Consider the following 111206-nt stretch of genomic DNA (forward strand, 5'->3'; position numbering starts at 1 on the left):
CCGCATGGAGATCGCCTTCCGCAGGCTGAACCAGCAGGCGCCCGAGCTGAAGCAGCTCGCGCCCTGCAAGCTGAAGGACCAGAACAGCAAGGGCCTCGAGAACGGCGGCGAGAACAGCGACACCGCCCAGGCCGAAGGCACCGAGAACAAGAAGAACCAGAACAACGTCGAGGAGAACGCGAACAACGAGCTGCCGGGCAACGAGGGTGAGATCCAGCGCCCGGAGGTCGCCGAGCTCCAGTTCCGCGGTTCGCCGGTCGGCAAGGTCGTCGCGATGCCGAAGTTCCTCCGCGTTCTCTACGGTGACGCCAAGGCCGGCCAGAACGGCCCGAAGAACGCCAAGGCGTCTTGGACCTGCAGCGGCTTCGAGGACAAGGTGCTGATCGACAAGTACCCGATCTGCCCGCAGGGCTCGAAGGTAAAGCGCATCCATGACTTCCCGAGCTGCTGGGACGGCAAGAACATCGACTCCGCGAACCACCGCGACCACATCGTCTTCCCGGACCAGAACGGCAAGTGCAAGAAGGGCTTCAAGGCCGTTCCGCAGCTGCGGATCTCCCTGACCTACAACATCCCCAGGGACGTCCAGCAGGCGCGCCTGTACTCGGTCGACTCGTTCCCGGAAGAGGAACACAACCCGCTCACCGACCACGACGACTTCGCGAACGTGATGTCGCAGCAGATCATGACCCGCCTGGTCAACTGCGTGAACACCGGCAAGAAGTGCCGCGAGTGACGTTGTTCGGGTAAGTGGAATCCCCGGTGCCGCCTCCTGCGGCACCGGGGATTTCCGTTGCGGTAGGTGAGGATGTCACCGGGCTCGGTTGGAACTGACTTCGATCCCGGCGGGAAGTTACGGTCTTGCCATGATCACCGCAGGTACCACGGCAGACCCCGATCCGCTGCGGCAGCCGGTCCGTGAGGTGGCGCGATGAGCCGACCCTCAGCCGGGGCGACCACCACGCCGGGAAACCCGTGCTGGGTGGAGCTCGCCACCAACGACACCGAGCGGAGCATGCGGTTCTATCAGGCCGTGTTCGGCTGGCAGTACCACTGGCTGCGTGACGCCGCGGGCCGGGCCTACGCAGTAGGCCGTACTGGACGACGGGCCAGTGGCCAGCAGCATCATGTCCACCAACGCCGCAGGCACGATGATGACGGAAGCGCCTGCGGGACTGTCGGCAGGATCCATCAACGGCCACTGCTAAGACTCGAACGCCGCGCGCTGGTTACCGCGTTGTTTCTGCTGCTTGCGCCACCCGTGCCGGGTCAGGCCACGCGGCTTGTACACGGACAGGATCAAGGCCAGGAGCAGTACGACCAGGCCGCCGATGGAGTGCCCGAGGGTCCCCGGCAACTCGCGGGGATCGGCGGCCGAGGCAGCTGCCTCGGCCAGGCGGCTCACGACGCTCGTCTCGATCAGCAGCACGGTCGTGGCCGCCAGGGTCAACACGAGCTTGACCAGGACCCAGTAGTGCCGGAACAGGCCCCAGGTGGTGCCCAGGGCGTTGATGATTCCGATGAGCACTGACACGAGAGCCAGCGGGACGATGGCGTAGTTGACGGTCACTTCCATGGCGAGATACATGGACCGTGTCAGCTGAACGTCCTGACTGATCGCGGCGGTGACATCGAGAGCCAAGTAGGCGACTACCGCGCCGAGCCAGCCGGCGGACGTGGTGACGTGCGTGGTGAGCACGAGCTTGCGCACTCGTGGCGGCATGGTCATACATGCCCGCCGACGATGACGCTGGCCGACGACAGGTGGCGCGCGGGTCCGTGCTGCCCCCCGACGTCCGTCAGTTGCAAGACGAGGAACAGCAGGATGAGGGCGCCGACGACGATCAGAGACACCTTCACCCAGCGCGGCATGCGTGGAGGTGACTCGTCGCTGGCAGCGGGATCAGGGGACTGGCTGGTCATGAGGACCTCCTCTGCGTCAGAGCCAAGTTTATCGAGACAATGTGTCGATGTCGAACTGCAGTGTCACGTCATCATCACTGCGTATACTGGGCGGGTGCCAAAGCTGTGGAACGAGACGATCGAGGCGCACCGCCGCGAGGTGCGTGAGGCGATCCTGGACACCACCGCTGAACTGGTGGCCGAACACGGCCTGTTGTCGGTGACGATGTCGCGGATCGCCGAGAAGACTGGCATCGGACGGGCCACGCTGTACAAGTACTTCCCGGACGTCGAATCGATCCTGAGCGCATGGCATGAACGGCAGATCTCCGCCCACCTCGCCGAGCTCACCGAACTTCGGAACGGGCCAGGCGACCCCGGTGAACGGCTCGAAGCGGTACTCGCGGCCTATGCGCGGCTGTCGCGCGGCCGCTTCTCCCACACGCACCCCGGCCCCGAGGTCGAGGCGGTCCTGCACCGGAGTGCGCACGTCACCCAGGCGCACAAGCATCTCCGCGACCTGATCAAGGGTTTACTGAACGACGTGGCGGCAACCGGCAACCTACGGGACGACGTCGCAGTCGACGAACTCGCCAGCTACTGCCTGCACGCGCTCGGTGCGGCGAGTGAACTTCCTTCGACTGCGGCGTTGGACCGTCTCGTCGCGGTGACCATGGCGGGCTTGCGCGCGGCTGAGTGAGCATCCACCTGGCTTTGTTCGGCATGTAGATGTGATCTTCGGGCGTGTCGGCGGTTCCTTGTAACGCATCGGTCTTGGCGGCCGAAGTCGTAGGTGACGGTGTCCTACTAGGACGAATAGTATCCCCTGGAAGAAGAACTTCCCGATGGTCGCGTTGTCGACTGCGTCCGGCGAACATCAGCCGCACCAGCCACGGCTGGATCGTCAGCAGTGCGACGACGATGCCGCCGATGGACGCTACTGAGCCGATGGCGCCGAGCGGGCCGTCGACCATCTCGGTGCTCGGCAGCCGACGCGCGCAGCAGCCCATCGTGGGAAGTTCGGGCGTCTCGTAGGCCGAAAGCTCCACCTTCGTTGCCGCGTCGATGATCGCCTGCTTCGCGTGCCGCGCGGTGATTTCCGAGAGGAGTTCCCCGGACCTTACGGCCGCCGGCGGTGATCAGCCCGATGGCGGCGACGATCCTGACCCGCGGTGGTCAACTGTGGGGCAACGGCGCCGGTTCCCGGTTTCACAGCGTCGGCGGCAAGGAACTGAGCTGATCAGATCGCGGCTGAACCACCAGCGTTGCCGCGAGCCCGGCACCGTTGAGCAGCTTCAGCACGATGCTGAGGACGAGCAGGCGGGCCGCAGCGGCCAAGGCCAGGCTCGTGCACAAGCTCGTGGGCTGCCCGCCGACCGTTCTTACTCAATGCCTGGCGTGGGTGTCGCTGGCGCGTAGAACCTCTGTGCTCATGACACACAGAGGTGGTTGTTCACCGAGGGCTACGGGACGGTCAGCCAGGCGGGGTGAGGCCGCGGTCCTGTTGCGGAAGGGCGGGCCGCAACCAGTCGGTGCGGTGATGGAGGTTCGCTCGGGCGACGTTGCCCAGCGCAGCCGCATCACCTGCGCTGGGATCAACGACGTTGCTCGTCTCTCTGACAGGGAGCTTGAACCAGCCCGAGCATCCGTTGACACAAGGGTGATTCATCTGCTTCATCGTCAGCGTGCCATCCGCATTGGGCACAGGTTGCAGCCAGGTCATCACGCCTGTGTCATCACATAGTTCGCAGGGATGTTCGCGCTCCACGAGGCCAGCGTGACGCCTTGGGCCGCCGTCGAGAAACGTCGTCACCGGAACGGGTGAAGAACTGAACTGTCCCTCGACCTGTTGAACATGATCGACTGGATCAGTCGCCTGGTTTGTGCGACAGACAGCGTGACGGATGCGCTCGAGAGACCGGGACAGTGGGGGCGGCGAGTCGGCGCGAAGTAGGGCTGCCGAAGATGTCGCCGACGTCTGGCCAACGTCTCCGCGTCGTGAAGATCGAGCTGACTGGCATGCTCGGCTCTAGCGACCGCTAATCTGGAGCGCGTGCCTGGCGCCGGCAGCATGCGGACCATCGCGCGAGCGAGCCTCGCGCGGGTCTTCGCCGTGCTCGCGCTCGTCGTCGGCATCGCGTTGTTACAAGGCACGCCCTGTGATCGGGACACCGCCCTGACGGCGCAGTGCGCGACCTCCAGCACGCTGGTCTTGGTCGACTCGCCTTCACCGCCGACTGCCATTGGCACCGCTTCGGAACTGATCGAGGACCTCGGTGGAGTGTCGGGAGCCTGTCTTGCGGTGCTGCTCACTGTCCTGCTCGGCCTCGTCGTCCTTCGCCGTCCTGGTTCGATCGCCGTGAGCGTCGTGCGCGTGCCGTTGCCGTGGCAGGGTCCGGATCCGCGTCCCGGAGTCCGGCTCACGCAGCTCTGCGTGTTGCGGGCGTAGTCACGCCTCTGTGCCCATGACCGCCACGAGGCGGTCGGGCCTCGCCGTGTCTTGATCACTCACTCGAACTTGTCGCAGAGGTATGTCGTCATGACCAAGAACGCCAGGATTTCGTTGATCATCGTTACGGTTGTCGTGGTGGTGGTCGGAGGCTTCATCCTGCTCAGCAGGCTCACGGGGCCCTCGGGGTCGCAGCAGCCGGCCGGATCGACCAGCGTCGCGGGACCCACGCCGATCGCGCCCAATGAGGTGCTCGTCCGGCCCGACAGCCACAAGCTCAACGATGCGCCCAACGCGAAGGTGACCGTCGTCGAGTTCCTCGACTTCGAATGCGAGTCCTGCCGCGCGGCCTATCCCGGCGTCGAGAAGCTGCGTGGCGAGTACGGCGACCGCGTGACGTTCGTGATGCGTTACTTCCCGATTCCCAGCCATCGCAACGCCGAGCTGGCAGCCACCGTTGTGGAGGCCGCGAGTAAGCAGGGCAAGCTCGACGCGATGTACCAGCGCATGTACGAGACCCAGCAGCAGTGGGGAGAGAAGCAGGTCCTCCAGCACGAGCTGTTCGTCAGCTTCGCTCGTGACCTCGGACTGGACATGACGAAGTTCGAAGCCGACCTGAACGACCCGGCCACCCTGGAGCGCGTGCTCAAGGACCGCAAGGACGGCACCACCGTGGGAGTCCAGGGCACTCCGACGTTCTTCATCAACGGCACCAAGTTCCAGGGCGCGCCGAGCTACGACGGGCTCAAGGCCGCGATCGAGCGGGAACTGGCCAAGTGACCTCAGCCGTTCGGTTCGTGATCAGGCTGCTGCCGTGGGTGCTCATCGTGGGCGGCGGGATCGGCCTGGTCGCGGCCTTCGTGCTGACTGTCGAGAAGATCGCGCTCCTGAAGAACGCCGACTACGTCCCGACGTGCAGCATCAACCCGGTCCTGAGCTGCGGCTCGATCATGAAGACCGAGCAGGCGGAGGTGTTCGGGTTCCCGAACCCTCTGCTGGGTGTCGCCGGGTTCGCGGTGGTCGTCACGCTCGGCGTGGTGCTGGCGGCCGGCGCGGCGTTGCCGCGCTGGTGCTGGCTCGGCCTGCAGGCGGGCGTGACGTTCGGCGTCGTGTTCGTGCACTGGTTGATCTACCAGAGCCTGTACGTGATCGGCGCGCTGTGCCCGTACTGCATGGCCGTGTGGGCGGTCATGATCCCGATCTTCTGGTACACGACGCTGTACAACATGGAGCAAGGTCACCTGCCATCACCACGGCGGACAACCGCAGTGCTGACCGGCTACCACGGCGTGGTGCTGACGCTGTGGTACCTGCTCATCGGTGGTGCGGTGCTGCAGGCGTTCTGGTTCTACTGGACGACGTTGATCGGCTAGCTCAGGCGCGGAGCGGCGCCAGGTTCGTCTCATCGCTGGATGGCAGCTTGGAGCCGCACGCGGATGCCAGCAGCGCGGCGATGATCATGAAGAGTCGCAACGGTTCCGCACCTCTCCGATCGGTGGCAGAAAACGCTCCCGCTAACGAATGCGGCTATGGCGTCGCGCACATTCACCCGGTCGTTCAGGGTGTTCCGGAACAGGTTCCGGGACGCCGTGGGGTGATGGTCGTGCGTGAAGTGGTGGTCGGCGGTGTGCGGCTGGCCTACGAGGTTCACGGCGAGCGCGGCGATGCTGTGTTGTTGTTGGGAGACAGCGGAATGCCGGGTATCGCGTGGGAGATCGCCCACGTGCCGGCGTTGCTGCGAGCGGGCTTGATGCCGGTCACGGTTGACTGCTGCGGCACTGGTGCCTCGGAGTCGCCGCCGGGGCCCTACACGATCCCCTTGCTCGCACAGGACATCGCGGCGCTGATCGAGCACCTCGACCTCGGGCCGGTGCATGCCGTGGGATTGACCCAAGGTGGCTTCATCGCCGAACAGCTCGCAGTCGCGCGGCCGGATCTGTTGCGCAGCATGACGTTGATCGCGAGCGCGGGTCCGACCACCGCGTACCACCGCATCCGGCTGCGGGCGTGGCAGGACCTGCTCGAGGCAGGACACCGATTGCCGGACGAGCTGTTCATCGCTGACCGCTTGGTGCACGGCCTGCCGATGTCGTTGTTGCAGGACAGCGACGAGGACATCGAGAAGTGGATCACAACTTTCTCGCTGCGGACGTACCAGGAAAGCGTAGGGCTGCAGGAACAGCACGCGGCCTGCCGCGCCTGGCTGCTCGACTCCGAACGCGGCGCGCACTGGCCGTCCATCAGGACACGGTGTCTGCTCATCGCGTTCCAGCACGATCTGCTCTTTCCGCCGAGCGCGGCGCGATGCTGCGCGGCCCGGATCAGGGGAGCGGAGCTGGTGGGCATGCCCGGAGCAGGAAGTGCCGACGGCTTCCTGGACACCGCAGACAAGATCAGCGCGATCATCGCGCGCTTCATTCAGCGTCCACACGGGACACCCGGCGGATGGTGAGCCGGTGTCCCGTGCGGACGGAGCTCAAGCCGACTGCGTCGCTCGCCTCCTCAGCCACACCACGGCACCTGCCACCGCGGCCACGCCGATGGCGATGAGCAGCCAGGCCCACCATGTAAGCCCGGTGCTCTGGTCGGACTGCACGTCGGCCACTGGCGCGACCGAGGGTGCGGTTGAGCTGGGAGCAGTGGTGGTCGTGGTCGGTGGCGCCGTCGTCGTGGTGACCAGCGGCGCCGTCATGGTGAACTTCACAGCTCCGGTCACGGCGTGATCGTCGGCAGAGCCGATCTTGAAGTTGATCGTGTACAGGCCCGCCGGGCCGGCCGGGGTGACCGGCACAAGCAACGAGGCGTCTTTTGCGGTGATCTGACCGACGGTCCACGCGGTGCCATCAGCGCCGGTCACCGTGACCGTGGTCTGCTCCGGGCGCACGGGTTCGTTGAACGTCAGCGTGAGCTGCTGCGGCGGTGCGGCGACCTGCGCGCCTTCCTTGGGGTCGCTGGAGATCAGCTGGGTGTGCGCGGACGCCGCAGGTGTCGTCGTGAGTACTGACAGGAGAACGAGCGGCAGGACGAGCAGAAGGCGCTTCATTTCGATTCCCCAGTCTGATGTGCGCGGCGTGAGCGCAGTGCTGTGCCGATCGCGATCCCCAGGGCCAACGCGGCCACGGCGAGCGCAGAGCCGCCGAGCCAGGTCGCTTCGGAACCAGGCGCCGTGTTCGTCACCGCCGCAGGTGTGCCACCATGCTCATCAGGCTGTGCCGCTGTGTCGTTGGCGACGAGCTTGAGCGCAGGGGCGGGATGTTCCGGCTCAGCCTGGCCTTCAGCCGATGGCAGCTGGTTCCAGTTCACGACCTCGCCGCTGTCGTAGGTCTGCACGGCGTTGATGACGAGCTTGTCGGTGTTGTCCGGCATAGGGCCGAGCGTCACAGCGAACTCGGCGAATTCATTGGGGCCGATCCGGATGCCCGGGGCGGCGGTCCAGGTGATGCTGCGGAACGCTTCGGTGATCTCGACGTTGCCGGTCTTGATCGGCTGGTCGAGCTTCGCCTTGACGACCTCGGCCGTCCAGCCTGTGATGCTGCGGACCCGGACGGTGCGCAGCGGGAACTCGGCAGGCAGATCGAGCCGTATCGAGACGGTGCCAGCGTCGGGGCGCTCGTTGGGGACCTTGAAGGTGACGGTGGCGGGTTTGCCTTTGACTGCCTGGCCTGGCACGGGTTCGAGGTGCGCGGCGGCCACGCCGTTGGTGGACAACGTGGCCGCGCACGCGACGACCGCGGCCGCCATGAACACACGTGGGTACTTCGGGGACATGGTGCTCCTCGCATGACAGAACACCGGTCTAGCGGACCGGTCGGAGTGGTGGTGTCAGCGGGAGAGCGGAGGGCCGCGCCGACTTGCGTCCGTGAGCACGACGACGCCGTGCAGCATGTCGACGAAGTCGGTCACGGCAGGCCTCGACGGGATGGACCGAGGTATTGCCGGCGGCGGGAAGATGCGGGGGAGTGACCGGCGGACGGCGGTGATGAACGCGAGCAGGCACGCGTCGGCCTTGGCCAGCAGCGCACCGAGCAGCACACCTGCCACCACGTGTGCCAACGCCATTCGCGCGCTGTCCGAAGCGGTCGAAGACCCGTGGTGTGATCCGCCGGTGTTCAGCAGCAGGTGCATAAACAGCTGGGCGACGCCGAGAGCCAGCACAACGGTCGCCGGTGAGTGCTTGCGATCGGCGAGCGCTGTGGCGGCGAGCGCGATGATCGCGGTAGCAAAGACCGTCATCGCACCGTCTGGGAAATCGCCACCCCCGACACCGTGAGCGGTGACCGTGAGGGCAGCCGCGCACGTCGCGAGCAGTCCACCACGCAGCATGCGCAGCGTGCTGGGCAGCCGCTCCGGACGTCCGGTCATCGCGCCATGCTAGCCATGCCGGCCGCCACGCACGTCTGGTGAAGTGCTCAGATCTTGTCCTTTTCGGACTCCGGTGCCGCAGGCGGCTCCGGCGCGAACGAGCGGCGTGGCCCGTTGCCCAGCAGCATCCGGCGTACTTCCTGGTCGGCAGCGCGGTTGGTATCGCGGTAGAGCGCGACACCGACGGCGACCAGGCACGTGACGATGACGACGGCACCACGCCGAGGGATCCAGGTGCCGCCTTCACCGCTGTGAGTGGCGACGGGAACCGTCTGGATGAGCAGATGTTCGGACATCATTGTTGTCCATCAGTACCGGGACGTGCGGGAGGTGCGGGCGGCGAGCAAGGATTCGAGCGTCTCCACCTCGGTCATCTGCTGAGCGCGGACGGTCTTCGCGTGCACCCGCACCGCTGAGGTTCGGGCCTTGGTCACGGCGAGCTTCGCCAGCGCGATTCCCGTCTCGTCGTGTCGCAGCATCAGCTGCAGGAACGCGATGTCGAACTCAGTCCCGGTGAGGCGGCGCAACGCGGTGACCTCGGCGGGATCAACGCGGTCCAGCGCGGGCCGCTCCACGTCCTTCGCGGTTTGCAGGGGTTGCTTCCACGCGTCTGACCAGCCCTTCACCCGGCCGGCCTGTTCGATCCTGTCCGTCTCGATCTCGAACGCGACGTGCCGGATCTCCGGGTCGTCGCTGTACTGCCCGGCCAGGCCTGCCATCCGCATCGCCAGCGCGTGGTGTGTCGACAGTTCGGCGGCGAAGATGATGTCGGCGTCCGCGGGACCAGCGGGTTTGACCGACGCGGTGCCCACCAGGTAGCCGATGAGCACCAGAGCGAGCCCGATGAACACCAGCATCAGCCACAGCGGCCAGTTCATTTGCCCTCCACCGGAGTCGACGGCTGAGCGGATGCGGGGCATGGGTGTTTCCCCGACGTACCTGGCCGGGTCTGACAAGAACTGCGAGCTCTCACGAGAAGCACCGACCTCGGGACAGGTGTTCGGGTTGCGGCGCAAGAGGAGGTGAACTGGTCGACGCGTTCGTCATCGGCGCGGTCATGACCGAACGGGTCCTTGTGCTCCCCTGACGGCTTGCACTGGGCAAGAGCGGCCTCGCGGCCGTTGTTCGCCGATACCTGGCTGTCTGCGTAACCGGACACACCCCCGCCAGCCCCAGCACGCAACGATCGAGCCCCAGGCATCAGCCTGGTGCTGATGATCGACTTCGCCGCGGCACGGCTGCTTGGTTTGCGGCCGCTCGCCATCCCCCAGCTCCTCATCGCCCGTTAACTACTAGTGAGCCTAGTACTAGGTTCGCTGTGACAACTATCCCGCCCGGCTGAGTCCTGGTGTGCCTGCGACGGCGGGGTCGTATAGAACGTGCTCGTGAGCGTGGATCGGTCGAGCAACGCACCTCCCTTTCGATGGCGCGATCCCCCGACGCATCCGTGCGGGGCCGTTCGCCGTGCTGGATCGGTGCTTCCCGGGATTCATGACGCTGGCAGACGTCTACCGCTTTCCTGCAGAGCTTCTGACTTCCGCCCGCGCCAAGTGCTCTTGAGGTGGGCTACGACGACGCGCCAACAGCGGTAGCTCGTGCTGCAGGGAGCTGACCCCTGTGGATCAGATCGGGCAGTGGCTTGCTCCGTCCCGCCCGTACGCCGTTCGCGATGACGACAACCTCGGCGAGTTCGTGCACCAGCACCACGGCGGCGAGGCCGAGCACGCCGAACAGTGCCAGCGGCATGAGCACGACCACGATCGCCAGGGACAGGCTCACGTTCTGCAGCATGATGCTCCGTGCGCGGCGGGCGTGGGTGAACGCCTTGGGGTAGGTGCCTGAGGTCCTCGCCCATGAGTGCCACGTCGGCGGTCTCGATCGCGACGTCGGTGCCCATGGCGCCCATCGCGATGCCGAGGTCAGCGGTGGCCAGGGCGGGGGCGTCGTTGACGCCGTCGCCGACCATCGCGGTGGACCGCTGGTGCGTAGCTGCTCGATGAGCCTGGCCTTGTCCTCCGGCCGGAGCTCAGCGTGCACGTCGTCGATGCCGACCTCCTTCGCCAGCGCGGTGGCGGTCGTGAGGTTGTCGCCGGTCAGCATTGCCACGTGATAGCCGTCGCGCCGGAGGCGGTCCACGACTTCGGCGGCCTCGGGGCGCAACTCGTCACGCACGGCGACCGCGCCGATCACCTGGCCGTCCTCCTCGACGAGGACTGCGGTCGCGCCGGCCGATTGCATGCGCCGGACGTCGCCCGCGAGCGGTCCGGCTTCCAGCCAACCAGGGCGGCCGAGCCGGATCTGACGGCCGTCGAGGCGACCGGTCAGTCCGGCACCGGTCACGGTCTCGACGTCCTCGGCCGCGGTGACGTCGTCGACGGCTGCGAGGACGGCTCGGGCGAGCGGGTGTTCGCTGCGTGCTTCGAGTGCTGCTGCTACGGCCAGCACGTGCTCGCGGCTGGTGCCGTCGGTCGTCACGACGTCGATCACGGTGGGCCGGTTGGCGGTCAGCGTGCCGGTCTTGTCCAACGCGACGCCGCGCACAGCCCCGAGTGCCTCCAGAGCTGCTCCGCCCTTCACGAGCACGCCGAGCTTGCTGGCCGCACCAACGGCCGCGACGACGGTCACGGGCACCGAGATCGCGAGCGCGCACGGTGATGCGGCGACCAGCACGACCAGGCGAACTGCTCGGTGTTCCGGCGTTGTCGATCCTCGATCGGCCGGTTGTGCGTGTCGCAGGCGTCGTGGTCAGTGTGGTCGGGCTGCTCGCCACCTTCGGTGCCCAACTCGCAATGGGTGACTCTTGGCGCAGCACCGTCGATCTGACGGAGCGGCCCGCGTTGGTCACCGACGGACCGTTCCGCATCGTCCGCAACCCGGTCTACACGGCGGTGATCATGATGGTTGCCGGGTTGGCGCTGGTCGTGCCCAGTCTGATCGCGATCGTCGGACTGGGGGTTGTCATCGTCGGCAGCGAACTGCAGGTCCGGCTGGTCGAGGAGCCGTACCTGCGGCAGGTGCACGACGGGGAGTACCTGTCCTACGCCAGTCATACCGGGCGCTTTCTCCCGGGACTCGGCCGACTCACGTGACTCAGCCGCAGCGTGCTGGGGCAGCCGCCGCTGCGTCGGTGAGGGTCGTGGGGGTGCCCGTCCTGTCATGCCGAGTCGTGGCCGCGCCGGGTGCGCCGACGTGAGGACGAAGCTGGTCGCCACGGTCACGAGCCATCGAGGCTGTGTTGCCGAACTGTTATGACATGCCGGGGATGAAGGGGCACACGGCGAGCGCTGCCGTCACGAACAGCGCTGTCCCGAGCGCGAACGGGAGTGTGACAGCGCAGAGACCGCTCAGCGCGACATGGAATTGCTTGACGTCACGGCCACTTGCGGTGCCGGCCTCGTCGAGGTGTGCCAACCGCAGATCGACGCACGTGTGCGCCATCGCAAGGGCGGCCGGCGGCGTGTCGTGCGGGGTGGTCATGCTCAGCAACGCGGTGCGGACGGCACGGGTGCCGTGCATCCGGGCGGCGCTCGAGTCCGCCGCCAGTTCGGCGACCGCGCCGACGAACTCGGGGGAGCAGCGCGCGAGCGGAAGCCATGGCAGCGTGGCCGCGAGGGCGCGAGCGACAGCCACCAGGAGGTGGTGGTGGCCACGGACGTGTGCGCGCTCGTGTTCGAGGACTGCTTGAACGCTGTCGTAGGGCAGTCGCTCGACGAGACCATCGGTTGCGATGATCAGCGCCTCGGGGCCGCCGATGCTGTACGCCATGGGCTGTTCGTGAGGAAGCCAAAGCGTCGGGATCGGCCCGTCGTCGTGCTTGGCGAGCCAGTCCAGGGCGCCTCGGTGCCGAACGTACAGCTGCCCTTGATGCCGCCGGTAACGCAAAAGCCTCACCGCCAACCTTGCCGCTCCGAACACGACCAGGGCGAGCCAGAGCACTCCGGCCAGATGTTCCGCGCCGGGAACACCGCCGTGCCGGATGGCGGTGAGGCAGCTGTGCAGCACCATGATGACCTGCGGAGCGGGGCCGTGTCCTGGCAGCAGGGCGATGATCAGTGCGATGCTGCTCGCCAGGACAATGCCTGTGACCAGCGTCAACCAGGTCGTAAGACTCACCTGGGGGTGTACCCGTGCGCGCAGCAGCACACTCAGCAGCGCGGGTGCTACCCAGCCCGCCAGCAATGCGCCGACCAGCAACGCCAAGGCGATCGTCATCGGCTGCGTCGCCTCCGGAGCGCCCGCCTGAGCAGGGAAATCTCCCCCTCGGAGGCGGACTCGGTGAAGCGCAGCAACACGCCTTCGGGGTTCTCCGTGGAGTTCAGCAGGTCGCGCAACGCGGCGGCCGCCGACTCCTCGCGCGTGGTCGATGGCAGGTACTGATACGCGCGGTTCACCATGTCGCGCTGGACCCAGCCTTTGCGGTGCAGGTTGTCCAGCACCGTCATCACTGTGGTGTAGGCGAGCTCGCGATTGAGCCTGCTCAGCACCTCACGCACCGTCAGCGCCTGATCAGCGCGCCACAGCACGTCCATCACGGCCGACTCCAGCTCTCCCAGCCCCTGCATGACCGAGAGGATACGGCGTCGCACAGAGTCCTCTCAGGTCCGCTCTCGCGATCTTTACTATTCTCGCTAGTAGCCGATTGCCGAGGAGCGGAAATGACCAGTGGCCGGAAGTCCAAGAAGGCCCGCGGAACGAAGTCCATCGTCGTGGATTACAAGCCCAGGCCGTGGGGCACGATCATCGCCGTCGTCGCGGTGCTGGGCCTCGCGGGAGGGGTGTTCGGCTACGCCTACTCCCAGATTTCGGCCAACAACCAACGTGAAGCCGCTCTCGCGCAGTGGAAGCCGTCTGACACCAACAAGGATCCGTCAGACAAGATCGCAGGCGTCACCAAGAAGGAATATCCGGCCGGTAAGCACGTCGAGCCTGTGAAGCGGGTGGCCTACGAAGCCAGCCCGCCCTACGGCGGCGCGCACGACGGTACGTGGGCCGACTGCACCGGTGTGGTCTATGACAAGGCTGTGCGCACCGAAAACATGGTGCACTCGATGGAGCACGGCGCGCTGTGGATCGCCTACAACCCCGACCAGGTCAACGGTCCCGCGCTGGACAAGCTGAAGCCGAAGGCGGAAGGTCAGCAGTTCACGATGCTGTCGCCGTACCCCGGCCTGGACAAGCCGATCGCGCTGCAGTCGTGGGGTCACCAGCTGAAGCTGGACAGCGCTGACGACGAGCGCATCGACCAGTTCATCTCCTCGCTGCGCCGCAACCCGAACACCTACCCCGAGCCCGGCGCCACCTGCGAGGCCAGCCCGGCCCAGTTCGACGTGACCAACCCGCCGCCGTTCGTGGCCGAGAAGCCAGGCCCGGACGCGGTGCCGGTCGACGGCGGTCAGGAGGACCCGAAGGAGCAGAACACGGCGCCGTCCTCCACCCCTGCGGGAGGGAACTGATGACGGAGGAGAAGGCGTCGGAGGGCGTCAACTGGTCCCGGCGGGTGATCGCGCTGGCAGTCGGCATCGCGTTGCTGCTCGTCGGCGCGGCCGCTGGCCTCACCCTCGCTCGCCCCGACGAGTCCGCCGGGCCCACCGCGGTCGACATCGGGTTCTCGCAGGACATGTCGGTGCATCACCTGCAGGCCGTGCAGATGGCGAATCTCGCGGCTGGCCGTAGTGACGACGCTGATGTGCGGCAGCTCGCGTTCGACATCGCGTCGAGTCAGCTGGAACAGGTCGGGCGGATGAAGGGCTGGCTCGGCATGTGGGGCGAGCCCGAGCAGGCACCCGCGGGCAAGCTCATGACCTGGATGAGCGGTGAGCATCACTCGATGTCCGGCATGGACAACGGCCGCATGCCCGGCATGGCGAGCTCCGAGGAGCTCGCACGTCTGCGCAAACTGAACGGCAAGGAGTTCGACGTGCTGTTCCTGCAGCTGATGACGCGGCATCACGAAGGCGGCAGCTCCATGTCGAAGTACGCGGCCGACAAGGCCACGGTCCCGATCGTGCGCAGTCTCGCCGGTGCCATCGCGTCCAGTCAGGAAGCCGAAGTGCAGACGCTCAAGGCGATGCTGACGGCTCGCAACGCACAGCCGCTCGGCTCAGGGTGATACCTGTGCAGGTGTTGGCAACCCATGAGCAGGGGGGCGTTTCCGCCCTGCTGATTCTCGGTCTCATCCTGCTTCTGATCATCGCGGCGCTGGTGGCGATCGGCATCGCCCAACGCAACGACCCGGACCGTGCCGCCCGGATGCAGTTCCGCGACGCCCTCTACAGCTCTCCGCGCCGGCGGAGTACCACGGCGGTGACACCTGCTCAGAACGGAGAACCCGAAACCGTGGTCACCGAAGGTGAAAACGGAACATCCCTCGCTGCGGACGAGCAGGAAGCGACGGCACGTGACCAGGACGAGGGCGAGGCCAAGCCGTGAACGTCATTGGCGCCAAGCTGGCCTTGTACCTCCCTGTGCTCGCGGCGTGGATCGCATTTGTCGGTGCGGCCCTGAACCGTGCAGCCATGGTGGTCGTCGTGCCGCTGGGCGCCGCGTCCGCGCTCGGGGTCACCGCCCTCATCACGGGTACCTCGTGGCTGATGGTGGCCGTGGTGGCACTGTGGCTTTGGGGAGTGGTCTGGATGGTCCGCGGAGCACGTGCGTGAGACCTTCGCCGAACCCGCTCAACACTCTCGGAGGCTGTGGCCTACGGTCTGCGTGATGCTGGCTGTGAAGAGTGCGGTGTCGTCGACCCTGCGCGGAACAAGGACCACGTCGTGAAGCGTCTTGTTGTGACTCTCGTGCTCGCCGTAGCGGCCGTTTTCGCCGGCTCTTCATCCGCGCTCGCGCACAACGTGCTCGTCCGCAGCGACCCCGCGGACGGCGCCGCCATGGCCTCCGGCCCATCGAAGGTCACACTCACCTTCGATCAGCCGATGCAGCAGGGGTTCAACACCGTCACGGTCACAGGGCCAGATGGAACCCGCTGGGATTCAGGTGAGCCGTCGGTGAGCGGGAACGAGGTGACCGCCGGCGTCCTGCCGCTCGGGCCGGCAGGTGACTACGTCGTCGGTTACCGCGTGCTCTCCGCGGACGGCCATCCCGTCACCGGAAAGATCACGATGAGGCTGACTCAGACAGGCACCGGCACGCCGGCCAGCCCGTCCGCACCTCAGCTGACGGACACGGCGTCCACCGGCGGTGTCGGTGACGCGCCGGTCTGGCCGTGGATCGCCGGCGCCGTGGTGCTCCTCGCTTCTGGTGTTGTGCTGGCGTTGCGCACCGGCAAGAAACCGAGATGAGCTCCAACCGCACCGCCCAGCTGCCCCGCGCTGCCATCGCAGCGGGTCTGGTGGGAGCGGTGGCTCTCGGTGTGGCGGGTGCTCTGGTGCTGACCGCCGTCGCCCCTGTGCCCGGCCTGCCCGAGCCAGGCGCGGTAGTGCGTTTCGGCTTGCCCGTCGTGCGGGCCGTGTTGTTCGTCGCCGCCGTCGTGACGGTCGGTCTGAGCGTGTTGCCCAAGTTGCTGGGTTTCGACCGACCGGCGCTGACCGAGCCGGTACTGGGCACCGTCCGCCGTGCCGCGGTCGTCTCCTCCGCGGTCTGGGTGCTGGCCGCGCTCGCGATGGTGCTGCTGCTGGTCGCGGAACTGCGTCCAGGCCAGCAGATCGGGATCGGCCACGTGCTGGAGTTCATGCGCAAGGTCGGCGCGGGCCAGGCTCTTGCGATGAGTGCCGTGTCCGCGTTGGTGTACTTCAACATCGCGCTGCTCGCGGTGCGCTCGGGTGAGAGCGTGCCCGCCGAGTTGCGGATGCTCGTGGCGCTCTTCGCCCTCCTTCCGCTGCCAGTGGGCGGCCACGCCGCGAACTTCGGCCTGCTCTGGGGCGGGCACGGGCTGCTGATGGCCTCGATGGAGCTGCACGTGATCGCGGCGTCGCTGTGGACCGGAGGGCTGGCGGTGCTGGTGTACTTCGTGAGTGCGCGGCGAGACCTTCTCGCCGCGGCATTGCCGAGGTTCTCCAAGCTCGCCACCGTGTGTCTGCTCCTCGTCCTCGTGACAGGCACCATCAACGCACTCGTGCAGCTCGCGACGACGCCGCTCGTCGAGCTTCCCGGCGGGCTCTTCACCACCGGGTACGGACAGCTCGTGCTGCTGAAGTCGGTGTGTCTGGTCCTGCTCGCCGCGCTGGGCGGAAGGATCCGCTTCCGGCTGCTGCCGCTGATCGCGGCACGACGGTCGGCTCCGCTGGTGGCGTGGGCCGCGGCCGAGGTTGTCGTGATGGGCGTCGCGTTCGGTCTAGCAGTGGTGCTGTCCCGTACCCCGGCCATCTGATCTTCGAACAATGAACCGTGAAGCCTGTCCGCAACGGACAGTGCCGAGTGGACAGTCGGCGTGTGGTGCTTCAGGCGGTTCCGGTTCTACCAGACTGCGTTGTTCTGACTCCGCTCACGGATGCGCGGCGTGTTCGTGTGCGGAGTGACTTGCAGGTTCGAGCTGGAACGTGGAGTGCTCGACGTCGAAATGGCCGGCGAGGCAGGTCTGGAGCTCGTCGAGGACCTGGGGTGCGTGTCCGTCGTGGAAACACTCGTCCTCGACCACGATGTGCGCTGAGAGCACCGGCATGCCGGAGGTGACCGTCCAGGCGTGCAGATCGTGCACATCACGGACGTGCGGTACTCCCAGGATGTGCTGCCGGACCTCTTCGAGGTCGACGTTCTTGGGTGCGGCTTCGAGCAGAACGTCCACCGATGCGCGGAGCAGGCTGAACGCTCGCGGCAGGATCAGCAGTCCGATCAGGATGGCGACGATCGCGTCGGCACGGGTGAAGCCGGTGAAGCGCGCGATGAGCGCGGCGGCGATGACGCCGACGGACGCGAGGGTATCGGTCGCGACCTCGAGGAACGCGCCGCGCATGTTCAGGCTGTCGTTCTGCGCTTTGAACAACAGCAGCATCGAGACGACGTTGCCGACAAGTCCGATGATGCCGAAAATCAGCATCGAGCCTGTTTGCAGGTTGGGCGGTTCGCTGAGCCGCATCACCGACTCGTAGAGGATGTAGGCGCCGAGCCCGAGCAGCACGGCGGCGTTGGCGGCGGCGGCCAGGATCTCGGCCCTGGCCAGGCCGAACGTGCGCTTCGCCGTGGGCGGGCGCGCGGCGAGAGTGATGGCGACCAGTGCCAGCGCGACTCCGGCCGAGTCGGTGAGCATGTGGCCGGCGTCCGCGAGGAGCGCGATGCTGCCCGACAGCAACGCGCCGATGACCTGCACGACCATGATGCTCGCGGTGATCGCGAGCACACCGATCAAACGGCCGCGGTGCTTACCCGCCGCGGTGAGGGTGCCGTGCCCGTGTCCAGTTCCCACTGGGATGCCCTTTCGCTGTCAGAGAACGTCGGTGGTCAGGCGGCCGATGGCCGGAAGGAACCGACCGACCCGCGCGGTGTAAGCGCGGTAGGTCTCGCCATGCGCCCGCAACAGGTAGGGCTCCTCCACGACCCGCACCTGCAGCTCAACGGCGGTGATCAGCGCCACCAGGCCGATGATGGCGACGAGGTTGGGTGCCAGCAGCGTCAGCCCTGTCGCACCACTGATCATCGCTGTGAACACCGGGTTTCGCACCAGGGCGAACGTTCCCGTGGTGACGAGTGCTGTCCGTTCCCCCTCATCGACACCGATGCGCCACGAAGCGCCCATGCCGAGCTGTGCAACCACCGTCGCGGCGAATCCGGTGGCGACCAACGCGGTGCCGATGAGCTGAAGGGCCGTGTGGTCGAGTACCGGAACCGGCGTGACCAACGCGGACCACTGCGCGGCGGGGGCGAGCAGACCCAGGACGAGAGCGATGCCGAACAGCACTCCGGCCCACCACTCCACGGTCCCAGGGCGTCCGCTTACGCCGTGGAAGCCGGTAGAACCCGTCCGTCGATACTGCAGAACCGTCCGGACGCCGAAGGCCCACACTATGTACGTGACGTACAGGCCAAGGGCAATGGCGCCCGCGGTCGTTGACGACATCCGCAGTCCCTTTCATGCATACATAGCGATCTATGCATGAATGCTAGGCGGCCTGGGCAACTCGTGCAACAGTGCGGCCACATGGACCTGTCGAGATGGGGGTCGCCTTGTTCGAATGGCGGATCGGCTGACCGGATGGAAGGAGATCATGGGCGCGCGTGAGACCGATGTGCCGTACGAGGCAGCACGGCGGCGCACCTTCGCGGTGATCAGCCATCCGGACGCCGGCAAGTCGACTTTGACCGAGGCGATCGCCCTGCACGCCAAGGCGATCAGCCAGGCGGGCGCCGTGCACGGCAAGGCTGGGCGGCGTACTGTCGTGTCCGACTGGATGCGGATGGAACAGGCACGCGGAATCTCGATCACCTCCGCGGTGCTCCGGTTCTCCCATCGCGACACCTTGATCAACCTCGTGGACACGCCCGGACACGCGGACTTCTCGGAGGACACGTATCGAGTCGTGTCCGCAGTGGACAGCGTGGTGATGTTGCTCGACGCGGCGAAAGGGCTGGAGGCCCAGACGCTGAAGCTCTTCGACGTGTGCCGGTCTCAGGGCGTTCCGGTCATCACGTTCGTCAACAAATGGGATCGGCCTGGTCGTGATGCGCTGGACCTGTGCGACGAGCTCGCCACCCACACCGGGTTGCAGCCGATGCCGCTCACCTGGCCGATAGGGCCGGCGGGGGAGTTCCACGGGCTGCTGGACTGTCGTGACGGAACTATGGTGCGCTATCAACGCACCGTGGGCGGCGCCACCGCGGCGCAGGAGGAGCGTCTTGATCCGGCCGTGGCAGCGGCTCAGGAGGGCCCAGCGTGGTCTCGCGCGTGTGAAGAAGCGGACCTGCTCGACGCCTCCGGCGGCGGGTTCGACCACGAGCTGTTTCTCGCAGCTGAGGCCTCGCCAGTGTTGTTCGGTGCCGCGCTGCTCAACCACGGCGTCCGCCATCTGTTGGACTTCCTGGTCGACTTCGCCCCGGCTCCGCGCCCCAGAGTGGATGTGGCGGGGCGGCCAAGGCGGCTCGATGCGCCGTTCTCGGCCTTCGTGTTCAAGGTGCAGACGGGCATGAACCCGGCCCATCGGGATCAGATCGCGTTCGCCAGGGTGTGCTCCGGTGTGTTCGAGCGGGGCATGGTCGTGACGAACGTCGCGACCGGCAAGCCGTTCGCGACGAAGTACGTGCAGCAGGCTTTCGGTCAGCAACGGACCACACTGGACGTTGCTTATCCGGGCGACGTCATCGGGCTGGTGAACGCCGCCGCGCTGCGAGTGGGGGACACGCTGTTCGCAGGCGTTCCGGCGGTGCGGTTCCCGCGCCTGCCGAGGTTCGCTCCGGCGCACTTCGCGGTCGCCCGGCCTACGGACGTCGGCCGCGCCAAGCAGTTCCACCGCGCCATCGCGCAGTTGCACGCTGAAGGAGTCGTGCAGGTGATGAGGTCTCAGCGCCGAGGTCAGGGAAGTGCCCCGGTTCTCGCCGCTGTCGGACCGATGCAGTTCGAAGTGGTCCTGCACCGGATGGAGTGGGAGTTCGCCGTGCCCGTGACGCTGGAACACCTGCCGTACACGGTCGTGCGACGGCTGGCTGATCCGAGTCAGCGTCCGCTCGTGGACACCGGCTGGCGCAGCGAGGTGCTGATGCGGGACGACGGAACGGAGCTCGCGGTGTTCGCGGGCCAGGTCGAACTGGCTGTGTTGCAACGCCTGCATCCACATCTGAAGCTCGACCACCTCGTCGGCGGCGTCGACTGACCTGCCCCGTCGAACGGGCCGCCGAGCGGGTCACGCCGGCCGGCAGGTCATGGGCCGGTGCCGGTCGCGGTTACGGCTTGGTTCTTCTCGTGGACAGTGCTTTGCGGAGCAGGTCGAACTCGCGGTCCGTGGCAGACTGCGCGAACTGAAGCAGTACCGCCTCCGGATCTCCAGAGGATGCGATCACCTGGCGCAGGGCTCTCGCCGCAGCTTCGGCACGGGTCACCGCGGGCTCGTACCAGAACGCCTTGCCGCGGAGTTCCCGGTTCACCCATGCCTTGCGGTGCAGGTTGTCCAGCACGGTCAACACCGTCGTGTACGCCCGTGGGCGCTCTCCGCCGAGTCGATCGAGGACGTCGCGAACCTTGAGTGACTGCTGCTCGCGCCACAGCACGCCCATGACCGCCGCTTCCAGGTCACCGAGTCCGTGCATGGTTCCTCCCGGCCGGAAATGGCCGCACGCCGCTGCCTACTAGACGTCATAGTAGCCGCTGATCGGCATCTGCCGCATCGGGCGAGCTGCGGCGTGTCGATGCCCGCCCAGCTCGCCGATGCCACGTCCTAGCTGAGCAGCTTCTCTGCGTGCGTGGCCGGGGAAGGCCGGTTGAGCACGTGCAGGCGCCAGGCGCAGAACATGCCCACAGCGACCAGTCCGAGCCATGGCAGCACGGGAACACCAGCCGCACGGCTCAGGTCGAGGATGGTGCCGGTGAACAGGTTTCCGGCCATGATGCCGATCCCGACGATGGTGTTGTACAGGCCGTAGTGCGTCGCGACGAGCCGGTCGCCGGACAACGTCACGATGGTGTCCATCTCGAAGGGGAACACCACGATCGTCCCCAGCGCGAGCAACGATGCCGCCAGAACCAGGGAGATGTAGCCCGGCATTCCCGCCCCGCTCGGTGAGTCCGCGGTGAGCACGGGCGGGAGGAACGCAGCACCCAGCAGTAGCAAGCCGGCTACAAGTGATCGGTCGCGTCCCCACTTCTCCCGGAACCACGCGGTGATGCGCAGCTGACCCGCGATGGCGAGCACACCTGACACCGCGAACAGTCCTGCGACCAGTGCGGTGCCCTCGATGCCGGAACCCGCGAGACGGCGGGCCTCCAGTGGCAGGGCGAGATAGACCTGGAACGAGAGCACGTACGAGCCAGTCATGACCAGTGAGAACAGGACGAACCGGCGGTTCGCCAGCACTCCCCGCCAGTCCTGCAGCACGGTCGCCGGGACGGCGTCGCGGTTCGGTGTTCGCGCGGGCAGCGACTTGATCTGCAGCACGGTCAGCGCGGCGAACACGACAGCCGCGACCAGACACGTCAACTTGAACGTGACCCCGGTCAGCACGAGCCCGATGATCGGCCCCACCAGGATGCCGGTCTGGTAGAAGACGTTGAAGAGGGCGAACGCCTCCACCCGCCGTGGCCCTGCGTCGTTCGCGACATACGCCCGCACCGCGGGGTTGAACAACGCGCCGGCGAAGCCGGTGGCCGCCGAGGCGATCACCAGAGCAGGCAGGCTGTCCACGAACCCGAGCACCGCGAACCCCACCGTGCGCAGGGCGCACCCCGCCACGATCAGTGGTTTGTAGCCGAGCCGGTCCGCGAGCGTTCCTCCGACCAGGAACATGCCCTGCTGGGAGAAGTTCCGCACACCCAGCACCAGACCCACGGCCCAGCCTGCGAGAGCGAGCTCGCCCGACAGGTGCATCGCGAGATACGGCATGAGCATGTAGAAGCCCACGTTGATGGTGAACTGGTTGAGCAACAGCAGCTGCACTGGCCGATCGAACGACCTGAACTGCCGGATCGTACCGGTCACGGTCGGCGCTCCGCCGGGTCGGCGACACTGCGGCAGCGGGTCCACTCGGTGACCTCCCGGTCACTCGTGGAGCTGATCTCCGCGGGGTCGGGCCGAGGAGAACTCACGGCCAGTTCGTTCGCCGCGCAGTACGTGTCGTTGTAGATGGTGTCGAAGTAACGCTGCGGCCCGTCGGGGAAGACCGCCGCGATACGGACGTCCGCGTCATGTGTGCGTGCGAGCCAGCTGGAGACCAGCGCCACCGCGCCGACACTCCAACCGCCGCTGGCGTGGTGGCGAGCGGCGAGCCTGCGGCACGCCCACACGGACTCGGCGGCGTTGACCCAATGCACCTCGTCGAACGCGGCGTAGTCCACGTTGCTCGGGTAGATGCTCGATCCCAGTCCTCGCATCAGGCGCGGTCGCGCGGGCTGGCCGAAGATCGTCGAGCCGACGGTGTCCACGCCGACCAGCCGCAGATGGGGGAAGTATTCGCGCAGTACCCGAGATACCCCAGCGGAATGCCCGCCCGTGCCGACCGAGCACACGAGCACGTCGACGCGTCCGAGTTGTGCCACGAGTTCGAGTGCCAGTGACTCATAACCGGCCACGTTGTCAGGGTTGTTGTACTGGTCCGGGCAGTACGAGCCGGGAGTGTCCGCGAGCAGCTGCTCGACCCGATCGCGCCGGGCCTGCTGCCAGCCACCTGATGGGTGTGCAGAGGGCACGAGGTCGACCTGCGCGCCGTGCGCCTGCAGCATCTGCTGCACGATGGGCTCCATGCCGGGGTCGGTCACCAGCGTCACCGGGTGGCTGTAGACGATGCCGGCGAGCGCAAGACCGAGGCCGAGCGTGCCACTCGTCGACTCCACGACGACGCCGCCCGGAGCGAGCTCGCCGCGCTCACGCGCCTTGGCGATCATGTGCAGTGCCGGGCGATCTTTCATCCCGCCGGGGTTGAAGCCTTCGAGCTTGGCCCAGAAGCCGCGGGAGGACAGGCCGGACAGGTCGTCGATCCACTGGACCGGCGTGTTTCCCACCACCGCCGCCGGAGTGCGGCAGAGCGGTGCGGCAGACGAGGTGAGCATGTGCGCGGGAGGAATGACCGGCGTTTCGGGCCGGCCACGGGTGGTGAGCATCGTGTCCTCAGCGTCGTGTGTACGGCAGTGCCGTGATGGTCCGGAGATCGTCTTCGCGGCAGCGCGAACAGACGAGGTGCGCAGGGATGCGCGGTCTCGTCTCCGCTGCTGCAATGCGTTGATCAGTTCCGGGCGACGCTGAGGGTGATCAACAGGTGGCGGCCGGATCTGGGCACGCGACCTGCGTCCGGCGAGGCGGTGGGCTGACCGTTGACGGCTGCAGCGACGCAGCAGCCGACCGGGACATCGTCAACTGAAGGCCCTGGATCGCACGGCGTGCCGGTCGGGCGCCGCAGTGCCCGGTCGAGGGCAGCCTCGTGAACGGGCTCGTGGTGGTGATCGCAGTGATCGCCCGAAGGAGAGCCGGCCACATGGACATGGCTGACGACGGGAGACCCGTGCGCGTTCGCTGTGCACAGCACACCGAGAAGCGACGCGAACAGCGCCAGCGCGACGGCGAGCACTGTCACGCGGGCGACACGCACTGTCGTCAACTCGATCCGCACGGTCACGACCATAGCGTGATCTTGTTACGAGAAGTAATCGCTCGATCGTGTCCATTGTGGACAAATGATCATCAGCTTTGTGATGTATGCGCTGCAAGGCGCATGTTCGTCGCGAGGACTCTTTGGATGAAGTTTGTCAAAGGTGAAGACATGGCCGTTGCGGAGTGTGATGGCGGCCTGGAGTGTTCCGGGCCACATGCTCCTTGCTCTACTAATGGAACTAGTAGACATCGCCGTGATGTTGCCGTAATTTGCGCCAGGGCATCGGGGGAGGCCCTGTTCCCGACTACGGAGGTAAGCGCGACGTGACGTCGCATCGACTGAAGCGCAGTACTCGAGGTGCACTGGCGTCTGCGGCTGTTCTGGTGGCGATCGGGAGCAGTCCCGGTCCTGCGGGTGCTCAGCCGGCAGCCGACCCGGTCAAGCAGTACGAGGAGCTGAGCGGGCAGGCGGAGAAGCTCAACGACGACGTGCTGAAGGCTCAGGAGAACGTCGAAGCCAAGAAGGCTGAGCTGGACAAGGCCGGTGCGGAGCTGAACCAGGCCAGGCAGGCCGAGGAGCAGCTGCGCGGTCGGGTCGATGTGCTCACCGAGTCCACTTTCCAGGGCGCACGGTTCAACGGGCTCTCGGCGATGCTCGTCAGTGACTCCCAGCAGGACTTCCTCAACCGCATGTCCGCGCTGGAGATGCTGGCGGCCGACAACGCGGAGGCGATGGACAAGCTGTCGGCCGCGGTGGCACAGGCTAACGACGTCCAGCAGCGCGCAGAGAAAGCGGCAAGTGAGGCGACGGCGGTCGCTGACGACCTCAAGAAGCGCAAGTCCGACCTGGACGGCCGGATCGTCGAGCTCCGCAAGGCGGTGAACAACCTCAGTTCGGCTCAGAAAGCCGGGCTCGGGTTCGGCCAGGTGAAGGACACCGGCACCTACCTGGGACCTCCCGGTGCGGCCAACACGGCTCTGCAGGCAGCCCTGTCGAAGCGGGGCTCGCAGTACCAGTGGGGCGGCAACGGTCCGAACGCCTTCGACTGCTCCGGTCTGACGAAGTGGGCCTATGCGGCAGCCGGAGTCACGCTGCCTCGCGTGGCGGTGGACCAGTACCGAGTCGGCAGGCCGGTGGCCCAGAACGAACTCCAGCCGGGTGACCTGGTGTTCTACGACGACGGGTCGGGAAACCCGGCCACGATCCACCACGTGGCGATGTACGTGGGCGAAGGCAAGATGGTGGACGCGCCGACCGAGGGGCAACTTGTGGACGTGCGTCCGATCCGAGGCGATGGCCACTACATCGGCGCTCGGCGGATCGTGGGCTGACTCGAGATGGCACGACACATCCGGCCTCGGCCGGATCGTTCAGCGCGGGTCTCTGCTCACATGGTCATCTTCGGGGTGGCGGCCGGTGCGGCCGTCGCGTTCCAGGCGAACATCGGCGGGCCTACGTCGGCGTCATCACCGGCGCCCAACGGCGTCTGGCTGGCCGCCAGCCTGTCTGATGACAACACCGGTATAGGTGGTGACACCGCGGGGCCGAACCTGCTGTCGCTTTCTCAGCCCGGACACGACGACCTGGAGGCGCTCAAGAAGAGCCAGCGCATGGTCGAGCAGCGAGAGACAGCCGAGGCCGCCCGTCGTAAGGCCGAGTACGAGGCGGAGCAGGCGCGAAAGATCAAGGTGTTCGCGCCGACCCAGGGCACCATCACGTCGAACTACGGGCCGCGTTCGGGAGCGACACACTACGGTCTGGACATCGCCAACCGGATCGGTACACCCATTCGGTCCGTTATGGACGGTGTGGTGGTGGACGCGGGCCCGGCCAGTGGCTTCGGGCTGTGGGTCCGAATCCGGCACACGGACGGAACTATCGCTGTCTACGGCCACATCAACAGCTTTTCCGTGCGTGAGGGTCAGCGGGTGAGTGCCGGCGAGGTCATAGCGGAAGTCGGCAACCGCGGTAACTCCTCGGGACCGCACCTGCACTTCGAACTCTGGGACCAGGCCGGAAGGAAGGCGGACCCCTTGGCGTGGCTGCAGTCGTACGGTGTGTGGACTGGCTGATCCGCGACCGAGGCGGGCGTTGCTGCTCCAGCTCAAGGCGATGGCGAGAGTGCCCTCACCGCCGGAACTTACGCGCGACGTCGATCAGTGCTTCCGCCAGCTCGTCGACCTGGTCAGTGGTCGTGAAGAGCGCGGGGGTGACTCGGATGCAGTCACCAGCGGTCATCCCACCTTTGGGGACGGTGAAGATGCGATGGTTGTCCATCAGGTATCGGGCGATGGCCTCGTTGTCCTGCTTGGTCTTCCGGCCACGCACGCGGAACGCCGTGATCGCCCCGTACGTCAACGGGTCCTCGGGGGTGAGGATGTCGATGCCGTCGAGGTGGCGCGCCTGATGGACCCAGCGGTCACGCAGGTGACGAAGGCGGGCTTGCTTGTTGGCCACGCCGATGGCTTCGTGCAGCTCCAGTGCTGCTGGGAGAGTGAGAAACGGAGCGATGTCCATGGTTCCGGAATGGACCCTGGAGCGGATGCTGTCCAACGGGTGGCTCTCGTCCCGGTAGCAGGGGTCGATGTCGGGCAGGCGACCGGAGCGGATGTAGAGGAAGCCGGACCCCAGCGGCGCATGGATCCACTTGTGCAGGCAGCAGGCCACGAAGTCAGCGCCGAGGTCAGGTAGACGGAAGTCGAGCTGGCCGAAGGAATGGCCTGCGTCGACGATGGTGTCCACCGAGTGCTGCCGGCTCATCGCGACCAGTTCCGCTACGGGAGACACCAGGCCGGTCCGGTTGTTCATGTGGGTGAGCAGGAGCAACTTGACCCGAGGGTGTTCGCGGAGCTGGCGGGCGTAGTGGTCGAGGATCGCCTGCCGCGTGTGGGGTTCGGGCAGTTCGAACCTGATGACGTCAACGCCTCGGCGGTCCTTGAGCCAGTTCATCGCGTAGATGGCGCTGTGGTAGTCGAGGCTGCAGTACATCACGGCATCTCCCGGCCGGAGCCGGTTGTAGCCCGCGATGAGGTTCTGCAGCGCCTCGGTGCCGCATCGGGTGAGCGCGATCTCGTCCGGAGCCACACCGGAGACATCGGCCACTCTGGCCCGCACCCGGTCGTGCTCAGTTTGCTTGTACGAGCCTCGCAGCAGGTAGGAGTTGTCCTCGTTGAGCCGACGGCATTGCCGCTCGTATTCCCGCAGAACGGGGGCGGGCATGATGCCGTAGTAGCCGTTCTCCAGGTTCGTGAAGCCGGGATTCACCCGGAACTGCCGGGCCACCTGTCCCCAGAACCGCTCGTCGCGGGCGAGTCGCTGCGGGTCCGAACCGGGTGGTGCGACCAGGATCGGCTCACCCTCGTGTCGTGCGGCGTCGGATTTTCGCGCTGACAGGGCGGTTGCACCGGCTGTCACCAGTCCGGCGACGGCTCGGCGTCGGCTCAGGTTCATCGGACTACCCCATTCTTGGCGCGCGCATCGCGGTCTGGCTGGGTGTTGGAATGGTCCAAAGGTGGTGGCACGTGCGATAGGAGCTGCGGTCTTGTCTGGTTGGTTCGCGTGCAGTCGTCCTGATCGCGAGCCGGGGTCGACAGAAAACACCGCGGCGATGCGTGTCAGTGGTGTAGTGGCCACGCGTACAACACCTGCACGCCGTCCTCAGATCCGCCATGCACAGGCGCAGTTCAAGACCTCTCGTCCCGCAGGACGCCCTGCGTCTGACAGCCGCCGTGATCGCCGTGGCCGCTCGCGGTAGTCGACGCGATCTCATCACCGTCGCGGTCGTGCTCGTCGAGCTGCTCACGTTACGACAGACGGGCTGGCCAGCGTGTGATCGAGAGATGTACCGATCGAGTGGATCCGGCAGCGTGCGGCCTGGTGTATCTCGTCCAGACACGAGGCGGTGGGCCGACATCGTCAATCGTGGTCCGCACGGCGGAGATCGGACACCGCCCGGTCGATTCCAGGCCATGTGCGACCCACCGCAGCGGCTCTGGCGACGATGATGCCGGGGGTGACCTGTCGGGCGTCGCCGGTTGCGAGGGCCGCGTTCGCCGTGCCCGGCGCCGGCCGGTGTGGCGAGGCCTGGCCCTGGCCGCCGCCTACTGCCTCGGTCTGGGACTGCCGTTCGTGTTGCTCGCCGTGTCCGCTCGCTGAGCGGTCAACACGGCGGGCTGACTCAGGCGCCACACGCGTGCGCCGCAGGTCACCGGCGAAGCGCTGCTCCTGGTTGTCGGGGTCCCGCTGGTGACCGGCATGAGGGTGAGGCCATCGCTTGGTTGCGTGGTCCCATCTCCCGCTTCAGTACCCTCTCTGACCGTTCCTGCCGAGCAACGAAACCACCGAGGACGGCATCGTGCAGCTGGCTGCCCTGCAGACGTCACTGCCGGAACCGTTTGAAACGCTCGTCCGATCGGTGTGTCCTCACGACACTTTCCCTGGCAGGTGACGTGGCACGGACCGATACGGGCTCCGACTCGAGGGTTTCGGCGCGGTGTTGGGGCAAACCGGGCGACTTCTTGCGTTGCCAACGCAAGAAGAGCAGAGCGAGGCCACCGATCACCGCGATAATGACCACGAACAAGATTGCGCCACCGATACCGGAGTCCGCAGTGGGAGTGGCCTGACTGGCGGTGCGCTGCAGCGGCTTCGGCTGATCAACAGGAGCATCAGAGCTGGGCGTGGCGGAGGCCCCCAACACCGTGGGAGACGGCAGCGCCTGGAAGTCGACCAGGCCGGTCTTCTCCAGTTGGCTGATGTGGTCGAACACCGTGCTCATCGTCTGGTTCGCCATCGCCCGGACGAGTTCGTTCCTGGTGCCGGCACGAACCTGCGCGGCGAATCCATAAACCTTGCCATGTGCGGCACGCAGGCGGTTGGCGAAGGTCCGTTCGTACTCCTCGCCCTGCGTGGTCGTCAGTTCCTTCAACCATCCCAGTTGGTCCGAGTTGGGCTGGTTGGGCAACTCCACGCCGAGCGCCTGACCGCCGTTGCGGACCATGTCGTCGAGTGCGCTGTGGCCGTCGATCAGGTGCTTTCCTGCTTCTTGGATCTTGGGATTCTGGGACTTCTGGAGAGCCTGCTGCCCTGCGGGTAGTTCCCAGAGTCCTGCCAACCGGACCTTCGCCAGAAAGTCTCGATCGGCTGCGCCGAGCGGCCCCCACTTGGTCTCCACCACATCGTCGCCCTGCCCGCCGCTGCCCAGCGGTGCTGCCGGCAGGCTCGACGGCAGGGCAGGAGGGATGGACGGAGCGTTCGTCCCGTCATGGGCAGCCGCGCTGCCGACCGGTGTGCCGATCGTGAGGAGAAGGCTGACCGCGACCGTCATGAACCAGCGCGGCTTCGAGTCGTTCGTGCGATCGCCCATGCCGAGGCCTACGAAGCTGGTTAGTAGCCGGCTCAGCAGGCGGACCGGTCGTTATCCACTTGTTATCTGAATTCTGATCGGGTGCTCGTCGGCATCTCCGCGGATGTCGACGGCCTTCGTGACGCTGCGGCCGTCTCCCTGGGTACTATCCAAGTTAGTAGAAGATGAGTCACCGGGAGATCATGAAGATGACGGTCACCGCTCAGCCTGTTCCCGTGCCCGTCGCCCGTGCTGCCAGGCCGGTCAAGGGGTCGTTCCTGCTGCGGATGTTCCGCACCACGGACCACAAGCAGATCGGCATCCTGTATCTCGTCACCAGCTTCGCCTTCTTCCTGGCGGGCGGCGTGATGGCCCTGCTCATCCGGACCGAGCTCGCAAAGCCGGGCATGCAGTTCCTGTCCAACGAGCAGTACAACCAGCTGTTCACCATGCACGGCACGATCATGCTGCTGCTGTACGCGACGCCGATCCTGTTCGGGTTCGCGAACTTCATCCTGCCACTGCAGATCGGCTCACCGGACGTCGCGTTCCCGCGCCTGAACGCCTTCTCCTACTGGCTGTACCTGTTCGGCGGCATCATCGTCGTCTCCGGCTTCATCACGCCGGGTGGTGCCGCGGACTTCGGCTGGTTCGCCTACACGCCACTGTCGAGCGCGATTCACTCACCCGGCGTCGGTGCCGACCTGTGGATCACCGGCCTGCTGATCAGCGGCCTCGGCACGATCCTCGGCGCGGTGAACATGATCACCACGGTGGTCTGCCTGAGGGCGCCCGGCATGACGATGTTCCGGATGTCGATCTTCACTTGGAACATCCTGGTGACGAGCGTGCTGATCCTGATCGCGTTCCCGATCCTCACCGCCGCCCTGTTCGGGCTGCTGGCCGACCGGCACCTCGGCGCGCACGTGTTCGACCCGGCCAACGGCGGAGTGATCCTCTGGCAGCACCTCTTCTGGTTCTTCGGCCACCCCGAGGTCTACATCGTCGCGCTGCCGTTCTTCGGCATCGTCAGCGAGATCTTCCCGGTGTTCAGCCGCAAGCCGATCTTCGGCTACAAAGGACTGATCTTCGCGACGCTGGGCATCGCGGCGCTGTCCGTCGCCGTGTGGGCCCACCACATGTACGCGACGGGAGCCGTACTGCTGCCGTTCTTCGCCTTCATGACGTTCCTCATCGCGGTCCCGACGGGGATCAAGTTCTTCAACTGGATCGGCACCATGTGGAAGGGGCAGCTCACCTTCGAATCGCCGATGCTGTTCTCGGTCGGCTTCCTGGTGACCTTCCTGTTCGGCGGGCTGTCCGGTGTGCTGCTGGCGTCGCCGCCCATCGACTTCAACCTGTCGGACACCTATTTCGTGGTGGCGCACTTCCACTACGTGCTGTTCGGCACCATCGTTTTCGCCACGTACGCCGGCATCTACTTCTGGTTCCCGAAGATCACCGGGCGGATGCTCGACGAGAACCTCGGCAAGCTGCACTTCTGGACCACGTTCATCGGCTTCCACGCGACCTTCCTGGTCCAGCACTGGCTCGGGAACCAGGGCATGCCCCGCCGGTACGCCGACTACCTGCCCACTGATGGCTTCACCACGCTCAACACGATCTCCACGGTGGGTGCCTACCTGCTCGGCGTGTCGACGTTGCCGTTCATCTGGAACGTCTTCAGGAGTTACCGCTACGGCGAGGTGGTGAAGGTGGACGACCCGTGGGGGTTCGGGAACTCATTGGAGTGGGCTACATCCTGCCCGCCGCCGCGGCACAACTTCACCGAGCTGCCCCGGATCCGGTCGGAGCGGCCGGCGTTCGAGCTGCACTACCCGCACATGATCGAACGCATCAGGCTGGAGGCCCACGTCGGCGGCACCGCAGGGCATGACGGTCCTGCCGCACCCTCGGAGCTCGCTGCGGAGGTGGTGGATCCTGCCGACGGTCGAAGCGGAGGTTGAGCAAGGATCGAGTGGCTTCCGCCGCTACCCGGCGATGCGCCGCGCACCCATGAGGTGACCGTCACCACGGCTCGGCCGGAGGTCGACGACCTGGCCCTGGGTCGGTGCGTCGACCATCTTGTCGTCACCGACGTACATCGCCACGTGGTGGATCGCCGCTGGGTTGCCGGTACCGTCATCGTAGAAGAGCAGGTCGCCCGGCAAGAGGGCGTTGAGCGGTACAGCCATGCCCACGTCGTACTGAGCGGAAGCGACCCTGGGAAGCTGGATGCCCGCCTGCTGGTACGCCCACATCGTGAGGCCTGAGCAGTCGAATGCGGACGGACCCTCCGCTCCCCACTCGTAGGCCGCGCCGCGCTTGGACAACGCCGCCTGGAGCGCGGCGTTCGCGGACCCCGGTGGGCCGACATAGCTGCCGGTGTCCTTGACCCGCTTGAGGTCGTTGCGCACCGACGGGTCCAGCGAGCCGAGGGCGGCCCGCACCTCCTTGATCTGCCCGTCCAGGTCCCTCTGGCGCTGCTCGACCTCACCGACGAGCTTGGCTGCGGCGTTCGCGGCCTCCTGTGCGCTCTGTCGAGCGTGGTCGGCCTTCGCGACCGCGAGGCCGAGCCGTTGCAACGCCTCGTTGTTGTCGGTGGCGAGCATGTTCAGTGCGGACATGCGGTTGAGGAAGTCCTGCTGGGACTCGCTCACCAGCAGCGCCGAGAGCTGGTTGAAGCGGGCGCCCTCGAACGTCGCGGTGGTCAGAGCGTCGACCTGGCCGCGAAACCGCTCTTCTTCTTCCCTCGCCTGCTGTTCGGCCACGGTGGACCGGGCGAGCTGCTCCCGCTTGGCCTTCAGGTCACCCCGCGCCTTCAGCATGTCTTCGTTGGTCTTCGCGGCATGAGCACCCAGCTCGTTGTAGCGGGCGAGCGGGTCCGGGTCAGCCGGTTGTGCCGAGGCTGCCATGGTCGGCGCCACCGCAGTAGCCAGCACCGCGCCGGTCAGGATCGTTCGCGAAATGCGCTTGTTCCGATGCGACACCACGTCGCGCCCGTCTCCTTGATCCAGGCTGTCAGGTCCAGCGGCAGGCTACGGGCCGCGCGTCCGTTCGTCTACTAGATCGCATAGTTGCCCGGCTCGGAAGTCCAACCTGCCGTGTGCCGTGAACTGACATCGGTCGGTATCCGTATCCAACAACGGGGACTGTCCATTGATCGGGAGGAACTGCGGTGTCCAAAGGTCATGTCGTCGCCCTTGCACTGCTTCTGCTCACCGGTGCCTGCTCGGCGGGCGGCGACAGCCAGTCGCCCGAATCCGCCTCGGAACAAGCTTCGGAAACGCCGGTCGGTCCCACAGTCGGGCCGGCCAGCAGTCGTGTGCTTCCAGGTGACATCACGACGTTGCAGGTGGTCCAGGGGGCATCCATCGGTGATTTGGTGGCTGACCGAGAGGCATACACCCTCTACCGGTACGAGAAGGACGTCACGAGCCCGCCCAGGTCGAGCTGCAACGACCCCGAATGCACCCTGGTGTGGCCGCCGCTGCTGGCGCCTGTCGGCCAGTTCGATCTGAAGGGGGTGGACAAGGCGCTCGTCGGAACGATGAAGCGCGACGACGGCACGACGCAGGTAACGCTGGCCGGGAGGCCGCTCTACCGGTACGTCGACGACGAGCAGGCCGGTGATGCGAAGGGGAACGGGCTGGACGGCCAGTGGTTCGCCGTTGCACCGAGCGGTGAGAAAGCGCGCGGGTGACGGACCCGCTCCAAAACTCAAGCCGGCCATGCCTGCATCAGCAGATCTGCGTTGAGCTGCTGGCGCACCTCGAGCAGTACCAGCGCGAGCGCGAGAGCGGTCCACGCCGCGATCCGCGACATCCGTCCGAGTTGTACGTCCAGCCACCGCCGGGTCGTCATGCCCACCACGGCACGGGCGAAGACGAGCACGGCCACAGCCGCCAGAGGGAACACGATCGGGTTGTACCTGGCTGCTTCCGCGAGATCACCTGACAGCAACAGGAACGTGGCCCGCGTTCCGCCACAGAGCGGGTCCATGACACCCAGGTAGTGCAGCGGACCGTGCAGGTCCACCGGCGGCACCCCGACGATCCGCAATGCCACGGCGGCGACGCCGAAGAGTACTGCAGCCTTGGTGCACCAGGCGGCGCGATCGTGGTCCGACCAGCCAATTCGGAGGTCGCGATCGCGTGACGTCATCGTCCCCTCCGGAGTGCGTTCCGTTGATCTCGGCCTTGCCGACCGACTTACTAGTGTTGATAGTAGACGTTGTGAATGTGCGGACCAGGCGTCGACTCGACGAGGACACCGTCGTGCTCCCCAGGGTGAGCGCGTCTCCGCGTGACGGCATCGGACGCCGTTCGGTCCGCGGTCTTGGCGAAGTCCTGATCACTGTCGGGTTGGTGATACTCCTCTTCGTCGTGTACGAGGTGTACGTAACGGACCTGATATCCATGCGCAAGCAGGCCAACGCCGATGCCCAGTTGGACGCACGATGGGATGCGGACGCCAACACCGTGACCCCCGATCCGCAACGTCCCGTAAGGACGAACCTCGTGCCGGGTGAGGCGTTCGCCAAGATGTACATCCCAGCGCTCGGGCGGGACTACCAGTTCGCCGTCGTCGAGGGCACCACGCCCGCGGACCTGGAGATCGGTCCCGGCCACTACCGGGCCACGGCCGGACCGGGGGAGAAGGGCAACTTCGCGGTCGCCGGCCACCGGGTCGGCAAGGGAGCGCCGTTCAACGACCTCGACCTGCTCCAGTCCTGTGACGCCGTTGTGGTGGAGACCGAGTCGATGTGGTTTGTCTACCGCGTGCTGCCGATGACGAACGAGGAAGCGAGCTGGACCCAGGACAAGGAACGCCATCCGCGATGCGCGGGCGTCCAGCCACTCGAGCGGTCTCACGGTGCGCCGTATGCGAACACGCCTGGTCAGGAGATCGTCCGGCCGGAACAGGGAGAAGTGATCGATCCGGTGCCGAACTACCGAGGCGAGCTATCGGCGGACCAGCTGGCGAGCTTGATGACGATGACGACCTGCCACCCGAAGTTCTCGGATCGGCAGCGGCTGATCGTGCACGCCGTGCTGACTCAGTCATACCCCAAACGACCTGGTTTCCTGCCCGGCGAGCTGACCGAAGAGTGATGTGCCCACACAGCAAACACGATGTTGACAGCTGCTCCGTAGGATGTCGGCCATGAATGGCACGGCCAGCTGCTCGCACGGCGCGCGAGGACGCCTCGTGCGGCTGGCCGTCGTCCTGGCCGTGCTCGCCGGGTTGGCCCTCGTGGTGGGCGTGCAGTGCACCGACGGCATGTCGATGCCACACGGCGCGAACGCCGTCATGGCGGATGATGGTCACGAGCTCTCCGTTGAACGTCCCGTCGCGGCCGGAATGTCCGTCGCTCCGGATCAGGACACTCATGGCGACAGCGACGTGGGTGGTGCGCTCGCTGCTTGCCTGATGCTCATCGCGGCCGTGATCGCCCTCGTCGCCCGACTCGGGCTGCCTCGCGTACGCAGTTCAGCAGTAGCAGCGGCGAGGTCTGCCCGCACGGCGTTGTTCCCGGTGGTTCTGGCGCGGGCGCCAAGCCTCGAGAGGCTCTGTCTGTTGCGGATTTAGGAGAGGTCTGCCCGCACCCCGGTTCGACGCCGGGTGGCGGGCAACGTTGCGACATCGGCACTTCGTCCGGTGCGTCCTTCGGCCTTTCCCATCTCGCGTGGAGGAGCTTTCGTGAATCTTGCTGCTGTTCTGGTCACCGGACTGTTCGCCGGTGGTGTTTCCTGCGCCGCGGTGCAGGGCGGTCTGCTCACCGGATTGATCACCCGCCAGCGCGCGGCGACCGCCGAACCTGCTGCCCCTGCCCGTCGTGCCGCGGGAGGGAAGAACAACCAGGCTGCCGCAGTCGCCGAGCGGCAGAACTGGCGTGCCCAGCTCGGTGACGACCTGGCCCCGGTCGGTGGCTTCCTGGCCGGCAAACTGGTCTCGCACACGCTGCTCGGCGCGTTGCTGGGCGCACTCGGCAGCGTGGTGGAGCTGTCTGTCGGGCTCCGCACGTGGCTGCAGATCGGCGCCGGTCTGCTGATCATCGTGTTCGGGCTCGCGCAGCTCGGGGTGCCGGGCTTCCGCGGCATAGTCGTCGAACCGCCGGTGTCCTGGATGAAGATCGTGCGCACTCGCGCCCGCTCGCAGGCTGCGTTGGCGCCGGCGCTGCTCGGTTTCGCCACGGTGCTGATCCCGTGCGGTGTCACGCTGTCCGTGGAGGCGCTGGCGCTCGCGTCCGGTTCCGCGTTGTCGGGAGCGGCGACGATGGCCGTGTTCGTGCTCGGCACGGGCCCGTTGTTCGCGATCCTCGGCTACGCAGCCCGCAAAGCCGCCACCGTCTGGAAGGGCAGGTTGGCCGTCGTGACCGGCCTGGTGGTGCTGGCGATGGGTCTGTACACGCTCAACGGTGGCCTGGAACTGGCCGGGTCGCCGTTGGCGGCAAGCAGGATCGCGCAATCTTTCGGGGGGAGTGACGCCCCTGCGGACACCACTGCCGTGTCCGAAACAGGTGGGCAGCAGACCGTGGTGATCACCGCACGCTCAGGCTCCTACAGCCCCGAGAACGTTCAGGCCCGTTCCGGTGTACCGACAACACTCGTCGTCAAGTCGGAGAACGCGCAGGGCTGCGTGCGGTCGTTCGTCATCCGCGACGAGCAGAAGATCCTTCCGGTGAGGGGCGAGACGCGCATCGATCTGGGCGTGCTGCAGCCGGGACGGCTGGACTACGCCTGCGGAATGGGCATGTACACCGGTGTCATCACCATCGTCTGAGAGAGGTTCCACTGTGGCCGTCACGACCCACGTCTTCCGAGTCGAGGGCATGCACTGCGGCAGCTGTGCGCTGCTCATCGACGACGCCCTCGAAGACCTGCCCGGCGTCCAAAGCACCCAGACCGCGGTCAAGCAGGGGCGCAGCACGGTCGAGCTGGATCCGGGCCAGAGCACTCCTGAGGACGTCATCCGCGCGATCGAAGAGCTCGGCTACCAGGCATCACCGATGCCCTGACAACCCGTTGGTGTGGTGGGCGTGGCACCGCTCACCACACCAACGTTCGGCCTTTGCGGTGGCGATGACCCGCCTCGCACGGAAGCCGCTCAGCCCAGAGCGTCGAGCAGTTCTCGGCACGCCTGTGCACAACGACGACAGGACTCGGCGTACACCTGGCAGCGCTTGCACTCGTCGCCGCACGCTTTGCAGGCGCTGGTACAGGCTTCGAGGACGGCGCAGGTGAGGTTCGCGTTGTAGCCGGTGTGCCGGGACAGGACGCGCCCGGTCGTGTCGCAGATGTGCGCTTCGATGCAACGAGCCAACGCCTGCTGGTTCACCCGCCCAGGTCTACGGGTAGGTGCGGAGCATCTCGGCCGCCTGCGTCATGGTTACTGCTTCTTCACTGACGGTCGATGGCATCCGACTACCCCTGTGGAACGCATCCAACTGGCCAGATCCACCATTCTAAATAGTAGGTTCAGAGGGGCGGCCAGCCGAGCCGGGCGTAGACGCCGAGCATGTCGCTCATCAACCGCGTCCAGTCGCCGGTCATCACCGCGATGCCCATGACGATGAGCAGGGCGCCGCCGGTGATCTCGATGTGCCGGGAGTGGCGGCGCAGCCAGCCGAGCCGGTCGTTCCCTCGGAAGAACCCGAGTGCCAGCAGGAGGAACGGCAGGCCGAGGCCGGTCGAGTAGGCGAGCAGCATCAGCGCCCCGCGCGACACGGTGGCCGTGGTGGCGGCCGTGGTGAGGATCGAGGCCAATACCGGCCCGACGCAGGGTGTCCAGCCGAACGCGAAAGCCGCGCCCAGCGGAAACGCACCGGCTGGTCCGCGGCCGATCTGGGTGAGGTCGAACCGCACCTGGCGTGCCAGCAGTGGAATCCGCACGAGACCGGTGACCGTCAGTCCCATGAGGACGATCACCGCGCCACCCGCGATGTTGATCGCCCGGAGGTTCTGTGCCAGCGCCAGGCCGAGTGCCGAGGCGGTCGTGCCGAGCGCGACGAACACCGTGGAGAAGCCGAGTACGAACAGCAGCGCCGCTCGTACTGTGCGGGTGCGGGACCTCGGCTCCTCGTGGGACAGTCCGGAGATGTACGAGAGGTAGCCTGGCAGCAATGGCAGAGTGCACGGTGAGGTGAAGGAGACCACGCCGGCCACGAGTGCCAACGACGTCAGCGCGAAGAGTTCCAGCGTGACCTCCTCCCGGATGCGGGCCGTCCCGGCCGTGCGGCTAGCCTACGATGCATCCTAGTAGACGCTCCTCTGGCAGGTCCGCCCCGTGCATCCTCAGCTGTCCCCACAGGCCGAGCTCACCGACGTCCACGTCGACGTGCAGCGCACCGCCGTGCTGCGCGGACTGGACCTCGTCGTGGCGGCCGGCGAGGTGCTCGGCCTGATCGGTGCGAACGGGTCGGGCAAGAGCACGTTGCTGAACGTTCTGGCCACCCTGATTCCGCCGGTGGCAGGCACAGTCCAGGTGCGTGGTCCCGTCGCGTTGCTCGGCCACGCCCCGGCGCTCTACTCGCAGCTCACTCTCGGGGAGAACCTGCGGTTCGTCGCGAGGATGACCGGCCGGGACGACGCCGTGGCGGACGCGGCGCTGGCGACCGTCGGGCTCGCCGCGGCCGCGGACCGGCGGGCGGATCGCTGTTCACATGGCATGCGGCGGCGAGCGGATCTCGCGAGGGTTTTCGTCACGGAGCCGTCCTTGCTGTTGTTGGACGAGGTGCACACCGGGCTGGACGTCACGTCGGCAGCCTTGGTGGATCACGTGGTGGACGGTGTGCGGCGCCGAGGCGGGGCGTGCGTGGTGGTCTCCCACGACCGTGATCAAGTCGCGCGCCTGACGGATCGTGTGGTCGAGCTCGCCGCAGGGCGCGTCGCACCGGTGGTGGTCGCATGACGGCGTGGCGTCAGCTCGTCCAGATCGCTCGCAAGGATCTTCGCCTCGAGGCGCGGTCGGGCGAGGCACTGCTGGTCACCACGCCGTTCGGTGCGGTGGCACTGCTGTTCGTGCCACTCGCCGTCGGCACCGACACCCCGTTGCTGCGGGGGATCGGTCCCGGCCTGTACTGGGTGGTGGTCCTGTTGTTCGGCTTGCTCGTCACGTTGCGGACCAGCGCCGTGGACACGCCCGCCCAGATCGCCTTGCTGCGTCTGTGCGGAGTGCATTCCGTCGTCAGGCTCGCCGGTCGTGCGGCGGCGAGCGCCTTGCTGCTGCTTGCCTTCGAACTGCTGCTCGTGCCCGTGGCGGTCGCGCTGTACGACCCCGCGCCGCACGGATGGCCGTGGCTGCTCGTGGTGCTGCCGCTCGTCGCGGCGGGGCTCGGTCTGCTCGGGACACTCGCCGGCGCGCTCGCTCAAGGGCTCGACGGTCGCACCACTCTGGGGCCGGTGCTGGTGCTGCCGCTGGCGGTCCCTTTGCTGCTCGGAGCAACGCAGGCACCTGCGGCGGCCGCGCTGGGCCGCGCCCCGTGGCCGTGGTTGCTGCTCATGCTGACCGTTGACCTGATAGCCGTGCTCGCACTGTTGCTGGGCGCACCACACCTCGAGGAGGTGGCATGACACTGTTCGGCCGCCGGCTGCCGATCATCGCGGCCGTGCTGCTCGCTGTCGGACTCGTCGCGGGCTTGGTGGCACCACCAGACCGCATCCAGGGAAACCTCCAGCGGCTGATGTACGTTCACGTGCCCGCCGCCTGGCTGGCCTTCCTCGGCTTCGCGATCACCTTCGGCGCGAGCGTCGCCTGGTTGTGGCGGCGAAAACCCCGGTACGACCGGCTGGCCTCGTCCGCGGCCGAGGTCGGCGTGTTCTTCACCGGTCTCGCGATCGTGCTGGGGTCGGTCTGGGGCAAGCCGGTGTGGGGCGTGTGGTGGACGTGGGACCCGCGGTTGGTGACCACCGCGTTGATGTTCTTCGTCTACCTCGGCTATCTGGCGTTGCGGCGGGCGACGCTCGATCCGCTGGTGCGCGCCCGCCGGTCGGCCGTGTTCGGCGTGGTGGCGTTCGTTCAGGTGCCGATCGTGCACATGTCCGTGCTCTGGTGGAGGTCGCTGCACCAGCCGCCCACAGTGCTCCGGCCGGGCGACCCCGCCATCGACCACAGCATGCTGGCCGCGCTGCTGGTCAACGTGCTGGCGTTTACGGCGGTCTTCGCGTTGTTCGTGCGGGCGCGTGTGCGTCTCGCCGTGGCGCAGGACGAAGAGGACACCTTGCCAGGCCCGCTGGCAGGTGACGTCGTCACCGCACCTCGTCTGGAAGGAGTCTCCCGCGATGAGTGAGTGGTCCTGGGTCGTGCTGGGCTTCGTGATCGCCTATGGCGCGCTTGCTGTGTACGCGATCAGTTTGGTGCGCCGCTCGTGAAGCGCTACCGGCTTCTGGTCGTCTCGGTCGCAGGCGTCGTACTTGTGCTCGTGGGCTTGCTTGTCTTCGGCAACCTCAACCGCAATCTGGTCTATTACCTGACCCCGGAGGAGGCGGTCGGGCGCAGGGCGGACTTCCCGGACGGGCGCCGTTTTCAGCTCGGCGGACTCGTCCGCGACGGCAGCGTCGACCGTTCCTCGGGCGGGCTGCGGTTCGTGGTGAGCTCGGGATTGGACGCGACGAGCTCCTCGGTGACCGTCGAGCACACCGGTGCGCCCGCTCAGCTCTTCCAGGTTGGCATCGGCGTCGTTGTCGAAGGTTCCTGGCAGGGCGGCCGGTTCGTGTCCGACACGATGATCGTCAAGCACGACGAGAACTACCGTCCACCCGCGACGGAAGGTGCGGCACCGTGAACACCGTCCTGCCCTCCGCGGGCTGGAGCGGCGCGATGCTCGGCCTCGCTGCCTCCATCGTGTTGGCGCTACTGGGTTTCCGGGCTCAGCGCAATCCTGACCGCGTACGTCACGCACGCCTGCGGGTGACCGCGTGGTGCATGCTCGGCGGCGCCGTGCTGTCGATGAGCGCCCTCATCGGAGCCCTGGTCACCGACAACTTCGCGATGTCCTATGTGGCCGAAGTGCATTCCCGGTCCACACCGTTGTTCTTCACCATCACCAGCGCGTGGGCGTCCCTGGGCGGCAGTCTGGTGCTGTGGACGCTGGTGCTGGCGGGCTACACCGCCGTCGTGGCACGGCAGGTGCGCTCGGTCGAGGACCGGTTGGGCACCGGAGCACTGGGTGTCATGGGCGTGGTCGGGATCTTCTTCTTCGGTCTCGTCACCACGGTGGCCAACCCGTTCACCATCATGGCCAACCCACCTGCCGACGGACCGGGTGCGAACCCGTTGCTGCGCGACCACATCATGGTCGCGTTCCACCCGCCGATGCTCTACCTCGGGTTCGTCGGGTTCACCGTGCCGTTCGCGTTCGCGATGTCCGCGTTGCTGCTGCGGAGAGGAGGCGTCGACTGGTTGCGCCGCAGCCGCCGGGCCGGCCTCGTCGCGTGGAGCTTCCTGACCGGCGGGCTGGTGCTCGGCGCGTGGTGGTCCTACGAGGTGCTCGGCTGGGGCGGCTACTGGGCGTGGGACCCGGTGGAGAACGCCGCGCTGATCCCGTGGCTCGTGGCCACCGCGTTCCTGCACTCGGCCGTGGTACAGGTGAAGCGCGGAATGTTGCAGTCGTGGAACTTCGTGCTCGTTCTGGCGACGTTCGCGCTGACGATCCTTGGGACGTTCCTGACCCGCTCGTCCGTCGTCGTGTCCGTGCACAGCTTCTCGCAGTCCGCGGTCGGTCCCGCGCTGCTCGCGTTCTTCGTGCTCGTGCTTGGTGGCGGGTTCACGCTCTTCGCCCTGCGCGGCGAACGGATGGCGTCACTGTCGCGCCCGGAACGCCTCGCCAGTCGTGAAGGCGTCTTCCTGGTCAACAACCTGTTGCTCACCGTCTTCGCGTTCGTTGTGCTCACCGGCACCGTCTATCCCGTGCTGGTGGAAGCGGTGACCGGGGCACAGGTGTCGGTGGGCAGGCCCTTCTTCGACCGGATGGCGGTGCCGTTGTCGCTCGGGCTGCTGCTGGCGATGGGGATCGGCCCGTTCACGCCTTATCGGCACGCCACGTTCGGCGTGATGTGGATGCGTTTGCGCATCCCGCTGCTGATCGCGAGTTCCGCCGCCGCGGCGATGGTGCTGGCGGGAGTGCGCGATCCTGGCGTCGTCCTGGTGATGTTCCTGGTGACGGCAAGTGTCACGGCGACAGTCCGGCAGCTGGTCGTCACGGTGCCGCATCCGCGCCCCGCGGCGGTGTGGCGGTTGCTGAGGTCACAGCGGGCCTACTGGGGTGGCCAGCTCGCGCACCTCGGCGTCGCCGTGGTGGCACTGGCGATCGTCTCCTCCAGCGCCTTCGCGCAGCGCGCCACGGTGACCCTCGAACGGGGCGCCTCGGCCGAGTTCGCCGGGTACTCCGTGACGTTCGAGAAAACCGAGCGCCACGAGCTTTCCGACCGGACCAGCACCGACGCCCACATCGTGCTCAGGGAGGGCGGCCGGGTGGTCCGGGTTGCCGAGCCGCGGCTCAACGTCTTCGCCGGGCGCCCGCAGGCGGTGGGACAGCCGTCGGTCTGGCCCGGCGTCGCGCAGGACGTCTACGTGGCGCTCGGTGCGCTCGAAGACAACCGGGTGGTGCTCAACCTCTACCGATACCCGCTGATGTCGTGGTTGTGGGCCGGTGGCGCGCTCGTCGCGGCAGGCGGGTTCTGGGCTGTCAGCGGACGGCTACGCCGGAAGAGGACGGACGAGGAGGCTGCGCCGGAGGTGGTCTCCCGTGCGTAGGTTGCTGGTGCGGTGGGGGAGCGGGCTGCTGCTGGTCGTGCTGCTCGCCGTCACGGTGATCGGGTTGGCCGGCGGCCCAGGGCGCGAAACCGACCGCGCCTACGAGCTGGAACAGCGGCTGCGATGCCCGGTGTGCAAGAGCGTCTCGGTCGCGGACTCGCCATCGGACATCGCCCAGGCCATGCGGCAGGTAGTGCGCGACCAGATCGCTGCGGGCCGGACCGACGACCAGATCATCGATCACTTCCGGGCCCGCTACGGCGGCTGGGTGCTGATCGACCCGCCGATGTCCGGCAGGACTCTCGCGCTGTGGATCCTGTCTCTCGCCGCGGTCGCGTCGAGCACGACGTGGTTCGTGCTCCGCTGGAGGCGGCGGCCGGAACCGGTGGAACCGTCCACTGAGGACCGCGAGATGGTCGACGCCGCACTGGAAGAGATCCGGACGCGCGACCCGATCGAGGAACAGCCGTGACCGAGGACGTGGAACGCATCGAAGAGCGACGCGACCAGGCGTTGCGCGACATCGTCGACCTCGAGCGACAGGTCGAGGCTGGCGAAATCCCTCCCGCCGCGGCACAGCGGCTCCGCGACGAGTACGAGGCGGTCGCCGCCGCGGCCATTCGGCAGCTCGAATCGCCTGTCGCCCGCCGGGCACGGCGACAAGGACGGCGCGGTCCCGCGATCGCCTACGTGGTTGCCGCGGTGGTCGCGTTGTTCGTCGTGGTGGTTCTGTTGCCGGACCAGCTCGGCGAGCGGCCCGCCGGTGGCGCGGTGAGCGGCAACGAGGTGCTCCAGCAGCCGTCACGGGACCTTTCCGCGGTGACGGACGAGGAGATGGAGCAGGTGATCGCGGCGAACCCCGGCGTGGCGGGCATGCGGCTCGCGCTGGTGCGCAGGTACGTCGCCGCCGGTGCGTACGACAAGGCTGCGGCACACCTGGAGATCCTGCTCCAGAAGGAGACGGCCGACCAGGACCGTGCGAACGCGCTGTCCGTTGTGGACGATGTCCTGCGGCGTGACGGCGTACCCGCTGGGGTGCGTGATCGGTTCACCGCGCTCAAGGAGACGGGATCGCGATGACAGACACGAGGTCCGGGTGGCGCAAGGTCCGGTGGGCGGCTCTGGCCGTGGTCGTCGTCACGGTGGCCGTCGGTGCCGTTTTCGGTAGTCGCCTGGGCAAGGACCCGGCACTGGTCGACTCGCCGCTGATCGGGAAGCGGGTGCCGGCCGTCGCGTCGCCGAACCTGGAAGGCGGCGGCTCGACGTCGCTCGCCGAGCTGCGCGGCAACGTCGTCGTGGTGAACTTCTGGGCCTCGTGGTGCGTGCCGTGCCGCGAGGAGCACCCGATCCTGGTGGCCGCCGCCAAGGCTTATCAGGATGCCGGCGTCGTCTTCGTGGGCGTGAACTACCAGGACAAACCTGCCGGTGCGAAGGTGTTCCTCGACGAACTGGGACGGGGCCCCGCCGGAGCGTACCGGTACGTGCGTGACGAAGGATCGGCCTTAGCCCTGGAGTTCGGAGTGTTCGGGGTGCCCGAGACGTTCCTGGTCGGTCGCGACGGCACGATCGAGGCGAAGATCACAGGGAAGACCGATGCGGCCCTGCTGAAGAGCGCGCTGGACGCGATGCTGGACGGCCGCAGGCCCGACTCGCGAACCGAGGGTTCCGTGCAACCCGCTCCGGGAGGGTGAGATGAGGTGGGCGATTCTCGTCGTCGTGCTCGCCGTGGCGGCCGCTGTGGCGCTGTGGCCTAGGGACGACGCGAACGACGTCCGGCCGAGCCGTTCGCTTCCGGCGCAGGATGACGCGGCACTGGCCGAGGCGCGGCAGCGGGCAGCACTCGAACCCTGCCCACAGGCAGGAACCGGGTCATCCGCCGGCCCGCTCGCCGGTCTCACGGTGCAGTGCCTGGGATCTCCCGGCACCGTGGAGCTGGGCGGTGCGCTGGCCGGACGGACCGTGCTGCTGAACCTGTGGGCGTCCTGGTGCCAGCCGTGCAGGGAGGAGATGCCGGTGTTGCAGGAGTACTCCCGGCAACCCGGCGCCGTCCCGGTCGTCGGGGTCAACGTCCAGGACGTGCCCTCCGAAGCACTCGGCGCGGTTGTCGCGCTCGGCGTCCGCTACCCGAGCGTCGTGGACACCGGCGAAGCCGTCCAGAAGGCACTGGCCGTCCCACGGGTGTTGCCCGTCTCCTACGTCGTCCGGCCGGACGGGACGGTGCGGCAGATCACCGACCCATTGGTGTTCCGCACCCCGGATCAGGTCCGGGCGGCGGTGGCGGCGTTCGGTGCCGCGGGCTCGCCCTGATCGCACTTCCACAGGCCGAGGAAGTGGTTCGCCGCGGTCTGCCCGCATCATCTCGATCCACCCTCATCCGGCCGGGGTAGAGCACGACATGGAGGGTGAACAGCCGCCCCCACTGCGCAGCGCGAATCGAGGGTTGATCTCCAGCGCCCACGCATCCTCGGAGAAGCCGACGGAGGTCGGTCGACCCGTGGACGTTCGCAGCGGCGACTGAACCCGCGAGTAACATCCGTGCGCGCAACGTTCTGACCTGGAGATCCTGTGACCGACTCGAGCAAGCTGACCGTGTGCCGAGGCTGCTGCTGCGGCACCACGGAGAAGCACCCCGGCATCGACCACGAAGGCCAGCTGCGCACGTTGCGCGAGGGCGCCGGAGCCGGGAACGTCCGCGTCGCGGACTGCCTGGACTCGTGCGACTACTCCAACGTCGTGGTTGTCCGCCCGGCTCCGGCGGTACGTGCGCGGGGAACACGTCCTGTCTGGTTCGGCGGGGTGCTCACCGAGGAGGCGACCCAGGACATCCTCGCGTGGGTCGCAGCAGGCGGCCCAGGTCAGGCCGACATGCCGGACGGGCTCGCGGACCGCATGATCGACCAGAAGACGCTGCCTGCAGTCGACGAGGTTGCCGCCGGGGGTGGCGACCGGGTCGTCCCGCTTGGCGTGTTCGCTGATCGCCTGCGGCCACCGACGATGCCGTGATCCCTACCTTTCTACTATTCTGAATAGTAGAGTTGATCGGATGTGGATCGACCGCGAAATGGATGCTGCCAGGTCACGGCCGTGGCGACGGCACACCAGACCGCACGCGGTGCTGGCAGTGCTCCCTGTCGGCTGCTGGTCGGTGAGTCTCGTCCTGGACTTCACCTCCCGTTCGGCCGTCGACCCGGCGGCACATGTCCGAGGAGCGACCTCGCTGATCGGGTGGGGGCTGCTGGCCGCGGGTGCCGCCGGAGTCGTCGGTTTCCTCGACTCGATGCCGATTCCCGCGCGCACCAAGGCGTTCCGCCTGGCCCTGGTCCATTTCGGACTCATGACCGTCGCCTTCATCGCCTTCCTCACCGGCTATGTGCTGAGGAAAGCTGAGCCTCTCAACCAGCCCGTCGGTGTGCAGGCGCTGGTGGCGTCGTTGCTCGGCGCGCTCTTTCTCCTGACGGGAGTGGTCAGCGGAGTGTTGCTGGCTCATCGGCGCGTCTGAGCCGGCGGTCCACGACGGCCGCGCCCAGTCCGGCCACCACGAGCAGCACGGCGAGCAGCTCGAGCCACGGCGAGAGCCACACCGATGTGGTCGTGCGCAGGTTCACCCGCTCGACGAGGACCTGCTGCGTCCACGGCTCGGTCATGGCGGCGATCGACCCGTCCGGGCGGACGACCGCGCTGATGCCGGTGGTCGAGGCGACCACCGCGGGCCGGTTGTGCTCCACCGCGCGAACACGGGCCATGTCCAGCTGTTGCAGTGTCTCTCCGCGTTGACCGTCCAACATGTACGTGGCGTTGTTGGTCTGCACGACCAGCAACGCCGCACCGGCATTGACCGAAGACCACACCAGGCCGTCGTACGCGACCTCGTAGCAGATGACGTCCCCGATCCGGATGCCGCCAGCGTCCAGCGTGCCGTCGCCATCGCCAGGGATGAAGTCGCGCGGGATGTACTGCAGCTGCTGGACCCAGCGGAACAGCGACCGGCCGGGGACGTACTCGCCGAACGGCACCAGCTGCCGCTTGGCGTACTCGGCCACCGAGCCGCGGTCGGGCAACCACAGCTGGCCCACGTTGAACATGCGTCCGTCCTGGCGGACGATCGCGCCGATCAGCACCGGCCGGTCGATGGCCTGCACCGCGGTGCGGATCGTCTGGGCGATGGCCGGGTTGTCCCGCGGGTCGGTGTCGGTCGAGTTCTCCGGCCACACGACGAGATCCGGGGCGGCCGCTCGACCGGCCCGCACGTCCTCGGCGAGCTTCAACGTCGCCTCGGCGTGGTTCTGCGTCACCTGGCGGACCCGCACCTGCTCGGCCAGTGTCCGGCCGCGGGGCACGTTCCCCTGTACGACCGCGATGGTGAGGTCTCGGTCCGACGGTGCCGGCGCGGGCAGGGCTCCTCCTGCCATCCAGGGCAGCCCGGCGACGAGCACGACGACCAGGCCGGTCCGGCGTCGTGCGCCGGACAGGAGTGTCCATGCGAGTGCCGATCCGGTGAGCGCGGCGAGCAGGCTCAGCAGTGGAACCCCGCCGATGCTCGCCCACGGCAGTGACGGTGCGTCGGCCTGGCTGAACCCGAGCCGGCCCCAGGGGAATCCGCCGAGAGGGAACCGGCCGCGCACCGCCTCGATCGCGACCCAGCTCGCCGCGACCGCCACCGGCCACCACCGCAGCCGCAGCAGTTCCCGGATGAGGACGCCGTGCACACCCACGAACAGCGCTTGCACCACCACGAGGCCGATCCACGGCAGCAGGCCCAGGTTGGTCAGCCACCACAGCAGCGGGCCGAAGAACGCCAGTCCGAACACGGCGCCGAGCCCGAAGGCCGCCCGCGGGCGGCGCCCGGAGACGGCCAGTACCAGCAGTGCGGGTCCGAGTGCGGCCAGCGGCCACAGTCCGGCGGGTGGAAACGCCAGCGCGAGGCTGACGCCTCCTGTGACGGCGACGGCAGCACCCCGCCACGGTCCTCGGACGATCGTTCTGGTCAACACCGATGGCCACCTCATTCCTACTACGAATCTTAGTAGTAGTGGTGAGGCGTCCATCGGTGTGCCCTGTGATCCGGAGCCCGCCAGGCCGGTCGGCGCTGTGCCTGAGCCGGCGGACGGCGAGGTCCCCGAACAGAGCAGTGTCACGGCGGTGAACGGCGGGCGCCGCTGGACATCAACAACGTGTTTGCCGGGCTGAGCGGCCTCGAGGTCCACCTCGATACCGAAGATCACGTGCCAGGTCATGTCCGCCGCTCCACCGACCAGGCCCAGCATCACGCCCTCAGTGGTCACGAGCAGACATGGCGGTCCGGCTCGCGGATGTGCGAGCCGGACCACCGAGTCAGACGGTCTGCTTGTTCGCGCTGCGGAATCCCCGTAGGCGCAGGCTGTTGCTCACCACGAACACCGACGAGAATGCCATTGCGGCCCCGGCGATCATCGGGTTCAGCAGTCCCAGTGCGGCCAGCGGCAGAGCGGCCACGTTGTAGGCGAAGGCCCAGAACAGGTTGCCCTTGATGGTGCCGAGCGTCCGGCGCGACAACCGGATCGCGTCCACCGCGGCCCGGAGGTCGCCTCGGACGAGCGTGATGTCGCTGGCCTCGATGGCGACGTCCGTGCCGGTGCCCATCGCCAGGCCCAGATCGGCCTGGGCCAGTGCCGCGGCGTCGTTCACGCCGTCGCCGACCATCGCGACCACACGGCCCTCGGACTGCAGACGCTTGACCACGTCGACCTTGTCCTTGGGCAGGACCTCGGCGATGACCTCCTCGATGCCGACCTCCGCAGCCACCGCCTTGGCGACGGCCTCGTTGTCGCCGGTCAGCAGCACCGGCCGCAGTCCGAGATCACGCAGTCCGGCGATCGCCTCGGCCGATGTGGGCTTGACCGTGTCGGCCACGACCAGCACACCCCGTGCTTCGCCGTCCCAGGCCACCAGCACGGCGGTGCGGCCCTTGTCTTCCGCTTCCTTCTTGGCGGTGGTGAGCTCCTCGCTGAGCCGGATGCTCCACTCCTCGAGCAAGCGGGCGCGGCCGACGAGGACGGCGTGCTCGTCGACGACACCTTGCACGCCGAGGCCTTCCAGGTTCTGGAATCCCTCGACGGCGGGCAGCTCGCCGACACGTTCGGTGGCGCCGGTGGCGATCGCCCTGGCGATCGGGTGCTCGGAGGCGTGCTCCAGCGCGCCCGCCAGACGTAGCACCTCCTCCTCCGTCACGCCGTCTGCCGCGTGGACCTCGACCAGGCTCATCTGCCCGGAGGTGACCGTGCCGGTCTTGTCGAGCACGACGGTGTCGACGCGGCGGGTGGACTCCAGCACCTCGGGCCCCTTGATCAGGATGCCCAGCTGGGCGCCGCGGCCGGTGCCGACCAGCAGTGCCGTCGGCGTGGCCAGGCCGAGTGCGCACGGGCAGGCGATGATCAGCACGGCGACCGCGGCGGTGAACGCCGCCGAGGCGCCCGAGCCCGAACCAAGCCAGAACGCCAGCGTTCCAACGGCGAGTACGATCACGATCGGCACGAACACCGCGGAGATCCGGTCGGCGAGGCGCTGGACCTCGGCCTTGCCGTTCTGCGCGTCCTCGACGAGCTTGGCCATCTGCGCGAGCTGGGTGTCCGCGCCGATGCGCGTGGCTCGCACGACCAGTCGGCCGCCCGCGTTGACCGTGGCGCCGACGACGGTGTCACCGGTGGTGACCTCCACCGGCACGGACTCGCCGGTGATCATGCTCGCGTCGATCGCCGAGCTGCCCTCCTCGATGACGCCGTCGGTGGCGATCTTCTCGCCCGGTCGGACCACGAACCGGTCGCCGACCGTCAGGTCGTCGATGCTGATGCGCTGCTCGCGTCCGTCCCGCAATACCGCGACGTCCTTGGCGCCGAGTTCGAGCAGGGCACGGAGCGCGGCACCGGCGCGGCGCTTGGACCGTGCCTCGAAGTAGCGGCCGGCGAGGATGAATGTGGTCACGCCCGCGGCGACTTCGAGGTAGATGTTGCCCGCGCCGGACATCCGCTGGACGGTGAGTTCGAAGGCGTGCGTCATGCCGGGCGTGCCCGCAGTGCCGAGGAATAGCGCGTACAGCGACCACAGGAACGCCGCGCCGACGCCGATCGAGATCAGCGTGTCCATCGTCGCGGCACCGTGGCGCAGGTTCGTCCACGCCGCCTTGTGGAACGGCCACGCGCCCCACACCACGACGGGTGCGGCGAGCGTGAGCGACATCCACTGCCAGTAGGTGAACTGCAGCGCCGGGATCATGGCGAGCGCGATCACCGGCACGGTGAGCACCACCGAGGTGATCAACCTCTGCCGCAACGACCGCGTCGGATCCTCTTCGGTCTTTTCCGCGCTCCCGTCGGCCTGCGGGGGAGCCGGCAGCTCGGCCGTGTAGCCGGTGTTCTCGACGACCTTCACCAGGTCATCGGGCGTCAGCGACTCGGGGAAACTGACCCTGGCCTTCTCGGTGGCGTAGTTGACCGTCGCCTGGACGCCTTCGAGCTTGTTGAGCTTGCGCTCGATCCTCGCGGCGCAGGAGGCGCAGGTCATGCCGCCGATCGACAGCTCGATCTCACTTGCCGGTGAACTCATGGAGCGCGCCTCCTCTTCGATGGTGCCGGGCTCAGCCACCGTGACCACCGCCGTGGTTCTCGGATGATGTGGTGGCCGGAGCGGACGTGACAGGTGCGGCTGTGGCGGGAGCGGATCCGGTCGTGCCAAGGTTGAACTCGGCGGTGCGGACCTTGCCCTCGTGCTGGAAGTCCAGGAACAGGCGGTACCGGCCAGACGTCGGGACCTCGACCACGAACCTCACCTCTGGACCGGCGCCAGGATCGTCCTGTGGGTGCACGTGCAGGTAGGCGAGGTCGGCCAACCTCAACGCGACGAGGTGGCCGTTCGCGCCCAGATACCGCTGCAGGTCGGTGACCGGCTTGCCGTCCTTGGTGACGGTCGTGGTCACCAGGGATTCCGCGCCGGGCTTGAGATCCCCGTCGAGGCGGACCGTGTAACCGTCCACCGTGAATTCACGTGTGTCGGTGTCGTACTGCTTCGGCTCGTAGCTGCCGGAGACCTGGATGTCGGTGCCGAGCGTGGTCTTGGTGCCGTTCTCCGGCTTGAAGTCGGCGAAGACGCGGTAGCTGCCGGCGGCGGGCAGGGTCAGCGGTACCGACCACGTTCCGTCCGCGGCCATCTCCGGGTGGATGTGCTGGAAACCGGAACCGTCCCGGCGCACCAGCACGAGGTGCAGCCGCTTTTCGTGCTCCACGTCGAACTTCGTGACCGTGCCGCCGTCGGCGGTGCCGATCGTGAACTGGAAGGGCTGCTGCTCGCCGGCGGTCGCAGTGGTGCGCGACGGCTTGAACACGTAGCCGTTCTCCGCGACGGACAGACCGGGCGGCAGCTTGTCGTCGGTGTTGCTGGAGGTGGACTGCGCGGCGCCGTGGTCCATCGCGGCCGGCGTGGTCGCGCCACCGGACGGGCCGACAGCGGCGCCGGCAGCCCAGGCGCCGCCGAAGACGATCGCCAGCACACCCGCGTAGGCGGTCACCTTCGTGGCGGTGTTCATCTCTGGTCCTTTCAGCTCGCGACGAGCGTGTAGCCGGCCTCGGTGACCGCAGTGCGGACGTCGTCCTCGGCCACCGGCTGGTCGCTGGTGACGGTCACCTTGCCGCTGGCCAGTTCGACGTCGACCTTCTGCACGCCGCCGATCTGGCTGATCTCCTCGGTCACCGAGCTGACGCAGTGTCCACAGGTCATGCCGGTGACGGTGTAGGTGGACTCGGCCATTGGGGAACTCCTCGTGTGCTGGTGGGACTTCGGGAATCAGGAGCGGACGAGGCGGGCGATGGCGTTGCTGGCCTCGGCGATCTTCTCGTCCGCCTTGGTGCCGCCCTCGGTGATGGCCTCGCTGACGCAGTGCTTCAGGTGCTCGTCGAGCAGTCCCAGTGAGACAGCCTGGAGTGCGCGTGTTGCCGCGGAGATCTGGGTGAGCACGTCGATGCAGTAGTCGTCGTTCTCGATCATCCGCTGCAGGCCGCGCACCTGGCCCTCGATGCGCTTCAGGCGGCGCAGGTGGGCTTCCTTGTTGTCGGTGTAGCCATGCATGTACCGCTCCTGTCACTCGGTCCGTCGCGCGGCCGGTCGCAACTGACCGGGGGAACGACGGGCGCTTGCCACCTTTATACCTAAGGGGGGTATGGGTGTGCAAGGGCTTGTGGCCGTACGGGGTAGGGGTATGGTCGTGACCTGGCCCACGCATCGGGCGGCCCTGCTCGTGTTGTCGGCGCTCCCTGATCGGCGTGGCCGTGATCGAAGTCCGCCGCCGAACTCGCTACTATGCATCTTAGTAGATGATTCTGGAGGACGTCATGACTGTTCAGTCCACATCTCTCGGCCGCCGGGACCTCTTCCGGCTCGGCCTCGGCCTCGTGGTGGCCACCGGCGCCGCGGGCTGCGCGAGCGGCGGCGGTTCCTCCAGCGGTGGAACCCTCATCGGGCCCAAATCTCCGAAGGTCGAGGCCGCCGAGCGCGCCCGTCAGATCGCGGGTGCGCGCCGAACGTCGATCAAGCTCACCGCCCTCCAGACCGAGTTTGACCTGGGTGGCGTCACGGCGAATACCTGGTCGTACGGGGAGCTGCCCGGGAAGGAGATCAGGATCAGGCGCGGTGACCTGTTGAACGTCGAGCTGCGCAACCAGCTGTCGCAGCCGACGAGCATCCACTGGCACGGCGTCGCATTGCGCAACGACATGGACGGCGTGCCGGACCTCACTCAGAGCGAGATCGTGCCCGGTGGTTCCTTCACCTACGAGTTCACCGCACCGGACCCCGGAACCTACTGGTTCCACCCGCACTCGGGTGCGCAGCTCGACCGCGGCCTGTACGCGCCTCTGATCGTCGAGGACCCGGAAGACGGCGGGAACTACGACACCGAACTGGTCGTCGTGCTCGACGACTGGCTCGATGGGCTCGGCCGGACACCGGATGCCGTGTTCGAAGAACTGCGCGCCAAGGGTATGCCGAACATGGACCACGGCTCGATGCCCGGCATGCCGGCGATGCCGAAGTCCGATCTGCTCGGGGGCGACGCCGGCGACGTCATCTATCCGCACGTGCTCGCCAACGGCAAGGTATGGAAAGCACCGCAGACGTTCGCCGCCAAGCCGGGCCAGCGCATTCGGCTGCGGTTGATCAACGCGGCGGCCGACACCGCGTTCCGGGTCGGTGTGCCCGGGGTGCCGATGACCGTGACTCACGCGGACGGCTTCCCCGTGGTGCCGGTGGAGCTGGACGTCGTGCTGCTGGGCATGGGCGAGCGGCTCGACTGCGTCGTGACTGTTCCTGACCGGACGGCGCCTGTGCTCGCCCTTGCTGAAGGCCGCGGTCAGTTCGCCCAGGTCCTGCTGTCCACTGGAGTGGCGGCATCAACGGACAACGAGTCTCTCGCTGCGGAACTGGCGAAGCTGGTGGTGCCGGAGATGAACGCACTGCAGGCGACGGACAGTGTCGCCCTGCCGCTGCGCGAGCCGGATGTGACACACGATCTCGTCCTGGAAGGTCCCGGTGACAAGTATTCCTGGACGATCAACGGCAAGGTCTACGACCCGACCGAAGGACTGCCGATCCGCTCCGGGCAGGTCGTGCGGTTGCGGATGCAGAACAAGTCGCAGATGTTTCACCCGATGCACGTGCATGGCCACACGTTCCAGGTACGGGCGAACGGCAAGACCGGTCCTCGCCGGGACACCGCGATCGTGCTGCCCGGCCGGGAACTGATCGTGGACTTCGATGCCGACAATCCCGGCCAGTGGCTCACCCACTGTCACAACATCTACCACAGCGAGGCGGGAATGATGACCGTCTTGTCCTATGTGGAGTGACGGTCGCCGGCTGATGGGACAGGGCCAGGCGTCGGGCTTGCGCACCTTGCCGTCCTTGCTCATCCGGTCAGGGCCCAACGCGGCCAGGTAGTCATTCGAGACACCCCACGACTACTGCATCATCACGGACGCCAGGGCGCCGTTCTCCTGACAGGACTTGTGTTCGTATCCCAGACCCAGCGCGCGATGTTGATCGTCACGTTGTACCCGTTGACGCACAGGCTTCGAAGGGATCGCGAACCCGCACGCGTCGCGCGTGGTCATCTGCGAGGTGAACCTGATCCGCAGGTCCGGCTTGCCCAGGGCGAACCTGGTGCTTGTCGCCGACCTCACCGGACTACGAAGATTCGTAGTAGGGAGAGAGGGCGGTCACTGGAGGAGATCGTCGTCGAACATCGTCAGCACGGCCCCGGACAGGGCGCCACCGATCAGCGAAGCTGCGGCCAGCAGGTACGCCACGCGGGCCGCCGAAGGGCGGATGTCGGACGTGCCTGGGGCCTCACCCCGCACGGCCGGAACCACCCACCGCAGGTAGTAGAACAAGCTGGCGACCGTGTTGACCGCTCCGAGTACCACCAGCCAGAGCAGTCCGCCGTCGAGGGCTGCGGTGAATACGGTCAGCTTGCCGGCGAACACTGCGGCCGGCGGGGTGCCGATCAGGCCCAACAGACACACCACCAGGCTGACAGCGAGCCACGGCCGCTCACGCACCAGGCCGCGATAGTCCTCGAGCGTCACCGCTGCGGGCAGTGCGCACACGACCGCGAACGCGCCCAGGTTCGTGATCGCGTATGCGGCCAGGTACAGCAGCACGCTCGGTAGCGCCAAGTCGGCGCGCTCGGCCACCGCGACCGCCATGAGCAGGTAGCCGACCTGGCTGATCGTCGAGTAGGTGAGCAGCCGCCGAACGTTGTCCTGGAAGAACGCCGCGAGGTTGCCCAGTGTCATGGTGGCCGCGGCGATGACCGCGATCAGCAGGCTCCAGTCGATTCCGGCGTCGCGCAGAGGCATCGTCACCAGGCGGTAGGTGGTGACGAATACGGCGACCACGGGCCGGGCGCCTTCGGTCACGTCCGGTACCCAGAAGTGGGCGAGTACCGCGCCGATCTTGAACAGCAGACCGGCGAGCAACGCGATGGTCCCCACGGCCACCGCGGCCGGCGGTGCCTCGGCCAGCCGCAGGTCCATGTACCCGGTGGCCCTCCAACGCCGAACAGCAGCGTGACGCCGATGAGCGTGGTGACGCCCAGCAACGCCCCCAGCAGGTAGAACTTCAGCGACGCCTCGGTGCCCGCCGGGTCCTTCGCGAAGCTGGCCAGCGCGTACAGTGGGATGCTCGCCAGCAGATAGCCGGCAGCGAGCAGCATGAGGTCCGCCGCATCGGCCATCACCACGGTGCCCAGCGCCGCGAGCAGCACGAGCACGTGGAACTCGGTTTCCCTGTTGTTGGGGCGGGAGGCCGTGGCGCGCTGGCTCGGCGGCAGCCGCCTGCGCACGCTGGACGAAGTCTTCGCGAAGAACGGTCTGGCCGCGACCCTCGTGCTACGGCTGTTGCCGGTGATTCCGTTCGCCGCGTCGAACTTACGGTGCCGGGGTGACGGCCGTGCGGCCGGTGCTGTTCGCGCTGGGCACCGCTCTCGGGCTCGTGCCCACCACGTTGGTCGCCGCGTTGCTGGGAGATGCCGTGCTGGACTTCGGATCGCCGCGCTCGATCGCTGCTTTGGCTGCCTGGCTGGTGCTCGGCGCGACGGGTGTGTTGTGGGGAAGAAATCTTCTCCGTCGTGCTGGCGGCACCGCGTAGGTTACTATTTTCAATAGTAGATATGGCGGGGGTGTCGATGGACGGCGCTCAGGTGCGGACCTGGTCGTGGAGTTGGGCTCGCGCGCTCACCGGCGCGGCGCTGAGTGCTGCCGTCGTGGGTGTGCCGACCGATGTCATCGACAACTCGATGTTCACGCGCATGACCCCGGTCCGGTGGTGGGAACTGCCCGTGCTCGTGCTGACGGCGGTCCTCACGGCGGCGTGGGCCGGTATCCGGCCCGGTGTTCAGCAGGAGCGCGCCGGATCTGCCCGCGTTTACGGCGGCTCACTGCTCAGCGCGCTCGCGGTCGGGTGCCCCGTCTGCAACAAGATCGTCATGGCGTTGCTGGGCGTGTCCGGGGCGCTCGGCGTCTGGGCTCCGCTGCAACCGCTGCTCGCCTTGGCGTCGCTGGCCGTGCTCGCGACGGCCGTGGTCGTGCGGTGGCGGCGGCGCGAGTGCACGACCACCGCTTGTTCACCCGTAGGGGCCTAGTGGACCGGACGTACTACTCGTGATAGTAAGTCACGGGTTGTTGTCCGGCAGGAGGCTTCATGAGGGTGCCGCACCTGGTGCTGGCGGTGTGCGTGGTCGCCTTGGCGGCCTTCCTGGCGATTCAGGCCGTGTTCGTGCTGCCTTTCATGGTCCGCAACACCAACCAGGGTGCGGTCGCTGGAGCGGCAACCGGGCAGGCCACCTTCGACATCGCCAAGATCCCGCCGCTGGCCCGGGAAATGGCCCCGATCATCACGTCGTTCGTCGCCACGGACTGCCCGGAGCTCAACCCGTTGCGGGTCATCGCCGAAGTGCAGGCCGAGTCCGGCTGGCGACCGACCGCATGGAGCAACGACAGCAACGGCGGAGCGGCCGGCCTGCTCCAGATCAACCAGGCGAACTGGAAGAACCTCGGCGGACAGCCGTGGGCCAGCGTTCCCCCGCCCTCCGGAGCGGACATCTTCGATCCGGCGATCCACATGAGACTTGGGCTCAAGTTCCTGTGCAGCAACCTGCGTGGAATGACCGCGCATATCAAGCAGACGGGTAAATCACTCGAGCCGCACGACGCGATGAGCGTGTGCCACATCGCCGGGTGCGGCCGGGTGTTGTTGAGCCGCACCGGTATTCCTCAGTCGGGGGAAGCGGGGTGTGGTGATGAGTGTGTGTCCCTCATCCGCCGCTATCTCGACAACATCCGCAAGTACGAACGTGAGTGGGCCGCCGCAGAGTCCGCGCCTTCCGGTGACGGGGGGCCGGTGCCAGGAGGTGCGGATCTTGCCGGACTGCCGGCTCCCGTGCCCTATGCCGGGCCGCCGACTGGGTGTGTCGTCGACGATCCCACGACAGCGGGGTGCCTTACTGCGGCCACCGCGCATGCGCTGCAACAGCTCCGCAGCGCCTTCGGGCCGCAGATCGCCTCGGTCAGCTGCTACGGCGCGCGACCGGAGACACCGTTCAGCGACCATCCCACGGGCAAGGCATGTGACGTGTTCCCGGACCGGTTCGGCGTGTTCCCCGCCGGTGAGCGGCTCGCGGCGGGCTGGCGGATGGCCTCCTGGACGCGGGCCTACGCGGGCCCGCTGAAGATTCGCTACATCATCTGGCAGGGGCGCTACTGGGATCCGACCACCGGTGACCAGGGAGGGTGGGGCGAGAAGTACACCGGCGCAGGCGTGTACGACGTCACCAATCCCACCGGCGGTCACTACGACCACCTGCACCTCAGCTTCACCGCGTGATCGAGGAGCACCGCGATGGCATCCGGCAGTCCACGAGGCGTTCTGCTAGCCGCACTGGCTGCGGGTGGCCTGCTGCTGGTCTCCGTGTTGATCGACAAGGACACCAACGGAGAGCAGACATCGGTGGCTACGTCCGCTCCACCTTCGTCGCAAGCGCCGCGGACGACCGAGGAACCTGTCGGGCCTGCTGCTCGATCCGCGATAGGCGAAGCAGCGCCGGCGCCGCTCTCGGGCACACTGTCAGCGGCGGGCACGAACTTCGCCGATCCCCGATCCGTGGCCAAGGCCTACATCGAGGCCGCGCACTCGGCTGAGGCGGACGAGATCGGCCGTACCAACCGCCGGGTGCTGCCGTACCTTGCACCCGAGAACCCCGACAACCCGCGTGGCTCGCTGGTCGTCGAGGCGACCGGCAAGGCGGTCGTGATCAGCGTGGAGGTGGCTGTCGGCAACGAGGAGCAGTCCGCGGCGACCACGAAGGTGACGTGGCGATCAGGTGATGGCCAGCTCCGCGAAACGTTCGTCACACTGCGTCGCCAACCTGACGGACGGTGGCTCGTCATGGCCGAGATGGCGCGGCTGCAGCCAGCCGATCGGTGAGCGATCTGGTCAGGCGGGACAGGCCACGCTCACCACGGCGAACATCGCGCCCGAGGCCACCAGAACGGGGAGGGTCATGGCGGTGAAGCCCGCCAGACCGCAGGAGAACAGTTGACGCCGTCGGCTGGTGGGAGCGCGTCCGTGGGTCAATCGATCGACTCGCACGTCGATCGAGGTACCGCTCATCGCCAGGGCCGTGCCTGGCACGCCGTTTCGGGACACCTTCAGCAGGGCGTCCCGCACCGCTTCCGCGCCGCATACGCGCACTGCTGCCGAATCGGCAACCAGTTCCACCAGCTCGCGAAGTACGCCGGGGGCCAGCTTGAACAGTGGCAAGAACGGGAACGTGTTGGCCAGCGCATCAGCGATCGCGATGATCAGATGGTGCCGGCCGGTCAGGTGGGCACGTTCGTGCGCGAGCACGGCTTCCACCTGGGCGCTGGTCAGCTGTTTGGCCAGGCCTTCTGTGGCAACGACGACACCGGGCCTTCCCGCGAGGCTGAACGCCAGCGGATCGTCGTGCTCGAGCCACAGCGTCTCGCCCTCGCGACGTGCGGCGATGCGTAGCACCGCGAGGTGGTCGGCACGAGTTCGGGCACGCCGTTGTGCACTGCGCACCGAAACGACGACGAGACGAACTCCGAGCCCGAGCAACAACAGTGCGCCCAAGGCGCCAGTGGTTGCCTCGAGGTTGGGGAGGCTCCCGTGCTGAATGGACGACCAGCAGTTGTGCAGCGCGGTGAGCATCGACTGCCCGAACCCGTGGCCGGGCAGCAGGATGAGGACGACACCGACGATCGTCGTGGCTACTACGGCCGTCGCCGACGCGAGCCACGCCACCACGGCGACCAGCGGATCGCCTCCGCTGACGACACGGCGCGCAAGAAACCTCGGTACCAGCCAGCCCACCAATGCGGCGCCGAACAGCAGCGAGACCGCAACGGTCATGAGGCGGCCAACCTCTTCCTCTTGCGCAGACCCTGGCGCAGAAGGTCCGACTCCTGTTCAGTGGCCGACAGGGCGAAATGCATCAGCACGGCCTCAGGGTCGCCTGAGGAGGCGAGAACAGCCCGCACGGTTCGGGCGGCTGCCTCAGCCCGGCTCAACGCGGGCTCGTACCGGTAGGCCTTGCCTTCGAGTTCCCGTGTGACCCAGCCCTTGCGGTGCAGGTTGTCGAGCACGGTCATCACGGTGGTGTAAGCGAGCTTCTTTCCCGTTTCCAGCCGGTCGAGTACCTCGCGCACCTTGAGCGGCCGCTCCTGCCACAGGACGTCCATTACCGCGGCTTCCAACTCACCAAGTCCGTGCATCGTTCCTCCAAAGGGAGAGGATACGGCAGGGGCACCCGTCTGCCTACGATTCGCTATAGTAGTCACTGGCTGGGGTCCCCGTTCCAGCCTTCATCCTCGCCGAGGAACTCCCCCCAGACTCGGTGAGAAGAGCGTTCGGGCCGGGAGCGGGAACATCTCGTCCACTCCCGGCCCGAATGCCTCCGGCGGGGGTCAGCTCGACTTCAGCAGCCCCTGCATCTCGGTGATCTCAGCCTGCTGCGCGGTGATGATCTCCTGGGCGAGCTTCTTGCTGTCGGCGTTGCTGCCCTTCTCGAGGTGCGTCTTGGCCATGTCTATCGCACCCTGGTGGTGCTTGATCATCATTTCCATCCACGCGCGGTCGAACGCGGCGCCGTTGGCCTGCTGGAGCTTGTTCATCTCCTCGGCGGTCATCATGCCGGGCATCGAACTGCCCGTGGCACCGTGATCCATGCCGGGCATCGACGTTGATGTAGGAGCGGCACCCCACTTGGTGAGCCACTCGGTCATCTTCTTGATCTCGGGGTCCTGCGCGCCCTCGATTCGCTTGGCGATGTCGAGCACCTTCGCGTTCGTGCTCTTGCCCGGCACCATCTTGGCCATGTCCAGCGCCTGCTGGTGGTGCTGGATCATCTCCTGGGCGAACTTGACGTCGTGCTCGTTGTGGTCCGCTTGCTGGCCCGCGGCCGGGGTCGACGCGGTGGTCGAGCTGTGCTGCATGCCCGCCGTGTCGTTGCCGCTACCGCACCCGGTGACGAGTGCGACAGTCGCCACACCGGCGACACCGAGCCCGATCAGAGACTTCCTCATTGGGACTTCTTCCTTATGCGCTGGGGAAAGTGACTTGCCTCTGGGGACCGGGCTGATCACAATCTCAACACGCACAGGGAACTGAGCAAGTCGCGACCGCCTCGGGGAGGGGGTCGATCGGGAGCCCGCGGCCACGCCACCGATGCCAGGATGCGCCCGGCGATCGGGCGCTCCGCGCGCAACAACAGCCAACCGAGCAGGAGCAGCGACACGACGGCACACAGCACGGCGACGCACAGGTGCAACATCTCATGTGCGGGCTGCGGTGCCGGTTCCTCGGTAGGCGGCGCGTCGTAAGCGCCCACGGACATTGAGCCGTGTGTGGGCGACATGTCATCGCTCACAGCAACGTGGTGCATCCCGACGACACCGAGGAACAGCACGCACAGCAGGACCCAATGTATCGCCCTGTGGTGCGTGCTTTCGGTCATGCAACTACGGTACCTAGTAGGTGGCATCGCTGCTTCATACGGGTCAGGGCTTCAACTGGTTCAACAGTCGGCGCACTGTTGCGAACGTGCAGCTTCCGCGTAGGACGACCTGATCGCGTCGGGCCGAAGCCTCGGGGATCGAGGGCCACCAGCACGCTCCAGTTGACGCGCAAAGTGAAACCGGCGATCTGGCCCACGTGGATGTCATCGCCCATCGCGGGACTCCCTTCGTAGCGCCAGGCACGCTGCACACCTGTCCTTTTCCACTGTTGGCGCCTGCGTGGACGGCGGGGCAGAGCCCAAGGATTCTCCTAGGTCGGGTAGTAGGTCCCGGTTGTCGAACAACCTGGGTCCCTGCCGCCGGGCGTTGCGCGAGCCGATGCTCTAAGTCAGCCGATGAAGCGGAGGACGTCATGAAACGCCAACACCTCGGGTTGTACGCGATCGCCCTAGCGATCCTGATCGTCGGGCTGGCCTTTGCGGGAGTCCCGCTCCCAACGATGCTGGTCGGCCTGCTCGTGCTCGCCTGCCCGCTCATGATGATGTCCATGATGGGCGGCCACGGTGGGCATGGCGGCCAAGACGGATCGAACGATCAACACAACGATCAGCACAGCTCAGACCGGTCGTGATGGCTGATGCCGCGTACGGGCTGTGGCCCCTGGTCTTCCTGAACATCGTGTTGTTCGTGGTGTTCGCGATGAGGTTCTTCCAGCCGCGAACCAGGCGGGACTGATGGGCGATGGGAGCGTTCACCGCGTTCCTGATGGCGCTGTTCACCGAGATGTACGGCATCCCACTGACGATCTACCTGCTCGGATCCTGGCGCGGGTCGCGGTTCCTGCTGCTGAAGGACATCCACGCTGGTGGGCACCTGTGGAACGACCTGACCGGCTGGACCGGCGATCCGCACCTGAGCCCGTTCCACCTGGCCAGCTACGTCGCGATCGCGGGTGGCTTCTGGTTGATCTCCGCTGCGTGGGTCCGGTTGCACGAGGCGGCCAAGGAGAACCGGCTGGCCACGGCAGGGCCGTACGCGCGGGTCCGGCACCCGCAGTACGACGGGTTCCTGCTGGTGATGATCGGGTTCTTGTTGCAGTGGCCGGCCATCCCGACGTTGATCATGTTTCCGATCCTGGTCGTGGTGTACGCGCGGCTGGCGCGCAGCGAGAAACGCGAGGTGGCGCAACGGTTCGGTGAGAAGTGGACCGCTTACGCAGCGCATACGCCAGCGTTGCTGCCCCGGCTGCGTTCGACGCCGGCTCGAGTTCGGAGGTAGTGATGAGCAGGAACGCCGTGCGCGCCGGGATCCTGGCTGCCGCCGCCCTGGGTCTCTTCTACGTACTAGTCGTCGGCGGGGCCGGAGGGCTTGACCACCTGGCACAGCAGGCCGTGGACGACTGGCCGTGGCTCGTGCTGATCGTGGCTGGGTTCGGCACCCAGGTCGGCTTGTTCGTGGAGCTGCGCCGCCGTCAGCGGCTGCACACCGACGTGCGTGCCACCGCGGGCACAGGCGCGGGTGCCTCCGCGATCGGCATGGTCGCGTGCTGCGCTCACCACGTGGCCGATCTCGCGCCGATCATTGGTGCGTCTGGCGCGGCTGTGTTCCTCACCGAGTACCGAACTCCGATCATGGCGGCTGGTGTCGCCATCAACGGGCTCGGCGTGTTCCTGGCCGCTCGACGGCTGCGTCGCACACGAGTCGCGACAGGACAGTGAGACTCATGTCGCACATCAGCACCTCGTGGCGCGGTGTCGCCGTGATCGCTGTGGCCGCGCTGGTTGTAGTCGGGGCGATCGCCTGGTGGCTCTCGCGACCCGAACCGGGCCCTGCGGACCTGGGTACTCGTACGGTGCAGGCGGGTGCGGTCGAGGTGACGATGACGGCGCTCACACTGGACCGCTCCGGAGCGGCGTTCGAGCTCAAGTTCGACACCCACACTGTGGAGCTCGCTCTTGATCCGGCTGCCTCGGCCCGGTTGACCGTGAACGGCAGGCAGGTGGAGGGCGCTAGCTGGGACGGGCAGGGGCCGGGCGGGCATCACCGCGAGGGCACGTTGCGGTTCACCACGCCGGTACCTGCGGGTGCTGCGATCGAACTGCGCGTCACAGGCTTCCCCCAAGACGCGATCGGCACCTGGAGTGCGCCATGACCACAACACTTCCGACGCAGACCGACAACACACTGGTGGCGTCCGGGATCGAGAAGAGCTACCGGCACCACCGGCAGGTGTTGCGGGGTGCCGACGTCACGCTGCGCCCTGGTGAGGTGGTCGGGCTCGTGGGCGAGAACGGATCGGGCAAGTCCACCCTGATGAAGATCCTGTTCGGTGTCCTGCGACCGGACGCGGGAACCGTGTCGGTGTCCGGACGGCCTGGGTACTGCCGGCAGGAACCGGTGGTCTACGAGCGGCTCACCTGCGACGAGGACTTCGAGCTGTTCGGCCGCGCCTATCGGATGAGCAGGGAGGCGGAGCGCACGTCCCGTCGCGAGCCGTACGCAGGCCACTGGATGGTTCACTGCCACAACACCTGCCACGCCGAGGCCGGCATGGTGACGACGCTGGGCTACGAGACGTGATCGCCGCGCGTGCAGAGACGACAGGAGTGCGTCCGTGGCGCATGCTGATCGTCGTCGTGGGCTGGGGTTCGTGCTATGCGTTGATCACGTGGGGCATGCGGGATGTTCCGGTGCTGTGGTTCGCCTCCCTGCGCGCGCTGGTGGCCGGGCTGTTGCTGCTCGCCGTTCTGCTGATCGCCGGTCGGCAGGCGGACGCGACAGTGCTTCCCCGCCGAGCGAGTATCTGGGGCCTCATCGGCTTGCTGGCGCTGACGAACGTCACGCTCACCTTCGGTGCGATGTTCGCCAGCACGAGCGGCCTGACCGCCGGGGCAGCCGCGGTGCTGAGCAACTCTGCGCCGTTGCTGGTCGTGTTGCCCGCCTGGTGGTTGTACGCCGAGCGACCACGGGCGGTCGAGATCGCGGGGGTGGCGCTCGGTTTCGGCGGGCTGGTGCTGGTGGCCGCGCCGACCGGCCTCGGAGGGGGAGCCGGCCTCGCGGTGCTGGCCGCCGTCGGGATCACCGCGGGTGCGCTGCTGGCCCGCCGCCTGACCGACGTCGACCTGCTCGCCCTGGGCGTGTGGCAGTTCCTGATCGGCGGGACCGCTCTGTCCGTGGTCGCCGCGGTCACCGAAGGCCCGCCCACCACCATCACCTGGAGCGCCCGGTTCATCACGGCGCTGCTCGTGCTTTCCGCAGGCGCGACAGCACTGCCGTACGTGCTGTGGTTCGGCGAGCTGCGCCGCGCATCGCTCACCTCGGTCACCGCCTGGACGCTGCTCGTCCCCGTGGTCGGCGTCGCGTTCGGTGTTGCAATTCTCGGCGAGCGCGTCACCCTGATGGAAGGGCTTGGCGACGCGATCGTCATCGCGGCTCTCCTGTTGGTAATCCAGTCCAGTCGAGCCGCAGATCGACAGCGGCCAGGAAGGCATGATCATGAGTGATCGCACCAGCACAGCCGTGCTCGACGTCAGCGGACTGCGGTGGGCGTCCGAGCAGAACGTCGTCAACGCCAAGCTGGGCAGGCAACCCGGAGTGCTCGACGTCTCGGTCAATCCCACCGCCCAGACGGCGACAGTGGTCTTCGACCCGTCCCACACCTCCGTCGCCACGCTGCGCCAGTGGGTGATCGACTGCGGCTACCACTGCGCCGGCCAGTCGGTGCCCCATCACATCTGCGATCCCATGGAGGAGCCGGACCGGGCCGGGCACGACCATCACGATCACGCGGAGACGTTGCGGTCTCCGCACGAGGCGATGGGACACGGAGGGCACGCCGGCATGTCGATGGCGGCGATGGTCGCCGACATGCGCAACCGCTTCCTGGTCGCGCTGGTGTTCTCACTCCCGATCGTGTTGTGGTCGCCGATCGGCACCGAGGTGTTCGGCCTGCACCTGCCGACGCCGTTCGGAGTGCGGCAGGACGTGTGGGCACTCGTGCTCAGCCTGCCGGTGATCTTCTACTCGTGCTGGATCTTCTTCGACGGAGCGGTCCGGGCACTGCGCGCCAGGACGCTGGACATGATGGTGCTCGTCGCGGTCGCCGTCGGATCGGGATGGCTGTACTCCCTGGTCATCACGCTGACCGGCGGTGGTGAGGTGTTCTACGAGGCAGCGACCGTGCTGGCGGCGTTCGTGTTGCTGGGGCACTGGTTCGAGATGCGGGCCCGCGGTGGCGCCAACGACGCGATCCGCACGCTGCTCGACCTCGCGCCGCCCAAGGCCGTCGTGATCCGCGACGGTGAACCGGTCGAGGTGAGCACCGCCGAGGTCGTCGTCGGAGACCTGCTGCTCGTCCGGCCCGGCGCGAAGATCGCCGTCGACGGCCTGGTCGAGGAGGGCGAGTCGGAGGTTGACGAGTCGATGGTGACGGGCGAGAGCCTGCCGGTGCACAAGGCTTCCGGCTCCGTGGTCGTCGGCGCCACCATCAATACCAACGGAACCCTGCGCGTCCGGGCGACCAAGGTCGGCTCTGACACCGCGCTGGCGCAGATCGTCAAGCTCGTGCAGGAGGCGCAGAACTCCAAGGCTCCCGGCCAGCGGCTCGCTGATCGCGCCGCGTTCTGGTTGGTGTTGGTGGCCCTCATCGGCGGTGGCGCCACCCTCGCCGCGTGGTTGCTGACCGGGAGCACGTTCGCCACCGCGATGCTGTTCGCGATCACGGTCGTGGTGATCACTTGCCCGGACGCGCTCGGTCTGGCCACGCCGACGGCGATCATGGTCGGTACGGGCATGGGTGCGAAACGCGGTGTGCTGTTCAAGAACGCCATGGCATTGGAGACCTCCGCGCGCATCCAGGTCGTCGTGATGGACAAGACCGGAACCCTCACCAAGGGAGAGCCCGAGATCACCGACGTGATCATCGACGGCATGCCGCAGGACGAGCTGCTGCGGCTGGTGGCCGCTGTGGAACGCGAGTCCGAACACCCGCTCGCCGAGGCCGTCGTCCGTCATGCCGACGCACTCGGCGTTGCTGCCGCCCGCGCGGAGCGGTTCGAGAACGTGCCGGGACACGGTGCGATCGCGCATGTGGACGGTCGTCGTGTGGTGGTCGGGAACCGGCGCCTGCTCGAGAGGGAGAACGTCGATCTGGGTACGTTGGCGGCGCGTCGTGACGAGCTGGCGGCCACCGGCCGCACCGCGGTGCTGGTGTCGGTGGACGGCGTGGTGGCAGGCGTGATCGGTATCGCCGACGCGCCGAGGGACACCTCGGTCGCGGCCGTTGCGGCGCTGCACGACCTGGGCGTCGAGGTGGTCATGCTGACCGGGGACAACCAGGCCACCGCCGCACGGATCGCCGCACAGCTGGGCATCGACACCGTGATCGCCGAGGTGCTGCCCGGCGACAAGGCGGCCAAGATCGCTGAACTGCAGCGTGGCGGCCGGAAGGTCGCCATGGTCGGCGACGGCGTCAACGACGCGCCGGCACTGGCTCAGGCGGACCTCGGCATCGCCATCGGCGCGGGTACCGACGTGGCGATCGAGACCGCCGACGTCGTGCTGATGCGCTCCGACCCGCTCGACGTCCCGATCGCGCTGCGCATTGGCCGCGGTACCTTGCGCAAGATGCGCCAGAACCTCGGCTGGGCCATTGGTTACAACGCCATCGCGCTGCCGATCGCCGCGGGCGTGTTCGAGCCCGCCTTCGGCCTCATGCTGCGTCCGGAGATCGCCGCGCTGTCGATGTCTGGCTCCAGCTTGATCGTCGCGATGAACGCCTTGGCGCTCAAGCGGTTGCGCCTGCCCACGGCGGAGATCCCGGAATCTGTTGCACCGCCTGCACAAGCGGCCGCGCCCAGCACGGTCGTTTCCAGCACATAGCAAGGGGAATCACGGAATGTGAGTATGCCGAGCCACGACGTCGCGGTACGTCAGCTCCGCTGGTCCGAATGGAGAGTGCACAATGATGTTCTGGTATGGCAACGGAATGAGCGGTTGGGGATATGTCCTCATGACCGTGAGCATGGTCCTGTTCTGGGCGTTGGTGATCGGCGGAGTGGTAGCAGTGGTCCGCTACCTCGGCCGCGAAACGCGGTCGAGCTTCACCTCACCGCAGCGCACGCCGGAGCAGATCCTGGCCGAGCGGTTCGCCCGTGGGGACGTCGATGAAGAGGAGTACCGGCGGCGACTGGCAGTGCTGCGCGAGCACTCGGCCTGACGTACTGCCAAGAGGACGGTCAGAACAGCGCTTGGTCGTTCACAGGCGGAGTAGCCGCTCCACGTTGCCGCGCGCGATCTGCTCCCGGTCCTCCTGGTTGATCGGCGCGTTGTCGAGCAGCACTCGGGCGGGTTCGTTCAGCGTGTAGGGGTAGTCGACGGAGAAGATGATCCGGTCCGTGCCCAGCACCGCAAGCGCGCACTGCGGCGGTGGGAACGTCGTGTAGCCGCTCGTGGTGATCCAGATGTTGGTGCGGAAGTAGTCCGCCACGGGTTGCCGCAGTTCGGTGCTGATCGGCGTGAGCGCGGTGTCGATCCGGGCCAACGCGAACGGGATCATCTCGCCCATGTGGCCGATGACCACTTGCAGTGCCGGAAACTCGTCGAAGATCCCGGCGACGATGAGCCGCAGGACGTGCAACGCGGTCTCGGAGTGCAAGCCCCACGCCGCGGTGGCCAGATGATCTGCCGTGGTTTGCGGTAGACCGCCGAAGTGCACGCCAGCGACCGCTGCGGGGGGAGCGGCCGGGTACATCGGCGCGCCGAGCTGCTCGGCTTGGCGCAGCACCGGTCGGAAGCGGAGATCGTCCAGGAACCGGCCGTCGACAAGGCCGTTGACGAGCGCTCCCTTGAACCCGAGTTCGTCGACCGCACGCCGCAGTTCAACCGCCGCCGCTTCGGGTTCGCGCATCGGTAACGCGGCGAACCCGGCGAATCGGTGCGGGTGAGCAGCGACGATGCTGGCCAAAGCGTCGTTGGCCTCTGTTGCGCGTTGGATCGCTCCCGTCCCAACGAGACGCTCGGCGCCAGGCACAGTGTGCGAGAGGACCTGGACGTCGATCCCTGCCGCGTCCATGTGCGCGGCTTTCCTGCCCCGGCGTCCTCCAGCTGTTCCTGGACGTGGGCGAGCTGCGGGTGACGGCGAAGCGAGACCAGGGCATCGGCGCTCTGCACGGCCGGGTGGGAGAAGTGTTCCTCGATGGCGATGACGCGCACGGTCGGCGTCCCCTCAACATGGTCTTGACACCCCTAGGGGGTATGGGCGTAACTTCGCCACAGCATACCCTGGCAGGGTATGCATGCTGAGAGCAGAGGCAAGGGAGCGGATCATGAATCACGCTGGTGCGCAATCGAATCTGACGAAGCTCGCCATCTCCGCGACGCTGCACTGCCTCACCGGCTGTGCGATCGGTGAGGTGCTCGGCATGGTCATCGGCACCGCGCTGGGATGGTCGAACCTGTCGACCATCGCCCTCGCCGTCGCCCTTGCGTTCGTGTTCGGCTACGCACTCACCATCCGGCCCGTGCTGAAGTCCGGGTTGCCTCTCCGTGCCGCCATCGGCGTGGCGCTCGCGGCGGACACCGTTTCGATCGCTGTGATGGAGATCGTCGACAACGGGGTCATGCTGGCTGTGCCGGGCGCGATGGAAGCGGGCCTCGGCAGCTGGTTGTTCTGGGTGAGCCTCGCGTTCGCGCTGGCAGTGGCGTTCGTGATCACGGTTCCGGTCAACCGCTGGCTGATCTCGCGCGGCAAGGGGCACGCGGTGGTGCACCAGTACCACGGTGGCGGCCACGAAGGTCATCACCACCACTGAGTGAACCGTGGCCGCGAGAGACTCGCGGCCACGGTCCGTCAAGATCTTCCGTTTCGCAGGGGTAGCTGCATTACGCGATCAGGGCAGAAGTCTGACTGGTCGATACCTCCTACCGGTATGGAGTACGTGAAATGTCCAGTGTGGACAAGTCCGCCCGGCGCAGGTGGTGGGCACTCGCCCTCATCGCCGCGGCACAGTTCATGGTCATCATGGACACCTCGATCATCGGGGTGGCCCTGCCGAGGATCCAGGCGGATCTCGGCTTCTCCCAGGAGAACCTGTCCTGGGTCTTCAACGCCTACGTCGTCGCCTTCGGCGGACTGCTCCTGCTCGGCGGCAAGCTGTCCGACCTGCTCGGCGCCCGCCGCATGTTCGCCACCGGCTGGCTCGTGCTCCTCGTGGGTTCCGTCGTCGCCGGCGCCGCGGGCGAGATCTGGGTCGAGCTGCTCGGTCGCGCGGTGCAGGGTGCCGGAGCCGCGCTCATCGCCCCCTCGGCCCTGACCTTGCTGATGATGCTGTTCGGCAGCGAACCCGCCCAGCTCGCCGTCTACGGGGCCGCCGCTCCGGCCGGTGGTACCGCCGGCGTCTTCCTCGGCGGCGTGATCACCGAGTACCTGAGCTGGCCGTGGGTCTTCTACATCAACGTGCCGATCGCGGTGATCGCACTGATCGCCATCCCGGCCCTGATGCCCGCAGGTGCCGCCCAGCGCGGCTCCACCGACCTGCTCGGCGCGATCACCGTGACGGCCGGTCTGGCGGTAGCGGTCTACGCCATCGTGCGCGCTCCCGAAGCTGGTTGGACCTCAGCCGAGACGATCGTCGGCTTGATCGTCGCCGTGGTGCTGCTGGGCTCGTTCCTGCTGATCCAGGCCAAGCGGAAGGCTCCGCTGGTGCGGCTGGGCATCTTCGGCACGCCCCAGCTCGGTGCGGCGAACATCGCCCAGCTGCTGCTCGGTGGCGCGTGGATCCCGATGTGGTTCTTCCTGAACCTCTACCTGCAGCAGGTGCTGGGCCTCGGTGCCTTCGCCAGCGGCTCAGCGCTGCTGCCGATGACCACCGCGATCATGGTGCTGATGGTGGTCGTCGCACCTCGGCTCACCGCGCGGTTCGGCGTCAAGCCGATGGTGGTCACCGGTCTGGTCGTGCTCGCGGCTGGTCTGGGCTGGCTCGCGCTGGTGCGCCCGGACGGCAACTACTGGGTGGACGTGCTGCCCGCCTCGCTGGTGGCGGCCACCGGCATGGCGCTGGCGTTCATCCCGTCGCTGGGCACGGCCATCTCGAGCGCACGCCCGGAAGAGGGCGGCCTCGCGTCGGGCATCGTCAACACCAGCTACCAGATCGGGTCCGCACTCGGCCTGGCCGCGATGACCGCCCTCGCCGCCTCGTACGGCGCCGGTCAGCTCGGTGACGTCAACGCGCTGACCACCGGTGTGTCCGCCGCGTTCATCGGTGCCGCCGGCATCGCGATCGTTGGCGCGCTCATCGCGGCCGGGACGTTGCGCGGCAGCCGTGCGACTGCCCCGGACGCCGAGCGCGAGCCGACCAACGTCTGAGTCACCCACCTCAGTTGCCGCCCGCCTCACCACGGCGGGCGGCAACCCTCCCGCTTCAGGAGCTCCACATGCGACGCATCCCCGCACTCGACCCAGCGGACGCCCCTGAGAAGTCTCGCGAACTGCTCACCGACATCATCACGCGACATGATTCGGTCGGCGACATGGTGAGCAGCATGGCCCACTCACCCGCACTGCTACAGGGCTACCTGGACTTCTCGCGAGCTCTCAAACGTGTCAAGCTGCCGCGCGCCCTCAGCGAGAAGATCTCCCTTGCCGCGCAGGAGTGGATCGGTTGCGGCACCTGCTTGGCCGCGCACACCGAGGCTGCCCGTGCGAACGGGGTCAGCGACAGCGACATCGCCCTCGCGCGCCAGGGAACGGCCGTCGATCCGCGGGAGGCGGCACTGATCGCCTTCGCGGTGCGCGTTCTCGCCGAGCCATCCGGAATCTCAGACGACGACGTCGCGGAGCTTCGGGCACACGGCTGGAGCGACCGCGTCATCGCGGAGGTGGTCGGCGTGGTGACCCTCAACCTGCTCACTGGTGCCTTCAACCTCGTCGCAGGTATCGAGCCTGCAGACACCGCGTTGCAAGCGAGACGTGAAGCTTTGCCCCTGTGAACGAAACGGCGGGCCGCACGGATGTCCGCGCGGCCCGCCGTTCTGCACTTCCCGATCAGCTCTGTTCGAACACCACGTCCACCCAGTAGTTGCCGCCGTTGTACGTGGTCGACGGGAATCCCGATCCCGCCTGGAACACGCCGTTGGCGGTCCCCGCGCTGAGCGGCGAGCTGGTCACGGCCGATGCCGAGAAGTACCCGGTGTCGAGCGCGTACCTGCCCGTTGTCGTGGTGTACGACGCGACGTAGGTGACGCCGGCGGTGACGTCCATCGGGGTGGTGAACGTCAGCGTCTGCCAGCCGGTCTCCGTCTCGTTGGAGAACGTGCCGGTTGCCAGCCGAGTCCCGTCGGCGGTCCAGAGGGATCCGGTGTGGGTGCCGGTGTTGGCCGCGCCCTTGTAGAACTTCACGCCGGTGATCCGGCCGTTGGCCGAGGACGTGAACCTGACACCCAGCTCGTAGGCGCCGCTGTCAGCAGTCGCCGTGACAGTCGGAACTGTTGCAGTGCTGAACAATGAGCACGGACATGCCTGCGTCGATGTGGTGGTGAACGACCAAGTGATCGCCGCGGGCATCAGGTTCCCGTACGCGTCTGCGATCCGCAGACTTGCCGTATAGCGCGCCCCCGCCGCCAACCTCGCGGATGGAGCCCACGTGATGGTGCGCTGGTCGCCGGACAGCGACAGCGTGCCGGAGAGTTTCGCCCCACCGGGATCGGTCAGGGAGAACTGCGCGCTACCCAGCTCAACAGGTTCGTTGAACGACACCGATACGGTGCTCGTCAGCCCGACCGCGGTCGCACCGTCCAACGGGGTGCGGCTCTGTACCACCGGGGCGTCGTTGTCCGCGTTCGGCTGGTAGACGACGTCGACCCAGTAGTTGCCGGAGCCGTACGTCATCGTCGGGAAGCCAGAGCCCGGCACGAACACACCGTTCTGCTCCTGCGGTGCCGTCAGCGGTGTCGAGTTGACCGGACCGGTGGCGAAGTACCCGCCGTTCACCGCGTAGCGGCCCGCGGTGGTCGTGTACGACGCGGTGTAGGTCTGGCCCGCGCTTACGATCACCGGCTGCGCGAATGTCAGCGTCTGCCAGCCGGTCGCGGTCTCACTGCTGAATGTACCGGTTGCGAGACGCGTGCCGGAGGCGTTCCACAGGGAGCCGGTGTGGGTGCCGGTGTTGCCCGCACCCTTGTAGAACTTCACGCCGGTGATCTGGCCGGACTGCGTCGGCGAGAACCGGACACCGAGCTCGTAGGCGCCGCCGTCGTCCGTGGACGCCACGGCGGGCACGGTCGCTGTGCTGAACAGCGAACACGGACATGTTGGCGTCGTCGTGGTGGTGAAGCCCCACTCCGCCGGCGCGGCCAGCGCGATGCCGTTCGCGTCGGCGATGCCCACGTGCGCCAGGTAGCGCGTGCCCGGTGCGAGCTTGCCCGCAGGTGTCCAGGTCACCGTCTTCTGGTCGGCCGAGAGCGACACCGAACCGGTCAGCTTGCCGCCCCTGGGATCGGTCGCCCAGATCTGCGCCGAGGCCGGGTCGACCGGTTCGCTGAACGTTGCCGTCAACGGCGCTGTGAGCGAGACGTTCGTCGCGTCGACGCCCGGCATGCGGTTGGTCAGCGTCGGCGGCGTGGTGTCGCCGTTGAGGCCGTTGCGGTAGATGACGTCGACCCAGTAGTTCGTCGCGTTGTACGACGAGCTCGGGAAGCCGCCGCCGCTGCCGTAGCGGTAGACGCCGTTGCCGCCGTCCGTGCCGTTCTGCAAGGCGTGCAGGGACTTGTAGTCCGCGCCCTGGCCGTTGAAGTAGCCGGAGCTGACCGAGTATCGGCCGTTCGGCGCGTAGTACGACACGACGTAGGTGGTGTTCGCCTGAACCGCGACCGGCGAGGAGAACATCAGCTTCTGCCATCCGGAAGTGGTTTCCGCTGTGAACGTGCCTTGTGCCAGGAGCTGGCCCGTGGAGGTCCACAGCGAGCCGGTGTGGGTGCCGGTGTTGCCGGTGCCCTTGTAGAACCGGACGCCGAGGACCTCGCCCTTGCCGTCGAAGCGAACCTTGGTCCCCACCTCGACCTGGTTGGTGTCACCGGAGTCCATTGTGGCCGGCCCGGCGAAGTCGTCCCAGACGGTGCACGGGCACGCCGCCGGACGTGGTGATCCTGTGGTGAACGTCCAGTTCGTCTGCGCTGACATGTTGTTCGACACGTCGGCGGCTTTGAGCGCCGCCGTGTAGGTGGTCGCGGCTGTCAGCGGCACCGACGGTGTGAACGTGACTGTTCGCGTGTCCGCGGACAACGACATCGTGCCGGACACCGCGCCGCTCGGGCCGGTCACCGTGAACTGCGCGCCGGTGAGCGTCACCGCTTCGTCGAACATGCCCGACACCGTCGTGGTGAGTGCGACCGAACCGGCGTTGGCGACGGGCGAGCTGGCCGTCTGGACCGGTGCGCGGGTGTCCGGGCCGGGGTCCGGCGCCCAGACCACGTCGACCCAGTAGTTGGTGTCACCGAAGGTGTTGCTGGGGAAGCCCGAGCCGAACTTGAAGACGCCGTTGGGCCCGTCCACACCGGACTCCAAGCCGGTCAGCGGCTCCAGGTATTTTTTCTTGCGGAAGAAGTACTCGGTGTCGTACGAGAAGCGCCCTGTCGGGGCGAAGTAGGAGGCGATGTAGGTGGTGTTCGCCTGCACTGCGATCGGTGACGGGAACAGCAACGTCTGCCAGCCTGTCGCGGTCTCGTTGACGAACGTGCCGGTGGCCAGCGGCTCACCGCTGCTCGACCAGAGCGTGCCGGTGTGCGTGCCGGTGTTGCCTTCGCCCTTGTAGAACCGCACACCCCGCACGTAACCCGAGGTGCCGCTGCGGAACTTCATACCGAGCTCGAGCGCCGAGCTGTCGTTCGCCGAAACCACCTTCGGCAGGTCAGTACCGCTGAAGACACCGCACGGACACGTCCTGGACGACACACCAGGCGTTGCGGAAACCGGCGCGGAGAGGTTCGCCGAGTCGTCGACCGCGCGGACCCTCAACTGCGCCGGGCCCGACTGCGCGGGCGTGTAGGTGTAGCTCCACGTCGTCTGCCCGGCTTGCCACGTCGCCGGATGCCAGCGATTGCCGCCGTCGGTGGACACTTCGACACCGGCCACCTGGCCCGCTGCGTCGATCACCGTGCCGGAGAACGTGTACGGCTGCCCGACCGTGGACTGTGCGGGCACCGTGCTGATCGTCACGCCGGGCGGCGCGGTGTCGCTGCTCGTCGTCGCCGCGGTCAGGCCGGCTTGCAGCGTAGATGGGAACACGCCCATGTCCGCCAGGAAGTTGATCGTGGCCTGCTTCATCCGGACGTCGGCGGTCGGTGTGTTGGTGCGGAAGGCGTGCTCGTCGTCCACGCCCCATGCCCACTGCACGGTGCCTGCGGCGAACACCAGCGAACCACTGGGGTGTCGGTAGTAGGTGATCGCGTGTGTCTTGACCTCGGAGCCGTACTCGTCGCCGTGGTTCTTCAACACGTAGTAACCCTGCAGGTCGACCACGGTGCGCGACAGCTGCGCCACACCCGGAGGCTGGAACCCGTTGTCCTCCACGGTGTTCCATTCGTAACCCAGCGTGCCTGGCTCGAAGGTGTACGTGGTGCCCGCGGTCATGTTCTGCAGACCGGTGTGCCGCCAGAGCCGCATCTTGCCGTACGCGGCCGGCACCTGCAGCGAGTCGTCGCGGCGGCCGTTGACGGTGAAGAGGTTGCCCAGCAATGCGTTCTCGGGCCGGCCGCCGTCCTGGGGCGGACTGAAGCGCGGGTCGCGCCAAGTGCCGGTCCAGTCGTTCAGGCCGTCGTTCTGGGTGCCCTTGGTCTCCTTGAAAGCTGCGACAGTCCGCCAGTCGGTCTGGGAGGAGTCGATGCTCTTCTCCCACCGGTGCTTCCAGAAGATCTCATTGCCTGTCAGGAACGCGAGGTTCACGCCGGCGTCGCGAGCGGACTCGACGTTGGCGCGCTGCTCGTTCGACCAGTACTCCGGGTGCCCGACCGGCATGAACACCTTGTGGTTCTTGATGAGCTGGCCGCGGCGAGCCGTGTCGACCTCAGTCGTGTAGCTCACGTCGTACCCGTTCGCCTCCAGGAAGCGCAGCATCGGGTACTCGGCGTTGAAGATGAAGTTCTCGTCACCGTCACCGCCGGTGTACGGACGGTTGTAGCTCACCTTGTACGACGAGCCGCCCTGACCAGGGCCGTCACCGAAGTACAGGCTGTTGCCGCCGTACCGGTTGTACGCGACCCAGGTGGCGTCCGACGTCTGCAAGAAGATCTTCGAGCGTGAGGTGTCGTCACGAACGACGAACACGATCTCGTTCTGCGCGCCGGTGTCATTGCGCCGGGTACGCGCGTAATAGATGCCTGAGACCGCGTCGGACGGCACGTTCCAGCTCACCGAGACAGCCCAGTTACCGCAGTCGATGAGCGCTGTTGGCGCGTCCCGCAGACAGGCCGGCTGGTTCTGCGCGGTGTTGCGGCTGACCTGGCCCATGTGTCGCGCACCCACGCCCGCGTACCAACCCAGGCGGTAGATGTCGACCGTGTACGACGACGCCGTGGTCAGCATCTTGAAGTCGACGCGACCGCCGGGCGTGACGCTGATGTCGGTGGTGTAGCCGAGGATCGAGTCGTCCCGCGAGGAGACCTGCCAGTCCGGCGTGCCGGGTTTGGTGTTCTCGCACAGAACCTTGTTGGACACCGGCGCATCGCACGGAGCCGCTAACGCCATCGGTGCGGACGCGACCACGAACGGCATGGCCACGCCCGCACCGACCACAAGGGACAGCATCATGCGGGAAAGACGTCTCAGCAGCGGAAGGGGTCTGGCCTTCGGCGCCGTCATGCTGTCCACCTCTCGGTAACCGATCACTCTGTGCGACATCGCGGCTACTAGACCCCGTAGTAGTTGCTCGTCGCATCGAAGGTCGGTTCCACGCAGGGTTGCGTTACAGACACCGGGAAAGCTGCAGGAAACAAACTCGGCGGCTGTGCTCGAGGCCACGCATCGCAGCCGCTTCTTCACCGCGACTGCTGTGATCACCAGCAGCCGACGGGACCGGTCCATCTGATCCAATGCAACCGTCACAGGCTGCAGAGAGCTGTCCAGGGGCTTCGCGGGGGGCCTGCCGACCGGCTCAACAAGGGCATGGACCACCTGCGGTTCTCGGCGCCGGGGACTGCGGGCACCCGAATCCGCACGACAGCCGAGCTGGTGTCGGTCACGCCGCGAATCCGCGGCTTCACCGAGATCGTCTTCGGCGTCAGCGTCGAGGTCGAGAACACGGGCAAGGTGGCGTTGACCGCGCAGGTGCGCGCGTTCGCGCACGTCGCTGAATCGGACGAATCGACCGTCTGATGTGTGCCCCTGTCACAATGGTGCCCACGTGCGGCGACCGGGGTGGACAGGGGAGGCTGATGGCGGGCGACACCTGGAGTGGTGGGTTCGGCGTCATCCGGCCGGGGTGGCAGCTCTACCTCGGCGCGGTCGGTCATGCGGCCGAGCACGCCCACCACGCGATCCAGATCGTCGTCGCCGACGGCCAGATCGAGCTCCAGGACGGTGAGGGCCGGCGGCAGCGCTGCCGGTCCGCCGTGATTCCGGCGAACGAACCGCACGCCATCGTCGAGGGCAACCCGCGCACGGTGATGCTCTACCTCGAACCGGAGAGCACCACCGGCCGGGAGCTCGTCGCCAACGGCGTCTCGTCGTCGGTGGCGGAGTGGGCTGATGCGGCTCGTACGTTGACGCCCGCATTGCTCAGCCGTGACGACCAGGAGCCGGAAGCGCTGGTGTGCCGGATCTTCGGTGCGCTCGGCGTGGACTGCCGGGTCGTGACCGGTGTCGTCGGCCATCCGGTGCTGGAGGACGCGATCCAGTACCTGCCGACGATCATCAGCGGTCCGGTGTCGCTGGCCGAGGTGAGCGCCGCCGTGGGCATCTCTGACAGCCGCCTGCGGCACCTGTTCGCGTCCGAGATCGGCCTGTCGTTCCGCCGGTACGTGCTGTGGCTGCGGCTGCAGCGCGCTGTTGAATCGGTGCTCGGTGGTTCCACGCTGACCGAGGCCGCGCACACCGCGGGTTTCACCGACTCCGCACACCTCACCAACGTCACCCGCCGCACCTTCGGACTCGCACCGTCCCTGCTCGCCAGGGCGGTGTCGCCGCATCCTCCGAGCGAGGACTGCGAGAAGGTGACCGTGGGATGCATGGACGTCCCCGAACGGCATAACCGCACCCGTTAGTGCGCGTACCCCAGGTGGGTATAGCCGTTTCTTACAAGTCTCGGGACGGGCCGCGCCCGCAGACTTCTGTCATCGGGTGACGTTCGCCCGCTCGCAGGAGTTTCACCGAGGAGTGAGCAACACATGACAGCGGACCAGAAGGAGCGGGAGGCGCCGCCCGGCATCAGCAAGGGGGCTAAGCGCTCACTGCTGGAACGCATCGGACACGGCGTCTTCCGGCGCCGGATCCTGGTGCTGGTCGCCGTGGTCGTCGCGATCGGACTCGCGCTGCCGTTCGGATCGGACGTGACGGAACGCCTGTCCGAAGGCGGGATCACCGCGACCAACGCGGAGGCGACCCGCGCCGACAACATCCTGAACAAGGACTTCAAGGCAGGAGCACCACATCTGGTGTTCCTCGTGAAGACGCCGGGCTCCGTCGAGGACCCCGCCGCGGTCAAGTTCGGCACGGAGCTCACGGACCGGCTCGCCAAGGAATCCGGTGTGGTGCAGGCGGAGTCGTTCTGGAGCCTGAACGGTGCGCCGCCACTTCGCGGTGAGGACAGCAAGTCCGCGATGGTGCTCGTCCGGCTCGCCGGCGACGAGAACGAGGTCAGCAAGGCGACCACGCGCATCGTGCCGAACATCGTCGGCAAGCGCGACGGGTTCACCGTCGAGGCAACGGGTGTCGCGCAGGTCAGGGCCGAGGTCAACACCCAGAGCGACGAGGACCTGGTGCGGGCCGAGCTCATCGCCGCGCCGCTCACGTTGCTGATCCTGCTGCTGGTGTTCCGCGGTGTCATCGCCGCGCTGACGCCGCTCGCGGTGGGTGGCCTGGCGGTGGTCGGCGCGCTCGTCATGTTGAAGGTGTTCAACATGATGGTGCCGGTGTCGGTGTTCGCCGTGAACATCACCATCGCGCTCGGGCTCGGTCTCGCCATCGACTACAGCCTCTTCATCCTCACGAGATTCCGAGAGGAGCTGGCGAGCGGATCCGATGTGAAGGAAGCGATCGGCACAACGGTGCGTACCGCCGGCCGCACAGTCGTCTTCTCCGCGTTGACCGTCGCGGTGTCGATGTCGTCGCTGTTGTTGTTCCCCATGAACTTCCTGCGCTCGTTCGCCTACGCCGGCATCTCCGTCGTGGCGCTGGCGGCGCTGGGCGCGGTGGTCGTACTGCCCGCCCTGCTGTCGGTGCTGGGACGCAAGGTCGACGCGCTGAGCCTGCATGGCCTGTTCCGGTCACGCAAGAAGGCGGCGCAGACCGACGGCAGTGGTGGCTTCTGGCACCGCTGGTCGTTGATCGTGATGAAGCGGCCGCTGCCGTTCTTCCTGATCGTGACGGCGCTGCTGCTCGTCGTGGGATCGCCGTTCCTGGGCGCGAAGTTCGGCGAGTCGGACGACCGCGTGCTGCCGCCCGACGCGCCCGCACACGTTGCCGCGCAGTACATCCGCGACAACTACGCGAGCAAGGAGGACTCGCCGCTCACCGTGGTGCTGCCGGGCGTGCCCGCGCAGGCCGACTCCACGAAGATCGGCGACTACGCCACCAAGCTCTCCCAGATCAGCGGCGTCACCAGGGTCGACGCCGCCACTGGTTCCTACATCAAGGGCGAGCAGGTCGCACCGCCGGACCCGAGTTCGGCGAGGTTCGACGCGCAGGTGGGCACCTGGGTGTCGATCATCTCCGAGCCCGAGCCGTACTCGCCGCAGGGCGGTGACCTGGTGGCGAAGGTACGAGATCTGCCGTCGCCGTCCACCGACCGGTTGGTCGGCGGTCAGGCCGCGCAACTGGTGGACGCGCGGGTCAACGTCGGCGGTGCGTTGCCGTGGGTGTTGCTGTTCATCGCGGTGACCACGTTCATCCTGCTGTTCCTGTTCACCGGCAGCCTGCTGATCCCGTTGCAGGCCATCTTCATGAACCTGCTCAGCCTCACCGCCACGTTCGGAGCGATGGTCTTCATCTTCCAAGAGGGCCACCTGCGCTGGTTGGTCGGCGACTTCATCGTCACGGACAACGTCAACATCCGAATGCCGATCCTGATGTTCTGCGTGGCGTTCGGTGTGTCGATGGACTACCAGGTGTTCATGTTGTCCCGCATCAAGGAGCACCACGAGCTCACCGGTGACAACGTGGCCTCGGTCGCGTGGGGCCTCGAGCGGGTCGGCAGGCTCGTGACGGCGGCCGCGGTGATCGTCGCGGTGGTGCTGTTCGCCTTCGCGACCTCGGGGCTGACTCCGGTCAAGCTGCTCGGTGTCGGGCTCGCGATCGCGGTGATCGTGGACGCAACACTGATCAGAGGTGCGCTCATGCCCGCGCTGATGCGCATGTGCGGCGACGGCAACTGGTGGTTGCCGGGATGGCTCCGCGCCTTCCACAACAAGTTCGGCTTGTCGGAAGCGCGGTAGCGGAACCGGGGCCGGCTCTCTCCTTCCCCCAAGGACCTCTGAGGGAGCCGGCCGCTGTCGAAGATTCCCTGACCGCGACTTGGAAGACCCGCCTCGCCCAGCTGTTGAGCCACGATCGGCGAAGCTGTTCGGCCAGTCGGTCAGTGGTCGATCGGCTTGCGAGCGACGAGTCGTTCCACGACGCCTAGCTTGAACCGTTGCCGCAGTTCCACTTCTAGGCCGCGGTCCTGAACGAGGTGCAGCGGTCGACGCAGAAAATGCTCTCCTGCCATCGGAATCGTGATGCGCTCCACCAGCCACTGCACACCACGCGCAAGGCGTGCCGAGCTGGCGACGTGGTCGACGAGGATCAGCCGCCCACCGGGGCGCAGCACCCGCACCATCTCATCGACCGCTGTCTCGTGATCGGGTATGGCGCACAAGCCCAAGGTGCACAAAACGGTGTCGAACGAGGCGTCGACGAACGGCAATGCGTGAGCAGTCCCTTGCCGCAGTGCCACTTCGCGGCCTACGTCCTGTGCTCGCGATCGGGCCAGATCGAGCATCTGCTTGCTGATGTCCAGGCCGGTGATGACAACGTCGTCGGCGTAGAAGGGTAAGTTCAGCCCGGTACCCACGGCGACCTCGAGGATCTCGCCGGTCGCGCGCGAACATGCCCACCTGCGAGAGTCACCGAAAACCCTGCGATCCAGGACGCCGATCTCTTTGTCGTAGTTCGCGGACTTGCGGTCCCAATACCGCTGCCAACGGGTTGTCCGATCATCGGTCTGCGCCATGGTTCGCCCCAAGTTCGTCCACCGCTCGCCGTCCTCTCCAGACAAGCACGACCGCTGCCTCCGGCGCATCGGGGACAACCCCGGCTTCCGGTCAGATTCGGTGTGGGTCTACCTGTGCTTGACCCACGGCCAGAGCACCAATCGCGCCGAGCACGAGGAACGGGCCCGTCGCACCGGTGGAACCGGAGCCTGGGTGCGGGTGACCTGCGGAGCGGTCTGCTGCAGTAGCGCGGTGTCGTCCACGACCGGCACGTCCAGCAGTTCAACGACGCCTGAGCTTCGTCAGCATGGCGCGGTAGGCTGCGGTCTCCTCGTCGTCGAGGTCGGCAGGCAGCGTTCGGAAGGTGCCGAGTTGGTCGTGGTGTTGCCACTGCACCAGGAGCACGACCTGGGCTGCCACGAGGGCGAGTTCGCCGACGACCAACGAGATCACCCCGGCCAGTCGCTGGTCGGCCAGCAGATCGACCTGCCACCCCAGGACGAGCGTGCGGTAGTAGTTCGAGGCGATCACCGTGTTCGTGCTCATCAGGATCACGGCGAACACGCCGTGGAACGGCATGACCGCGAACACCAGGCCCAGCCGGCCGAGGTGCGGCAGCCGCCCAGGTGACGGGTCCGCGCCCACGACGACCCAGTAGAACAGGTAGCCGCTCACGAGAACGACCAGGCTGAGCGCCATCCGCGACCAGTGCTCGGACATCACCGGCTCAAAGACCCCGCCGAAGTACAGCAGGTAGTAGCTGACGACGAACACGACAGTCGCGACGATCGGATGGCACAGTGTCCGGGCCAGCCGCGAGTCGAGAACCCAGACGAGCAGCTTACGAGGACCTCCCGCCTCAGTGAGTGCCCGCAAGGCCAGAGTGACGGGCGCGCCGAGAACGAGCAGCAACGGCGCGATCATGTTGAGCGCCATGTGCATCACCATGTGCACGCTGAAGCTGGCAGGTGCGTACGCACCAACGCCGGACGATGTCGCCATGACCCCTACGGCGCACCCTGCCAGCCACGTCGCTGTGCGGTGCGCTGGCCAGCGTTCGCCACGTGCGCGCAACCGCTGCAGGCCAAGCACATACCCGGCGGCAGCGATGAGGAAGCCGATGCCCAGCAGGAGGTCCAGCCGCCAGGCGAGGAGCAGGTTCAGCGCACCCGGCGGGTCGGGCAGTTGGTAGCCGAGTGCGACCTGGAGCGGGCTGAGATCGGCTCCTGGCAGGGCCGGCGGCACCGGCTGGGTCATGCCCGCCGACACCCCGACCGTGACCAGCATGAGCACGGTCTCGGCCACAACAAGGGCGACAAATCCTCGTTTGCGGCGGGCCAGCGTGGCGAGGACGCCGAGCAACGCGAACACGGCCACCTTGGTGAGCGTTGCCCGGCCGTACTCGGTGGTGAGCAGTTGCGAGGGGGTGACCAGCGTGAACGCGGCGACGACACCCGAGGACGCCACCGCGAGCCAGCACCAGAACGCGAAGCGCCGATAACGCCTGATCGCGATGCCCGGCCGGCCGGTGCCCCGACGCACGTGCAGCACCAGGCAGACCAGCACACCGAGCCACAGTGCCGCGGTGACGACGTGGATGATCAGGCTGTTCATGGCCACGTCGTGCGCCAGACCCGCTGAGCCGTGACCCACCACGACCGGTGGCAGCAGACCCATCACAGCGACCACAGCGAGACCGGCAGCCGGCCGCCACCTCAGTACGCGGTGGCAGCACAGAGCGACTACGAGCGCCACCAGTGCCGAGACGAGCCAGGCGATCGGTTCGCTCAGCACGGAGACCACCACCGCGAGGCCCTCGGGGCTCAGCACCGCCGTCACCGGCACGCCGGTCGACTCGGCGCCGTCGAACGGCACCAGGAGTGCGGCCGCGGCGAACCACACCCACGCGGCCCAGCCACCCAACCGGACCGCGCTCCAGCCATCGGCGGTCAGGGCACCGGAATCCTTGGGAGGAACGAAGAATGCCGCGTAGCACAGCGCACCGGCACAGAGCGCGGCCGCCAGGTCGGCCACGAACCGCAGCACATACGTGCCGATCTTCGTGACGGTTCCTGGATCGGGGAGGCCCATGGCCGCGTACGCGTCGGCGTTGCCGGACACGAGCGCAACGACGAGCACCAGTCCGACAGCTGTTCCTCCGGCCAGCCACGCCACAGGTCGCCCGCCGCGGCGGGAGGTCGAGATCGTCACCGGGACCGCTTCCGTGGGCTCGTTCGTTCGGAATCGCGCTGAGGCCCAAGCAGTTCAGCCGACTTGTCGCCTTCTTCGAGGAGCCACCACGGGGTGACCGTGGCCGACTCGCCGTGCGCGCGGTCGAGCTGCCGGTCCATCCGGCGCGCTTCCCGTTCGTCGGAGCGGTACCACTGGCGCAGGAACGCGCCGACGAGCACGGCCGCCGCCACATCGCCGAATCCCCAGAGGACACCGCCGCCGATCTGCTGGTCCGCCAGGGGAGTGGGACCCCACGACCGGCGGCCGGCACCGACGTAGAAGTCGCTGACCAGCGTCGCCATCATCATGATCGGGATGCCGAGCAGGATGTGCACCGGCCCGAGGCCGACGACCATGACGAACCGGAAGACGAACGGCGGCCGGTGCGGCACCGGGTCCACGCCCAGCAGCGACCAGTAGAATAGGAACCCCGCCAGCACGAAGTGCACGTGGGAGAGGTCGTGCGCCCACACGTTGGTGAGCGACCAGTCGTAGAGCGGCGTGTAGTAGAAGACGAACTGGCTGACTGAGAACAGCAGGAACGTGATGGCGGGGTGCGCGAGGAAGCGTGCCGGGGCGCTGTGCACCACCGCGAGAAGCAGCGCGCGGCCGCGTTTGGGCAGGGTGCGCATCGCCAGCCGCATCGGCGCTCCGAGGACCAGAGGTACCGGCGCGATCATCTGCAGAAGCATGTGCTGGATCGCGGGCACGCTGAAGAGGACACGGTCGTAGACGCCGAGCGCCGAGGACGTCGCGACGAAGATGATGGCGAGCCCGACGAACCAGTAGACGACGCGGCTGCGTTCCCAGGTGTCACCCCGGCGGCGCAGCACTCTCACGCCCCACAGGTACAGGGCTCCCGCGGCGATGATCGGCAGCACCATCGCCGGATCCAGCGTCCAGCTGGTGAACATCCTCGCGACCGTCAGCGGTGGCAGGTTCACGTCGGGCATGGTCGCCAGTGCGGCACCGGACACCGTGGTCACGTCCTGTCGTTCTGCTGCGCCGGACTGGGCGTGAACCGCCGCAGGCGCATGCTGTTGGACACCACGAACAGTGACGACATTGCCATCGCCGCGCCGGCGACGAGCGGGTTGAGCAGTCCCGCCGCGGCGAGAGGAATCGCCGCGACGTTGTAGCCGAACGCCCAGAACAGGTTCCCGCGGATGGTCCGCAGCGTCGCGCGGGCGAGTTTGATCGCGTCAGGCACTGCCGTGACGTCCTCGCGCACCAGGATGAGATCCGCGGCATCGATCGCGACGTCAGTGCCGGCCCCGATCGCCATACCCAGGTCGGCGGTGGCGAGGGCGGGAGCATCGTTCACCCCGTCGCCGACGACGGCGACCGCGTGTCCCTCCGCCCTCAGCCTGCGCACTTCCTCCGCCTTGTCACCCGGCAGGACTCCTGCGACGACGCGTTCGACGCCGATCTCCTCGGCGACCGCGCGGGCCGTGGTCTCGTTGTCCCCGGTGAGCAGCACCGTGCGCAGACCGAGCTCGTGCAGTTCGGCGACCGCTTGCCGCGCGTCGGCCCGCACCGCGTCGCGGAGGCCGAGCAGACCGGCGAACTCCTCGTCCCGGCTGACCACCACCGTGGTCCGGCCGCGGCGTTCCCACTCGCCGCGCAGTTCGTCGAGCGCCGCGGGCAGTGCGCAACCGTGGTCGGTGAACAACTTCGCGCGTCCCGCCCGCACCTCGTGGCCGTCCACGGTCCCCGAGGCACCCAGGCCGGGTTCGTCGCGGAAACCGGAGACCGGCGGCAGGGAGCCGACCTCCGCGCGGGCGGCGGAGACAATCGCCACCGCGATCGGGTGCGTGGAGACCTGTTCGAGTGCGCCCACCAGCCGCAGCAACTCGGTGCGTTCGACACCGTCAGCGCAGTGCACGTCAACCAACGACATCGTGCCTGTCGTGACCGTGCCCGTCTTGTCGAGCACGACCGTGTCGATGGTTCGCGTCGACTCGAGCGCCGGATAGCCCTTGATGAACAGACCCAGCCGTGCTGCCCGGCCGGAGGCGACCATCAACGCCATCGGGGTCGCGAGGCCGAGCGCACACGGGCACGCGATCACCAATACCGCGAGCGCGGCGGCGAACGACCGCTCGACGGAGCCGTCGATCAGGAGCCACCCGGCGAGCGTGAGGACCGCCAACGCCAGCACCGCGGGTACGAAATAGCCGGACGCCCGGTCCGCTACGCGCTGCACCGGTGCCTCTCCGGTCTGCGCGTCCGCTACCAGCCGTTCCATCGCGGCCAACTGGGTGTCCCGGCCGACCTTCGTGGCCTTGACCAGCAGCGTGCCGTTGAGGACGACGGTGCCGCCGATGACGTCCGCGCCCGCGGCGGCTTCCACCGGCACCGACTCGCCGGTCATGGTGCTCATGTCGACGGCAGCGCGTCCGTCGACCACCACACCGTCGCTGGCGATCCTCTCACCGGACCGGACGATGAACCGCCGGCCAACCTGGAGGTGGTCGACGGGAACGATGTGGTGAGAGCCGTCGTCGAGCACGAGAACGACTTCCTCGGCCCGCAACGCGGCCAGTTCACGCAACGCGCCACCAGCCCGCCACCGTGCTTTGGCCTCGAAGTAGCGGCCAGCGAGCACGAACGCTGTCAGGCCTGCCGCTACCTCCAGGTAGATCGCGCCTTCCGGCCGAAGCAACAACCGCAACCCGGAGACACCCTCGGGCGATGCCGTCGCGAAGAACATCGAGTAGCACGACCACACCGTCGCCGCGATGATCCCGAGCGACACGAGGGTGTCCATCGAGGTGGCGCCCCGCCCGGCATTGCGCGCGGCGACGCGGTGGAACGGCGCCGCCGCCCAGCCCACCACCGGTGCCGCGAGCGCGAGAAGCAACCACTGCCAGCCGGGGAACCGCCAGCCGGGCAGGACGGTGAAGGTGATCGACAGATCGGCCAGCGGGACGAACAGCACCACTGCGACCACGAGCCTGCGCCACAGGTCGCGGGCGTGTTCTGCCTCGTTGCGGCGCTCGGGCTTCGGTTCCGCCAGCCGCACGACCTCGGCTCCGTACCCGGCCTGGACGACCGCCTCGACGAGTGCCTCATCGGTCACATCGCTGGTCACGGTCACCTTCGCCCGGCCGGTGGCGAAGTTGACGGTCGCGGCCACACCGGAGAGCTTGTTCAGCTTGCGCGACGTCCTGGCCGCGCAAGCCGCGCAGGTCATGCCGGACACGAACAGCTCGACATCTCGCCGGTTCCTCGCAGCCTCCCCCTGACCGGGATCAGCTGTGCCGGTGGGAACGAGCCCGGATTCGACCATGTGAGAGTCTCGCTTCGCAGAGTCCGCTCTAAAACTATGGCCAATAGTAGAGAGTGTGTGCGGCCTGTGCCCGCGCGGGCACTGAGTCAATGGGCCACGGGCACGGGGCGCACTGCTGTTCGCCGCCGTTGGCTCGGTGTTGTACGAGACGGGCGATCGACTCGCCGCGCCGCGCCGCCGGAACTGGCTGGCATGCCGGTGACGATCGTGTCGAGCTGCAGACACTTCTTGTTCCGGTTCACTCTGCCGGGTACACCTGAAGTTCGGATCGAGGTCGAGGGTGTCTTCTCGCACTAGCCTCGTCCGCCATGGGTTCTGGCAGGTTGTGGAGTGCGGCAGGGCTGGCTTTAGTGATCACCGCGGCATTGGTGTCGCAGGCTCAGGCAAGTGAGCAGCCTCTGCTGCCTGACCTTCGCCAAGCACCGGTCGGATGCCCTGGTGGCTATGGCGGAGATCCCGCGCTTTGTCGGGACTGGGACGTCTGCATGGTCACCGACGCCGCGGCACCCAACGGCGACTGCGTGACTTCCGGCGCCATCCGGGCGGCTCGGCTGCGGTTCACCACCGCCGAGGACAACGTCGGCGAAGGCCCCTTGCTGCTCTACGGCCGACGACCGAACCAGAGTTCCACCGACATGGAAGTGCGCCAAGCCTTCCAAACTGGACGAGGCGGGCCGATTCCCGGCTCGTACGACGAAGCCGAGCGCGCCACCGCCACGTCGATGTACTACGAGCCCGCCCGAATGCACAGGCACTGGCACCTCATGGGATTCGCGCGGATGCAGCTGCGGACTCCAGGGGGCGAGACCGTTGTCGCCGACCGCAAGAACGGGTTCTGCCTCGGCGACCGCTACCGCACCGCCGATGCCGACACGTTGCCCGGCGCGGTGCGCGACACCGCCAGCCCGGAAGGCCAGCTCGCGCAACGCCTCGAGAAGAGCCGCTGCGGATACCGCGATCCACGCGCCACCGAGATGTTCGAGGGCATCTCCGTCGGCAGCGGCGACGACTACCGCTTCAACGTCGACTTCCAGTGGCTCGACCTCACCAACGTCCCGTCCGGCACCTACGACGTGGTAAACACGGTCAACTCCGACCGCACCCTTGTCGAGTCCAGTTACGACAACAACTCCTCCTCGATCTCGATCTCCGTCCAATGGCCAAATGGCGCCGCCGCCCCTCCGTCGGTGATCACGGAGGCTCCTGCCGTGACGCTGCTCAGGAGCTGTTCAGGACGGGAGCGTTGCACGGCTGCGACGAAGGTGGGAGCAGGTTCTGTCGCCAGGCAGGACGACCGTGGCCTGGACCAGGTGCCGGACGCGCCATTGACGAGATCCGCTGTGCGCGGCCGCAGCGGGCCCATCCGGACACCGGGTCCGGCCACCGGGAGGAATGGGTGTAGCTCGGTGACCTCCGCGCTGGGCTGCTGCTGTTGCGGCAATGCGAACGCTCCCTGAGCATTGAATCCGCGCGTCGTGCCGGGAATTCCAGGCTCTGACCTTGAACGAGGCGGTCGCGACATCCGTAGACATTGAGGAGACCGTCTGCCGCAGGAGAGGAGCCCCGGTGTCACGGAGAGGTGCGGCCGCGCTGGCGTTGCTTCTGCTGACAGGTGCCTGCGCGACGAACCCTGACGGCACTTCACCCAGTCTGATCGGACCTGCTGGACCGGCAGCCGACGGAGAGACGTCGCCTGAGTACAGGATGGGAGTTCAGGTTGTGCAGACGCCGAACCTCGGCGAGATCCTCGTGGACCACAATCAGAACACCATCTACCGGTACGAAAAGGATGCAACGAATCCACCGAAGTCCAATTGCGTCGAGCCCGACTGCACGCTGAAGTGGACGCCTCTGCTGACGGCCGAGGTGGAAACCACGAACGGTATCGACGCCGTGCTTCTCGGCATGACGGAGCGCCCCAACGGCCTCAGGCAGGTGACGCTCAATGGGCACCCGTTGTACCGCTACGTCGAGGACGAAAAAGCCGGCGACGCGTTCGGTGACGGCCTTGATGGAGTCTGGTTCGCGGTGACGGCCACAGGCGAGAAAGCCCGCGGCTAAGCCCTGTTGTTCCACGAAGTTGACGCGGTGTCCGACGGCATGACATCGGCATTGCGACAACAGATCTCGGGCCACCCTCAGTTCATGTCGTGAGGGCTCCCCAACGCACAACCAGCGAGCGAATTGGGCGGACAGGAGCACTACGGACACGCCTTGGTCGTTCGCGGCGCGCTCCTGTAAGCATTCCGCGAGCATCGGGATCACGCCGACCTGTATGGGCGGCTGCTGCGCCGCTGTTGCCCTATCCGAGGCGGCTCGGTCGTAGCGATCCATCCAGTAGCGAAGCGTGTTCTGGCTTTCGGGTAGTTGATTCAAGCGCTGGTGGGCGCGGCTGATGTTGAAGCAGCCTAGGGCAAACGACCCGACCGTCGTCTGCCGAGACACGGTCAGCTCAGAGGCCTGGTTCTGGCTCCACCCTTGCGCACCTCGCTTATAACCCAGGTCGTTGTCCATTTTCCAGATTGGACCAGACTTGATGGCCCGTTCCGCAAGGTGGACTCAACACCAATTCACACCGCGGGAGCGATCATGTTGGCTAGTCTTGTCCCGGTCGTCATCGGTGCGGGTCACAGCATCCTCGAGTGCTTACCTGAGTTCACCATCATGCTGCGCTTCTGCGCTGCGACGATCGGATTCGTCATCGCCGTTGATAGCGCTGTCCGTTTCAAGCGGAGCAAGTGAGCGTTCCATAGGGTTGGCATAATCGGCCAAGAGCCGTCACCTACGTCGGTAACACTGGCGTGTGCGGCTCCGGCCCGGCCACCCGTGGCATGGTCGTGGTGGCCTACGACACGCGGGTGAGGTTCGCTCAGACAAGTGCCCAAGGCGCGCGACTCATCTTGCGGTCGTACCGAGCGTGCGGACGGCTGCCATCCCCGCCAACCTAGCGGTGCGGCAGGGTTGTAGAGACGGTGCAGGGTTGACCGTTGACCACTCAACTTGCGTCGCGATAGCCGACGTTGGTCGTGCCATAGCGCGGCGGCGATGCTTTTCTCCAGGATGCCTGTGCCCAGTGTCCGCGGCCAGGTCTGGGTGGCCACCAGCGGAGAAACTCCAGGTCGGCTATGGGAAGAACGAATGGCCGTTGACAGTCCAGCTGCCTGCACGATGAAGCAGGGGCGTAGCACTTTGGTGCTGGACGCGAGCCAGAGCAGTCCTGACGACGTCATGGCCGCGATCGAAGAACTCGGCTACCTCACCGCACCAATAGCTTGACGCCGTGGCCCACCGTCCGTGCCGCCAACTGTCGCCCCGCCCCGCGCCGGCTTCCGGTCAGGTCAACGGGATCACCGCGCGGAACTTCCCGCCGGAGGTCTGCTGCGGGCGCTCGGTGGCACGGGTCACGGTGACGTGGTCGAGTTTGTGGTTGGCAAGCAGCCGGGTGATCTCGGCGTGCACCGTTTGCCAGATGCGTTCGGGGTCGGCGCCGGGGGTGGGTTGCACGCGGATGCTGAGGGCGGTCGGTGTGGTGTGCACGATCTGGAACAGCTCGACTCCGGGGAGGTGTTCGAGGGCCAGGCTGAGGGCCAGGGGCGTGATCGATACGGGTTCGCCGCTGCGTGTGGGGAACGTAAGCAGGTCGGCGGTGCGGCCTTGAACTTGGATCGCGGGCAGTGGGTCGCCGCACGGGCAGGGATCGGGCCGGACCAGGACGGAGTCGCCGAGGTCGTAACGCAGGATCGGCTGGGTTCTGTTGGCGAGGTTGGTGAGCAGTGCGGTGTGGGAGCGTTGACCCGGCGGGACTGGTTGGTGGTCGGCGTCGACCGGTTCGAGGATGGCCCAGTCGTTGTTGACGTGCAGCCAGCCGTGTCGGCAGCTGTAGCTGAGGAAGGGGCATTCGTTCGCGGCGTAGCCCTGGCGGACCTTGGCGTCGAACGCAGCGGAGATCCGGTCGTACTCGCCGATGGCCAAACCTTCGGCGGACAGGACCACCAGTGCCGGGTCGATGTGCAGTCGGCCGGCTTGTTGTTCGGTGGCCAGCAGTGCGCCCATGCTGGCGTACGGGGCGAGGATGGCCGGGCGAAAATCGTTGAGCGCCGCAACCAGTTCGGGCATCGGGGTGTGGACGCCGAAGACTCCGATCCTGTTGCGGCGCAACCGGTTCTTGCGCAGCGCGGCTCCGGCGGTGGCGGACGCGAAGTGGCCGCCGGTGGCGATCACCATGGCGATGCGTCCGCGGCGGGCGACGATGCGCGCCACGTCCTTGGCGGTGAGCCAGGATCCGAGCATGCGTGTGCTCAGCGCGGTGGTGATGGTGAGCGCGTGCCGGTCGGCCAGGAAGATGCCGGGGGTACCGGTGGTTCCTGATGTGGTGGTCACGGTGTAGCGGTCGAGGAACTTCTCGCCGATCAGCGCGGGGTCCTCGACGAACGCCTGCACTGCGGCGAGCGTGACGGAGGGGTCGGTGATCCAGTCGTCGAACCGGGGCATGAGCTCGGTCTTGCTGGTGGCCGGTAGCAGCGTCGGATCGATGATCCGTTCGGGCAGGGTGTCGTAGTGCTCGCGGTAGTAGGGCGAATGAGCGCGCGCGTAGGTGACGATGTCGGCGAGGCGGTCACGTTGCCGCCGGGCGATCGCTTCTGGGCCCTGTTTGTGGGCGGCGCGAATGTCGCGCAGCACTGAGAAACGGCTCTCACTCATCCGCTGTCCTCCCGAGTCGCGGTTGGTTGTTCCGCCGCTTCCTGCCACGTCTCGAAGCCGGAGTACGCGGCCAGCGCGGCCACGACGAGGGCGACCACGGGATCGGCCCACCACCACCCGAGTGCGGCGTTGAGGCCGAGTCCGGCCAGCACGGTGACCGACAGGGCGTTGGACATCCAGGTTTCACTGGACTGGGCGACCAGCACGGGGTTGTCCAGGGCACGGCCGGTGCGCCGCTGGATCACCGCGACCGGCACCATCACGGCGAGCGCGACGATGTTGAGCACGATGCCGACCAGGGACTCGCCTGCCTTGTCCTGGGTGGCCAGATCCCGGATCGACTCGAACGCCACGTACGCGGCAAGGGCGAAGAACGTGACGGCGAGGGCGCGCAGAGCGGGTTGCTGCCGGGCGCGGGCGCCGGCACGCAGCTGCCAGATCACCACGCTGGCCGCGAAAACCTCGATGGCGGAGTCGATGCCGAATCCGATCAGGGCGATCGAGTCCGCCGCGATTCCGGCGGTCACGGCGACGGCGCCTTCGACGACGTCCCAGACCACTATCAGCCATGCGAGTGCCAGCCCGCGTCGAACCAGGTGCTCCTCACTACGCTCCACTTAGGCCCGCCGATCTATCGTCGTAAGTCGAAATTAGTCCAAAGGGCTGATGGGATCGAGCTAGCCTGCGGTTTCCGCAGCGTGTCGTCCCGGTTCACGTGAGTTTGCTGCCCTTGCCGCGCAACAGGTGTGAGGGTCAGGGCAGCTCGGTCTCTTGTGGACCGAGCTGCCCTGGGTGGCCCGTCAGGCGGGCTGGTGCTCTGCGGCGGCTGCGGGTGTGGTGTCGGCGACCATGCGCGGCGGCAGGGCGCGGGCGCGCCCGGCACGCACGCCGTTGCCGATGACGACGATCTCGGCGATCTCGTGCACCAGGACGACGGCGGCCAGCCCGAGAACACCGAAGGCGGCCAGCGGCACCAAGGAGATCACGATCGCGGCGGACAGCCCGATGTTCTGGAACATGATCTGCCGCGACCGGCGGGCGTGCTGCAACACCTGCGGCAAGTGACGCAGATCCTCGCCCATGAGCGCGACGTCGGCGGTCTCGATGGCGACGTCGGTGCCCATGGCGCCCATGGCGATGCCAGCATCGGCTGTGGCGAGCGCGGGGGCGTCGTTGACACCGTCGCCGACCATGGCGACCGGACGCTCACGCCGGAGTTGTTCGATGATGCCTGCCTTGTCCTCGGGGCGGAGGTCGGCGTGCACATCGTCGATGCCGGCCTGCTTGGCAAGTGCAGTGGCTGTGCGGACGTTGTCGCCGGTCAGCATGACGACCCGGTAGCCCCCTGCGTGCAGGGCATCGATGACCTCGCCGGCCTCCGGGCGCAGTTCGTCGCGCACGGCGATCGCGCCGATGAGGCGGTCGTCGTGTTCGACGAGCACGGCCGTGGCGCCCGCGTGCTGCATGCGCTCCACATCCGCGGCCAAGTTGCCGGACTCCAGCCAGCCGGGGCGCCCCAGGCGTGCGGTGCGGCCGTTGACCTGACCGACCAGGCCGGCGCCGGTGACGGCTTCGACGTCGGTGGCGGGGACCGGGTTGTCGACAGCGGCGAGGATGGCGCGGGCGAGCGGGTGTTCGCTGCGGGCTTCCAGCGCCGCGGCGACGGCGAGCACGTCGTCACGGGTGTGGCCGACGGTAGTGGCGACCTCGACCACGGTGGGCTGGTTGCGGGTCAGGGTGCCGGTCTTGTCCAAGGCGACGGCCCGGATGGTTCCGAGGGCCTCCAGGGCGGCGCCGCCTTTGACCAGGGCGCCGTGCTTGCTGGCCGCGCCGATCGCGGCGACCACGGTGACCGGGACGGAGATGGCCAGTGCACACGGGGAGGCGGCGACCAGTACGACCAGGGCGCGTTCGATCCACACCAGGGGGTCGCCGAGAATGCTGCCCACGACGGCGATCAGGGCGCCGAGGATCATGATGCCGGGCACGAGAGGCTTGGCGAGCCGGTCGGCGAGGCGCTGGCTGGCGCCCTTGCGTTCCTGGGCCTGCTCGACGATGCGGACGATCTTGGCCAGCGAGTTGTCCTCGGTGGCGGTGGTGACCTCGATCTCCAGCGCGCCGTTGCCGTTGATGGAGCCGGCGAAGACCTCGTCACCTGGCCCGGCCTCGACCGGCACGGACTCGCCGGTGATGGCGGAGACGTCCAGCGCGGTGCGGCCGGTGCGGATGACGCCGTCGGTGGCGACGCGCTCGCCGGGGCGGACCAGCATGAGGTCGCCGGGGCGCAGGTCAGTGGGGGCGACGGCCTGTTCGACACCGTCGCGCAGCACGGTGGCCTGGTCGGGGACCAGTGACAGCAGCGCGCGTAGCCCGCGGCGCGTCTTGGCCAGCGAGTACTCCTCGAGGCCCTCGCTGATGGAGAACAGGAAGGCCAGCATGGCCGCCTCGCCGACCTCGCCGAGCAGCACCGCGCCGACAGCGGCGATCGTCATCAGTGTGCCGACACCGATCTTGCCCTTGGCCAGCCGTCGCAGCGTGCCCGGCACGAACGTCCAGCCACCGACAAGCAGCGCGAGCGACTGCAGCACCAGCGCGGGGATCCGATAGCCGGCCCAGTCGAAGCTGTAGCCGGCTATCAGGAGCACACCGGCCACCGCGGCGGCTCGCAGCTCGGTGACCTCCCACAGCCGCTCCGGCTCGCGCTCTTCCTCAGCGCCTTCGGCGCTGCGCGGCTCGTCGTCGCAACCACATGCGTCGCTCACGGTGCCACTCCAGTTCTGTCCGTACCACGATCGATTATGCGCGGACGATATCATCGGAATCTGGCGATGAATAGGCCCTGCGTCGTGTCAACCCTCACGCGGTGCGACTGGACGGGCGGCGTCGAGGCGCGTCGAGTGCGGCGTGGACTCGTTCGCGGTCAGGAGGCGCGTTCGGGCGCTGCGGCGGCGACACCGTAATTGGGGCAGAGCACCACGGCGTCTCCGGTGGCGGCGAGGACGGTCTCGGCGGCGCGCAGCAGGGTGTCGATGTCGGGCGTGGTCAGCCGGTAGAACGACTGGCGTCCTTGTGGCCGGTAGTCGACCAGTCCGCAGTCGCGCAGGCACGCGAGATGGCCGGACACGGTGGCCTGGGACAGGCCGATCATGTTCACCAGATCTGCCACCCGCTGTTCGCCCTTGCGCAGCTCGAGCAGGATCGCCAGCCGTTTGGGGTCTCCCAGGCTGCGGAACAGCGCGGCCGCGCGGGTCACCGCGTCGGTCTCCACGTGAGGCGGTGTCATCGGCATACACCTATGATATCGGCCTTTTGGTCTTCTTGGGAGTACGTCGTGATGAGGACGCTCTGGTTCGGGTCACCTCCTGCGCCATCGGCCTGACCGCCGTCTTGGTCGACCGGGTTGCCCATCACGCGGACCGGCGTCATCTCGATGAGAATCGGCCTATGCCTGGACTGCGCGTGGCCCTTGCCCAGATCAACCCGACGGTCGGCGATCTCGTCGGCAACGCCGAACTGATCGTTGAGCGCAGCCATGAGGCGCTGCGGGCGGGTGCGCACGTGGTGGTGTTCCCGGAGATGGTGCTCACCGGCTACCCGGTGGAAGATCTCGCCTTGCGCCTCACGTTCGGCCGTGCGTCCCGCCGGGCGGTCGACGGGCTGGCGAGGCGCCTGGCGTCGGCCGGATGTGGCGAGATGCTGGTCTACGTCGGCTACCTCGATCGCGACGACGCCGGTCCGCGCAATGCGGTAGCGGCGCTGTGGCGCGGAGCGGTGGTCGCCCGGCAGTTCAAGCACCACCTGCCCAACTACAGCGTCTTCGACGAGCACCGCCACTTCCGGCCCGGCGACACGGTCGAGGTGCTGCGGCTGCACGGTGTGGACATCGGGTTGGCGATCTGTCAGGACCTGTGGGAAGACGGCGGCCCGATCACCGCACTCGCCGCGGCCGGCGTCGACCTGGTGGTGTCCCCGAACGCCTCACCCTATGAGCGGTCCAAGGCCGATGCGCGCATGGCGGTGGTTGGCCGACGGGCCACTGAAGCCGGAGCACCGCTGGTGTACACCAACCTCGTCGGCGGACAGGACGACCTGGTATTCGACGGGGGCTCGATCGTCGTCGCTGCCGACGGGTCCGTGGTGGCGCGCGCACCACAGTTCGCCGAGCACTTGCTGGTGGTCGACCACGAGCTGACTCCGGGCGGATACACCGCCGAGGGGAGGTTCGCCGGATTGCGCGTGCGCCGACGGGCGCTGGTCGGTCAGCCCGTCGCAGAACTCGGGCCGATCGTCGAGCCCACAGTCGCAGAGCCGCTGTCCACCGACGGGGAGGTGTGGTCTGCGCTGGTCCTCGGGTTGCGGGACTACGTGCGCAAGAACGGGTTCCGAACCGTGGTCCTCGGACTGTCCGGCGGGATCGACTCGGCGGTGACCGCGGCGATCGCCGCGGACGCTCTCGGCGGGGACGCGGTGTTCGGGGTGGCCATGCCGTCGCGGTACTCCTCCGAACACTCGGTGTCCGACGCCGCCGAGCTGGCCCGTCGGATCGGCTGCGACTTCCGGGTGGAGCCGGTGGCTGACTTGGTGCGCGTGCTCGTCGATCAACTGAAGCTGGCTGGGACCGGCGTGGCTGAGGAGAACATCCAGGCCCGCGTGCGCGGCATGCTGCTCATGGCTTTGTCCAATCTGGACGGACACCTGGTGCTGGCGACCGGGAACAAGACAGAGCTCGCGGTGGGGTACTCGACGATCTACGGCGACGCGGTCGGCGGTTTCGCGCCCATCAAGGACGTGTTCAAGACCCACGTCTGGCAGCTCGCCCGCTGGCGCAACGCCGAGGCGAGCAAGAACGGCCAGGTCCCTCCGATCCCGGAGAACTCGATCAGCAAACCGCCCTCGGCCGAGCTGCGTCCAGGACAGCTGGACAGTGACGCCCTACCCGACTACGCGCTGCTCGACGACATTCTCGACGCCTATGTGGAGAGCGATCGCGGTCAGGCAGACCTGCTCGCCGCAGGGTTCACCCCGGAGATGATCGACCGCGTGGTGCGCATGGTGGACCGGGCCGAGTACAAGCGCCGCCAGTACCCGCCCGGCACCAGGATCACCTTCAAGGCATTCGGGCGGGATCGCCGTTTGCCGATCAGCAACCGATGGAGCGAGACCGGCATGACCTCACCTGGCGCCCCGGCCTGAGTGAGGTGCTCTGCTCTCGCGTCCGGTCCGCACCGCCCACATCACCGCCCGTTGTCGATGTCAATGACATCTGACGATGGGGAGGGGCATGGCTCGAGCGGAGACCTTCCAGGTGCACTCGCCACCACGTCGCCGGCTGCAATGGCACTGGGGGCTGGGCGCCAGGTACGTCCGAAGGTGGTGATCGGTGATGGCCATCGCCGCCGTGTTTCTGTTCGGCATCCTTATGCTGCTCACCTGGACATCACGCCTAGGCCGCCACACGGTCGATTCCTCCGCGTTGAAACCCGCGTCAGACGACACCAACGGCGCCTCTGCCGACGACCTACGCAAGGCGCTGAATAGGATTGATGGCTGGATCTCCCAGCTCGAGATCGGGTTCGCGCATAGCGGGGTCCTGCACGTGTGGAGCACCGTGACTGACCGGTTCGACGCGCTCGAACAGCTGACCAGCACACACGTTCCGACCTCCACGCGTTTCGGTAGCGGGACGATCGAGGCCTGAGAAGACGGCGAGGAAGTCGATTCGGCCCGTCTGAGCGACCAGGCTCAGCAGGACCTCGTGGACGGGCTTGCGGCGAACGGCGCGTTCCGTCGCGCCGTGACCCGTGGCGAACGCATCGATCCCGCTCGCGCCGCTCCAGCGGTGGTTTCCGTCCTGGATAACCCACAGCTGAGCTGGTACGGACGAGGTGTCATCGACGCTGCCGTTCGACGGCTCGTCGAACTCGGCGAACAGGCTGTTCGCGAGCTGCCACCGCGTCTACCCGAACTGGCTGCCGAGCTCGCCCGCGACCCGGAGTTCAAAGCTATCCGCACAGCCGACTCTCGGCACCGCCGCGTCGCCGACTGGATCACCAACCACACCGACGGCCAGCGCGTGGCAAGTGGTGGATGAAGGAGCTGGCCACTCTGCAAAGCAGCCACAGTCAGACCAGCTTCTGCTTTGAGACCTGGGGTGCACACGTCATCGGCGTACCTGCCACAGCCATGTCAGATGGCACAACAAGTCGTCGCGCAACGTGAAGCTGGCCTGCCGGAGCACGACGGGCATCGCTGACTGCCGAGCGAGGCCGAGCGTCCGGGTGGCCGACGAGGTGAAGGCGCTGCTGGAGGGCTACCAGCAAACACGGACTGCCTGACACGACAGCAACATCTGCTCTTGCGCGAACGAAAGGTTCCGATGAAGTGACTGCCACCGAGAGTCCCTCGGAGATTCTGAGGACGCGATGATCGCGAAGGTCAAAGACGCCGGGTACACACTCTGCCCCGCGGTGGAGCGGGCCCTGCGTACCGTCCATCGTCACCTCTTCGTACCTGACGCCACCCTCGAGGAGACATACAAGAACGACATCGTGATCACCAAGAAGGGTCACCGACAACAAGGTTCTGAGCTGCCTGTCGCAGCCATCGATCGTCACGCTCCAACTCGGGCAGCTCGAAATTCAGCCCGGCCATCGAGTGCTTGAGATCGGCGCCGGCACGGGCTACAACGCAGCGCTCCTTGTGCACCTGACCGGACCGCGTGGAGGCGTGACGACGATTGACATGGACTCAGACATCGTCAGCCAGGCCCGCGAGCGGCTCGCCCGTGCCGAAGTCGGCAATGTCGAGGTGGTCCTCGGCGACGGCGCGCTCGGATACCCGGCTGGTGCACCGTTCGACCGCATCGTGGCCACCGTTGGCGTCTACAGCATCCCGGACGCCTGGCTGACGCAGCTGGCGCCACAGGGAATACTGGTGGTGCCTGCACGAATCCGGGCAAGCGTTTCGTGATCAAGCGCGTTCGAGCGCCAAGGCGGCGGAGTCTGGCGGAGTGTGGATCACGCTCAACCAGGAGCACACGATCGACCCCGACGGCCTAGTCGGCGTGCTCGACCGTCCCCGATTCGAGAGGTGGACCGGGGTCGAGTTCGGGCCGATGCAGTCGCTTGAGTGGCTCTACCTGTGGCTGGCGTGCGTGCTGGAGAACAGCCTCTGTTCGATCTCTGTCGAGCAGGTGGCGATCGACGCCGGCCTGGTTGTGCCGATGTTCCGCGCGAGCACGATGGGCGTACCTGGCAAACGTGAGCTGGCGTATCTGACGCAGCGCCCTGCTGCCGGGCACACCAAGAACACCGGCAAGATCATGGAAGTCGGCGTCATCGGCCACAGCGACGCCGGAGCCGACCTGTGCGACCACGTTGCTCAAGAGGTTCGTACGTGGAGCGAGCAGCAACGAGGTCGCATCGTCCACTTCGAAATCCCAGCCACCGGCCCCAGCGGGCACACTCCGGACGGCTGTCATTTCCTACTAGATCGACCACATAATCCCCTCGTGGTCACCTGGCGGTAGACGCGCTATTGCATGGCCCAGCTTGAAGGCTGGGCCAGTTGCGTCAGGACATTCAACCGCGCCTCATGTGCCGTACCGCGCACAACATGATTGATTGCACCCAAGGCGGGCATTGTTAGGCTTTTTCTTGCTGAAGCAAGCGACCCTCGGCACCTCAATGCCGAGGGTCACCTGCGCGAGCTTGGGGCGATACCCCACTATGGGGCGGCCGGATATTCCGTCGCGTAGCGAAGAAGGAACTTGAAGTCCCGACCACTAAGGGGAATCCACACCGTCAGGTCGCCCTTTGAGTCCCGGACAAGTGCCCCACCGTTCTCGCGTAACGCCATTTCGACGCATCCGCCCGAACCGTTATCTGAGTGACTGCTCTTTTTCCATCGGTACAGGTCATCTTCTGTCATGCCCGCACCCGCCCTTCAGGTTGCCTTCACAGGTTCTTGGCCAGTCTATCCAGGAGGTTCCACGAGTCCTCCGGTGACAGTGCCAAGCCGTGCGCAGGGTTGACCATCTGGTCGAACATGGCCTTGTAGCGCTTCAGGTGATCATCACTGTTGAGGTACAGGGCAACCATTTCATGTTCGATGTGAATGAGGTCGACCTTCGGCTCGGGCGGGATGCGCAGAGCGATGCGGAAGCCAGCGACCTGTGCGGCGTAGGCGCCAGCGTTCAACGGCACGATCTGAATCTTCTTCAACGGCATCTCAATTATGCCTTGAAGATGCCGGCACAGCCCTTTCATGGTCGCCGATCCGCCTACCGTGCGATGCAGCATCGCTTCGTCAATGACGACGTGCACCGGCTTGCCTTTGAGGTTCTCGAACCTGACCTGCCGAAGCTCAACGTAGCGATCCAGGTCTTCTGGCGTACTGTCGGGTTGCGCCGCTTTGCGGATGGCTCGAATGAAGTCTGGTGACTGAAACGGCCCAAATGGCTGACCGGTGCCGTGCGCCCACAGCTCCTCGCAGGATCCCTCTACCTGCGCGTAGTCCAAAGTGTCGGCATTTGCGACGTCGCTGTATTCCTCAAGAGGGTTCGCGATGCCAGTTTCCTTGGCCCACTGCACCAGTTCACGAGTCTCCTTCTCGGACACTCCGTAGGCCTGGCACATGACTTCCACGTAGGCAGGGCGGATGGCCTGCCGGCCGGTTTCGATCTTGCTGACCGTCCCCTGCTTGATGCCAAGCCGCTCGGCGATCGCCGCCGAGGTCATCGGCACCTGGTCCCGAAGATCACGGAGCCTCTCGCCCAGGCGCTTCCTGACGAACGGCGTTCGCGGCTGCACCTCTTTGCTCATCCATCCTCCTGGCCGTCCTGGGTGACCAAGTGTGACCGACCCTCGGCAGGTGGGGCGAGGCGGTTCCACCGAACGAAGTATTCCCTCAGGAATAATTCCTCCGGTAGTTTCGACCCTGGTCGACCCAGTCGACGGCTCGCCTCAGTCTTCGCAGGTTCACAGCAGTCAGAGGCGGGTCGGTGGTCCGGGCTGCGGTTCGCAGCTCCACGCGACGGCAGCCCGGACCGCCCAGCTAGGTGACGTTCGCCGAGGGCAGCTCTTTCGCCGTTCCGCCGTCGGACACGTCACGCCACCCGGACAAGCGGGGAACTGCTGGAGGTGCGTGTTGCTGACTGAACTGACGAACGCCTTGAGGCTGGCGATGGCTGTCCTGGTCTCAGTCGGTCTGGCGGCTCTCCTGGTGATGGCGGCAGGTCCCATCCAGAGAGGTGTCGGCGACAACTCTCCACGCCGGGCATGGCATCGACCGTCGCATCCTGCGTCGGTGACGCGGTTCCCGTTCTACTCCGCCGTCCGCACCTGCCCCGACCAGGACCGGGCGGCGCGAGGCGGGGGTGCCGACCGATCTTCGGGGTGTCGGCACCTCCGCGTGCATCAGTTCGCGACTCACGGACGCGGTCGGTTCACGATGACGGACGAGGAGCTTGCCGAGGCTCGGGCGAAGGTCCGTGCGAATGACCGGCGGTGCTGGCTACCGACTGGTGGTGCCCGATGAGCGCGCTGCTGAACACCTCCACGTTGTCCGAGGAGATCGGCAACCTCGGCGCCTTGCGCGCACCTGTACGGAAGCCCCAGCCGGCCGCCAAGATTCGCGCGGCAGGGCACGTCTCAGCCGAGCCGGAGTGGATGAAGACGACGGCCGCGTACTGGCGTGAGCACGACTTCGGACGGGGCGGCCGCCCGGCGCCCGGTACACCGCTAACCGTCTCGATCTCCGGCTACGGTGTCCCGGTCGGCGTCATATGCGGCAGAGTCCTTCCGTACGACGGCCGGTGGATGTCGTCATCGTTCCCGGTCCTGCTGATGCGGCCCGGCTACGAGCCAACCTCGGTGTCGTGGATGCTCTCGGCGACGCCCGCCCGCAACGGCGAGACGCTGCTCATCGCTACCTACGACCTGCTCGGCTGCAATCTCGCCGACGGGTTCGACCTCAGCGGCACTCAGGTCACCGGACGTTTCGACACGGAGACAGTCACCCTACGAGCACGGCGACTGCGGCTCGTGGAAGGCGAAGCATGACGGCCCCCACGCTGATCGCGGTTGATATGGCGCTGGCGACGCAGGACTGGGAGACCCGGGAGCTGGCCTTGGCGAGAGACATCGGCCGCGAGGTAGCCCACGGGTGGCGGAACGGTTCGGTCAGGTCGGCCAGCCACGAGAGGTATCGGCGATGAGCAACCTGGTCCTGTTTGGTGAACTTCGTCGTCGCTTGGACGATCACCTTGAACGTGTGTCGCGCGTTGCGGCCGAAGGTGATGCCGGCTCTGCCCTATCGGTGATGCGACAGGACGTTCCTGGTTTGGTCGCCGCGCTACGCGTGTTCGCCGATGAGCATCGGCCGGACGAGAACGGCCGCTGCCGGAAGTGTCGCAGCGGACCGTTCTGGCGCAAGGTCGCGGCACCGTGCCGGATGCTGCTCAATGTGCACCTTGCTGTCGGGGCGGCGACAGCCACAACGCGGGACCGCACATGTTGGAGCCCTCGGCGGCACAGGTTGCGAACGTCCTCAATGGACTGAAGTAGATCTTCTTTGAATCTTTTACCAGTGCAAGGAAGTCTGACATGCCAAAGAGGCTCTCGACCGCGCGTGGCCGCGAATTTGGTGAGGGTATGCGAAAGGCGATCGCGAACGCTGGCTTGAGCGCACGCGAGGTCGCCGAACTGCTGGACTGGGACGAGGCCAAAGTCTCGAACGTGTTGACCGGCAAGGGTGGCGTCAGCAAGCTCGAAGTCGCGTTGTTGCTGGGTGTGTGCCGGGTCGAGGCCGCTGAGCGCGATCGCCTGCTTGCGTTGTTCCCGGTGAGGCAAATTCAGGGCTGGTGGCAGCAGCATGGAGCGTGCGCACCGATCCGGCCGAGCACTGCGCACGCGCACGTCTCCAAGGCGAAGACGCTGATCTGCTGGCAGCCGCATGTGGTGCCGATCTTCCTACGAACGGACGCCTACATGCGTGAACTGCTGGTCGCGTCCGCCACTGTGCCGGCGGCTGAGCATGAGGAGCGCTTGCGCGCGCAGTCCGAGTTGAGGGCACTGCTCGGCAACCGGCTGGTCTGCACCTTCTTCATCCACGAGTTTGCTCTCCAGCTTCAAGTCGGCGGACCCAAGGCGCATGCCGATCAGATCCATCACCTGATGTTCATGGCGAACTGGAAGAACATCGAGATCCGCATCGTGCCCGCCGAGGCCGGCGCCCACGCGGGCGTCGCCGGTCCGTTCTCGCGCTTGAAGTCCACGAAGTACGAGCCGGTGGTCTGGGTGGAGGCCGAGAACTCCAGCCTCTTCATCGAGAAGAAGGAGTCGATCACAGGCTACGAGGCGGTGGGGCGTGAACTCGACAGGGTGAGCCTGGACAGGCAGAAGTCGATCGAGTTCATCGACCGCCTGCACACGAGGTTGCGAGAACTGGCAGGACAAAGCGAACCAGGTTGTGACGAGGAGACAGAACAATGACCGAGACTGGAGTGCGCCTGTTCGATGTCGCCGCGGTGGAGGCTGTGGCTGCGCAACTCAACGAAGCGACAGAGAGAGGACGGCGGCAGGATCGTCGGCTGAGGCAGGGAGTTCGAGGTGAGGTCGATCAACTGATCCGCTTTGGACCGTCGCGTCTGCCTCTGACGTCGGTAGTCGTGGTTCTGCTTGCGCTCGCGGCGTGCGGAGCCTGGGGCTTCCTGTGGGGTCACAACGGGGAGTTGGGTGGCTGCGGTTCTCTTCGTAGTTCTTCTGACGTTGGGAGTCTTCCTCCTCGACCAGGTGTGGCTGATGCAGAAGCGTGAGGACGCACTGAAGGCCGGCCTCTACGTCGCTGCCACGAACCAAGGCTGAGACCTCTATGCCGAAGGACTTCCGGGCCACAACGCTCGAACGCGCTGTAGGGCGCCAGCTGGCCGGGTGGCGCAACGAGCGCAAGCTCAGCCTCACTGAGGCTGGCCAGCGTGTCGGCTTCAGCAGTGCCAAGCTATCCATGATGGAGAACGCGGTGCAGCCTTCGGCGCCCGTGGACGTCATGGCGCTTGGGTACGTCTACAAGGTGCCCACTCCGGAATGGCAGGCCGTGCTGTTGCGCGCACAGCACGCGGAACGAGTCCGTGCGAGCACGCTCAACAACGCGCTGAACTTCGATCCGGCCGCGGACTTCGCGAACCTCGTGTTCGAGGCGTCAAGGATGTGTGCGTTCACCACCGATCTCGTTCCCGCGGTCCTTCAAACACCCCGATACACAAACGCAGCGATGCAGAACGATGACCCGGTACGCATCGTGCGGCTGGCCATGGTGCGCGAGGCGTGGGCAACACGCCTCAACGGCAAAGATCCACTCGTGGTCCAGGTGGTCTTTCCCGAGTCCGTGCTGAGGCAGGTGATCGGCGGGCCACGAGCGATGAAGGCCCAGCTGCTGCACCTGATGGAGATCAGCGAGCATCCGACGGTGAGCGTCCAGGTCGTGCCGCACAGTGCTGGGGCCTACCCGGCGATGGGCTCGCCCTTCACCTTGCTCGACTTCCCGCACCGCCAACACAACGACGTCGCGTACCTGGAGACGTTCATCAAGGCCGAGTACGTCGAGGACCCGGTGCTGACCGAGCAATGTGCCCAGCGGTTCACGAGCCTGCAGCAGCTCGCCCTCGCCCCTGGCGAATCGCTGGAACTCATCGCCGAAGCCGCAGCTGAGCCGTCGTGCACAGGCGTGCGTTGAGATTCTCCGACCACTGGCTGCTGAACGCCTCGCCACCGTAGTGAACACGTTGACTTGCCGTTGAAGGCAACAACGGATGACTGCACAGATCAGCGACCCGGTGAAAGGCGGAACGAGAGATGAAGATGGTGCCTTCCATGGATGACGCTGGGTCGCCCGCGGAAGTCGCCTGTTCGAGCAGGAATCGGTCTACTCGTTGGGCTGGATGATCATCAGCCGGAACGTCGCCGATGGTGACTCGCGGCCGCACATCTGCAACATGTGCCAGGCCAGGTTGCCGGGGCCGTTGTCGGCCTGCGGAAGTCGCTGCCTGCTGATCCCGAGGACGCCGTCCGGGCTTTCGTCGAGGATCTCCGGCGTACCGACGAGCACCGCCAGGCCGAACGCCAGCACGTCGGCGCGCAGGTCGTCGTCCAGGTCGTCGGTGAGTCCGATCGAGCACTGCAGCTCGCCGTCCTTGTCGGAGCCGACACCGACCAGGGCCGCGAGTCCCACACTGCGCGCCGCGGGCACGTCGAACACCCGGATGCCGGTGCCCATCGCCAGTGCCAGCAGTCTGGCTACCGGGGTCGAGAGCAACGGATCGTTGATGACGGCGTCGCCTTGCCCGCGGGGTCGTCTGTGCGCTCGCACATGATGCGGCAGATCGTATCGCCGAAGTCGCTCCCAGGCGGCCGCGATCGCACCATGCCGACAAAGACGATCAACGAGTCATCGTGGTGACGCGCATATCCGCGCCAAGGCGCGCTCATGGAACTTGCCCCGCCCATGCGGGCAACAGCTGTCCTGGGCCAGCAACACATTCGGGTCGGGAACGTTCTAGACGGCGGAGCGCAGAGATAGCTCATCGGTGCCGTAGGTTCCTGTCGTATCCGCAGAGTGTCCGTAGGCATCTTGGGTGGAACCCCACTGCACGGCGGGTGCGAGGTCCGCCAGCAGTGTTGCAGCCAACGGGGTCAGTTCGTACGTGGTCGACTTCGGGAACCGTGCAGGTTCCTCGTGCCGCACGACGAGCTTCTTTTCCTCCATACTGCGCAGGGTCCGAGTCAGGATGCTGTCGTGCAACCAGCGGTCCGAGTCGGGTTGCCCGATCGCGGTGTTGTGAATGGTCGCCAAGATCTCGGAGAAGTGCTGAGGGCCGTCAGCGAGTGCGCCGAGGATGGCCGGCACCCACTCGCCCTTCAGCAGCTGGAGCAGTTTGTACAGGCCGAACCAGTACGTCGGTTCTTGAGCTGGGGCGACTGTGCGGCAGGTCGTGCACGGCGACGGCCGTTGCAGAGGCACATAGTCGTGCCGAGACGATCCGGGTTTGCTAAGCAGCCCGTCGGGATCGTCGAGTCCGGTATCGAGTGCCGGCGAGGCGATGCGGATCGTGTTGCGTCCTACGCGCTTGGCGCGCCGAAGGGCAGCATCGGCCCCGAGCAGCAGCTTATCGACGTCGGCATCATCCGCACCCGGTGTGTGAACGGCGATGCCAATGGAGGCACTGAATCCGCTGAGGTTCGCCTTGATACCTGTGGCAGCCGTGGGGGCGAGGCTGATCGCGGCGATATCCGCATGAACACGTCGCCCTACGGCGAGAGCGTGTTCGGTGTCTGCGCCAGGCACCAGGACGACGAACTCGTCGCCACCGAAACGCCCCACCAGGTCGGAGTCGCGCACGGCGTCCCGCAGCACATGGGCGGTTGCACGCAGGACGGCGTCACCAGCGGGGTGACCGAACTCGTCGTTGACGGGTTTGAAGTGGTCGAGGTCGATGATGAGCAGCGTGACCGGCCGACCACGGCGTATGGCCTCGTCGAGGGCGTGTGGGGCGTGAACGTCCCAGCCCCACCGATTGAGCAAGCCTGTCAGTCGGTCCCGGTCCCAGCTCCCCTGCGGCTGCCCGCACGATGCGCACTGCCGGGGTGGCGTTTCACACGGTCGTGACGATGTGGCTGTGGCTGTAGTTGGCGCAGTCATCCTGACGGTCCCCCGAACGGCTCTACCCGGCGTCACTCGCCGGAGTTGTACTGGATTGCTGATTCAGGTTTGTCACCCTTCAGGGCGGTTGAAGGCGAGTGTCCGTGACATTAGGCTGATGAGAGCAAGACTTCAACCAGAATGCGCCGATCTGGTGAAGAGTCCTCAATTGGGTACAAGTTCGGGCCGGGGGTGGACGTATGGACGTTCAGGCGTGGCCTTCGTTCGCGGCTGTGCTTGATCAGTTGTGTTCGGCTCAACGAGTCGGCACTGGACGGCCGTACTCCAACGTCGAGCTCGGACAAGCCATCGGCGTCACACATAGCTACATCGCGCACCTGCGAAAAGGGCGCCGCGAGCCCACACTGCAGACCGTCCTCGCCTTGTCTGAACCCTTAGACGTGCACCCGGCCTTCTTCGTCGGAGGCCGCCGCGATCGCACGCCAGATCTGCCCGGCCGTCCGTTCGCAGTCAAGCTCAACCGCCTGTTCTCGCTGGTACACCCGCCAGGCCAGGGGGAAGTCACGTCTGAAGCCGTGGCTGCTGCAGTGCGCCGCAGGGCGGAGGCCTTTGGCGACGACGGTTGGACGATCGCCCCGAACACCATTCGTGACCTGCGCAGCGGCAAGAACCCAAGCCCAAAGCTCAAACACGTGATCGCCCTGGCTGTCGCCTTCGGTGCGGAGCCCGCCTACTTCTTCGACGAGGAGCTGGCTGCCCGTGTGGAGGAGCAGCTGGAGACCCATCAAACGATGGAGCGCCTGGGGGTCAACGAAGTCATCCTGAGGGCGACAGCGACATCCCCTTCGGCCGAGGTGCGGACCAAGGTGGTGCTGGCGCTGGTGCGCGCGTTGCGGCCTGAGATCGAGTCCGAGGAGCTGCGGCGGCTGCTGGAGCAACCCGCTCTCGACCTGTCCGGTGCTCTTGGTGAAGGCGAGCCCGAGGTGATTCGCGATGAAGCGGCCGACTGATGCCTGCGATCTCGTTGTGGCGCAGCAGCAGAGCTGTGGAGGGTGGTGATGCGGTTATGAAAGCTCGGCACCTGCGAGGCCTGCGCGACGAGTTGATCCGCGACTTGGACCTCGCGCCCTCGGCGACGACCGAGACCGTGTGCCTCCGCCTGTGCGAAGTGATGGCCCAGCGCCTGCAGCGAGAGGTCAGACTGCGATTCGACGACCTGGGCGCCGGGGTGAGCGGGCTCTGGGCAGTCACCGACGACGATGTTCACGTCGTTATCGTGACCACCGCCCGCAGCTGGGTGCACCGGCTGCTGATCCTGCTGCACGAGATAGCGCACATGCTCTGCGGCCACCGGCCCATGCAGCTGACCGCAGAGGAAGCTCGCGCGTTGTTCTATCCCGATTTGTCTCCGGACATGCTGCGCATCCTCGCCGGACGCACGACACTCACACGCGCCGAGGAACGTGAAGCCGACCAGGTCGCCGGCGCACTAACGCAAGGACTGATCGACTGGGCCCAGCGCCAGGACACCCCGCCATTCGAGCCTGGCCGCGACGACCTGGCCACCAGGGCTTGGTACACCCTCGGGTACTCCCCGCGAGGTCGCCATGGTTGACGGAATCTTCTTCGTGGCAGCGCTGGGCATCGCAGCGTTGGGGTTGTACAAGTACCAAGCACTGCGCCACGCTCCGGCTGATCGCAAACCGGCGATCCGGCCCGTCTGCGTTTCCTGCCTGTTTGCCGCCCCCGCAGTGCTGCTGGCCGCACCAACGATCGGTGTGAACCTGGACAGAGTGACTGGTGTCCACAGCCTCTCGATCTTGCTGGGGTTCTGCTTTGCCTTGGGGTTTGTGTGCTCGGTACAAACCATGCTCATCTACTGGCTGCATCCGCCGGCGGCGGCGTGGAAGACCTCGCGGTGGTTGGCGCTTACCTACACGAGCGTTGCGACCACGATCATCGTGTTGTTCTTTCTCGGCGACCGTCCTGCCGAGCATCACCTCGACTTCGCTGCCGCATACGCACGAGCGCCCTACCTGGCTCCACTCCTGGTTCTGTACTTCCTGTCCTATGCAATCGGCGTGGCCAACGTTGTTCGCCTGTGCTGGCAGTGGTCTCACCATCCTGAAACCGCCGATCGACCTTGGTTGCGTCGAGGACTGCGCTTGACGGCAGTGGGCATTCTGTTCCCGGTCGCCTATGGCGTCATCAGCTTGGCCGCGGTGATCGGCAGCTGGTTCGGTGCCGAGTTGGGCTTCTGGAGCAGCGAGATCGCGCCGGCGCTCTCCGTCCTTGGCGTGCCTTTGGTGATAGTGGGCAACAGTATCGCCGCTTGGGGGCCCGGCCTATCGTCGGTGTGGGGTCGCGTCACGCACCTCGGTGCCGACCTTCGTGACTACCGTGCGCTCGCTGACCTGTGGCGGGCCCTGCGGAGTGTCGAGCCGGAAATGGTGCACACGCCCGGTTCGCTGGTCGATCGCTTCAGCCTTCGGAGGCGACTGTTCTGGCGTGTCATCGAGATCAACGACTGGCTCCACCAGCTCTCCTCGCCGCGCGATGCCAATCTGGCTGCTGCTGCTCGACAGCAAGCACACCAAGCTGGCCTTGACGCCGCGCAAACCGCGGCCCTGGAGGAAGCCGTCTATCTCAAGACTGCATTGCTGGCCCGAAAGGCTGGTGGTAGCAGCGTAGACCGTCCAAATCAGACTCACGCTGACGACACCGATGACACCGATGACGCCGGACATGCCTTCGCTGGCGAACGTCGACGACTCATTCTCATCGCGCGTGCCTTCACCAGTCCGCTGAGCGACGAGGCCGTTCTGGCTGCATCCCAGACAACTCGGTCCGTGCGCGCACAGCCGCATCCCTAAGCCCTGGCAGCCATTCGGGAAGGACGCTCGCCCATGCCCACCGGAAAGCCGTTGCACGCTGTCGTCCTGGGAGGTGGGCTGGCCGGCACCCTTGCTGCGACTGTGCTGGCCCGTCATGTCGACATGGTCACCATCATCGAGCGCGACCGACTGCCGGATGGACCTGTCCCTCGCGGTGGCACACCACAGGCCCACCACACCCACGTGCTGGTCTCCGGCGGCGCCCGCGCGTTGGACGAGCTGTTGCCTGGCACGACCCGAGAACTGCTCGATCACGGTGCGCAGCACATCGGCGCACCCAACCGCCTTCTCGCGTTGGTCTCGAGCGGATGGTACGAGCGCTTCGAGGAGATGCAGTACCTCATCGCCTGCAGTCGCAGTCTGCTCGACTGGATCGTCCGGCGCCGCGTCCTTTCCGATCCCTGCATCAGCGTCCGCCAGGCCACCGACGCCATCGGATTGCTCGGGGGTCCGAAGCAAGTCACCGGGGTGCGCCTTCGGGATCGGCCGACCGGGCAGACGAGCGAGATCGAAGCCGACTTTGTCGTCGACGCCACCGGCCATGGTTCCGCCGTCATCGAGTGGCTCGCCACGCTCGGGGTTTCAGCACCGGCCGAGGTGCACATCGATCCGCAGGTCTTCTACAGCACCCGCCTGTACAAGGCGCCAGATGCTGCCAGGGATGAATTTCCTGAAATCAACATCATGTCCGACCCGGCCCGCACCGACTACGTCAAAGCCGGGGTACTGGTACCCATCGAAGACGGGCAATGGATCGTCACCCTCGTCGGCACCCGCGACCACCAACCACCCACCGACGAGACGGGGTTCGCTGCATACGCCCGAAGCCTGCGCCATCCCATCATCGCTGACCTCATCGACACGGCCAGGCCGCTCACCTCACCCCGCGGCTTCCGCATCCCAGGCAATCGGCGCCGCCACTTCCACGATCTACCGGACTGGCCGAGCGGATTCGTCGTACTCGGCGACGCCGCCTGCACTTTCAACCCCATCTACGGACACGGCATGGCGATCGCCGCTCGCGGCGCACTCGCCCTCGACGCAGGACTTCAACGGCACGGCATCGACAACGGCGCTCATCGCATCCAACGCGATATCGCCGACGAAGCCGACCTCGCTTGGGAGATGGCCACCCGCCAGGACCTGCGTTACCCGACAACGCTTGGGCCGCGTCCCGGCCCCGTGGCCCGCCTGCAACAACGGTTCCTGGATCGTGTGACTTCGGCAGCAACCGCGCGCCCCGCTGTCACCGCCGCGCAACTGGATGTCTACACCCTCTCGGGACCTCCCAGCCGTCTGCTGACTCCTCGCGTCCTTTTGGGCACCCTGCTAGGCCCGCGACGGCGAGCACGGATCGAACCTCCTCTCACCGCCGACGAACGGCCCACATCCTCGCGACCGAGTTCGTAGCCAGCAGCAGGAACTGCGCTCGATGCATGCTGCTCAGAAGTGAGCAGGGGTTGGCCCGGAATGGGCAGACGCAGGGTGTTACCACCGCGGCGCCACTGTCCTGGCTCGAATAGCTCAGCGTTAACCCAAACGAGTGATCATCCCTCTTGGCTTCTCATACTGACTTCAAAGTCAGCGCCTTACGCACGTTGAAGCACGTAGGGGGTCACGGTGTAGACCTTGGAGACAGCTCCAAGTTCAGATTCCAGAAGCAGGAGGAGGTGTCCCGTGTGGACGTTGACATCGCTGGAAGGCAGTATGTCGATCTTCCTGTTCTGTGGATTGCTCGGCGCAGTCGCAGGGCCTACGGTCTTGATGCTCAGCCAGTCGATAGCGCGCGACAAGCCGCTGTCGTGGGATCTCGTGACGATGATCGGCTGGGTGCCGCTTCTCTCGGCATCAACGTTTCTCAGCGCCACGTTGATCTACGTGATTCGGGTGGTGCCTTCCGCAGCAGTGGCGGTCGTAGCCTGGATGGTGATCTTCGGCTTCCTGCTTGCGTTGATCGATTGGACTTGCCACCAACTACCACACCGCGTCGTCGCGGTACTGCTTGCTGGCGGACTTGTCCAGTTCAGCGTCATTGGAGTCGCGGAGCGCAGCGTTGGACCGCTTGCTCGTGCAGTTGCGGCCGCCGTGGTGGTGTTCGTGGTGTGGTTTGTGATCTACCTTCGGCTTCGTGCGGACCTTGGGTTCGGCGACGTCACACTCGCAGCGACGTTCGCAGCTTTCCTCGGATGGTTCGGATGGCGTTACGTCCTATTCGGACTCACGGCGGGGCTCGTTCTCGCGGCGATCTCGAACCTGGCTCTGCTCGCTTCGAGGCGCATCAAGTCCCGCGACCGCACCGCTCTTGGGCCTGCGCTGATCGTGGGGTCCATCTACACGATTCTTCACGCGTGACGGAGGTGACGTGATGTGTCTGCCGCTCAAGGGCGACAGCCCCGTCATCGCGTACGAAGCACCGCGGGTGCTGCACCGCTCGACCACGATCTTCATGTTGACCGTGCAGGTTGCCCTTGCCGACTACCTCCGCCCGGACATCAGCTTCACGCCGGGCGTGCCGGTCGAGGTGGCCCCCGCGCCCTCGCGGGGCCACCTCGGCACCACTGTTCACGTATCCCGTTTGGAGGCCGCGATGAAAAGGGCTGTACGCCTTCTCATTCTGGGAGGCGTGGTGAGCGCACTGACGGCATGCGATCAACACGCTGCTGACCGTGCGAATGATGGTTCGGCGTCTCGACCGCCGTCGTCATCAACGGGGGTTCCTGTCGACGTCGCTCGAGATCGTGCGGTCTCGGCCTATCGGGAGATGTGGTCTGCCTTCGCCGCGGCGGGGGCGACGTCTGATTGGCAGTCTCCCGCGTTGGGGAAGCATGCAACAGGGATCGCATTGGACAAGCTGACGCGCAGCTTGCGCGCGGATCAGGACAAGGGGCTGGTCACGAAGGGAAGTCCAACCCTCAGCCCTCAAGTGTCCACCGTGGACCCGGCCAGTGATCCGCTGAAAGTGACGATCACCGACTGCGGCGATTCGACAAACGCGCTCAAGTACCGCAAGGACAACGGTCAGCTTGCTGACGATTCGCCCGGCGGCAGGCGACTCATCAATGCCATCGTGGAAAAACAAGCGGACGGGAAGTGGAAGGTAACCGACTTCGGCGTCCACGACCTGGGGACGTGTAAGTGATGAGACGAACTACAACACTGGCGGTGCTGGCAACGGTAGGACTGTGCGCAGGAACAGTGCCGGCACTCGCCGATGACATCTGGGGCGGAACGAACTGCAACCAGTCGCCATCTCCGGTGTGCGACGTCTCGGCAGGTACTCGCCCCGACCACTCGACGAGCCACGGGCACAACAACACCAGCGGCAACGACGCCTCTGGCGACGAAGGTTTCGGCTGCCGCTACGTACCAGTCGACGGCCAGCCGCCGGAGGGTCAGCAGAAGGAGTCTGGCGGTTGGTTCATGGTGCTTTGCTCGCCGGATGGCAAGGATCCTGACTCGCACGGTCCGGTCTGGATCCCCACTGGCGCACAGCGTCCCGCGACGCCATCACCTGAGCAGGTCGCACAGATCGCCCGAAAGCGGTTGCAGATGCCGCGGCCCGCTATCTCGGCGAGTCCGGGCGGAACCCAACTGGTGAACCTCCCGACATGGTTGTGGCTCTCAAACGGATGGACGCCAGTCTCGGCCACCGCCTCCGTACCGGGTGTGTCCGTGACCGCTGTGGCCAAGCCCGTCTCAGTGACCTGGTCCATGGGGGATGGCGGCTCGACCACCTGCAGCACCTCGGGCACTCCTTACACCGCAGATCGCGATCCGAAGAGCACATCGCCTGACTGCGGTTACACCTACCGGAAGTCTTCAGCAGGGCAACCTGCCGACGCATTTTCTGTCACTGCCACGGTGAACTGGACCGTGACGTGGTCCGGTGCAGGACAGGCCGGGACGTTCCCGAACATGACGACCTCAGCCGTAGTGGCCCTGCGAGTGGCCGAAAGCCAGGGGATAGCGGCCGGCTGAACGGCGCTCCTGCTTGACGACGGCGGGCGCACGCAACGAATACCCGGTTGGAAACAAGGCACGTCTGACACCTGAGTCGACGCGTCGCGATGGCGTCATGCCCGAAGGAGGTAGGCGGTGACAACAGCCGCAGCTTCGACCAACACAGATACGACGAAGCGGAAGGCATCGTCGAACGCGTGGGCTGGCCGTGATGGCAAGGCTCCATCGCGTCTGACCGGCGGTGCTCGGCGCCGCAGCGTGCCGTATCTCTTGCTTGGTGTCCTCCTGGTTCTCGTGTGCGCGGCCGGAGGCGTATTCACCGGCATGCAGCTGGGTGACCGCGAGACCGTACTTGCACTGGCCCGTCCCGTTGCCGTAGGCCAGATCCTGTCTGCGCAGGACCTCAAGCAAATCGGCATGCCGAGGAATAGCGGCATGGACCTCATGCCCGCGGCGGCTACGTCCGCAGTGGTGGGACAGCCCATGGCATTCAGCCTGCCCGCCGGTTCTCTGCTAAGCCGCTCAGTTCTCGGCT

At 66.9% G+C, this 111206-nt stretch carries 119 protein-coding genes and 2 pseudogenes (2 of these 121 only partly in view); 72 read left to right on the forward strand and 49 right to left on the reverse strand.

Annotation, left to right across the window (positions count from 1 at the left end; all coding sequences use genetic code 11):
* Window positions 1–736: the 3' portion of a DUF1996 domain-containing protein gene (locus SK854_RS13590; protein WP_319975440.1), read on the forward strand. It extends 728 nt beyond the left edge of the window; the window shows 736 of its 1464 coding nt (coding positions 729–1464); its start codon lies off the left edge, out of view; it ends in the stop codon at window positions 734–736.
* Window positions 737–931: 195 nt separating this feature from the next.
* Window positions 932–1090 (forward strand): annotated as a pseudogene (locus tag SK854_RS48225) (VOC family protein); the annotation flags it as partial.
* 114 nt (window positions 1091–1204) lie between these two features.
* Here the strand turns inward: SK854_RS48225 and SK854_RS13595 are convergent.
* Window positions 1205–1723, reverse strand: coding sequence for a DUF2269 domain-containing protein (locus SK854_RS13595; RefSeq protein WP_319975441.1), 519 nt, complete (start codon window positions 1721–1723; stop codon window positions 1205–1207).
* A gap of 2 nt (window positions 1724–1725) precedes the next feature.
* Window positions 1726–1923 (reverse strand): hypothetical protein, encoded by a 198-nt coding sequence (locus tag SK854_RS13600; RefSeq protein WP_090011987.1) that lies wholly within the window; start codon window positions 1921–1923, stop codon window positions 1726–1728.
* Window positions 1924–2017: 94 nt separating this feature from the next.
* On the opposite strand from SK854_RS13600, the gene SK854_RS13605 reads away from it, so the two are divergent.
* A complete protein-coding gene (locus SK854_RS13605) occupies window positions 2018–2602 on the forward strand; it encodes a TetR/AcrR family transcriptional regulator (RefSeq protein ID WP_319975442.1) in 585 nt (194 codons plus the stop codon).
* Between the two features lie 509 nt (window positions 2603–3111).
* Here the strand turns inward: SK854_RS13605 and SK854_RS13610 are convergent.
* A complete protein-coding gene (locus SK854_RS13610; protein ID WP_256335082.1) occupies window positions 3112–3240 on the reverse strand; it encodes a hypothetical protein in 129 nt (42 codons plus the stop codon).
* Between the two features lie 136 nt (window positions 3241–3376).
* A complete protein-coding gene (locus tag SK854_RS13615; protein WP_319975443.1) occupies window positions 3377–3670 on the reverse strand; it encodes a hypothetical protein in 294 nt (97 codons plus the stop codon).
* Window positions 3671–3955: 285 nt separating this feature from the next.
* Here SK854_RS13615 and SK854_RS13620 point away from each other — a divergent pair, with 285 nt between their 5' ends.
* The 4 genes from SK854_RS13620 (at window position 3956) to SK854_RS13635 (ending at window position 6803) form a co-directional block, all read left to right on the forward strand.
* The gene (locus tag SK854_RS13620; RefSeq protein ID WP_319975444.1) at window positions 3956–4351 is read left to right on the forward strand and encodes a hypothetical protein; all 396 of its coding nucleotides are present in this window, start codon (window positions 3956–3958) and stop codon (window positions 4349–4351) included.
* 90 nt (window positions 4352–4441) lie between these two features.
* The gene (locus SK854_RS13625; RefSeq protein ID WP_319975445.1) at window positions 4442–5131 is read left to right on the forward strand and encodes a DsbA family protein; all 690 of its coding nucleotides are present in this window, start codon (window positions 4442–4444) and stop codon (window positions 5129–5131) included.
* Complete coding sequence (locus SK854_RS13630; RefSeq protein WP_319975446.1) at window positions 5128–5724, forward strand: vitamin K epoxide reductase family protein; 597 nt, start codon at window positions 5128–5130, stop codon at window positions 5722–5724. Before SK854_RS13625 ends, SK854_RS13630 begins: the two co-directional genes overlap by 4 nt.
* Window positions 5725–5771: 47 nt before the next feature.
* On the forward strand, window positions 5772–6803 hold the full coding sequence (locus tag SK854_RS13635) for an alpha/beta fold hydrolase (protein WP_319975447.1): 1032 nt from the start codon (window positions 5772–5774) through the stop codon (window positions 6801–6803).
* A gap of 24 nt (window positions 6804–6827) precedes the next feature.
* Here the strand turns inward: SK854_RS13635 and SK854_RS13640 are convergent, their stop codons facing one another.
* The 6 genes and pseudogenes from SK854_RS13640 to SK854_RS13665 all read right to left on the reverse strand — a co-directional run.
* Window positions 6828–7394 (reverse strand): copper resistance CopC family protein, encoded by a 567-nt coding sequence (locus SK854_RS13640; RefSeq protein WP_319975448.1) that lies wholly within the window; start codon window positions 7392–7394, stop codon window positions 6828–6830.
* Window positions 7391–8092 (reverse strand): YcnI family copper-binding membrane protein, encoded by a 702-nt coding sequence (locus SK854_RS13645; RefSeq protein ID WP_319975449.1) that lies wholly within the window; start codon window positions 8090–8092, stop codon window positions 7391–7393. The genes SK854_RS13640 and SK854_RS13645 overlap by 4 nt, the downstream gene beginning before the upstream one ends.
* Before the next feature lie 81 nt (window positions 8093–8173).
* Window positions 8174–8713: a hypothetical protein gene (locus tag SK854_RS13650; RefSeq protein ID WP_319975450.1), complete on the reverse strand. Its 540-nt coding sequence runs from the start codon at window positions 8711–8713 to the stop codon at window positions 8174–8176.
* Window positions 8714–8760: 47 nt separating this feature from the next.
* On the reverse strand, window positions 8761–9009 hold the full coding sequence (locus SK854_RS13655) for a hypothetical protein (RefSeq protein ID WP_319975451.1): 249 nt from the start codon (window positions 9007–9009) through the stop codon (window positions 8761–8763).
* A gap of 12 nt (window positions 9010–9021) precedes the next feature.
* Window positions 9022–9591, reverse strand: coding sequence for a DUF305 domain-containing protein (locus SK854_RS13660; RefSeq protein ID WP_319975452.1), 570 nt, complete (start codon window positions 9589–9591; stop codon window positions 9022–9024).
* A 688-nt stretch (window positions 9592–10279) separates the two neighbouring features.
* Window positions 10280–11389, reverse strand: a pseudogene (locus SK854_RS13665) (heavy metal translocating P-type ATPase); the annotation flags it as partial.
* Between the two features lie 23 nt (window positions 11390–11412).
* On the opposite strand from SK854_RS13665, the gene SK854_RS13670 reads away from it, so the two are divergent.
* A complete protein-coding gene (locus SK854_RS13670) occupies window positions 11413–11802 on the forward strand; it encodes a methyltransferase family protein (protein ID WP_319975453.1) in 390 nt (129 codons plus the stop codon).
* A 157-nt stretch (window positions 11803–11959) separates the two neighbouring features.
* Here SK854_RS13670 and SK854_RS13675 read toward each other — a convergent pair whose 3' ends face one another.
* A complete protein-coding gene (locus tag SK854_RS13675; RefSeq protein WP_319975454.1) occupies window positions 11960–12925 on the reverse strand; it encodes a M56 family metallopeptidase in 966 nt (321 codons plus the stop codon).
* Window positions 12922–13275, reverse strand: coding sequence for a BlaI/MecI/CopY family transcriptional regulator (locus SK854_RS13680; protein ID WP_090011960.1), 354 nt, complete (start codon window positions 13273–13275; stop codon window positions 12922–12924). Before SK854_RS13680 ends, SK854_RS13675 begins: the two co-directional genes overlap by 4 nt.
* Window positions 13276–13368: 93 nt before the next feature.
* Between SK854_RS13680 and SK854_RS13685 the strand changes: the two genes are divergently transcribed.
* From SK854_RS13685 to SK854_RS13710, 6 genes are all read left to right on the forward strand, one after another.
* Window positions 13369–14166 carry a DUF3105 domain-containing protein gene (locus SK854_RS13685; protein WP_090011959.1) on the forward strand — a complete coding sequence of 266 codons (798 nt, stop codon included), beginning with the start codon at window positions 13369–13371 and terminating at the stop codon, window positions 14164–14166.
* Window positions 14166–14822 (forward strand): DUF305 domain-containing protein, encoded by a 657-nt coding sequence (locus tag SK854_RS13690; RefSeq protein ID WP_319975455.1) that lies wholly within the window; start codon window positions 14166–14168, stop codon window positions 14820–14822. Before SK854_RS13685 ends, SK854_RS13690 begins: the two co-directional genes overlap by 1 nt.
* Window positions 14823–14827: 5 nt before the next feature.
* Window positions 14828–15142: a hypothetical protein gene (locus SK854_RS13695; protein ID WP_319975456.1), complete on the forward strand. Its 315-nt coding sequence runs from the start codon at window positions 14828–14830 to the stop codon at window positions 15140–15142.
* Window positions 15139–15369, forward strand: coding sequence for a hypothetical protein (locus tag SK854_RS13700; RefSeq protein WP_319975457.1), 231 nt, complete (start codon window positions 15139–15141; stop codon window positions 15367–15369). The genes SK854_RS13695 and SK854_RS13700 overlap by 4 nt, the downstream gene beginning before the upstream one ends.
* A 111-nt stretch (window positions 15370–15480) precedes the next feature.
* A complete protein-coding gene (locus SK854_RS13705) occupies window positions 15481–16005 on the forward strand; it encodes a copper resistance CopC family protein (RefSeq protein WP_319975458.1) in 525 nt (174 codons plus the stop codon).
* Complete coding sequence (locus SK854_RS13710) at window positions 16002–17033, forward strand: copper resistance D family protein (RefSeq protein WP_319975459.1); 1032 nt, start codon at window positions 16002–16004, stop codon at window positions 17031–17033. The genes SK854_RS13705 and SK854_RS13710 overlap by 4 nt, the downstream gene beginning before the upstream one ends.
* A gap of 114 nt (window positions 17034–17147) precedes the next feature.
* Here SK854_RS13710 and SK854_RS13715 read toward each other — a convergent pair whose 3' ends face one another.
* Window positions 17148–18065 carry a cation diffusion facilitator family transporter gene (locus tag SK854_RS13715; protein ID WP_319975460.1) on the reverse strand — a complete coding sequence of 306 codons (918 nt, stop codon included), beginning with the start codon at window positions 18063–18065 and terminating at the stop codon, window positions 17148–17150.
* An 18-nt stretch (window positions 18066–18083) separates the two neighbouring features.
* Window positions 18084–18575 (reverse strand): methyltransferase family protein, encoded by a 492-nt coding sequence (locus SK854_RS13720; RefSeq protein ID WP_319975461.1) that lies wholly within the window; start codon window positions 18573–18575, stop codon window positions 18084–18086.
* 289 nt (window positions 18576–18864) lie between these two features.
* Between SK854_RS13720 and SK854_RS13725 the strand changes: the two genes are divergently transcribed.
* On the forward strand, window positions 18865–20463 hold the full coding sequence (locus SK854_RS13725; protein WP_319975609.1) for a peptide chain release factor 3: 1599 nt from the start codon (window positions 18865–18867) through the stop codon (window positions 20461–20463).
* 70 nt (window positions 20464–20533) lie between these two features.
* On the opposite strand, the gene SK854_RS13730 is transcribed toward SK854_RS13725, so the two are convergent.
* The 4 genes from SK854_RS13730 to SK854_RS13745 all read right to left on the reverse strand — a co-directional run bounded on the left by SK854_RS13730 (window position 20534) and on the right by SK854_RS13745 (window position 23911).
* Window positions 20534–20896 (reverse strand): BlaI/MecI/CopY family transcriptional regulator, encoded by a 363-nt coding sequence (locus SK854_RS13730; RefSeq protein ID WP_319975462.1) that lies wholly within the window; start codon window positions 20894–20896, stop codon window positions 20534–20536.
* Between the two features lie 128 nt (window positions 20897–21024).
* On the reverse strand, window positions 21025–22281 hold the full coding sequence (locus tag SK854_RS13735; RefSeq protein ID WP_319975463.1) for an MFS transporter: 1257 nt from the start codon (window positions 22279–22281) through the stop codon (window positions 21025–21027).
* On the reverse strand, window positions 22278–23348 hold the full coding sequence (locus tag SK854_RS13740; RefSeq protein ID WP_406601776.1) for a PLP-dependent cysteine synthase family protein: 1071 nt from the start codon (window positions 23346–23348) through the stop codon (window positions 22278–22280). The genes SK854_RS13735 and SK854_RS13740 overlap by 4 nt, the downstream gene beginning before the upstream one ends.
* Before the next feature lie 173 nt (window positions 23349–23521).
* Window positions 23522–23911 carry a hypothetical protein gene (locus tag SK854_RS13745; RefSeq protein WP_319975465.1) on the reverse strand — a complete coding sequence of 130 codons (390 nt, stop codon included), beginning with the start codon at window positions 23909–23911 and terminating at the stop codon, window positions 23522–23524.
* Window positions 23912–24270: 359 nt separating this feature from the next.
* On the opposite strand from SK854_RS13745, the gene SK854_RS13750 reads away from it, so the two are divergent.
* Window positions 24271–25218, forward strand: coding sequence for an NlpC/P60 family protein (locus SK854_RS13750; protein ID WP_256335080.1), 948 nt, complete (start codon window positions 24271–24273; stop codon window positions 25216–25218).
* 60 nt (window positions 25219–25278) lie between these two features.
* Complete coding sequence (locus SK854_RS13755) at window positions 25279–25959, forward strand: M23 family metallopeptidase (RefSeq protein WP_319975466.1); 681 nt, start codon at window positions 25279–25281, stop codon at window positions 25957–25959.
* A gap of 55 nt (window positions 25960–26014) precedes the next feature.
* Here SK854_RS13755 and SK854_RS13760 read toward each other — a convergent pair whose 3' ends face one another.
* Together SK854_RS13760 and SK854_RS13765 are read right to left on the reverse strand one after the other, a co-directional pair.
* The gene (locus tag SK854_RS13760) at window positions 26015–27337 is read right to left on the reverse strand and encodes an aminotransferase class V-fold PLP-dependent enzyme (RefSeq protein ID WP_319975467.1); all 1323 of its coding nucleotides are present in this window, start codon (window positions 27335–27337) and stop codon (window positions 26015–26017) included.
* Window positions 27338–28265: 928 nt separating this feature from the next.
* Window positions 28266–29252: a DUF4142 domain-containing protein gene (locus SK854_RS13765; protein WP_319975468.1), complete on the reverse strand. Its 987-nt coding sequence runs from the start codon at window positions 29250–29252 to the stop codon at window positions 28266–28268.
* A 188-nt stretch (window positions 29253–29440) separates the two neighbouring features.
* On the opposite strand from SK854_RS13765, the gene ctaD reads away from it, so the two are divergent.
* The gene (gene ctaD, locus SK854_RS13770) at window positions 29441–31198 is read left to right on the forward strand and encodes an aa3-type cytochrome oxidase subunit I (RefSeq protein ID WP_090012035.1); all 1758 of its coding nucleotides are present in this window, start codon (window positions 29441–29443) and stop codon (window positions 31196–31198) included.
* Between the two features lie 24 nt (window positions 31199–31222).
* Here the strand turns inward: ctaD and SK854_RS13775 are convergent, their stop codons facing one another.
* On the reverse strand, window positions 31223–32224 hold the full coding sequence (locus SK854_RS13775; protein ID WP_319975469.1) for an NlpC/P60 family protein: 1002 nt from the start codon (window positions 32222–32224) through the stop codon (window positions 31223–31225).
* Window positions 32225–32409: 185 nt separating this feature from the next.
* Here SK854_RS13775 and SK854_RS13780 point away from each other — a divergent pair, with 185 nt between their 5' ends.
* A complete protein-coding gene (locus SK854_RS13780; protein ID WP_319975470.1) occupies window positions 32410–32934 on the forward strand; it encodes a COG4315 family predicted lipoprotein in 525 nt (174 codons plus the stop codon).
* Between the two features lie 17 nt (window positions 32935–32951).
* On the opposite strand, the gene SK854_RS13785 is transcribed toward SK854_RS13780, so the two are convergent.
* Window positions 32952–33395 carry a DUF2752 domain-containing protein gene (locus tag SK854_RS13785; RefSeq protein WP_319975471.1) on the reverse strand — a complete coding sequence of 148 codons (444 nt, stop codon included), beginning with the start codon at window positions 33393–33395 and terminating at the stop codon, window positions 32952–32954.
* Between the two features lie 77 nt (window positions 33396–33472).
* Here SK854_RS13785 and SK854_RS13790 point away from each other — a divergent pair, with 77 nt between their 5' ends.
* From SK854_RS13790 to SK854_RS13805, 4 genes are all read left to right on the forward strand, one after another.
* Entirely contained in the window at window positions 33473–34345 is an 873-nt protein-coding gene (locus SK854_RS13790) for a class E sortase (RefSeq protein ID WP_319975472.1), read from the forward strand.
* A gap of 52 nt (window positions 34346–34397) precedes the next feature.
* Window positions 34398–34823 (forward strand): hypothetical protein, encoded by a 426-nt coding sequence (locus SK854_RS13795; RefSeq protein WP_319975473.1) that lies wholly within the window; start codon window positions 34398–34400, stop codon window positions 34821–34823.
* A gap of 111 nt (window positions 34824–34934) precedes the next feature.
* Window positions 34935–36017 (forward strand): sulfite exporter TauE/SafE family protein, encoded by a 1083-nt coding sequence (locus SK854_RS13800; protein WP_319975474.1) that lies wholly within the window; start codon window positions 34935–34937, stop codon window positions 36015–36017.
* Window positions 36018–36030: 13 nt separating this feature from the next.
* A complete protein-coding gene (locus SK854_RS13805) occupies window positions 36031–36252 on the forward strand; it encodes a heavy-metal-associated domain-containing protein (protein WP_090011925.1) in 222 nt (73 codons plus the stop codon).
* Between the two features lie 89 nt (window positions 36253–36341).
* Here the strand turns inward: SK854_RS13805 and SK854_RS13810 are convergent, their stop codons facing one another.
* Together SK854_RS13810 and SK854_RS13815 are read right to left on the reverse strand one after the other, a co-directional pair.
* The gene (locus SK854_RS13810; RefSeq protein WP_256335077.1) at window positions 36342–36572 is read right to left on the reverse strand and encodes a hypothetical protein; all 231 of its coding nucleotides are present in this window, start codon (window positions 36570–36572) and stop codon (window positions 36342–36344) included.
* Between the two features lie 140 nt (window positions 36573–36712).
* On the reverse strand, window positions 36713–37408 hold the full coding sequence (locus SK854_RS13815; protein ID WP_455032261.1) for a cytochrome c biogenesis CcdA family protein: 696 nt from the start codon (window positions 37406–37408) through the stop codon (window positions 36713–36715).
* Between the two features lie 112 nt (window positions 37409–37520).
* Between SK854_RS13815 and SK854_RS13820 the strand changes: the two genes are divergently transcribed.
* From SK854_RS13820 to SK854_RS13870, 11 genes are all read left to right on the forward strand, one after another.
* Window positions 37521–38144 carry an ABC transporter ATP-binding protein gene (locus tag SK854_RS13820; protein WP_319975475.1) on the forward strand — a complete coding sequence of 208 codons (624 nt, stop codon included), beginning with the start codon at window positions 37521–37523 and terminating at the stop codon, window positions 38142–38144.
* Window positions 38141–38806 carry a heme exporter protein CcmB gene (locus SK854_RS13825; protein ID WP_319975476.1) on the forward strand — a complete coding sequence of 222 codons (666 nt, stop codon included), beginning with the start codon at window positions 38141–38143 and terminating at the stop codon, window positions 38804–38806. Before SK854_RS13820 ends, SK854_RS13825 begins: the two co-directional genes overlap by 4 nt.
* Window positions 38803–39522 (forward strand): cytochrome c biogenesis protein CcsA, encoded by a 720-nt coding sequence (gene ccsA / locus SK854_RS13830; RefSeq protein ID WP_319975477.1) that lies wholly within the window; start codon window positions 38803–38805, stop codon window positions 39520–39522. Before SK854_RS13825 ends, ccsA begins: the two co-directional genes overlap by 4 nt.
* Before the next feature lie 78 nt (window positions 39523–39600).
* The gene (locus SK854_RS13835; protein WP_090011917.1) at window positions 39601–40017 is read left to right on the forward strand and encodes a cytochrome c maturation protein CcmE; all 417 of its coding nucleotides are present in this window, start codon (window positions 39601–39603) and stop codon (window positions 40015–40017) included.
* On the forward strand, window positions 40014–41987 hold the full coding sequence (locus SK854_RS13840) for a heme lyase CcmF/NrfE family subunit (RefSeq protein WP_319975478.1): 1974 nt from the start codon (window positions 40014–40016) through the stop codon (window positions 41985–41987). Before SK854_RS13835 ends, SK854_RS13840 begins: the two co-directional genes overlap by 4 nt.
* On the forward strand, window positions 41980–42459 hold the full coding sequence (locus tag SK854_RS13845; protein WP_319975479.1) for a cytochrome c-type biogenesis protein: 480 nt from the start codon (window positions 41980–41982) through the stop codon (window positions 42457–42459). Before SK854_RS13840 ends, SK854_RS13845 begins: the two co-directional genes overlap by 8 nt.
* Window positions 42456–43067: a hypothetical protein gene (locus SK854_RS13850; RefSeq protein WP_319975480.1), complete on the forward strand. Its 612-nt coding sequence runs from the start codon at window positions 42456–42458 to the stop codon at window positions 43065–43067. Before SK854_RS13845 ends, SK854_RS13850 begins: the two co-directional genes overlap by 4 nt.
* The gene (locus SK854_RS13855; protein ID WP_090011910.1) at window positions 43064–43678 is read left to right on the forward strand and encodes a TlpA family protein disulfide reductase; all 615 of its coding nucleotides are present in this window, start codon (window positions 43064–43066) and stop codon (window positions 43676–43678) included. The genes SK854_RS13850 and SK854_RS13855 overlap by 4 nt, the downstream gene beginning before the upstream one ends.
* 1 nt (window position 43679) lies before the next feature.
* A complete protein-coding gene (locus SK854_RS13860; RefSeq protein ID WP_319975481.1) occupies window positions 43680–44294 on the forward strand; it encodes a TlpA family protein disulfide reductase in 615 nt (204 codons plus the stop codon).
* Window positions 44295–44552: 258 nt separating this feature from the next.
* Window positions 44553–44990, forward strand: coding sequence for a hypothetical protein (locus SK854_RS13865; protein WP_319975482.1), 438 nt, complete (start codon window positions 44553–44555; stop codon window positions 44988–44990).
* Window positions 44991–45030: 40 nt separating this feature from the next.
* Window positions 45031–45486, forward strand: a complete 456-nt coding sequence (locus SK854_RS13870; RefSeq protein WP_143027960.1) for a DUF2231 domain-containing protein — start codon at window positions 45031–45033, stop codon at window positions 45484–45486.
* Here the strand turns inward: SK854_RS13870 and lnt are convergent.
* The 5 genes from lnt to SK854_RS13895 all read right to left on the reverse strand — a co-directional run bounded on the left by lnt (window position 45452) and on the right by SK854_RS13895 (window position 51080).
* Window positions 45452–46978: an apolipoprotein N-acyltransferase gene (gene lnt / locus SK854_RS13875; RefSeq protein WP_319975483.1), complete on the reverse strand. Its 1527-nt coding sequence runs from the start codon at window positions 46976–46978 to the stop codon at window positions 45452–45454. The genes SK854_RS13870 and lnt overlap by 35 nt on opposite strands.
* Before the next feature lie 340 nt (window positions 46979–47318).
* Complete coding sequence (locus SK854_RS13880) at window positions 47319–49565, reverse strand: heavy metal translocating P-type ATPase (RefSeq protein ID WP_319975484.1); 2247 nt, start codon at window positions 49563–49565, stop codon at window positions 47319–47321.
* A 31-nt stretch (window positions 49566–49596) separates the two neighbouring features.
* Complete coding sequence (locus tag SK854_RS13885; protein WP_319975485.1) at window positions 49597–50541, reverse strand: hypothetical protein; 945 nt, start codon at window positions 50539–50541, stop codon at window positions 49597–49599.
* A gap of 11 nt (window positions 50542–50552) precedes the next feature.
* Window positions 50553–50762: a heavy-metal-associated domain-containing protein gene (locus tag SK854_RS13890; protein ID WP_090063761.1), complete on the reverse strand. Its 210-nt coding sequence runs from the start codon at window positions 50760–50762 to the stop codon at window positions 50553–50555.
* Window positions 50763–50798: 36 nt separating this feature from the next.
* Complete coding sequence (locus SK854_RS13895) at window positions 50799–51080, reverse strand: metal-sensitive transcriptional regulator (protein WP_090063762.1); 282 nt, start codon at window positions 51078–51080, stop codon at window positions 50799–50801.
* A gap of 263 nt (window positions 51081–51343) precedes the next feature.
* Here SK854_RS13895 and SK854_RS13900 point away from each other — a divergent pair, with 263 nt between their 5' ends.
* Entirely contained in the window at window positions 51344–52855 is a 1512-nt protein-coding gene (locus tag SK854_RS13900) for a multicopper oxidase family protein (RefSeq protein ID WP_319975486.1), read from the forward strand.
* Window positions 52856–53224: 369 nt separating this feature from the next.
* Here SK854_RS13900 and SK854_RS13905 read toward each other — a convergent pair whose 3' ends face one another.
* Together SK854_RS13905 and SK854_RS13910 are read right to left on the reverse strand one after the other, a co-directional pair.
* A complete protein-coding gene (locus SK854_RS13905; RefSeq protein WP_319975611.1) occupies window positions 53225–54037 on the reverse strand; it encodes an NADH-quinone oxidoreductase subunit N in 813 nt (270 codons plus the stop codon).
* Window positions 53923–54351 carry a hypothetical protein gene (locus SK854_RS13910; protein ID WP_319975487.1) on the reverse strand — a complete coding sequence of 143 codons (429 nt, stop codon included), beginning with the start codon at window positions 54349–54351 and terminating at the stop codon, window positions 53923–53925. The genes SK854_RS13905 and SK854_RS13910 overlap by 115 nt, the downstream gene beginning before the upstream one ends.
* A gap of 98 nt (window positions 54352–54449) precedes the next feature.
* Here SK854_RS13910 and SK854_RS13915 point away from each other — a divergent pair, with 98 nt between their 5' ends.
* From SK854_RS13915 to SK854_RS13930, 4 genes are all read left to right on the forward strand, one after another.
* On the forward strand, window positions 54450–54656 hold the full coding sequence (locus SK854_RS13915) for a hypothetical protein (protein ID WP_319975488.1): 207 nt from the start codon (window positions 54450–54452) through the stop codon (window positions 54654–54656).
* Window positions 54657–54678: 22 nt separating this feature from the next.
* The gene (locus SK854_RS13920; RefSeq protein ID WP_319975489.1) at window positions 54679–55149 is read left to right on the forward strand and encodes a hypothetical protein; all 471 of its coding nucleotides are present in this window, start codon (window positions 54679–54681) and stop codon (window positions 55147–55149) included.
* Between the two features lie 65 nt (window positions 55150–55214).
* A complete protein-coding gene (locus SK854_RS13925; protein ID WP_319975490.1) occupies window positions 55215–56390 on the forward strand; it encodes a lytic transglycosylase domain-containing protein in 1176 nt (391 codons plus the stop codon).
* A 15-nt stretch (window positions 56391–56405) separates the two neighbouring features.
* On the forward strand, window positions 56406–56990 hold the full coding sequence (locus tag SK854_RS13930; RefSeq protein ID WP_319975491.1) for a hypothetical protein: 585 nt from the start codon (window positions 56406–56408) through the stop codon (window positions 56988–56990).
* Between the two features lie 9 nt (window positions 56991–56999).
* Here SK854_RS13930 and SK854_RS13935 read toward each other — a convergent pair whose 3' ends face one another.
* The 4 genes from SK854_RS13935 to SK854_RS13950 form a co-directional block, all read right to left on the reverse strand.
* Window positions 57000–57830, reverse strand: coding sequence for a M56 family metallopeptidase (locus tag SK854_RS13935; protein ID WP_319975492.1), 831 nt, complete (start codon window positions 57828–57830; stop codon window positions 57000–57002).
* Between the two features lie 104 nt (window positions 57831–57934).
* Window positions 57935–58300, reverse strand: a complete 366-nt coding sequence (locus tag SK854_RS13940) for a BlaI/MecI/CopY family transcriptional regulator (protein ID WP_319975493.1) — start codon at window positions 58298–58300, stop codon at window positions 57935–57937.
* A 192-nt stretch (window positions 58301–58492) separates the two neighbouring features.
* Entirely contained in the window at window positions 58493–59110 is a 618-nt protein-coding gene (locus tag SK854_RS13945) for a DUF305 domain-containing protein (RefSeq protein ID WP_319975494.1), read from the reverse strand.
* 56 nt (window positions 59111–59166) lie between these two features.
* Window positions 59167–59541, reverse strand: coding sequence for a hypothetical protein (locus tag SK854_RS13950; RefSeq protein WP_090011878.1), 375 nt, complete (start codon window positions 59539–59541; stop codon window positions 59167–59169).
* 413 nt (window positions 59542–59954) lie between these two features.
* Here SK854_RS13950 and SK854_RS13955 point away from each other — a divergent pair, with 413 nt between their 5' ends.
* From SK854_RS13955 to SK854_RS13990, 8 genes are all read left to right on the forward strand, one after another.
* A complete protein-coding gene (locus SK854_RS13955; RefSeq protein WP_319975495.1) occupies window positions 59955–60173 on the forward strand; it encodes a DUF2933 domain-containing protein in 219 nt (72 codons plus the stop codon).
* Between the two features lie 110 nt (window positions 60174–60283).
* A complete protein-coding gene (locus SK854_RS13960; RefSeq protein WP_319975496.1) occupies window positions 60284–60820 on the forward strand; it encodes a methyltransferase family protein in 537 nt (178 codons plus the stop codon).
* 2 nt (window positions 60821–60822) lie between these two features.
* The gene (locus SK854_RS13965; protein WP_319975497.1) at window positions 60823–61260 is read left to right on the forward strand and encodes a hypothetical protein; all 438 of its coding nucleotides are present in this window, start codon (window positions 60823–60825) and stop codon (window positions 61258–61260) included.
* Between the two features lie 5 nt (window positions 61261–61265).
* A complete protein-coding gene (locus SK854_RS13970) occupies window positions 61266–61694 on the forward strand; it encodes a hypothetical protein (RefSeq protein WP_319975498.1) in 429 nt (142 codons plus the stop codon).
* Entirely contained in the window at window positions 61691–62122 is a 432-nt protein-coding gene (locus SK854_RS13975; RefSeq protein ID WP_319975499.1) for an ATP-binding cassette domain-containing protein, read from the forward strand. Before SK854_RS13970 ends, SK854_RS13975 begins: the two co-directional genes overlap by 4 nt.
* Window positions 62123–62163: 41 nt before the next feature.
* Window positions 62164–63045 carry a DMT family transporter gene (locus SK854_RS13980; protein WP_319975500.1) on the forward strand — a complete coding sequence of 294 codons (882 nt, stop codon included), beginning with the start codon at window positions 62164–62166 and terminating at the stop codon, window positions 63043–63045.
* On the forward strand, window positions 63038–65422 hold the full coding sequence (locus SK854_RS13985) for a heavy metal translocating P-type ATPase (protein ID WP_319975501.1): 2385 nt from the start codon (window positions 63038–63040) through the stop codon (window positions 65420–65422). Before SK854_RS13980 ends, SK854_RS13985 begins: the two co-directional genes overlap by 8 nt.
* 130 nt (window positions 65423–65552) lie before the next feature.
* Complete coding sequence (locus SK854_RS13990; protein ID WP_319975502.1) at window positions 65553–65759, forward strand: SHOCT domain-containing protein; 207 nt, start codon at window positions 65553–65555, stop codon at window positions 65757–65759.
* Window positions 65760–65798: 39 nt separating this feature from the next.
* Here the strand turns inward: SK854_RS13990 and SK854_RS13995 are convergent, their stop codons facing one another.
* Window positions 65799–66614 carry an amidohydrolase family protein gene (locus SK854_RS13995; RefSeq protein ID WP_319975503.1) on the reverse strand — a complete coding sequence of 272 codons (816 nt, stop codon included), beginning with the start codon at window positions 66612–66614 and terminating at the stop codon, window positions 65799–65801.
* A 253-nt stretch (window positions 66615–66867) separates the two neighbouring features.
* On the opposite strand from SK854_RS13995, the gene SK854_RS14000 reads away from it, so the two are divergent.
* The 3 genes from SK854_RS14000 to SK854_RS14010 all read left to right on the forward strand — a co-directional run bounded on the left by SK854_RS14000 (window position 66868) and on the right by SK854_RS14010 (window position 69529).
* Window positions 66868–67353 carry a DUF4396 domain-containing protein gene (locus tag SK854_RS14000; RefSeq protein WP_319975504.1) on the forward strand — a complete coding sequence of 162 codons (486 nt, stop codon included), beginning with the start codon at window positions 66868–66870 and terminating at the stop codon, window positions 67351–67353.
* A gap of 131 nt (window positions 67354–67484) precedes the next feature.
* Entirely contained in the window at window positions 67485–68906 is a 1422-nt protein-coding gene (locus tag SK854_RS14005) for an MFS transporter (protein WP_319975505.1), read from the forward strand.
* 68 nt (window positions 68907–68974) lie between these two features.
* The gene (locus SK854_RS14010) at window positions 68975–69529 is read left to right on the forward strand and encodes a carboxymuconolactone decarboxylase family protein (protein WP_319975506.1); all 555 of its coding nucleotides are present in this window, start codon (window positions 68975–68977) and stop codon (window positions 69527–69529) included.
* Between the two features lie 55 nt (window positions 69530–69584).
* Here SK854_RS14010 and SK854_RS14015 read toward each other — a convergent pair whose 3' ends face one another.
* Window positions 69585–74393: a DUF4082 domain-containing protein gene (locus SK854_RS14015; protein WP_319975507.1), complete on the reverse strand. Its 4809-nt coding sequence runs from the start codon at window positions 74391–74393 to the stop codon at window positions 69585–69587.
* 303 nt (window positions 74394–74696) lie between these two features.
* Between SK854_RS14015 and SK854_RS14020 the strand changes: the two genes are divergently transcribed.
* The 3 genes from SK854_RS14020 (at window position 74697) to SK854_RS14030 (ending at window position 78181) form a co-directional block, all read left to right on the forward strand.
* On the forward strand, window positions 74697–74906 hold the full coding sequence (locus SK854_RS14020; RefSeq protein WP_319975508.1) for a hotdog family protein: 210 nt from the start codon (window positions 74697–74699) through the stop codon (window positions 74904–74906).
* Between the two features lie 59 nt (window positions 74907–74965).
* A complete protein-coding gene (locus SK854_RS14025) occupies window positions 74966–75793 on the forward strand; it encodes a helix-turn-helix transcriptional regulator (RefSeq protein ID WP_319975509.1) in 828 nt (275 codons plus the stop codon).
* A gap of 123 nt (window positions 75794–75916) precedes the next feature.
* Window positions 75917–78181 carry an MMPL family transporter gene (locus tag SK854_RS14030; protein ID WP_319975510.1) on the forward strand — a complete coding sequence of 755 codons (2265 nt, stop codon included), beginning with the start codon at window positions 75917–75919 and terminating at the stop codon, window positions 78179–78181.
* Window positions 78182–78321: 140 nt separating this feature from the next.
* Here the strand turns inward: SK854_RS14030 and SK854_RS14035 are convergent, their stop codons facing one another.
* The 4 genes from SK854_RS14035 to SK854_RS14050 all read right to left on the reverse strand — a co-directional run bounded on the left by SK854_RS14035 (window position 78322) and on the right by SK854_RS14050 (window position 84461).
* Window positions 78322–78957, reverse strand: coding sequence for a class I SAM-dependent methyltransferase (locus SK854_RS14035; protein ID WP_090012019.1), 636 nt, complete (start codon window positions 78955–78957; stop codon window positions 78322–78324).
* A 262-nt stretch (window positions 78958–79219) separates the two neighbouring features.
* On the reverse strand, window positions 79220–81148 hold the full coding sequence (locus SK854_RS14040; protein WP_319975511.1) for a cytochrome c oxidase assembly protein: 1929 nt from the start codon (window positions 81146–81148) through the stop codon (window positions 79220–79222).
* Window positions 81145–82155 carry a cytochrome c oxidase assembly protein gene (locus SK854_RS14045; protein WP_319975512.1) on the reverse strand — a complete coding sequence of 337 codons (1011 nt, stop codon included), beginning with the start codon at window positions 82153–82155 and terminating at the stop codon, window positions 81145–81147. The genes SK854_RS14040 and SK854_RS14045 overlap by 4 nt, the downstream gene beginning before the upstream one ends.
* Complete coding sequence (locus tag SK854_RS14050; RefSeq protein ID WP_319975513.1) at window positions 82152–84461, reverse strand: heavy metal translocating P-type ATPase; 2310 nt, start codon at window positions 84459–84461, stop codon at window positions 82152–82154. Before SK854_RS14050 ends, SK854_RS14045 begins: the two co-directional genes overlap by 4 nt.
* Before the next feature lie 485 nt (window positions 84462–84946).
* On the opposite strand from SK854_RS14050, the gene SK854_RS14055 reads away from it, so the two are divergent.
* Both SK854_RS14055 and SK854_RS14060 read left to right on the forward strand, forming a co-directional pair.
* Window positions 84947–85918, forward strand: a complete 972-nt coding sequence (locus SK854_RS14055; RefSeq protein ID WP_319975514.1) for a lysyl oxidase family protein — start codon at window positions 84947–84949, stop codon at window positions 85916–85918.
* Window positions 85919–85961: 43 nt separating this feature from the next.
* Window positions 85962–86522 (forward strand): COG4315 family predicted lipoprotein, encoded by a 561-nt coding sequence (locus tag SK854_RS14060; RefSeq protein WP_319975515.1) that lies wholly within the window; start codon window positions 85962–85964, stop codon window positions 86520–86522.
* A gap of 1272 nt (window positions 86523–87794) precedes the next feature.
* Here the strand turns inward: SK854_RS14060 and SK854_RS14065 are convergent.
* The 4 genes from SK854_RS14065 to SK854_RS14080 form a co-directional block, all read right to left on the reverse strand.
* Window positions 87795–89162, reverse strand: a complete 1368-nt coding sequence (locus SK854_RS14065; RefSeq protein WP_319975516.1) for a phenylacetate--CoA ligase family protein — start codon at window positions 89160–89162, stop codon at window positions 87795–87797.
* Window positions 89159–89779: a cation transporter gene (locus SK854_RS14070; protein WP_319975517.1), complete on the reverse strand. Its 621-nt coding sequence runs from the start codon at window positions 89777–89779 to the stop codon at window positions 89159–89161. Before SK854_RS14070 ends, SK854_RS14065 begins: the two co-directional genes overlap by 4 nt.
* A gap of 183 nt (window positions 89780–89962) precedes the next feature.
* Window positions 89963–91924, reverse strand: a complete 1962-nt coding sequence (locus SK854_RS14075; protein WP_319975518.1) for a heavy metal translocating P-type ATPase — start codon at window positions 91922–91924, stop codon at window positions 89963–89965.
* Between the two features lie 158 nt (window positions 91925–92082).
* Entirely contained in the window at window positions 92083–92445 is a 363-nt protein-coding gene (locus tag SK854_RS14080) for an ArsR/SmtB family transcription factor (protein ID WP_319975519.1), read from the reverse strand.
* Window positions 92446–92606: 161 nt separating this feature from the next.
* Between SK854_RS14080 and SK854_RS14085 the strand changes: the two genes are divergently transcribed.
* From SK854_RS14085 to SK854_RS14105, 5 genes are all read left to right on the forward strand, one after another.
* Complete coding sequence (locus SK854_RS14085) at window positions 92607–94355, forward strand: NAD+ synthase (RefSeq protein ID WP_319975612.1); 1749 nt, start codon at window positions 92607–92609, stop codon at window positions 94353–94355.
* A gap of 190 nt (window positions 94356–94545) precedes the next feature.
* Window positions 94546–94860, forward strand: coding sequence for a hypothetical protein (locus tag SK854_RS14090; RefSeq protein ID WP_319975520.1), 315 nt, complete (start codon window positions 94546–94548; stop codon window positions 94858–94860).
* A 57-nt stretch (window positions 94861–94917) separates the two neighbouring features.
* Entirely contained in the window at window positions 94918–95253 is a 336-nt protein-coding gene (locus tag SK854_RS14095; RefSeq protein WP_319975521.1) for a hypothetical protein, read from the forward strand.
* Between the two features lie 545 nt (window positions 95254–95798).
* The gene (locus SK854_RS14100) at window positions 95799–96131 is read left to right on the forward strand and encodes a protein-L-isoaspartate O-methyltransferase family protein (RefSeq protein WP_319975613.1); all 333 of its coding nucleotides are present in this window, start codon (window positions 95799–95801) and stop codon (window positions 96129–96131) included.
* A gap of 40 nt (window positions 96132–96171) precedes the next feature.
* A complete protein-coding gene (locus tag SK854_RS14105; protein WP_319975522.1) occupies window positions 96172–96690 on the forward strand; it encodes a class I SAM-dependent methyltransferase in 519 nt (172 codons plus the stop codon).
* 197 nt (window positions 96691–96887) lie between these two features.
* On the opposite strand, the gene SK854_RS48230 is transcribed toward SK854_RS14105, so the two are convergent.
* Window positions 96888–97091, reverse strand: a complete 204-nt coding sequence (locus tag SK854_RS48230; RefSeq protein WP_406601773.1) for a DUF397 domain-containing protein — start codon at window positions 97089–97091, stop codon at window positions 96888–96890.
* Between the two features lie 26 nt (window positions 97092–97117).
* Entirely contained in the window at window positions 97118–97984 is an 867-nt protein-coding gene (locus SK854_RS14110) for a helix-turn-helix domain-containing protein (protein ID WP_319975523.1), read from the reverse strand.
* A 711-nt stretch (window positions 97985–98695) separates the two neighbouring features.
* On the opposite strand from SK854_RS14110, the gene SK854_RS14115 reads away from it, so the two are divergent.
* The 4 genes from SK854_RS14115 to SK854_RS14130 all read left to right on the forward strand — a co-directional run bounded on the left by SK854_RS14115 (window position 98696) and on the right by SK854_RS14130 (window position 101894).
* Complete coding sequence (locus SK854_RS14115) at window positions 98696–99223, forward strand: hypothetical protein (protein ID WP_319975524.1); 528 nt, start codon at window positions 98696–98698, stop codon at window positions 99221–99223.
* A gap of 543 nt (window positions 99224–99766) precedes the next feature.
* Complete coding sequence (locus SK854_RS14120) at window positions 99767–100654, forward strand: helix-turn-helix domain-containing protein (RefSeq protein WP_319975525.1); 888 nt, start codon at window positions 99767–99769, stop codon at window positions 100652–100654.
* A gap of 243 nt (window positions 100655–100897) precedes the next feature.
* Window positions 100898–101026, forward strand: a complete 129-nt coding sequence (locus tag SK854_RS14125; RefSeq protein WP_319975526.1) for a hypothetical protein — start codon at window positions 100898–100900, stop codon at window positions 101024–101026.
* 7 nt (window positions 101027–101033) lie between these two features.
* Entirely contained in the window at window positions 101034–101894 is an 861-nt protein-coding gene (locus tag SK854_RS14130; protein WP_319975527.1) for a helix-turn-helix domain-containing protein, read from the forward strand.
* 189 nt (window positions 101895–102083) lie between these two features.
* Here the strand turns inward: SK854_RS14130 and SK854_RS14135 are convergent, their stop codons facing one another.
* Entirely contained in the window at window positions 102084–102473 is a 390-nt protein-coding gene (locus SK854_RS14135; RefSeq protein WP_319975528.1) for a hypothetical protein, read from the reverse strand.
* Window positions 102474–102713: 240 nt separating this feature from the next.
* Entirely contained in the window at window positions 102714–103856 is a 1143-nt protein-coding gene (locus SK854_RS14140; RefSeq protein ID WP_319975529.1) for a diguanylate cyclase, read from the reverse strand.
* Window positions 103857–104056: 200 nt separating this feature from the next.
* On the opposite strand from SK854_RS14140, the gene SK854_RS14145 reads away from it, so the two are divergent.
* The 8 genes from SK854_RS14145 to SK854_RS14180 form a co-directional block, all read left to right on the forward strand.
* The gene (locus SK854_RS14145) at window positions 104057–104827 is read left to right on the forward strand and encodes a helix-turn-helix domain-containing protein (RefSeq protein WP_319975530.1); all 771 of its coding nucleotides are present in this window, start codon (window positions 104057–104059) and stop codon (window positions 104825–104827) included.
* A 56-nt stretch (window positions 104828–104883) separates the two neighbouring features.
* Window positions 104884–105432 (forward strand): protein kinase family protein, encoded by a 549-nt coding sequence (locus tag SK854_RS14150; protein WP_319975531.1) that lies wholly within the window; start codon window positions 104884–104886, stop codon window positions 105430–105432.
* Window positions 105425–106690, forward strand: a complete 1266-nt coding sequence (locus SK854_RS14155; protein ID WP_319975532.1) for an MAB_1171c family putative transporter — start codon at window positions 105425–105427, stop codon at window positions 106688–106690. Before SK854_RS14150 ends, SK854_RS14155 begins: the two co-directional genes overlap by 8 nt.
* A 33-nt stretch (window positions 106691–106723) precedes the next feature.
* Window positions 106724–108121, forward strand: a complete 1398-nt coding sequence (locus tag SK854_RS14160) for an FAD-dependent oxidoreductase (protein ID WP_319975533.1) — start codon at window positions 106724–106726, stop codon at window positions 108119–108121.
* Window positions 108122–108388: 267 nt separating this feature from the next.
* Window positions 108389–109063, forward strand: a complete 675-nt coding sequence (locus SK854_RS14165) for a prepilin peptidase (protein ID WP_319975534.1) — start codon at window positions 108389–108391, stop codon at window positions 109061–109063.
* 13 nt (window positions 109064–109076) lie between these two features.
* Complete coding sequence (locus tag SK854_RS14170; RefSeq protein WP_319975535.1) at window positions 109077–109850, forward strand: hypothetical protein; 774 nt, start codon at window positions 109077–109079, stop codon at window positions 109848–109850.
* Window positions 109851–109906: 56 nt separating this feature from the next.
* Window positions 109907–110689 (forward strand): hypothetical protein, encoded by a 783-nt coding sequence (locus tag SK854_RS14175; protein WP_319975536.1) that lies wholly within the window; start codon window positions 109907–109909, stop codon window positions 110687–110689.
* A 117-nt stretch (window positions 110690–110806) separates the two neighbouring features.
* Window positions 110807–111206, forward strand: the 5' portion of a protein-coding gene (locus SK854_RS14180; RefSeq protein ID WP_319975537.1) for an SAF domain-containing protein. The gene runs 311 nt beyond the window's last position; 400 of the gene's 711 nt are visible here — the first part of the coding sequence; it begins with the start codon at window positions 110807–110809; the stop codon falls past the right edge of the window.

This window comes from Lentzea sokolovensis, assembly GCF_033949975.1.
GTDB classification, from domain to species: Bacteria; Actinomycetota; Actinomycetes; order Mycobacteriales; family Pseudonocardiaceae; genus Lentzea; species Lentzea sokolovensis.

Excerpts from the sequence above, each read along its gene's own strand:
- SK854_RS13760 (WP_319975467.1), bottom strand. The coding sequence starts at position 27,337 with ATGAACCTGAGCCGACGCCGAGCCGTCGCCGGACTGGTGACAGCCGGT.
- SK854_RS13940 (WP_319975493.1), bottom strand. The coding sequence starts at position 58,300 with ATGCACGGACTTGGTGAGTTGGAAGCCGCGGTAATGGACGTCCTGTGG.
- SK854_RS14150 (WP_319975531.1), top strand. The coding sequence starts at position 104,884 with ATGAAAGCTCGGCACCTGCGAGGCCTGCGCGACGAGTTGATCCGCGAC.
- SK854_RS14015 (WP_319975507.1), bottom strand. The coding sequence starts at position 74,393 with ATGACGGCGCCGAAGGCCAGACCCCTTCCGCTGCTGAGACGTCTTTCC.
- SK854_RS14035 (WP_090012019.1), bottom strand. The coding sequence starts at position 78,957 with ATGGCGCAGACCGATGATCGGACAACCCGTTGGCAGCGGTATTGGGAC.
- SK854_RS13860 (WP_319975481.1), top strand. The coding sequence starts at position 43,680 with ATGAGGTGGGCGATTCTCGTCGTCGTGCTCGCCGTGGCGGCCGCTGTG.
- SK854_RS13975 (WP_319975499.1), top strand. The coding sequence starts at position 61,691 with ATGACCACAACACTTCCGACGCAGACCGACAACACACTGGTGGCGTCC.
- ccsA (WP_319975477.1), top strand. The coding sequence starts at position 38,803 with ATGACACTGTTCGGCCGCCGGCTGCCGATCATCGCGGCCGTGCTGCTC.
- SK854_RS13650 (WP_319975450.1), bottom strand. The coding sequence starts at position 8,713 with ATGACCGGACGTCCGGAGCGGCTGCCCAGCACGCTGCGCATGCTGCGT.
- SK854_RS13980 (WP_319975500.1), top strand. The coding sequence starts at position 62,164 with ATGCTGATCGTCGTCGTGGGCTGGGGTTCGTGCTATGCGTTGATCACG.
- SK854_RS14110 (WP_319975523.1), bottom strand. The coding sequence starts at position 97,984 with ATGAGCAAAGAGGTGCAGCCGCGAACGCCGTTCGTCAGGAAGCGCCTG.
- SK854_RS13900 (WP_319975486.1), top strand. The coding sequence starts at position 51,344 with ATGACTGTTCAGTCCACATCTCTCGGCCGCCGGGACCTCTTCCGGCTC.
- SK854_RS13685 (WP_090011959.1), top strand. The coding sequence starts at position 13,369 with ATGACCAGTGGCCGGAAGTCCAAGAAGGCCCGCGGAACGAAGTCCATC.
- SK854_RS13970 (WP_319975498.1), top strand. The coding sequence starts at position 61,266 with ATGTCGCACATCAGCACCTCGTGGCGCGGTGTCGCCGTGATCGCTGTG.
- SK854_RS14115 (WP_319975524.1), top strand. The coding sequence starts at position 98,696 with ATGAGCGCGCTGCTGAACACCTCCACGTTGTCCGAGGAGATCGGCAAC.
- SK854_RS13825 (WP_319975476.1), top strand. The coding sequence starts at position 38,141 with ATGACGGCGTGGCGTCAGCTCGTCCAGATCGCTCGCAAGGATCTTCGC.
- SK854_RS13660 (WP_319975452.1), bottom strand. The coding sequence starts at position 9,591 with ATGAACTGGCCGCTGTGGCTGATGCTGGTGTTCATCGGGCTCGCTCTG.
- SK854_RS14085 (WP_319975612.1), top strand. The coding sequence starts at position 92,607 with ATGCCTGGACTGCGCGTGGCCCTTGCCCAGATCAACCCGACGGTCGGC.
- SK854_RS14020 (WP_319975508.1), top strand. The coding sequence starts at position 74,697 with ATGGACCACCTGCGGTTCTCGGCGCCGGGGACTGCGGGCACCCGAATC.
- SK854_RS13965 (WP_319975497.1), top strand. The coding sequence starts at position 60,823 with ATGAGCAGGAACGCCGTGCGCGCCGGGATCCTGGCTGCCGCCGCCCTG.
- SK854_RS14030 (WP_319975510.1), top strand. The coding sequence starts at position 75,917 with ATGACAGCGGACCAGAAGGAGCGGGAGGCGCCGCCCGGCATCAGCAAG.
- SK854_RS13690 (WP_319975455.1), top strand. The coding sequence starts at position 14,166 with ATGACGGAGGAGAAGGCGTCGGAGGGCGTCAACTGGTCCCGGCGGGTG.
- SK854_RS13765 (WP_319975468.1), bottom strand. The coding sequence starts at position 29,252 with ATGGGCGATCGCACGAACGACTCGAAGCCGCGCTGGTTCATGACGGTC.
- SK854_RS13920 (WP_319975489.1), top strand. The coding sequence starts at position 54,679 with ATGGCGGGGGTGTCGATGGACGGCGCTCAGGTGCGGACCTGGTCGTGG.
- SK854_RS13730 (WP_319975462.1), bottom strand. The coding sequence starts at position 20,896 with ATGCACGGACTCGGTGACCTGGAAGCGGCGGTCATGGGCGTGCTGTGG.
- SK854_RS13795 (WP_319975473.1), top strand. The coding sequence starts at position 34,398 with ATGAATGGCACGGCCAGCTGCTCGCACGGCGCGCGAGGACGCCTCGTG.
- SK854_RS13645 (WP_319975449.1), bottom strand. The coding sequence starts at position 8,092 with ATGGCGGCCGCGGTCGTCGCGTGCGCGGCCACGTTGTCCACCAACGGC.
- SK854_RS13755 (WP_319975466.1), top strand. The coding sequence starts at position 25,279 with ATGGTCATCTTCGGGGTGGCGGCCGGTGCGGCCGTCGCGTTCCAGGCG.
- SK854_RS14055 (WP_319975514.1), top strand. The coding sequence starts at position 84,947 with ATGGTCACCGACGCCGCGGCACCCAACGGCGACTGCGTGACTTCCGGC.
- SK854_RS14140 (WP_319975529.1), bottom strand. The coding sequence starts at position 103,856 with ATGACTGCGCCAACTACAGCCACAGCCACATCGTCACGACCGTGTGAA.
- SK854_RS13985 (WP_319975501.1), top strand. The coding sequence starts at position 63,038 with ATGAGTGATCGCACCAGCACAGCCGTGCTCGACGTCAGCGGACTGCGG.
- SK854_RS13955 (WP_319975495.1), top strand. The coding sequence starts at position 59,955 with ATGAAACGCCAACACCTCGGGTTGTACGCGATCGCCCTAGCGATCCTG.
- SK854_RS14080 (WP_319975519.1), bottom strand. The coding sequence starts at position 92,445 with ATGACACCGCCTCACGTGGAGACCGACGCGGTGACCCGCGCGGCCGCG.
- SK854_RS14120 (WP_319975525.1), top strand. The coding sequence starts at position 99,767 with ATGCCAAAGAGGCTCTCGACCGCGCGTGGCCGCGAATTTGGTGAGGGT.
- SK854_RS14050 (WP_319975513.1), bottom strand. The coding sequence starts at position 84,461 with ATGGTCGAATCCGGGCTCGTTCCCACCGGCACAGCTGATCCCGGTCAG.
- SK854_RS13890 (WP_090063761.1), bottom strand. The coding sequence starts at position 50,762 with ATGGCCGAGTCCACCTACACCGTCACCGGCATGACCTGTGGACACTGC.
- SK854_RS13930 (WP_319975491.1), top strand. The coding sequence starts at position 56,406 with ATGGCATCCGGCAGTCCACGAGGCGTTCTGCTAGCCGCACTGGCTGCG.
- SK854_RS13950 (WP_090011878.1), bottom strand. The coding sequence starts at position 59,541 with ATGACCGAAAGCACGCACCACAGGGCGATACATTGGGTCCTGCTGTGC.
- SK854_RS13855 (WP_090011910.1), top strand. The coding sequence starts at position 43,064 with ATGACAGACACGAGGTCCGGGTGGCGCAAGGTCCGGTGGGCGGCTCTG.
- SK854_RS48230 (WP_406601773.1), bottom strand. The coding sequence starts at position 97,091 with ATGACAGAAGATGACCTGTACCGATGGAAAAAGAGCAGTCACTCAGAT.
- SK854_RS13600 (WP_090011987.1), bottom strand. The coding sequence starts at position 1,923 with ATGACCAGCCAGTCCCCTGATCCCGCTGCCAGCGACGAGTCACCTCCA.
- SK854_RS14005 (WP_319975505.1), top strand. The coding sequence starts at position 67,485 with ATGTCCAGTGTGGACAAGTCCGCCCGGCGCAGGTGGTGGGCACTCGCC.
- SK854_RS13880 (WP_319975484.1), bottom strand. The coding sequence starts at position 49,565 with ATGAGTTCACCGGCAAGTGAGATCGAGCTGTCGATCGGCGGCATGACC.
- SK854_RS13960 (WP_319975496.1), top strand. The coding sequence starts at position 60,284 with ATGGGAGCGTTCACCGCGTTCCTGATGGCGCTGTTCACCGAGATGTAC.
- SK854_RS13680 (WP_090011960.1), bottom strand. The coding sequence starts at position 13,275 with ATGCAGGGGCTGGGAGAGCTGGAGTCGGCCGTGATGGACGTGCTGTGG.
- SK854_RS13725 (WP_319975609.1), top strand. The coding sequence starts at position 18,865 with ATGGGCGCGCGTGAGACCGATGTGCCGTACGAGGCAGCACGGCGGCGC.
- SK854_RS14170 (WP_319975535.1), top strand. The coding sequence starts at position 109,077 with ATGTGTCTGCCGCTCAAGGGCGACAGCCCCGTCATCGCGTACGAAGCA.
- SK854_RS14160 (WP_319975533.1), top strand. The coding sequence starts at position 106,724 with ATGCCCACCGGAAAGCCGTTGCACGCTGTCGTCCTGGGAGGTGGGCTG.
- SK854_RS13870 (WP_143027960.1), top strand. The coding sequence starts at position 45,031 with ATGTGGATCGACCGCGAAATGGATGCTGCCAGGTCACGGCCGTGGCGA.
- SK854_RS13885 (WP_319975485.1), bottom strand. The coding sequence starts at position 50,541 with ATGAACACCGCCACGAAGGTGACCGCCTACGCGGGTGTGCTGGCGATC.
- SK854_RS14090 (WP_319975520.1), top strand. The coding sequence starts at position 94,546 with ATGGCCATCGCCGCCGTGTTTCTGTTCGGCATCCTTATGCTGCTCACC.
- SK854_RS13595 (WP_319975441.1), bottom strand. The coding sequence starts at position 1,723 with ATGCCGCCACGAGTGCGCAAGCTCGTGCTCACCACGCACGTCACCACG.
- SK854_RS14000 (WP_319975504.1), top strand. The coding sequence starts at position 66,868 with ATGAATCACGCTGGTGCGCAATCGAATCTGACGAAGCTCGCCATCTCC.
- SK854_RS13675 (WP_319975454.1), bottom strand. The coding sequence starts at position 12,925 with ATGACGATCGCCTTGGCGTTGCTGGTCGGCGCATTGCTGGCGGGCTGG.
- SK854_RS13785 (WP_319975471.1), bottom strand. The coding sequence starts at position 33,395 with ATGACGTCACGCGATCGCGACCTCCGAATTGGCTGGTCGGACCACGAT.
- SK854_RS13990 (WP_319975502.1), top strand. The coding sequence starts at position 65,553 with ATGACCGTGAGCATGGTCCTGTTCTGGGCGTTGGTGATCGGCGGAGTG.
- SK854_RS13655 (WP_319975451.1), bottom strand. The coding sequence starts at position 9,009 with ATGTCCGAACATCTGCTCATCCAGACGGTTCCCGTCGCCACTCACAGC.
- SK854_RS13995 (WP_319975503.1), bottom strand. The coding sequence starts at position 66,614 with ATGGACGCGGCAGGGATCGACGTCCAGGTCCTCTCGCACACTGTGCCT.
- SK854_RS14155 (WP_319975532.1), top strand. The coding sequence starts at position 105,425 with ATGGTTGACGGAATCTTCTTCGTGGCAGCGCTGGGCATCGCAGCGTTG.
- SK854_RS14130 (WP_319975527.1), top strand. The coding sequence starts at position 101,034 with ATGCCGAAGGACTTCCGGGCCACAACGCTCGAACGCGCTGTAGGGCGC.
- SK854_RS14010 (WP_319975506.1), top strand. The coding sequence starts at position 68,975 with ATGCGACGCATCCCCGCACTCGACCCAGCGGACGCCCCTGAGAAGTCT.
- SK854_RS14145 (WP_319975530.1), top strand. The coding sequence starts at position 104,057 with ATGGACGTTCAGGCGTGGCCTTCGTTCGCGGCTGTGCTTGATCAGTTG.
- SK854_RS13710 (WP_319975459.1), top strand. The coding sequence starts at position 16,002 with ATGAGCTCCAACCGCACCGCCCAGCTGCCCCGCGCTGCCATCGCAGCG.
- ctaD (WP_090012035.1), top strand. The coding sequence starts at position 29,441 with ATGACGGTCACCGCTCAGCCTGTTCCCGTGCCCGTCGCCCGTGCTGCC.
- SK854_RS13895 (WP_090063762.1), bottom strand. The coding sequence starts at position 51,080 with ATGCATGGCTACACCGACAACAAGGAAGCCCACCTGCGCCGCCTGAAG.
- SK854_RS13640 (WP_319975448.1), bottom strand. The coding sequence starts at position 7,394 with ATGAAGCGCCTTCTGCTCGTCCTGCCGCTCGTTCTCCTGTCAGTACTC.
- SK854_RS13945 (WP_319975494.1), bottom strand. The coding sequence starts at position 59,110 with ATGAGGAAGTCTCTGATCGGGCTCGGTGTCGCCGGTGTGGCGACTGTC.
- SK854_RS14065 (WP_319975516.1), bottom strand. The coding sequence starts at position 89,162 with ATGAGTGAGAGCCGTTTCTCAGTGCTGCGCGACATTCGCGCCGCCCAC.
- SK854_RS13625 (WP_319975445.1), top strand. The coding sequence starts at position 4,442 with ATGACCAAGAACGCCAGGATTTCGTTGATCATCGTTACGGTTGTCGTG.
- SK854_RS14025 (WP_319975509.1), top strand. The coding sequence starts at position 74,966 with ATGGCGGGCGACACCTGGAGTGGTGGGTTCGGCGTCATCCGGCCGGGG.
- SK854_RS13740 (WP_406601776.1), bottom strand. The coding sequence starts at position 23,348 with ATGCTCACCTCGTCTGCCGCACCGCTCTGCCGCACTCCGGCGGCGGTG.